Raw genomic sequence first — 115,343 nt, forward strand, 5'->3', positions numbered from 1 at the left:
TTCCAGCAATCGTTTCAGACGCTGCTGCCCTTGGGTCAGATATGCAAACCTCGGAGGAAACTGGCACAGCTGATAAAGTTTAACCAAATCTGGTTCCAGCCCCCAGTCCTTCCAATTTCGCAATGCCATCATAACAAGGGATTCCAGATCAAGGGTATCAAAGGCAGGCTTGTCTAGCGTTTCAATAAAGTCCTTATCCTCCCCATTGATTACCAATCGTCCCAGTTGTTCACTTCCCTCCAGATACATTATTTGCAAAAAAAACCTCAACATCTTCTCTTTAGTAAGAGGTTCTTTTTCTGAATAATAACCGTTATCAGCCAACATGGGGAATGCCAACAATGTTTCCAGATCGTGAAACACGAATGACTCACAACCAAAGCGACTGACTTGACGTTGAGGAAAAAAGTAAAACCGGGAATCAGTAAAGCCGTGATATTTTATCGCCAGTGTTAAAGCTAAAGCGACAAAATGCGGCAGGGGTGAATAAGTTTGTTCATTATTGTAGTACTTAAAAACGTTCAGGCTATCAGCGACAAAAACCCGATAATGCCCTTTGCTATTTCTCCTGATAGAAAAAACACTAATGTGGCCTGTTTTAACCTGAAAAATATAGTTTTTTGGCTCTTCGGCTGCCATTAATGGCAACTCGGTTATAAATAACGCAACCAGCTGATAAAGACACTGCGGGAAGCCAATATAAATATGCATGAGTTTTATAATATCTGCGCTGGCAGCATCCAAAACCCTCTCAACTAACTCGTCGTCGAGCAGCCCTTTGGGTAACTCAAGCTCAGGAAGCACCGCTTTGGCAAAAAATTCGATTAAATTTACTGGTAATTTCTTAAGCTTTGGATAGTCAAGTAGAACATGTGTCATTTCACCAGTTTCCAGCTTTCCAGGAAAATAAAGCTGAAGTAAACTTAGAATCGCTTTCCAACGGTATTGACTCTTCTCCAGAGAGCCTTTTTCTTCCAGAATACCGGGGTTTTCGGCGTAGAATTTTTTCACTTCTTCAGTAAAGTCATCAATATTTTTTTTCTGATCCATTGTTTTCAACGACTTTTCAGTGGCCTTAAGTATTTCTTTCAGTTTTTCAAGATACCTGGCATGACCCTCACCGTTTCCGGAAGCTGACGCTGACGCTGCAGCAGAGGAACCTGAACTGCCCAGCCCTTCACTGCGTTGCTTTTTGCTTTGTCGCTGCTGCTGTGGTGGTGGCGATTGATTGCCCGTTTTGGTCTGTTTCTTGTTTTCATTACCAAAACGGTTCAATTCGAATGGATAGGCAGAAAACACCGTTGCTTTATCTGGCTGTAATCCTCCCCATTCAGAGACAGGTGAACTGACTATCGAACCTTTTTTTTTCTTCTGTAACAGCAAAAACGGAACAACCTTAGACTCAGGTAAACGAATGGGGTCAGATAAGAAAGAGGAAAGAATCGCATCGACACCACCACTGGAGAGCAATGACGAAGTGTGAGGAATTACAGCCTGGCCGCCAGCTGACCAAAAGATGCTGGCAAAAATAAAGACATGGCTCATATTCTTCATTGTTGATAACCAAGCTCAAATAAAGACAAAAATATCATACTAGACAAAAAACTCAGATTTGCCCGACTAGGTGGTGTCTTCTTTTTGTCTTAAGAAGATTGTCTTAAACAGATCAGAAGCTCAATATATACGACATCAACTAACTAAAAACCGGGAATTCCGTCTATGTTACCTTTAGACGTATTTTCAGAACTGATTCAAGCTCAGGCAGATAATCATCGATCACAAATACCCGCTACTCCATTTTGTAGTAAATATTACCGTTTAAACATGCCCAACGGAATCAATCTTTGACTACCTGACCAGTTGATTTTGCAGACGCCTCAAATTCAGTTTTTGCAGATTGGTAACCGGGAGCACCAGGAGCAAAATAGAGTTCATCAAACAAATTATTTGTTTCAATATATGCAGATTCCCCAGATGTATATTGTTTAGCAAATCTTGTCTCACTAACAGTTTGAGTTACAGTCAATAACACTTCACCCCTGTAATAGACACGATAATGAGTACTGCTATAACCTTCACAACATGAACAAATATTATTCCCGTCATGAACATCTTCGCCCTTTGAAATATCGCAAGGTTGAAGATATTCAAGTAATTGGATGGCGTTCTCGAATACCTGAATCTTCGGGTTAGGTTTTTTTGCGCGATAGTGCTCATCGTTTTCAGTCAGGATTTTTTTTAACCTGTTCATATGCTTTATGATGCCTGGCACAGTTTTATGAGCTTTTGAAGCGGTCGAAGAAGTACGCCTACGCTTCGATTGTTCAGTGTCAGAAGAGGCGTCAACATGCTCATCTACTTCCTCAAACCTGCGTTTTTTTGACACTTTCTCCTTTCTCCTTTTCTCCTTTTTCTTTTTCTCCTTTTTCCGTTTCTCTTTTTTTCTTTTCTTAGCTTGTCTCTCTACTTTTGCAATAGCCTTATCGGCGCGTGGCTGAGAGCGTTGTTTTTCTTTCATCGCGTGATGACTTTGGCTTGTCGAACTTTCAACGGAATTCAGCGCCCCTTCATCAGACTCACTACTGTTGGATGATAGAGAGAATTTACAAATGCCATAACAGGCAGCGACATAGCAATTTAAACCAAAAGTATGCTGTTCTTCTTCAGGGTCTTCCTTTCCATCGTCAGAGTCAGACGCCAGTGGATAAGTGAAATAGCCTGCAACACGGGTAGTTGTCCCTGAGCCTGAGGCTTGCTGACCGGATGATTCTGATTGTGGGTTTTGTTGGTCATTTTGTTGTTGGCTTTGTCCGGGTAGCACCAAAGTGGTGATCGCAAACGAGTCATCCTGACTTACCCCCAGCTGACCCATTGACTTAAACAGCATCGAATCGGGCTTCCAATAGCTTTTTAAAAGCCAGCCGACAGTGACAAGCGCTTCTGCAGGTATCCATGAATAATGTTTGCCACTCAGAGCGGCGTGATTGGTTGCCAGGATCAGTTCGTAAGCAACCAGCAGATTGGTGACGAAAAGCAATCGCCATGAAATGGACTCACTAAAGTTCATTTTTAGCCCGTAAACACCGTGTCTGCCTGGCTTGTCATCATGTGGCAAAGTTGATCCTGCACAGTCGTTTGTGTCAGCAAGGTCTGTCGGATTGCCCAACAACGGATTGAAGTTGTGCTTTACAGAAAAGCTCTGAGTGATTGGCGTATGCTCGATAACAAAATGTCTTGTCAACGATTCTGCCTGACAGACAATAGACAGCGCTAAAAGCAGGAACAGCAGCGTCGCAAAAAGCGATTGTTTCATTATTCGACCTGCGCACTTTGACACTCCCCGCCTTGTCGAGGGTGTCACAAAAGAGTAAGCAAGGCTGATTTATTTTCCCTGCCCCTGGCAGTTCCCATCCAACAAATCAACATTCAATTTCATCCATAGTAGGGTAGCAGCCAGGTTCACGTTGTTACGGAGAGTTCCATCATTGAGGGTTAACAGGCCCCGAGTTTCATCGATTACCTGATTCACCTCCTTTTGACGTTCTTCAGGAATTTTCTCCAGCAACCGATTCAGATTCTGCTGTCCCTGAGTCAGGTGTGCAAACCTCAGAGGAAACTGGCGTAACTGAGACAATGTAACGAAATCGGGTTCCGGCCCCGATATATTCAAAATGTGGATCATCATGTAAATAAAAGAGTCGAGGTCTTGCGCATCAAAGGCAGGTTAGGTTTTGGTATACGAACTGGGTCGGCGGATAAGATAGAGGACAGAATTGTATCTACACCATAACCAGAGACCAATGATGAAGTGTAAGGAATTGCAGCCTGACTGCCAGCTGAAAAAAAATATGCTGGCAAAAATAAAGACACAACAATTACTCTTCATTATTGATAACCAAGCCCAAATAGAAGCGAAAACATCATTCTAGACAAAAAACTCAGATTTTCCTCACTCTTGGATAACTTATTTAATCTGAACCAGCACCCGGTCATAATATACGTCATTAAGTACCTAACCAGTTGATTTTGCACACGCCTCAAATTCACTTTTTGCAGATTGGTACCCGGGGGCATCAGGAGCATAATAGAGTTCATCAAATAACGTACTGGTTTTAATATCTGCTAACTTTCCACAACTGTACTTAGTTGAAAATCTTCTTTCACTAACAGTTTCATTAACAGTGAATAACACATCACCTTTATAATAAACATGGTAATAAGTATTGATGCCAAAATCATAGTTTCCACAGACATCAGGCACGAATTTAACATCTTCACCTTTTGAAATATCCCAAGGTTGAAGATATTCAAGTAATTGGATGGCATTCTCGAATACCTGAATATCCGTGTTAGGATTTTTCGCGCCATAATGCTCATCGTTTTCAATCAGAATTTTTTTTAAAGAGTTCATGTGCCCTATAATACCTGACACAACTTCATGAGCTTTTGCGACTGCCGAAAAAGTGCTGTGCTCCGCTGGAAAGGCGTTAACAAGTGGCTCACTACTATCAGATGATTGTCGGAGTTCACAAACACCACAACAGGAACCGACGTAACAATTTAAATCCAAAGTATGCTGGTTTTGTTCAGGGTCTTCCTTTCCGCCGCCAGATCCAGACGACAGTCGACTAGTGATAGAGCCTGAAACACGGGTACTTGTCCCTGAGGCTTGATGACCGGATGATTCTGATGGCGGCTTTTGTTGGTCACTTTGTTGTTGCTTTTGTCCCGGGAGCATCAAAGTGGTGATTGCAAACGAGTCATCCTGACTTGCCTCCAGTTGATCCATTGGCTTAAACAGCAGTGTATCGGAGTTCCAGTAGCTTTTTAAAAGCCAGCTAACAGCGACAAACGCTTCTGCTGTTATCCATGAATAAGGTTTGCCGCTGGAAGCGGTGTCACCTTTGGCCAGGATCAGTTCGTAAGCAACCAGCGGATTGATGGTGAAAAGCAATCGCCATGAAATGGACTCGATAAAGTTCTTTTTTCGCCCGTAAACAACAAGCCTTCGTAGTTGGTCATCAGGCGGAAAAGTTGCCCATGCATAGTCGTTTGTATCGGCATCGCCTGACGGGGTGTACTGCAATGAATTCAAGGCGCACTTAATAGAAAAGCTCTGGTATAACTGTGCATGCTCGACAAGAAAACGTGTTGTCAACGATTCTGCCTGACAGATGACAGACAGCAACAGAAGCGGTAAGAGCAATGTCGTAAAAAACAGCTGTTTCATTATCCGGTCTATACAATTTAATTTTGTGGAGAGTAATTGATAGACCAGAAAAATGGCAAATCAAAAAAATAACTGTAATTTGCCTTCAGAAACAAACCAAAGGTTGCCGCAAAAAAAGTTTGTAGACACCATTGCCACTAGCACCATCGCAGTGTCTTGAGAGCTGGGAAGATGGCAGACCATCCGCTGAGCAATACATGAGGCCTTGCCCCTTCTGTCACTTTTCTTCATCAAGATAGGTTTACAGCCTGAAATCCTGATGCAAGTTTTTCCAATGCTCTGTTAACTTTTCTTTGTGTTTCACATTCATCGGAAGTTCTTTAATAGCGGAATGCCACAATGTTCGGGCCCTATACATTACATCTTCTAGATGAGGCCTTACTGCTCGCCATGGTATGCCCGATTTTTCTGACCACGCCTTGAAGTTTGAGAATGATACAGCATACCAATCTTTTGTTTTTCCCAAATTCAAAGCAAAGTTTCGCTCCCCATCGATATACACATTTGTCGTTACTATGTCATAAGCAGGAGATAGCCGTGGTGTCACCTTGTCTTCGTATAAAAGACTCCAGTTTTTTAAATGCGCGTCACCATTTGCCAACAAAATATTCACTAACAGTCGTCTTGCGAACTGCTGTACATCTGTTAATGCATCACCAGAAAACTCGTACAAGACCCTGGCAATCTGTTCATAGTTTGCGGTGCGATATTTTTCATGGGGATACTTCACCAATACTTGTGCGAAGTCTTCCATATGAACTCGCCTGCTCTTTTTTCGATCAAAACGCTTTATCGCAAAAGCAAGGGATTCTTCAGGTAAATTGATTTGTGGCAGGTTATCCAACTGTCCCATATCAACCAGCTTGATTTCCGGTATATCAATACCCGCTATGGATGCCAGAGTCATCGCCGAATATTCATTAACAGGAACATCTCTATATTTTGTTGATGGCGTTTTTATAATCCAATCGCCTAAAACCCCGGATTTACAAAGGTTATAACGCCCATCCTTTTCTTCCATTGAAAACTTCATCTGGACGCCTGCCAGGGAAAATTTATTTTCTCGTTCTAATTTTTCGAACTTAATCACTTTCGCATTTCGATAATGACCTCTGGAAATAAGGGATACAACATCATCAGGTACGTGTTCTGGCTCTAATGGTGTGGCAATGATTGCTCCGGGCAAATCTTCCCCCAGATAAGAGAAGATTTGAAATTCATTATCAATATGCACCTTTAATCCCTGTGCAATGAGTTCTCGCAGCGATCCTTCTGGTAATAAATTTGATAGCGTTGGATGCAAGCGTTGATTTCGTGCCCAAGGCTCTGACATCAATTTATCAGAATGAGGAAATGCAGGATGGGTGATCAGGCTAAACGTTGACCGATGAATATTACTGCTAAATTCATCGGCAAAAAAAAGTACATTCCTACCACTCTGGTAGCCAGCCAAATAACCCACGCACTCTCCATGAAGTGTCAGCTTAATGACGTTAACATCGTTGCTCACGAATCATCTCCAAGCAAATCTTGCCACGGATCATCAAACAAGCTTTTCTTGTTCACTGAATTAGACTGATCTCTTTGGCCTGAGCTAACGCCTTCAGATCCTGCCTCCTGCTCTTCGTTAACGCTTCTCCCCAGGACGGTCAGAACCGCCCCAAGCTTCTCTTTGGGTATAAGCACTACTTCACTATTTAAGCCCTTTGCTATCAATTGGAGCGTGTCAAGCCGTGGATTCCCTTTAGACTCCAGGCGCTGATATTGCTGGCGGGAAACACCAACACGCAGCAACATGTCGTTTTGTTTCAGACCTAAATCCAAGCGCCTTTTTTTAAGTTGCTGAAGCAAAGTATCCATATCATCTTGTCAACTTACTAGTTGCTTTGTTAGCTATAAAGAAACATATTAGTTTCATTTTTGAGAAAAGCAACTAATGTATTGCTTTACAATTTTCCAATCCATTGAATCAGACCCAAAGCAGCCAGAATTGCAAGTTTTCAGTCAAATGCTATTTTTTCATGTCCAATCATGAATTAATTACCATTGAGGTCGCTTTATGAAGAATTACCTGTTTGTAATAATGCTTGGGTATACGAGTGTTTTCTCAAGCACTGCCCGCTCTAATGACGTCTGCGTCGTCCCTCGCAGCTACGATCAAAAACCCATGTTGTCAGGTTTATACGATGAGGAAAACTCCAATGATGACTACGTCGTCCCTCACAGCCACAATCGAGAACCCATGTTGTGGGGTTTATACGATGAGATAAGCTTGAGGAGGACCTTGCTGGCATTGCACGCAATGGGGCTTGTTGTTTATTGGGTTATTCCACGTGCATGTCTAGGCGCTGCTGGAGGATATTATTTTTTCTCTGGATCACCCCACATCAGGGCGTTGAAGGGTGCTGCAATTCTGGGAGGGCTATCAGCATGTGCATTTTCAACTGCAGCTGGCGTTATGCTTTATAATTGCCGCATAGATAATGTAAAAGAGGGGTCGCACTGAAAGAAAAACAGATCACCCGTATATTTCTTAATCTCCCTGGCTTAAAGCGTCGATAACCTCTATTGTTCCTTGCACAATATATAACCTGCTGCCTGACTCTCAAGGTAGCTTTCGTTTCTTTCTTGCCTTTTCACCAAAGATGCTGATTCCAATCAGAACCTTCTTAGCTTGGACGATGGTTCAATAATTTTTTCAATCACGCTCAAAGCAGCCCGGCTTGCAAGCTTTCAGTCAAATGCTATCCTGCGTGTTCAATCAGGAACTAATGGCCATTGAGATCATCTAATGAAAAACTTCCTGTTTGTCATAATGCTTGGATATGTGATTATTTTCTCAGGCGCTGTCTTCTCCAGTGGCAGCAGTGATCATGGCAATTACAATTATGGCTGCTGCGATGATGATGACAACTTTGGTCCTGACAGCTACAGCAAAAAAACCATTTTGTGGGGTTTATACACTCCGAAAAGCTTGGTGAATACTTTTGCGGCATTGTTCGGAACGGGAGTTGTTGTTTTTACTGTGACTCCACACGCATTCATAGGCGCTGTTACAGGGTATTGTATTTACCATGGATCACCCCACATCAGGGCGTTGAGAGGTGCTTTAATCTATGGAGGTCTGGCAGCATGCGTATATTCACCTCGAGTTGGCATTTTGCTTTATGACTGGAGCAGAGGTAACGGGGGATCAGACTAAGCCAGTAATCTTCGTCAAAACAGTCCTTCACCGGCCAGTGGCAACTCCTGTCCTTTAAAAACACAACCCTTTTCGATGAACAAACTTTAATCTACCGGACACGATCTGTTTATCCACAACCCTCTACACTTGAGCCATGACTAACTTCCTCCCTGATCGAGGTAAATCATGGAAAAATGGCTCAATCAATTAAAAAATGACTTCATTCACGTTAAGACTGCTTTTTTTGAGCAGCGTAATGGCGCTGCCATCAGCCCGTTTAAAGCAATTCTCGGCACCGTTATTCTCACGGGCCTGTTTGTACTGATGTTGCCGCTGATCATGCTGATCTTTATGGTTCAGATGGGGCTGATTCTGGTGGGTATGGTTGCTGTTCTTTTTATGGGGACCCGAAAACAGAGTGGACAATGGCCCAAAGAGGAAAAGCTGGTTAATCCCAAACCTGAGCCCGCAGAAACCGACAGGGAAGCGGAGATAGGAGGCTGATATTTTTGAGTTAGCTGTCCGGATAAGGTATTTTTCATCGACTTATCCACAGATCGGGTGATCCTTGTGTCTACTGCTATCCTCATTGTTTTTATTGCTGTCATCTTGTTCTGGGGCAAACGCCGCTTTGACCAGAAAAAACAACTGGCTCAGGAGGCCCTGGTTCAGGGTCAGGCTTTTCTGGAAAAAAACCGGAATGAAGAAGGCGTGATGACTACAGAGTCCGGATTGCAGTACAAGATTCTTGAGAAGGGTGAAGATTCCGATCACCCCACAGCCACCAGCAAAGTGAAAGTGCACTATCACGGTACGTTAATTAATGGTCAGGTGTTTGACAGTTCTGTAGACCGTGGACAGCCGATTTCTTTTGGACTGAATCAGGTGATTCCGGGCTGGACCGAAGGTCTGCAACGGATGTCGGTAGGCGACAAGTTCCGACTGTTTATTCCTGCCAATCTGGCGTACGGCAGCGGGGGTGCCGGTAAAATCCCCGGCAACTCTGCGCTGATCTTTGATGTGGAGCTGCTGGGTATCGAATAAACCATTCATTCATGATAAGGGCAGAGACCCTCTGCCCCATTAATCACTTATTCTTCAACAACCCCCTGCTTGCGCAGGTAATCGTCATAAGTTCCGTGGAAATCGACGATGCCATTTTCTGTGATTTCAATGATGCGGGTCGCCAGAGACGATACAAACTGACGATCATGACTGACAAAGATCAGTGTGCCCGGATAGTTTTCCAACGCCAGGTTCAGAGATTCAATGGATTCCATATCCATGTGGTTAGTCGGCTCATCCATCAGCAATACGTTCGGTTTTTGTTGAATCAGTTTGCCGAACAACATACGGCCCTGCTCACCACCGGAAATAACGCGGACGGACTTTTTGATGTCGCTCTGGGAGAACAGCATACGGCCCAGAACACCACGGATCACCTGCTCATCGTCGCCTTCGTTCATCCATTGACTCATCCAGTCGTACAGGTTCATATCCTTATCGAACTCGTCGCTGTGGTTCTGGGCGTAGTAACCGATATCAGCGTTTTCTGACCACTGGATAGTGCCTCCCTTCGGTGCCATCTTACCGGCCAGAGTATGCAGCAGTGTGGACTTGCCAATACCGTTCTGACCAATGATGGCAATGCGCTCACCCACTTCAACCATCAGTTCAACGTCGTTGAACAGCATGTTGTCCTGGTAACCCTGGGACATTTTTTCCATCACCAGCGCATTGCGGAACAGTTTCTTTTCCTGTTCAAAACGGATAAACGGATTCTGTCGGCTGGAAGGTTTAACCTCTTCGAGCTTGATCTTGTCGATCAGCCTGGCCCTGGAGGTCGCCTGTTTGGCTTTGGAAGCATTGGCAGAAAAGCGACTGACAAAACTCTGGAGCTCCGCAATCTGGGCTTTCTTCTTGGCATTATCAGCCTGCATACGCTCACGAGCCTGGGTAGCCGCAATCATGTACTCGTCGTAATTACCCGGGAACGTTCGCAGCTCACCGTAGTCCAGATCAGCCATGTGGGTGCAGACACTGTTCAGGAAGTGACGGTCGTGGGAAATAATGATCATGGTGCAGTCGCGCTGCTTGAGTACCCCTTCCAGCCAGCGGATCGCATTGATGTCCAGGTTGTTGGTGGGTTCGTCCAGCAGCATGATGTCCGGATCGGCAAACAATACCTGAGCCAACAGAACACGGAGCTTCCAGCCCGGGGCAACAGCACTCATTGGACCATAGTGTTGCTCCAGAGGAATATCCAGGCCCAGCAGCAGTTCACCGGCACGGGCTTCGGCGGAATAACCGTCCATTTCACCAAACAGAACTTCCAGATCTGCGACACGCATACCTTCTTCTTCTGTCATGTCAGCCTTGGCATAAATGCGGTCACGCTCTTCCTTGACCTTCCAGAGTTCGGCATGGCCCATGATCACGGTATCAATCACCGTGTTTTCTTCATAGGCAAACTGATCCTGGTTCAGCTTTGCAATACGCTCGTTGGGATCGTAGCTGACATTGCCGGCAGAGGGTTCCAGTTCGCCACTGATAATTTTCATCAAGGTGGACTTACCACAACCGTTAGCACCGATCAGACCGTAACGGTTGCCGTCGCCAAACTTGACGGAGATATCTTCAAAGAGGGGTTTGTCCCCGAATTGCATGGTCACATTAGACGTTATCAGCATAACCTAGCTCCCCCTTGGCGATCTGCCTGACCAGACAGCCTATACATCATTTAAAAGATAAACCGCCAATTATTACACAAATGTGCCTGTTTGGTTATCAGAGGTGCTCCATACTTCCCTGTTGATAGTGACAGTGTCCGTCAGCAAACGGCTATGGCCTCCCGGTTTGCCGCTGGCAATAGAAGAAGGATCTCACTATTATCAGCTAACTGCCCGAGCTCTGTGCGGACATACAGGCTTATCCAAAGGAATTAATAATTTATATTCTATGACCATCTTCGCATTTCTTTCAGGCATCCTGTTAACTTGGCTGGTAATGTCAGGACTTTTGTCCCAGCTGATCAGTCTGATCGTCAATATCTGGTGGCCCCCTTCTAATGGAGAGCGTGGCATGCTGGCTGATCAGTGGCTTTTGAACAGTGGTGTATCAACTTCCTCCGGCTGGAGGCTGATCGGTTATTGGCGCGAGACTTCCGATTATGGTCATGCCTGTTCCGAGCTGGCAGGTCTGCTTGCCGATAAAGCCTGCCTCTCCAATCAGGATAAGGTGCTGGATGTGGGTTTCTCCAGCAACGATCAGCTTTTGGTCTGGCTCGATTATTATCAGGTTGATTCACTCACCGCATTGGCAGAAACAGAGCAACTGCTGGCAGGCGCCCAGGACCAGTGTGATCACTATGACCAGCTGAAGCTGGTAAGAGGCCACGAGCTGGAGCTGGCGAAGCTGGAGGCTGATTCTTTTGACAAATTGCTGGCCCTTGATTGCGCTTACCAGTTTGATAACAAATCGCGTTTTTTCAACAACGCCAGAAAAGTCCTTAAGGATGGCGGCAGCCTTACCCTGACCGATATGATACTCAGCCGCCCTTTCAGGAATCCCATGGAACGAAGAATGGTAAACCTGCTGGCAAGACCCTGTGGTATTTCTGTGAAAGGCTTAATGGTTCGGCAAAAGTATGAATTCCATCTTAAAGAAGCGGGCTTTGAAAAAGTTGAGTGTCTGGACATCAGCCAGGATGTTCTTTCGGGCTTCTGCTTCTGGTTCTCGCAGCACTATCGTCAACTGTCGCCTGTTACCCGTCCAAAAGTCTGGATTCGTTTGCGGCTGCTGGTCTGGTTTATCCGCTGGATGCAACACCGGGGATTGCTGGAATACCACGTCATATCTGCACGATGATGACAGTTATGTTTCATTATCCACAAATATTGTGGATAACCTTGTGACTTCTTTCTGGATACATCTGGAAGCCTCATTAAACGGTTTTTTTGTCAACTGATCAAAAAACAACCAACTATTTATGTAGATAGTTTAAGGCTGTCGTTTAGATTCAGTCGTCGGAATGCAAAGAGTGTGGATAACCCATGCATCCCGGAAGACTGACTGTAAAATGACTCAACTCAAAGCTGGAAGAAGGGTTGCAGAAGCCTGGGAACGAGACCATTGAATCGTAAAGGTGCATCAGTGGCAATCAGACAAATGCAGTCTTCGCCTGTGTCTGCCACCGGTTGATGTTGAACGTCCGGGTCCAGATCGGCTACATCTCCAGCGCAGAATCGACCCAGCTCATCCGAATAGGAACCTCTCAATACCATGGTAAGTTCTGAGCCGGTATGCCCGTGGGAAGGCATGCAGGTGCCAGGTGCGATCTTTAACAACCGCAGGTTGCTGCCACCAGACGCTGGCAGTAAGAATTGCTTCAGGCCCGGAGCCATGTACCGCCAATGCAGATCGTCCAGGTAATAGCCGAGCAAGGGTCTGAAAGGAGCCGGTATATCGGCATCAACCGGAACATCCCGCTCCTCTCTGCTACTGACGGGAGCCTGCTCAATCTCATCAAGCAGGGCAAGAATGTCGTCTTTAGCATGGTCAGACATGGGTGCTGGTTCTAACTCTTCCAGTAAACTGATACCGACTTGTTCAGCTTCCTGAACCTGTTGTCTGCAATGACTGCAAACACTCAGATGAGCAGCAACCACAGTAGCAATGGCATCAGGCAGACTGCCCGCAGAGTAGCTCATCAGGGTGCTGAGGTCAGGATGATGTGTAGTCATTTTAACCCTCCCGCCTGACTACGAAGTTTGTTGAAAGCCAGTCTCAAGCCTGACTTGACACTGCCCAGAGGCATGTCCATGTCTTCAGAAATTTCCCGGTGGCTTTTTCCTTCGTAGTAGACCTTGTACACCAACTGAGCCTGTTGTTGAGGCAGGCTCTTGAGAGCGGACTTGATCTTTTCTGAATCAAGCTCCGCCATGGCTGGCTCAAAATGGCTTTCCGGATAATTATCTAACGGCGTCATCAAGTCCGCTTTTTCCTTTCTCAACCGATCAATCCAGAGGTTGCGTGCAATCCTGAAGATCCAGGTGGACGCCGTAGATTTCTCGGGGTCGTAACTTTTGCAATGTCTCCAGACAGAGAGCATGGTTTCCTGAACCAGCTCTTCAGCCATTTCTCCGTGTGCGCCTTTAGTCATCAAGTGTCTTTTGAGTCTGGGTGCAAAAAAACTGTACAGGAGCGCAAACGTTTGTTTGTCCCGATAGCGGCCCAGATCAACCAATGACTGCTTGAGCTTGTCTGGCATTTCAGAGTGACTGTTTTCTGAATCCATTGTGGTCTTGTTCGTAGATGGACTTATCATGAGAGTATCGTGTGTCCAGCTCATTTGTCTCTCTTTACGCTATGAAATGTCGTTTGGATCATCTGGATTCCGATTTTTTAGTGAGTGATCCAAATAAATCGTTATAGCGTAAAAATCTTGAAGATTATGTTTACAGGTCGCCCTATGACAGCTAAAGGACTCAGCATTGCTGTAATTGGATCAGGCATCAGTGGGCTTTCCAGCGCCTGGTTACTGTCCAAGCAGCATCAAGTCACTCTATTTGAAAAAGATGATCGTTTTGGAGGTCACAGTAACACGGTGATGGTTCAGGATGATGACCAGTCTATACCCGTGGATACCGGTTTTATTGTCTTCAATGATAAAACTTACCCCAATCTAACAGCTCTTTTTGACCATTTGGATGTACCTGTCACCAATACGGATATGTCTTTTGCGGTATCCATGAATAAAGGACAGACTGAATATTCCGGAACAGACCTGAATGGACTGTTTGCCCAAAGGTTGAATGCCGTTAAGCCCGGATTTCTGAAAATGTTGCTGGATATTTTCCGGTTCTATCGGTCCAGTGCCAAATTAATGAAACAGCTGGACCCATCAGTCACGCTCCGGGAACTGCTCACAGGTCGGGGCTACAGCCAACGTTTTATGGATGATCACCTGGTGCCAATGGGAGCGGCTATCTGGTCAACGCCATCCGATCGAATGCTGGATTATCCCGCCCTGGCTTTTATGCGTTTTTGCCAGAATCACGGCTTACTCCAGCTGACAAATCGTCCTCAATGGCAAACTGTCAATGGCGGTAGCAAAGAATATGTTCGCCGCATTCTGGATGACATGGACGGCCTGGCCATCAAAAATCGCTGTGTTCGAAAGGTCAAGCGCCATGCAGACCGGGTTATCATTTCTGACTTGCAGGGCGATACTCATGAGTTTGATCATGTTGTTATGGCCTGTCACGCAGATACTTCTCTGGCGATGTTGAGTGAACCCAGTGAGTTGGAACAATTACTGTTAGGATCGTTCAGTTTCCAGCGTAATCGGGCTATTTTGCACAGTGATGAACGACTGATGCCTAAACGAAAAAGAGCCTGGGCGAGCTGGAACTATTTTGGCACCCAGAGCAATGAGGGTCCTTCCGTCACTTACTGGATGAATCGTCTTCAGCATCTGGAAGGTCTTCCTCTGTTTGTCACTCTCAACCCTTCCATAGAGCCTGAATCTATTCATGGTTGCTACCTCTACGACCACCCTGTGTTTGATCGAAATGCTCTGGAGGCACAATCAAGATTATGGGAGTTACAGGGCCGTAATCGTACATGGTTCTGTGGCGCCTGGTTTGGTTTCGGTTTTCATGAAGACGGCCTTCAATCCGGGCTGGCCGTTGCCGAAGCACTGGGTGGAAAAAGAAGACCCTGGTCTGTTGAAAACCAGAATGACAGATTGATCTGGCCCGAACATGGTATCGGGAAGAGGCCGGTTTCTCATTTTACAAACAGCACTACCAACAAGGTTACAGACAGCAGTGTCAGTAATGGGAGGCGGACATGAAGTCAGCGGTCTATTGGGGACAGTTAATGCATAACCGTATTCGGCCCCGGAAGCACCGTTTCAGTTATCGGGTGGCTTCCTGGCTTATCGATCTGGATGAGCTGAATCAGCTTGATGACGAGCTCAAGCTGTTTTCAGTGAGCCGATTCAATGTGCTCTCTTTTCATCCAAAAGACTTTGCTGACGGTTCCGGAAACTGTCTCAAAACCCAGGCAACCAGGCTTTTGTTGGCATATGACATCCCGGCACCTGAACAAATCTTTATGTTGTGTTACCCCAGAGTACTTGGCTATATCTTTAATCCTCTGACGGTCTATTACTGTCTGGACTCAGAGCAGAAACTGTCTACCCTTATCTATGAGGTGTCCAACACCTTTGGTGAACGACACAGTTACGTTATACCGATAGAAAACAGTGAGGGTAAAAAAACAACCTTTCACCAGTCCGTCAAGAAGCAACTTCACGTTTCACCCTTTTTTGAAACCGAATGTGAATACCGTTTCAAGGCCCGCTTGCCCGACCAGATTCTGAAACTTGGCATTCATCTACATAATGCTGATGGCCAGCTATTTGCAGCAGTTCTCAAGGGCGAGCGACAGGCGCTCAGTGATCTGAACATTCTCAGGCAGTTGTTTGTTCTGCCATTGCAGGCTTTCAAGGTAACTCTGGCCATTCATTGGGAAGCTCTCCGGCTATTCATTAAAGGTGTTCGGGTAGTTCGCCATGTTCCAAAAGATCGCTTCTTCAGTTGGAGTCGCGGCATCACACACCGCTGGAATAGCACCCTGAAACGCACAGGAAAAACAACAACCATGAACGAACAAAAAAAGTACCAGAAACAGGGGGCGTAAATGTTGGACATCTCAGGAAAAACCCTGTCGCAGAATGGATTGCCTTCCGGGCAGAGCGCAGCTAACCTCCATGCTGAAAGAAGCGCCCACAGCGAAGGAAATGCCCTTGGCGAAAGTGAATTGTTTCTCAATAAAACATCGTCCAAAGCCGTTAATTGGCTGGTTAAACGGTTGGAGAAGGCTTCGCTGAGTCGTATTGAGTTAGTACAAAAGAACAGTGTGATAAAAATAGGTTCGTCTCTACGGGACGTACCGATTGCCAGAGTCAGAATTAATCACCCTTTCAGCATGCTCCTGGCAGCCAACCGGGGGATCATCGGGCTGGCAGAATCTTACATGAAAGGCGACTGGGATACGCCAGACCTGCAGGCTCTGCTGGACTGGGGAATGTTTAATGAAAAGCAGTTAGACAAGCAATTTTCCTCAAACTGGCTATTTCGAAAACTGAATCGATTAAGTCATCTTTTAAACAACAATAGTCGCTCAGGAAGTCGTCGCAATATTGCCGCCCATTATGATCTGGGCAATGACTTTTACCGATTGTGGCTGGACGACTCCATGACCTATTCCAGTGCCTTGTTCAGCAACAACGATGAAACACTTGAACAGGCTCAGGCCAATAAATACAGATGGGTACTGAACTGGCTGGATGTGATGCCAGAACATTCCGTGCTCGAAATCGGTTCTGGCTGGGGAGGTTTTGCCCGCTCATTACAGCAGCAGGGAGGACAGAATTATTCCGGAGTGACGCTGTCCAGAGAGCAGTTACAGTTTGCCCGTGATTCGCTTCAGCAGGATGCCGGTTTTAACTTTCAGCTAAAGGATTACCGGGATATCCAGGGACAGTACGACCGCATTGTCTCCATAGAGATGTTAGAGGCCGTGGGAGAGAACCACTGGCCCATTTATTTCCGGAAAGTGTTTGATGCCCTCAAGCCTGGCGGAGTGGCGGTGATTCAGGTGATTACCATTGATGAAGAGCGCTTCAGCGATTATCGGGCGGAAGCCGACTTTATTCAGCGTTATATCTTCCCGGGCGGCATGCTCCCGACAGACCAGGTGATCCACGACCAGTGTCATCAGGCAGGCCTGAATATCGAGAACACTCATTCCTTTGGCCGTGATTACGCCAGAACACTTTCAATCTGGGCCCAATCATTCAGGCAACACTGGCCAGAGATTGTGACTCTGGGCTTTGACGAACATTTTAAACGTATGTGGTTGTTCTACCTGGCTTATTGTGAAGCCGGCTTTAAGCAGGACAGCATTGACGTGAGACTTTATCGAATCAGTAAGCCCGGTATATGAAGCAGGCAGGGAGGTCTTAGTTATGCGGGAAGCAATACAGAAGCGATACAGGCAGGACCAACCTGTTCTAACCATTGAACAATATTTCCAGGGCACCACCTATGCCTGGGGAGAGTTTGTTGATCGCTTTGGTAAAGTGCGGAACTACTTTGAAGTCATCATGAAAGGTCGAATAGAAGACAATACACTAATACTGGATGAGGACTTTATTTATGACGATGGCACTGCATCCAACCGGCTCTGGAAAATAAAAACACTGGATGACAGCCACTACGAAGGTCAGGCAGATGATTTGATCGGTCTGGCCACAGGCAGCAGTCAGGGCAACACCTTTAACTGGACCTATGAAATGAATTTACCCATCAAGGGAATCAACTGGCGGGTGAAATTTGATGATTGGCTGTTCCTGCAGGAAAATGGCCAGATTCTCAATATTGCTGATGTCAGCAAATGGGGGTTCAGGCTGGGCACCCTGACCTTCTATTTCAGTAAAGATGCTTCGCTGATCAGTGCATCATCGCTGGAAAAACTGCAGCTTTCGAATACAGAATCAGAGAAGGAAAAATGAAGAAACTCCCATCTCTGAAAAACAAGGTAATCTGGATTACCGGTGCCAGTCAGGGAATCGGTCGCCAGCTGGCTTTAATGATGGCCCGTCAAGGTGGCACGGTCATAGCTACGGCGCGAAGTTTCGGCAATCTGGACAGGCTACAGAACGAAGCGCTTGATCTGGAGGGAGTTATTATCCCTTTGCCTGCCGACGTGACCCGTCAGGATGAGGTGACGCGAGTAGCCGAGGAGATTATGAGCCGCTTTGGTCAGGTGGATATTGCCGTATTGAATGCAGGCACATTTATCAAAACAGCAGGCGTGGATTTCAGATCCACCCATATGCGTCAACACTTCGAATTGAATGTGATGGGCGTCTGTCATTGTCTGGATGCGTTAATCCCCATGATGGTGAACCAGCAGTCGGGAACCCTGGCGATTAATGCCTCGCTGGCCGGCTATCGTGGTTTACCTGCTGCCGCCGCTTATGGGGCCAGCAAGGCAGCTCTGATCAATATGGCTGAGTCCCTGTATACGGATCTGAAACCGAAAGGTGTGGATATCAAACTGATCAACCCGGGATTTGTAAAAACCCCTCTGACGGATAAAAACACCTTTGAAATGCCTTTTCTGATGGATGTTGAGCCAGCAGCAGAAGCTATTCTGCGCGGTTTAAATGGCAAACATTTTGAAATTCGATTTCCGAAGGTGTTTGGCATGATGATGGGAATGCTCAGAATTTTGCCCTATAGAGCCTATTTTGGTGTGACCGGTCGGCTGAATCAATAATGGTCTCTTCAGGTTGTGCCAGAATGGACTCAACGGCACCCTGTTTCGGAGACTTGGGAGGCTGATCAACCAATAACAGATCTCACTCTTTATGAAATTTGCCAAGTACCTCATCATCCTGACCGCTGTCCTGGCTGCCATTGTCTGGTTTGGGGTAATGGATTCGTTCAGCCCATTGGCGAGAGAGGATATTACCCACCCCGTATTTACCATTGGTGATGCCAGCTATCAGAGCGCCCTGTCGAAAGGGAAAAATATCATCAAGTTTGGACCTATGTTCTGGGGGTTATATCCCGGTGGATTGGCGTTTAAAAGTGCCAGAAAAGCCACAGCTTTTATGCAAAATAACCAAACTGAACTGGATAACTTTTCCTCCGGTTGGGCAGTTTACGAATTGACCGGGGATTTTGAAATGGATACACATTCATCAGCCCAGCATCGCTATTTAAATCAATCGTTACTGGTCAGGCGGCGAGTGGGCCAGCCTTAGCCAATACAAAAGCTCTAACATGTTCGGCTGGGCAAGGGTTTAAGGCGTTTTTGCTAAAGCTCGTCTATTTCCCCCAAATACACCTCTGCCTGATGAGTAATAACTGCCCGTTCATCACCGGACTGTTTGTCCCAGTTCTTGTAAATCATACCGATTCTGGGGTTCTTGCTCAGTTGCTCTCTGTGTTTCACCATAAAATGCCAGTAAAGACTGTTGAATGGGCAGGCCCGCTCACCGGTTTTTCGCTTCACGTCGTAGTGACAGCTTTTGCAGTAGTCACTCATCTTGTTGATGTAGTTACCGCTGGCGGCATAGGGTTTTGAAGCCAGCAAACCACCGTCTGCAAACTGGCTCATGCCACGGGTGTTTGGGAGTTCGACCCACTCAATAGCGTCCACATAAATGCCCAGGTACCACTCATCAACCTGACCGGGGTCGATTCCTGCCAACAAACAGAATGTGCCGGTAATCATCAATCTCTGGATATGGTGGGCATAGGCATAATCCAGAGACTGACCAATCGCCTCCTGCAGACAGGTCATTCGGGTTTCGCCGGTCCAGAAAAAGTCCGGCAATGCACGCTGAGCCTTGAAGTAGTTGAGTGAGGAATATTCTGGCATGTTGACCCAGTAAATGCCCCGAACGTACTCCCGCCAGCCAAGAATCTGTCGGACAAATCCTTCCACCTGGGCAATGGAGATGGACTCGGGGTCTGCTCGCCAGGCTCTGACTGCGGCCTGAATCACCTGCATTGGGGTCAGCATTTTACTGTTCAGGGCAAAGGACAGACGAGAGTGATAGAGGCTCCATTTTTTATCACTCCGGTGAGTCATAGCGTCCTGAAACTGCCCGAACCGCGGCAATCCGTGTTGACAGAAGTAACGCAGTTGTTTGAGTGACTGCTGCCTCGTAATCGGCCAGATCAGCTCGGGAGTGGCTTTACCAAAATATTGAATATTTTGTCTGTTCAGCCTTTCCAGAATGCCTGTCACCGGATTACTGAACACCAGTGGCTCCGGGATCTCTTCAAGATCACTGGCTTTGAAGTAGTTACGGTTCTCCTGGTCATAATTCCACTGTCTGCCTTCTGGCTGATCGCCGTCCATCAGAATGTCGAATCGCTTTCGCATCTTGCGATAAAAGTGCTCCATCCTTGTGGCTTTGCCCTGAGAGAAATAGCTCGAAAGCTCATCAAACGGCAGTAGAAAGTGTTCGCTATCGACTTCCTGGACAGGGACACCGATATTCATGTCCTGCAACTGCCTCAGAAGCCGGTATTCATCGGCTCTCTGGTATTGAAACCGCTTGATCCCGTGGGTTTTGACCAGCGCTCGCAGAAGGGATGGCAAATCCTCGTATTGAGCCGTCTCATCGAGGGTTAAATGCAAAACCTCATGGCCGGACTTTGCCAGTGCCGCAGCAAAGGCTTCCATCGCTGCAAAGAAGGCACAGATCTTTTGTACATGGTGCTTTACATAGGAGGCTTCCTGATAGAGCTCTGCTATCAGATAGAGGGTATCCGGCTCTTTGTTACTGAACCAGCTATGGCCAGCGTATAGCTGGTCTCCGAGGATGAGCCTCAGTGTTGAATAGGTTTTCATAGAACCTTCGCAAGTATCTGCCTACATCCTTACCTTTAATGCCTTCTGGGGCAAGAGGAACTTTCTCACCCTTAGTCGTGTCTAAATTATTAAACGGATTTACTATCAGGAGGTACCATTATGAAGTATTTATGGACAATTCTATTGATTCTGGCCCTGCCACTTAAAGCTCCAGCGGAAGAAATCAATCAGGGAATGATTGATATGGTTTCCACAGCCTACGGTTTGAGCGTATCGGGCGCCTATCCCGAGACTGCTTTAGTGGTCGGCAATTCTGCTTATTATGAACAAATGCTCGCTGCCGGAGCCATCGGTAACGACCACTCTGTGGACCCTGCTTTCTCTGAAGCCTATACAGCTCTTGGAGCCAAGGCTGAGGAGAATTTTTCCAAACTCTGTGAAGCCTATAAATTGTCAGCTTCCGAGAGTAAACCGACGGCACAGGATGTTCTGGATGCCATGAAGGCGCTGGACTTCGGCAGGCAATTTAATGCCGGCATTGAGGCATCCCGCAACAGAGATGACGGGCTCTTACTTTACAAAACGCCTTCCCTGATTAAAAAAGCTTTTAAGTCACTCCTGCCCTCTCGTGCAAGAAGTTTCAGAAAGCTCATAGAAAGCAGCCATGCCAGAACCATGATTTTCAATATCAATAAAGATCTTGTTAATTTACTGGGCATCGGTTCAAAGGCACGTACTGACCAGGTTAATGACATCGTCAGCTTTACCTCGAACAGCAAAGATTCAAGACTCATAAGGAGCAACACCGGCAATGCCGAGGGCATGAGCAAGGGGTTTAATGCCGTAGCCGGTGGATCTGGCCTGCAACTAAGTAAAGTAGACCCCGGAAAAGTCGTCAGCCATTACAGTGGCAAAAGTCAGGCTGATGTCATCATTGCTGCCGTTACAGAGCACGCTGCAAAACATGAAGACGTCGTCTACCTGCTGGCATTTTATGGTCAGTCCAAATACCAGTATTTCACCGTCAGCATTGCCAGGGGGTTCATCAACATTACCTTTGCGGCTGATGATAACAAACCGATTCCGGTCGTCATTGCCTCAATGCCCGCAAGCAGAGTCGATTATTCAACCCTGGCGGCAGCCATTAATGACTTTATGAGAGGCAAGGATGAAGTGCCGGATCTGCTGGGAATCTGGAGAATGGCTGACCTGTAAACTCGCTTGATTCCGGGCTAATTGTTCATGAGAACCTGCCGGGGCGTCAAAGTTAATCCCCTTTTCTGGGAAAAAGCTTGTGACGAACCCAGCCTCTCAGGCTATTCCCCCCCAAAACATAGCGATCCAGTTCCTCCTGCATGTGAAGGAAACGATCGCTGTCCCGAAACATAAATTCTCTTTTCAGCATCCGGCGTTGGGGGTTCAGCTTTTTAATGACTTTGGCCGGATTGCCTCCCACTACCGTATTGGGAGGCACGTCTTTCACAACCACCGCACCTGCTGCCACAACACTGTTCTCGCCTATGGTGATACCCTTGCCAACTTTTGCACCATGCCCTACCCAGACATTATCTTCCAGCACAATAGGTTTGCTGCAACGGAAGGGGCGCAGACGGTTATAGAGACCGTGCCAGTCGCTGTCGGATATGTAGCAATCGGCGGCTAACATACAGTTGTCACCAATGGTAATGCTGGCTGCTGAAGATATTGTAGTTCCCGGAGATATCAGGCAATGATCACCTATTTTGATATCACCCTGGATTCCCCGGCCGCTCCAGGTGGAAAGACTGACCGGGTTATGGCGGATACTGATCAGGTGGACAAAACGACCAATGGAAATACCGGCACCATGAACATTGACAGTAGAAGGGTGAACCACCATGGGGTGTTCGCCCAGATGTTCAAAATGTTTGCTGAAAAAGTGCCGGATATAAAACCGCTGCCAGCGGTCTGAGAGCACCTTGATCCAGAAAGGTTTATGATTTTTACGCACTGTCCAAGCCTGATTTGTTATTATGCCTTTGCAGCCAGTCATCTGACTGAACTACTTCCGACGTATAAATTGAAAAAAACGAACGACCTTTTTACAGACAGGTCTTTTACAAACGGGTCTTTTACAAGCTATGCCTCTAAAACTGCCACTCAATATCGATTCGGTTAAAGGCTTTCTGGCACCGGATGAAGGTGAAGCACTTTATCAGTTCGCCCTGAAAGCCAGCCAGCTGGGCCCCTGTCTGGAAATTGGCAGTTACTGTGGCAAGTCTACGGTCTACCTGGGTGTTGCCTGTCAGCAAAATAACAGTGTGCTCTACGCCGTCGATCACCACCGGGGTTCAGAAGAGCACCAGCTGGGAGAAGAGTACCATGACAGTGACCTCTACGATGCCAGCATTCAACAGATGGATAGCTTTAAAGCGTTCCGAACCACAATGCGCGAAGCCAAACTGGAAGATACGGTTGTCCCTGTTGTTGCACCTTCAGCGGTAGCATCCCGTCACTGGGCCACGCCTCTGGGCATGGTGTTTATTGACGGCGGTCACAGTGAAGCAGCCGCCCGGACAGATTTTCGCAGCTGGGTCAGCTTTATCAAGCCCCGCGGCATTCTGGCCATACACGATATCTTCCCCGATCCGAAAGACGGTGGGCAGGCGCCTTACAATATCTGGAAGCTGGCGAAAGCCTCCGGATTGTTTGAAGAGCTGCCCATGGTCAACACTTTGGGGCTTTTCCGCCGCCTTTAATTGTTGACTGCTGCCAGAGCTTCTTCGGTTTCTGGCAGTTCCACTTCCGGTTTTATCTCCAGACTCGATTCCAGAAACAGACGGGAAGCGGCTGTGTGTTCGGTCAGAGCATCGGCTGCCAGCAAAATAGCACCGGCAGTCCAGGTCGTTTTTTCCTGCGGCCAGATCACCTCTTCAACGTATTGATAGCCTGTCCAATAGCCGCCATCACTGTCACGCCAGTTGTGCAACCAGCTATAGAGCTGAGTGGCTTTCTGCTTTTCACCGGCAGCCAGCAGCGCCATGGTCAGCTCGCAGGATTCAGCGATGGTGACCCAGGGTTGATCGCTGACACAGAGACAGCCCATGTCTTTACGTACAAACTTGTCCCAGAATGTCTGGATTCGGTCACGGGCTTCCTGACCACGGAAGACACCGGCCAGAATGGGATAAAACCAGTCCATGGAAAAACGCTCTTTGCTTTCCCAGGTGCGGTCGAAGTACTCGGGATGGAATTTCAGAGCCTGCCCCAACTGTTGCCAGGCATTGAGCCATGGCTCAACCTTCCTGTTCAGCGCTTGAGCGATCAGAATGGCGCATTCGAGACTTTTCAGAACCGAAGAGCAGCCTGTAATCAGCGCATCTTTGTGTGGCTCACCATCTTCCATGACCGCCCAGTAAATCTCACCAGTAAACGACTGTTGTCGTAGTACAAACTGGATGGCACTTTCGACCATGGGCCAGTTCAGTTCCAGAAACCCGATATTTTCAGTAATCAGATAGTGATGCCAGACACCGGTCGCCACATAGGCGACAAAGTTCGTTTCTCGCTTATCACTGTATAGAGGCTTGCCGTCCTGATAGTTGGCGAACCAGCTGCCATCTTCCAGCTGCTCTTTTCGCAGCCAGCCATAGGCGCTTTCAGCTTCAGAATAATGACCAATAATACTCAGTCCCATGGTCGCTTCGGTATGATCCCAGGGGTCCAGCTTGCCACCGGTAAACCAGGGAATGCTGCCATCTTCCTGCTGTACAGAGAGGATGTGCTCTGCCGTTTTGTTGAGAAAATCTCTTGGGAACAGGCCTTTGGTCAGCAGCAGGCTATCCATAACAGACCTCCTTGTTGGTATCGTTGGATTTACCTCTGCCTGACTCCCACTCGAAGTACATCACGACACTTTTTCCCATGACCGGATCAAGCAGCTTTTCGGTAATGCGGGTCACCTTCGGCTTTTTCATAAGATCCCATACCAGCAGTTTGTGATAGTGATCGACCAGTTTAGAGGGCTGTTCCCATTTCCAGCACTTCAGCCACCAGTAGGGAACGTGCAGGGCGTGAGCCCAGTGTCGTGAATAACGACGCCAGCCAAGCGATTCGATATCATGGCGCAGATGCGTGGCGTTGAAGATGCGAATATGGCCACCTTCCACCTCATGGTATGCTTTGCTCAGTCGCCAGCAGATCTCTTCCGGCCAGGCTCTGGGCACACTGACTGCCAGCAAACCATCGGGCTTCAATACCCGTTTGATCTCGGCCAGCACCCCCAGGTAATCGGGAATATGCTCCAACACTTCGGAACAGATTATTTTGTCGAACGTGTCGTCTTCAAAAGGCAATTCCAGAGCGTTGCCCTGAATAAAACGAAGACTGCGACCGTCTTCTGCCCCCTGCAGAAATTGTTCAGACTCCTGCTGCCTGTCACGGGCTGTTTGCAAGTCTTTTTCGCAAAGGTCCAAACCTGTCACATCCACTCTGACCTTCAGCCAGGCTGCGATGGAGTGACGGCCCTCACCGCAACCCACGTCCAGCACTTTATCGCCACTGCGTAACTTCAGACGATTAAAATCTATGGTTTGCATATTGTTTCAGTTATCCTCTGGCATCACCCGCTGACAGCGGTTCGCTGGTCAGGCTCTGCATCGGCAGCGATTGTGGCTTTTAATTCTTCGGGTTCTTGTTCAGTATCCAACAGGTTCAGGTAATACTGGCTGAACTGTCTGGCGGCTAGTTTCCAGCAGAAGGTATCCAGAATTCGTTGTCGGCCAAGCTGGCCGTATTTCATCCGCTGTTCAGGGTTTTCCAACAGTGTCCGCAAGGCTTGTGCCAGGGCTTTGCTGTTGCCAGCCCGGACAATCAGGCCAGCATCTCCCACAACTTCAGGGAGAGCTCCTCCGTCTGAAGAAATTACCGCACATCCACAGGACATGGCTTCTCCGGCCGGCAGCCCAAAACCCTCATAGAGTGAAGGGGTCACAGCAATGGCGGCCTGGGAATAGTATTCCACCATTTGTTCAGTGGAAATGCCGGACACAAAAGTTACCACTGAACCAAGATTCAGTTGTTTCAACTGCCGCTCTGTCTGACCACCTGCTCTCAGTTTGCCTACCACCAGCAGTTCCAGCTCAGGATAGTCCGGTTTTAACAAAGCCATGGCTTCCAGAAGGTGTTTTAAACCTTTCAAAGGCTGGTCCGCAGAGGCTGTTGTCATAATTCTGAACGGCTTGCGTTCGATATGGGGTTGAGGACTGAAGACTTCGGTATCAATCCCATTATAAATAAGACTAATGTCGTCAGCTGGACGCTCAAAGGCTTCAGCAATATCCCCCCGGGACTGCTCCGAAACAGTGACAATGTGCTTCAGTTTACGAACCACTTTGCCCTGCATGGTCAGGAAGGAATACCAGCGACGAGTCAACAGACGGTGCTTCCAGTCAGGCGCGGCATCCAGAGCCAACTGTCTGTCCCGGGTTATGGGGTGATGGACGGTGGCGACAACAGGAATACCCTGTTTTTGCAGGTCCAGAAGGCCATAGCCCAGACTCTGGTTGTCATGAATAATGTCGTAGTCATGACCGTTTTTGTGCAGATATTTCACGACACGACGGGTAAATGTGTAGGGCTCGGCAAAGCCTCCGGTCAGCATGGCCCACCATTCAAAAAAATCAGACCAGGATTTCAGGTTTCTGGGTCTCAGGGCTGTGACATGACTTTCCTGGCTGAACAGATCCAGACTGGGGATTTCAATCAGTCCCACCCGGGGATCAAGATCCGGATAGGGAGGGCCGGAAATAACATCCACCTGATGGCCAGCTTCGACCAGAGCCTTGCTCAGGTATTTGAGGTAGATGCCCTGACCGCCCACGAAAGGATGACTTCGATAACACAGCAGACAGATTTTAAGCGACCTGGCAGGCTGTTTAGATACCTCAGACGACAGAGGGCTTGCTGACGTCAGTGTGTTGGGTAGTTTTTCTTGTATGGTCATTGAATAACCTGTCACCAGACTGGTTTATGGGCTTGAAACAGCGCAGTTTGCTGAATGTGACGGGACAAAGGCCACCGTTTTCTACCCGTATCATTTGCGGGTGAGTCCTTTCTGTCAGACTCGGACAGGCTCCTGATCGTCAGGGTCGTGGGAAAATAGCATAAAGTGAAGCGGGCGTGAAATGGCGGGTGCATATCGAATGAATCTCTGAGGGTCATGCTCTCTTTGTCTGCAGCGAACTAATGACAGATCTACCTTCATGCCTGATCTTTTGGACAGAATGTTGGTCACGCAAAAAAACTGTTATAACACTTTTATGCGCAATAAAATGTTATAAAAATACACTTTATTGCGCATAAAAGTGTATACACCTACACTTTATTGAAGAACGATCAAAAATCCGACATAACCCATGAAAAGATTGTTGCTGAAAAAACTGCTTGATTGGAAGCAAAGCCCCTCAAGAAAGCCTGTTCTGCTTGATGGTGCAAGGCAAACGGGCAAATCTTTTCTCCTTGAAACACTGTTCGGTGGACACTTTGAACAAGTCATACGCCTGGATTTTCTTGAGCAGACCGGTTTGGCGAACCTGTTTGCCGACTCTCTCAAACCAGACGATATTATCACCAATATCGAGATTGAACTGAACATCAGCATTGACAGGCAAAAGGATCTCATCATTTTTGATGAGGTTGGAGAGTGTCTGGCGGCCCTTCACTCCCTGAAGTTTTTTGCTGAACAGTGTCCTCATATGTATCTCTGTGCATCGGGGTCAAATATTGGTCTTCTGGATTCATTTCCCGTTGGTAAGGTGGAATGGCTTGAACTCTACCCAATGACATTTGAGGAATTCCTCCTGGCCTCCAATCAACCGCCTCTGCTTAAAGCTTTTGAACAAATGAATCTGGGTAAGGTAGCTCATGAAAAGCTCTTCAGTTTGCTTATTGACTATTACTTTGTTGGAGGGATGCCAGAAGCAGTAAAGGCCTGGTTTGAGATTGATAAAGACATCACTGAAAGAACCCGGACAGTCCAACAAATACATACTTCACTTCTCTCGGGTTATGAGCGCGATTTCGGAAAGTACTCCGATAAACTTTCTGCACAACATATACAGGCAATTTTTAAAAATGTGCCAGTTCAGTTATCCAATACCATGGACGACTCAGTTAAACGGTTTAAGTTCAAAGACGTTTTAGAGAAAAAAAGTCGCTACAAAGAGCTGGCGGGCCCCATTAACTGGCTGGAAAATTGCCGACTGATCTCCAAGTGTCACCCCATAGACTGCAAGCCTGACTCCCCCCTTAAACCACTGGCCAAAGAAAATATCTTCAAACTGTTTTTATTCGATATTGGCTTACTGGGACACATGCTGCAGATCAACTACAAGGAGCATCGGGATCAGAAGTATCACTACAAGGGTTTTATCGCAGAAAACTTCATACAAAACGAACTCATCACCCTGATCGGCAAGCCAACCTATTCATGGGAATACGCCAGAAGTGAAATCGAATTTCTGTATAAAACCGAAGCAGGTGACATCGTACCTGTAGAAGTAAAAAGTGGCAAAAGGACTCGAGCCAAATCGCTGCAAACTTATGTCCAGCGATATAGCCCAAATACAACACTCAAGCTGATTGGTTCAACAGGCTCACTGGATGACCCTGCTGCCAGAGTCCTGCCTTTGTATTACATTTCTAAAATCAAAGAGATTCTGGGGTAATTTGGATAGCCGGACTTCTGTGCGCCAGGTGCTGCTGGAACAATAAGAGATGGGAGCGAGATATATAAAAAATTGTCTTACTTCTATAGATGGCCTATAACTAAATGATCCAATGAAGTTTTGATCCGGGGGCGATCTGGATTCGACGACGGTATCGAAACCTTAGGTGCATGCCGAGGACGTAGTGGTTCTCGTTAATCAAAACACTACAAACCTTATAGTTGCCAACCTGGTAGCTCTTGGAGACGCTCAAAACGAACTCTTCGATCAAGAAGAGATCGCACTTGCAGCTTAATCGTAGCTAAACCCTACGAGTCTTCCAGTCTCTCCGGCTCGTCTACTGGCCGGTTTTTGGACTGTCACCGTAAGTAGACTCGCGAGGCCCGGTATGCCTGTGGCTGGCCAGCTAAAACTTAACAGGATCGCTCAGTAGAACCCCGACCGCTGGGTCGTTACTGAGTTAAATCCAAAGGCGGATCTAAGCATGTAGAGCCGAAGGCTGAGAATCGGCGGACGCGGGTTCAATTCCCGCCGCCTCCACCAATATAAAGCCCTGTGGATAATTGATCTGCAGGGCTTTTTTTATGTCTGACAAGACACTTTTTCTTCAGGGTTCCGAAAAAGTATCAAAGGTTTGTCGAGCGAAACTTCCAGCCGTTTTCGCAGGTTTATCTCCGGGTCGTGCAATTCTCGAGCGCATGAACATTTGCCACCTGCCTGAAACACATCATCCCTGACGGACTATTTTTGAAGAAATAAAGATTTCTTATCAAGTTTGTTTGTTCCCACAAACTTCTATCTTGAAGTAATTTGGAGTCAATATGAAAATTGCAGTACTGTCTCGCAACCCCAAACTGTACTCTACTCGTCGTTTAAAAGAAGCCGGCGAAGAAAGAGGACATGAAGTTGATATTATTGACACACTCCGATGTTATATGGATGTAACACGCAGTCGCCCCACTGTTCGTTGTGATGGTGAGTCTCTTCCATACTACGACGCAGTCATACCAAGAATTGGCGCTTCAATTACATTTTATGGCACCGCCATCGTCAGGCAATTTGAAATGATGGGCACATTCTGTGTGAATGAATCTGTCGCCATTACTCGCTCTCGCGACAAATTACGTTCTTTACAATTGTTGTCACGAAAAGATATTGGATTACCGAGAACAGGCTTTGCCTGTAAACCCGAGAATGTAAAGGACCTTATCAAAAACGTAGGTGGAGCCCCCCTGGTTATAAAATTACTGGAAGGTACTCAGGGTATCGGAGTAGTTCTCGCAGAGAATCAGAAAGCAGCAGAAGCAATAATTGAGGCTTTTTTTGGGTTGAAAGCTAATATTTTAGTTCAGGAGTTTATAAAAGAAGCAGGAGGTGCAGATCTCCGTTGCTTTGTGATTGGCAGCAAAGTCGTAGCCGCTATAAAACGACAGGGAGCAGATGGAGAATTTCGCTCAAACCTCCATCGCGGTGGAACAGCAACGCTTGTCCGTTTGTCAAAAGAGGAGAGAGCGACTGCCGTTAATGCCGCAAAAGTAATGGGACTGAATGTCTGTGGTGTCGACCTTTTACAATCTGACAATGGGCCAGTCGTTATGGAAGTTAACTCCTCTCCGGGACTGCAGGGCATTGAAACAGCAACAGGAAAAAATGTTGCTGGCATGATCTACGAATTTATTGAAAGCAAAGCAACTAAATCAACCCGAACCCGTGGAAAAGGCTGAAGGTGACAAAGATGTTATTACCAGATATCAGTATCGGTGGCTCTGTGATCAAGGCCGGGCAAACCAGACAAGTTAGTCTGGAGGTTGCAAAGCTGTACACCAATACCGACTTTTCAGTACCTGTACATGTTATACACAGTAAAAAACCGGGTCCAAAAGTCTTTGTGTCTGCAGCTGTTCATGGTGATGAACTGAACGGAATTGAGATTATTCGTCGGCTAATAAATTTAAAGACATTTAAAGTTACTGTGGGCACATTAATTCTTGTCCCAATGGTTAATGTTTATGGCGTGCTTTATCAAAGCCGATACCTCCCAGATCGCCGAGATTTAAACAGAAGCTTTCCCGGTTCACCGAAAGGCTCATTGGCCAGCCGGTTAGCTCATATATTCCTGAAAGAAATAGTCAGCCTCTGTGAATACGGCATAGACCTCCACACAGGTGCTATTCATCGCTCAAACCTGCCTCAGATTCGTGCCAACCTGATGGATAAAGAAACACTCTCTCTGGCCCGTGCATTCGGTGTACCCGTTTTATTGAACGCCAATATTCGTGATAATTCTCTTCGACAGGCAGCTGAAGAGCACAATGCGCGAATACTGCTTTATGAAGCTGGAGAAGCCTTAAGATTTGATGAAGTCAGTATACGTGCGGGAGTTCATGGCGTTATCAATGTGTTAGCTGAACTGGGGATGCTCAGACTAAGGCGCAAAATAAAAGCTTTTACTCCCTACATAGCGAACAAAAGTTCGTGGGTCAGGGCTAATGCCAGCGGCATTATCAACTCACTTAAAAATCTTGGTGATCAGGTTGATAAGGGAACTCCATTAGCCACTATTGGTAGCCCACTTGGTGAAATCATTGATGTAGTAAAAGCGACACAGGCAGGCATCATTATTGGTAAACAGAATATCCCTCTCGTTCAGGAGGGTGAGGCTATGTTTCATATCGCTTTCTTTTCTGCATCCGATGATGATGTTGCTGAAGATATAGAAATGATGCAGGAAGAACTGCAAACTGAATCGTCCGTCTTGGAGTAACTTAAATGTTTAAAAAAATACAAAAAGCAAACAACAAACCTGTTATTGGCTGTGTAGAGCTATGCGACCTGCCAGACCTGGGTATTTGTGGCGTTGAAGTACGCATTGATACCGGAGCAAAAACCTCCTCCCTGCATGTGGACAATTTAATATCCTTTGAAGACGAGGGGAGCCCATGGGTTATGTTTGACCTGCATCCAAACCTCCATAACGTGGAAGAAGTTCTAAGCTGTAAAGCGCCTGTTAAAGATATCAAAACCATAAGGTCATCAAACGGGATGATAGAAAAACGGTATGTGATTAGTACCACATTAAAATTGCATGACTACATCTGGACTATCGATGTAACACTTTCTAACCGTGCAAAGATGACATATCTGATGTTACTTGGAAGAGAAGGGATGGGTAATTTTTTTTTAGTAGATCCTTCTCGGAAATTTATGAAGAACAAATAGGATAGATACATTCTTTGGGTGTGAATGCCAAACCATGCTGGCAGCAACACTCGATTCTGCCTGCCGATTGCGACCTGTATATTCTCGTCGATAAAGTTGCCACCCGGGATGCCATTCCAGATGGAAAGATATGAGGAGACCACCGGTAAAGTGATTTTCGGATTTTTAACCATGCAGCAGTCATTTACTAATGTTTTTCGGGAACTTATACGGGGTCCAGCGTGTCTTATGTGTATGGGTTAAGCAATTTTAAATCAGCTCATTCTAATGAATTCACTAAACTTCTTGACTGAAGCCAAGTGTTCTGAAGATTGGAGGATCGTGTAATGAAGAGATTTCTCAAATTTGGCCTTCCTTTCACCCTGTTATTTTCTCTGGGTGCGAGTGCCGAACCATGTTGGCAGCAGCAGTCGGTTCTGCCTGCCGACGGCAACCTGTGTATTCTCATCGATGATAAAGTGGAGCCAGATCAACCAAAATGGTTTTTCGGCAGGGCGGCACTGGATCTGAGTGAAACCGACCAGGCGGATGGCAAAATAAAACACTTTTGTGTTTATGAAGTAAAGAGTGAAGGTGGCTATGACATCAGGCGCAGCAATGACTATTTCTGGCTGGATGCGACGGAAAGTGAGGTCCAGTCAAGATTTCAAATACTGCCTAAGCACAAAAATGATCCACTCAGCCCTGATCAGTCTGATAAATGGGTTTTGAGCTCAGGCGCTCTGGCAGATCTTTTCAAGTTCTGCTCTGCTGAAAAACCAGAAGTGGTTGATTCAAGCGATATCAGCATGTGCGCAAAACCTTTGCAGAACGAAAGCATTGCTTTCGGAAAACTTTCCACACAGGCTAAATGCAAGGTGTTTGATGCAGCGGTAGGCGAAGGTGTATTGCCCCTCCGTCTGGTGCAGGCTATGCGTAAAGATATGTCTTATGCCACGTGGATAGGCGTTGGCTGGGCTGTGCGCAATGGTCAGCCATTTGCCACGCATACGGTTTATGGCCCTCCCTACTCCACAGAATATTGCCTGCTTCAGGCCATGATTCGAGGCCACGAGTACTGTAGCGTTGATAAAACCGGTCACTATCAAACTGGCAATCTGATTGACTACGATGACACAGCCGACGGCATAAACGACGCTTATCTTTTAAATTATCCTGATCAACCCTCAGGCAAACCGGAACTGTAATATCAGGGATTACTGCTATCAATCGACAGTCTGGCGGCCTCAAGCAGAAAGACGGCTAAAATAACATGTCAATAACTGTTAGATTTTAAAAGCTATTCTTCGCAAAAAAGCAGTAGATCCCTGACAACAATGGAAATAAGAAAAGCACAACGCAGCGATGCCCATAGAGCTTTTGAGCTTCGAACTCTGGCGATACGTTCTGAATGCAAAGGCCATTACAGTGATGAAGCCATCGCTCTTTGGACTGATGGTTCTGCCACTGAGAAATTTGTCGATGACGTTGAGCAGAATTTTCATGTTGTGGTGATGAAAGGGGAAGTGGCCGGTACAGGAATGATTGATATTGGGAACGGTATGATCGATGCCATCTTTGTGGACCCTCGATTTATGGGAATGGGCGTAGCCCGCAGGATGATGACTCACCTGGAACAGATTGCGAGAGAAGCCGGTCTGCCTGAGATGAAGCTGAATTCAACTTTGAATGCGGCTCCGTTTTATAGACTTTGTGGTTTTGAAGGAAATGAAGTATCGACTTATCATTCTTCCAGAGGATTTCAGCTGGACTGCATTCCCATGACGAAAAACCTCTCTGATGATGCCTGCTGACTCATTGTTGTGGTTTCACCCACACTTCTAAGAGGCTGTCGCAAAAGTGCTGCGCTTCTCCGAGGGCAGCCCTGGAGGCGGCTGGGATGCTCATTTACTCGTTGTAAACTGGCCTTTTTCGCCAATTGGTGCTGTGTCTCAGCTTGACTCGGTAGTTTTTCAGCAGCCTCTTAACCCGTTGCTATTCGTGACTTTCAGCTGAACCGTAAAGACAGGGTTTGTACCTATCCATCATCGTTTATTCATCTATATTATATGGAAATAATAACAAACAAACTTTATGTCATATTGATATTCCGGAATTACTATGAACGATTTCATTTCTGCATCGAATAATCTTCTTTGGGGAAGTATCCTGATTTACCTGCTGCTAGGAGCCGGTATTTTGTTCACTATTCGTACCCGCTTCGTGCAGTTTCGCCGCTTCGGTCTGGCCGCCAAAACCATGATGGGAAGTCGCAGAACCCACTCCCACCGCCAGATTTCTGCGTTCCAGGCATTCTGCACCAGTCTTGCGGCCCGAATAGGTACCGGTAATATCGCCGGTGTTGCCGTTGCCATCTACCTGGGTGGACCCGGTGCTATCTTCTGGATGTGGCTGATCGCCCTGCTGGGTATGGCAACCAGCTTTTCTGAAAACATTCTCGCCCAGATATACAAAACCAACAATGGCGACGGCACCTATCGCGGAGGTCCCGCTTACTATATGCAGAAAGCGTTGGGTCAGCGCTGGATGGGCATTGCTTTTTCCATCGCCCTGATTATCGCATTCGGATTTGCTTTCAACAGTGTTCAGTCCAACTCTATTGCGGCTGCTTTTTCGGGTTATAACATTGCTCCTGAGTACATTGGTGCAGGTCTGGTACTGGTCAGCGGCATTGTTATCTTTGGCGGCATTCGTTCCATTGCCAAAGTCGCTGAAATGATTGTTCCTGTGATGGCTCTGGGCTACCTGGCTGTGGCTCTCGTGATCGTTGCCATGAATGTCTCTGAACTGCCAGCTGTATTCACTCTGATTTTCAAGAGTGCTTTCGGTCTTGAAACAGCTATGGGTGGCGGTGTTGGCTACATGGTTTCCCAGGCGATGATGCAAGGTATCAAGCGCGGTCTTTTCTCCAACGAAGCGGGTATGGGTAGCGCACCTAACGCTGCAGCGACTGCACACTCTACTCACCCGGTCAGTCAGGGCATGATGGGAATGCTGGGCGTATTTATGGACACTATCGTCGTATGTACAGCCACGGCTGCTATCATTCTGATGTCTGGCATGCTGGAACCGGGCAGTGGCCTGACCGGCGTTGCATTGACTCAGGCTGCCCTGTCCAGTGAGATAGGCTCCTGGGGTGAACATCTGGTTGCAGTAGCTATTTTGTTGTTTGCTTTCACTTCCATCATTGCCAACTACTACTATGGTGAGTCCAACCTGCTGTTTATCAAAAACAGCAAGCCTCTGTTGGTGCTTTATCGTCTGGCAGTGCTGGTTATGGTGTTCTGGGGCTCTATTGGCAATCTTCCTGTCGTCTGGGCTTTTGCCGATCTGTCTATGGGTATCATGGCCCTGATCAACATTACCGCTATTCTGCTACTGTCAGGCATCGTTGTGCAGGTTCTGAAAGACTTTGACGAACAGGTGGCTGACGGCGTTGTCCCGGTATTTAACCGTAAGAAGTTTCCATTGCTTGATAAGACCATGGATAAAGACGTATGGCAGGAGCACAATGCTGGCGGGGTTCAACCATACCCTATCCCGAAAGTGAAGGCCCAGACGGCTACTGAATAACATCTGTTGAGGTCGAGCCACCTGCCCGACCTCTTTTTCCTGAAAATGCTCTCCTGCTTGACATAAAACCGCTTCAGCAGAACCTGTCCTAACCCGGATTTGTGATATGCTTGAGCCCGTTTAAAGTTATCCAGGTGAGTACCGTCCTTTTTGCCATGCACTGAAGCACTCTGGCTGTGAAAGGTCATCCCAAAGGCAGGTATTCCCTCACCAAGTCAATGGAAAAGGTTTCTGAGCATGCCGGAAAAAAAGCAGGGCTTCGCCTTTGAGCAGTCGCTCACCGAACTGGATACACTGGTCCAGCAAATGGAATCCGGTGATATGTCGCTGGAAGAGTCACTGAAGGCCTTTGAAAAAGGGGTAAAGCTGACACGTGAATGTCAGAAAGCCCTGACTGAAGCAGAACAGAGAGTCCAGCAGCTTCTGGAAAATCAAGGCCAGCCGGAAACCCGCCCGTTCGATCCGACAGAAGGCCAATAATCCATGACTCTGCTGGAATACATCAAGGGTTGTCAAAGCCGCGTTGATGAGCAGCTCAAAAATCATCTTCCCGGAATCAGTCAGGTCAGTGAAAGACTGGTTGAGGCTATGTCCTACTCCGTTTTTAACGGCGGCAAACGCGTCCGACCGATCCTGGTTTATGCCGCCTCTGAAGCCCTCGGCGGCGAGCAGACTCAAGCAGACCCTGCTGCCTGCGCTGTAGAGCTGATCCATGCTTACTCCCTGGTACATGATGATCTTCCAGCAATGGATGACGATGACCTTAGAAGAGGCAAACCCACCTGCCACAAAGCTTTTGATGAAGCCACAGCCATTCTGGCCGGTGACGCTCTGCAAACCCTGGCTTTTGAAGTACTGGCTACCAACAGTCATGAATTACCCGCGCCTGTCCGTCTGCAACTGGTCAGGGAGCTGGCCCGTGCTTCTGGCCATGGGGGCATGTGCGGTGGCCAATCCATGGACCTCAACTCGGTAGGCAGTCCTCTGAATCAGGAACAGCTGCAGTTAATGCACAGCCACAAAACCGGGGCGCTGATTCGCGCCAGTGTTGTCATGGGCGCCATCTCAAGCGGTAAAGTCGAAAGGGAACAACTGACCCACCTTATTCGTTATGCGAACGCTATTGGTCTGGCTTTTCAGGTTCAGGATGACATTCTTGATGTCACTGTCGACACCGAAGTATTGGGCAAACAACAGGGGGCAGACCTGGCTCTCGACAAGCCCACTTACGTATCGCTCATGGGACTGGAAGGAGCCAGAGAGCTCGCCAGCTCCCTTTCTCAGCAGGCGATTCACTCCCTTGAAAGCTTCGGGAGTCGAGCCATAATACTCAGGCAAATGGCAGAGTATCTCATCCAGAGATCTCATTGAACCGATCTGAGCAGTATTCCAATAGAAAAAACCTCCTGTTCAGGTACAATCCTATAATTCACCGATGACATTTACTGTTATCATTCTTTGCCCTTTGAGAAGAGTGTGGAATGATATCAGTCTCTCATGACTGTGTTATGACGCTGTCAGGCTTCGATACCCTCAAACCTGGCAAACTGCCGGAAGCATCAAGGTTTCCCCTTCCCGTCCCATACAAGTTGTGGTGAATGAGGAACTACGTCGAATTTTTGAAAAGCGACCCGGAACACCGCTTCCCCTGAAAAAGTCGCTTTTTATGGCTGAGAGGCCTGGATCGCAAGCAAACATGTTTCACGAAATACCCAAGACAAAACCTGATACTCCGCTGTTGGATCAGGTCGATACGCCTGATCAGCTGCGCCAACTTGACAGGACAGATCTGCCCCAGCTGGCCCGGGAACTCAGAGAATTTCTGCTCTACTCGGTCGGTCAGGTAGGTGGGCATTTTGGTGCCGGGCTGGGTGTTGTTGAACTGACTGTCGCCCTGCACTATCTCTTCGATACCCCCCATGATCGCCTGGTATGGGATGTGGGCCACCAGACCTATCCCCATAAAATAATCACTGGTCGCAAAGACAAAATGAGCACTCTTCGACAGAAAGACGGTCTGGCTGCGTTTCCAAAAAGAGAAGAAAGTGAATTTGATACTTTTGGCGTAGGTCACTCCAGTACGTCTATCAGTGCCGCAATGGGCATGGCGACCAGCGCTCGACTGAAAGGAGAAAAACGTCGTACCGTTGCCGTGATTGGCGATGGTTCCATGACGGCCGGGATGGCTTATGAAGCCATGAACCATGCCGCCGACCTCAAAGCCAACATGCTGGTTATTTTAAACGACAATGACATGTCCATTTCAAAAAGCGTGGGCGGCTTGTCGAATTATCTGACCAAAATCTTATCCAGCAGGACCTATCACCATATTCGGGAAGGCAGCAAGAAAGTACTTAATGGCATCCCCCATGCCTGGGAGCTGGCGCGCAGGACCGAAGAACACATGAAGGGAATGATCATTCCCGGTACTCTGTTCGAAGAAATGGGTTTTAACTATTTTGGTCCTATTGACGGCCACGACCTGCCCATGTTGCTGCACACTCTTGAGAACCTCAAAGATCTGGACGGTCCTCAATTCCTGCACGTAGTAACCCGCAAGGGTAAAGGCTTTACACCGGCAGAAAAAGACCCTATTGGTTATCACGCCATCACAAAACTGGAACCCAGCTCCAAAGCCAGTGAAGAAAAACCCAGTCTTCCCAAAAAACCCAAGTACTGTAATGTCTTTGGTCAATGGCTCTGCGACATGGCTGCAAAAGACGACAAACTGGTCGGTATTACCCCGGCCATGTGTGAAGGCTCGGACCTGATTCGCTTTGCTGATCGCTACCCGGATCGCTATTTTGATGTCGCCATTGCCGAACAGCACGCAGTGACTCTGGCTGCCGGTATGGCTTGTGAGGGAATGAAACCCGTCGTAGCGATATACTCTACTTTCCTGCAACGAGCCTACGATCAGCTGATTCACGACGTTGCCGTTCAAAAGCTGGATGTCCTTTTCGCCATCGACCGGGCAGGCATGGTTGGCGAAGACGGCCCGACTCATGGCGGCTGTTTTGATATTGCCTACCTGCGCTGTGTACCTGAAATGCTGGTCATGACGCCCTCTGATGAAGATGAAACCCGTCGTATGCTTTCTACAGGTTACCAGTATCAGGGACCGGCTTCTGTCCGTTATCCCAGAGGAACCGGACCCGGTGTCGCGATCAGTGAAAGTCTGGAACCCATGACAATCGGTAAAGGAGAAATTCGTCGTCGGGGACAGCAAGTAGCTATTCTCTCTTTCGGCACTTTGCTGCAGAACGCTCTGCAAGTCGCTGACGAACTGAATGCCACTGTCGCAAACATGCGCTTTGTCAAACCGCTGGATAAAGAGCTCATTCAACAACTGGCCAAAGATCATGAACTGCTGGTCACTCTGGAAGAAGGCTGCATTGCCGGTGGAGCCGGCTCAGCCGTTTCCGAGTTCCTGAATGAGCATGGCATTAATGTGCCCATCATGCAGCTGGGCATTCCGGATGACTACATCGAAGCCGCCAGTCACAAACAACAACTGGCCGAGTGTGGACTGGATGCCGAGGGTATCAGACGATCCATTTTGAAACGCATGAGCCGGAGCCTGAAAAGAGCGATTAAAATCGCCCACGTCACCCCGGCCTGATCATCTCATTATCAGCCTCCTGTTCATGGGAGGCTGATTCATTTCACTTCTGATACTCTGATCTATTGCTGAACAGATGTTGCTAAATGCATAGCTTCTTCGCCTTCCATCTGAATGGTCACATCTTCATACAGTGATATTTTATTGTCGCGCATCTCTATATAGCCAAATATTTTAAACAAGGCGGTAGTGCCCTCATTGGAGGTTACTCTGGAGGTGTGGTGATCGAACCCCCGGTCACCGTCAAAAAAAATCCGATGCACAGAAATATCTACGCTTCTGGTATGCTCCTTTATCCACTGTAATCGCTCGCAAATTTGTCGGCTGCCCTCCAGACGTCTTTCATTGATGATTATGACGGCGTCCTCCGTAAAATAATCAGTCACTTTTGAGGTGTCATGCTTTGCCAGGACAATTTGTAGAGCATCACAGAAAAGTTGCACTTTTTGCTGATAAGTCATTACCTTTGCATTCATGAGTACTATTCCTACCTTCGACATCCTCCCCGCCGTGAAGAGGGTGTCGCAAAACTCTCTCCAGCGTGGGAACGAGTTGACTCCCGTCATTCTCGTCATTCCCGCGAAGGCGGGAATCCACACTGACTCACCACCAGAACCGTACTGCCCGGTGCTCCCCTGGCCTTGTCATCTCCGAGAAGGCAGAGACCCACCGTTGGCGCTGGATTCCCGCCTTCGCGGGAATGACGACCTTCAGAGCATGGGAACGAGCTGTTGGAGTTTTGCGACACCCTCTGAACGACGGGGATTCCTACAGCTAGGAGCCTGACCGAGAATAGCGCCCGTAGCGAGGACGGCAGAAAATTGAGGATGAAAATTCGGTTTTGTGAGGAGAATAGCGAGCTATTTGACGAACAAAAGCGGATTTTCAGACCAATTTGCTGCCGCCGCAGTAGGGCAGACTATTCTCGGTCAGGCTCCTAGAGGGCCATGCCCGAGCGCAGTGTACACCTTACCCAACAGCGGCATACACCTTATTCGACAATCTGCTCTACCTTTCAGATTGTCTGGGCGACCCCTTTAACAAACACGGGCAGAAAGCGGAAGGTATTTTACTTTTCCTGTCAGGTAGCGGTAACTTTCAAGGTAGATGTCGCCTCAACTTATGCAGCTAAATCACAATGCTGCTGATTCTCTGATCGCTCAGGGTTAAGCCACACCTCTACCGGTAATTGCCAGTTTCTGGTTTCACGGCTTCCCCATCGCTCAGGGTGTTGCTCTTTTGCTTTACGGTAAACTCTTTCACGATTCAGAACCTTTTTCTGAGCCTTCCCTGTGTGTCTGTCGTAGGGGGTCTGGAACTTGATGCCACTGTGCTTATGCTCCATGTTGTACCAGTTTACGAACCCATACACCCACTCTCTGGCTGACTCCAGACTGGAGAAGTGATTCGGATACCCAGGACGGTATTTCATGGTTCTGAAGCCTGACTCTGAGTATGAGTTATCGTTACTCACGCGTGGCCTGCTGAACGATGTCTGCACACCCAGCTGCTGAAGAGTACTCAGCATGGTCGCCCCTTTCATTGGGCTGCCATTATCGGAGTGCAGAACCAGTGGTTGCTCCTGAAGGCTGATTTTATTCTGCATGAAGGCTTTGCGGATCATCTGAGCAGCCAGATCAGAGGACTCCCTTTCATGGACTTCCCAGGTCACAATCATGCGGCTATAGACGTCCAGAACCAAATAGAGATAATAATATTTACCCCTGATGGGCGACCCCAAGAATGTTATATCCCACGACCAGAGCTGATTCGGTGCCGTAGCCCGATGCGATGTTGGCTTCCGCTTTGCGGGCTTCTGACTGCGACCGCGGTGATGCTGTTGATTATGGGCCTTCAGCACTCGATAAAAGCTTGACTCAGAAGCTATATAAACACCTTCGTCGGCCAGTGTCGGTACAATCTGGCATGGCGACTTACTTTTGAATCGCTCGCTGTTACAGACTTTCAGAATCTCGTTTTGCTCACTCTTGGTTAGTTGGTTGGCAGGCATTGGCCGGTCTGCGTATTGACGCTGATCTTCCCGCACCTGTTCTACATCTTTTTGCCAGCGCTGAACCGTGCGTATCGACAGGTTGAGCGCAGCACAGGCTTTCACTTTACGTGCACCCTGTGAAACAGCTTCCTGGATTAAAGCAACGGCTTCCTTGCGATCAGGGAGAGGAATCAATCGTCCTCGCGCTCCCCCCAGATCGCGTTTGCCTTTTTTGTTAGAACCAACAGTGCTGCGGTTTCAGCAAGTGCTTTGTCTTTGCGTTTGAGTTCTTTTTCCAGTTTCTGGATGCGCTTCTTGTCATCTCGTCTGGCAGCGGCCTGTACCTGACGGGATTCAGCAGGCTTTGTGCTGCCTGCGATAAAATCAGCTTTCCACTGCTGCAGGTCTTCATAGTAGAGACCCTTCTTACGACAGTATTCGGATAGCTCTGTTGTGTTCATGTTGGCGGTTTCCATCAGAACCGCGAACTTGTTTTCAGCACTCCACTGCTGAGGATTCTTACCATCACCGGGCACGACTACACCTTGCGCTTTTGCCTGTTTGCGCCAAGTATACAGGGTCGCATCAGTAATGCCGGTTTCTCTTTTAAGCTGAGCCACGGAAACATTATTTGGCGGCATCATCTTCTGGATAATGGACTCTTTCATTTCTTTGGAATAGCGAGCCATAACAGCCTCTTTCTAAATGCTCTCAGTTATTGAGAGTCATGAATCAAAAGAGGCGACATCTATTCTGACACAGAGGGGTAGCGTAATCGCTAAAAACACCTGACGGATAGCAAAACAGCACAAGGGGCTTGCTCTGCAAGCCGAGCTTTCATCCCCGTCCTCAAAGTACGGGGTTTTACGCTCATTCGATAAGAAAGGTTCAATTTCTTCAGATATCCCACCCATTCTGAACCAACTGGAAATTGATTCAAATGAATGGCTCAAAACCATGAGATGGAATAACCGCCTTTATCGGGCAATGGGCAGGCTGGAAGCCATGAAAACTATTGCTCGGAAAATGGGGCAGTAATGAGTATAGGGATCGTTTACCTGTAGTCGCTCATTTCATGGCGTAAGCTGACTGCCCAACTTTTCCATTGTTATTTGTTTGTCCTGTCATATGGGGACCTTTACTATTTCTGACTTTTCCCCTTTTGAGCTATTCGTTTGTCGTTTGTTATGACAAACGATTATTCTGCTTGGCTGTAGGTTTGATGGTCTGCTGGGCTCGCGGTTAATAGGCCGTATTTTATATTTTTATATGGATGTCCTATTTTTCTTTTGAACTTTAATGACCATTACCTGTCTAAAACTTAGATGGCCATTGCTCGTCTAAAACTACAAATTATTACGAGGGATATATAATGACTTACGGAGTAACAACCAGCGCCGCAGTCAGTGCGGTAACTCAACCGCCGCATTACAGTGCAGCCGCGTCCAGGACCGATTCGGAGGCTACAACGCTTATTCCACGTGTTGATCAGCCTTCTGTAGATGAGGCTTCAGGCATTGCAGCCCGTAAAGCAACTAAAAGAAAGTTTGAAGAAGTACTGTTGGTTCCGACAGACAGGCCGCCTTCTGGCAGTCATCCCTCTACTTCCATTTTGGAAAATAGAGAAAATAACCATGAAAAATATTCACAAATGACTAACGCAGAATATGCTAGCACGTTTAGTTATGACGATCCGTTAGGATCAAATATAGAAGTTATCCTGGGAACAGGGGATTCAATTTGGGCTGAGTTGCCTTCCATTTATAGTGCGTGTCATCGTTATTGTTATCTTCTGATTTCTGCGAGTGAGAACAGAATTAATGCAGCCATGCATACTGCCATGAATGAAATAAACCTTGACTCTCATAAGGGAGAGGTCGATGATTTTTTAGAGGAATTCGGTGATAAAAAGTATAAAAAACTACTTTTTGTAAGAGACCATGAACTCTACTCCCATCTTGTTGAAAATGGTACCAGATTGGGTAACAACAGCGACGTTTATGTGTGTTTTTTTAATGAAAATCCTGTTACCGCATCCGACTACGATATTCAGTGTGATGCAAGACATAACAAATACGTGATATTAGACTCATCCGATAAATCAATCATAAAAGAGGGCAGAATATTTCATGATTAAATCCTCATTAGCCGACAGCTTGCACTAAGTTCTGTGCAAACTGTCAAGTGCCGAAAACAATGGAAAATACAAGACACTCGTAACCTGTTCCTTTTTTGGGATATATGGTTGATTTGTTTCCAGTAGCATTTTTGGGTGCCCAGTTTATTTCATATGGGACCTTTGCTATTTCTGACTTTTTCCCCTTTTGAGTCATTCGTTTGTCGTTTGTTATGACAAACGATTATTCTGGGGAGCTGTCAGGGTTTGACGGGCTGCTGGGCTCGCGGCTTATGGGCTGTATTTATATGGATGTCCTACTTTTTTCACCAAGAGCCAGAAACAGGTCGCATCTGGCTCCAGCTCAGACATCATGCAGTATCGTACAAGTGTCCCAGCTTCCAGACCTTGGTGGTCAGGTACTTCTCGTTATGAGGATTCTGCCCAGTCTGATGGGGCTGACGATGAATAATATCAATCCCCTGACGGGTCAAGGCTTCAACCTTTTTAGGATTATTGGTCATCAGTACTAACTGTGTAACCCCCAGATGATCCAGCATGGTCTTGCACATATCGTATTTGCGCAGATCAGCAGCAAAACCCAGTTCTTCGTTGGCTTCTACGGTATCCAGACCTGTATCCTGAAGCTGGTAAGCCCGTACTTTGTTCAGCAGACCAATGCCACGGCCTTCCTGACGCAGATACAGGATAACCCCGCGACCAGCTTCGGCAATCTTGCGCATGGCCTCCTCAAGCTGGGGGCCGCAATCACAGCGCATGCTGAAAAGAGCATCTCCGGTCAGACACTCTGAATGAACCCGTGCCAGAACGGGACCACCCTGACTCACATCCCCCATGGAGAGAGCCAGATGCTCCTTGCCGGTGCCACTCTCTTCAAATCCATGCATCATGAACTCACCGAAAGGGGTGGGCAAGCGAGACTCTGCAACGTAACGAACAGACACTCACTACTCCTCAAGACAGTCGTGCGTTGGGATTGTAACAGTACAAGATGTTACAGGCGAGTTAATATGGAGCCTCCAGTGTCATGACCCCGCCTTCCTCACTGAATCGGATATTCTTCAGATAACTCATACCCAGTAACACCTTTTCAGGGCTGCTGCCTTCGATGACCGTCGCTTCAACATTGGCAACCCGTATGCCGCCGACGGACACGAAATCCAGCATCACCCGAAAACCCCTGACGACGCCACTGGCCGTTTCGACACGAACCGCGCTGCCATCCCTGTAGCGAATGCCAAGACGGTCAGCCGTGGCACCGTTGATGGCGACAACATTCGCTCCGGTATCTATCAGCACCTGAACCGGATTATTGTTAATGACACTCTGGGCAAGGTACTGCCCATCATTGCTTCTGTTGATTCGAAACGTCAAAAGCTCCGGCGATTGAATGCCGTTACCCATATCGCGACTGAGAAAATAATCTTTCGCTACGCCATTGATTTCGAGCCGGGCTTTTCGACTGCTGGCGTCGATCAGTTTGACACCTTTCACCGGTTCTTGACCGGCCTTAAGAAATTGACGTTCACCATCAATGAAGACAAGAGCTTTGTCTGGAAACAGGGCCACTACCCTGACATTGACGGCGTGGGAAGAGTATGAAAAAGACAACAATAGGCTGGTAAAAACCCCAGCAATCACCTTGAAAGAGAATACTGATTTCATTCTATTTTTTATTTTGATCACCCACGAAGGGTTATAACCAATTCCGTTTAGGCTCTATCTTGCTCACCACAGGCGATAGGGTCAAGTTGTTAGACACAGCCGAATATTTTATTCTCGAAAACACCCACCAACTCTCAGAGTCGGCACGCAGCTCTATGGCTCTGAGATCCAACAGGACACAAGCCATCAGAGCACAAAATAAGCAATAACCTGAAGACAGACAAGCGCAAAAATACCAGCCACAATGTCGTCTATCATTATACCCAGACCACCATGCACTCTCTTGTCTAACCAACCGATGGGCCAGGGTTTCCAGATATCGAAGATTCGGAACAGGATAAAACCGACTAACACCCACTCCCAGCCTCTGGGAGCAGCTAGCATAGTAATCCAGTAACCGACAAATTCATCCCAGACAATACCCGGATGGTCATGGACGCCCAGATCTTTAGAAGTCTTTCCACACAGCCAGATGCCCAAAATAATACTGACAACCAGTACTAAAAAATAATTCCAGAGCGGCAGGTACTGGAACATCAAATAGAAAGGAATGGCCGCTACCGTACCAAAGGTTCCCGGCGCAACAGGCGACAGGCCACTACCCAGACCAAAGGCTAAAAAGTGCACCGGATTTTTCCAGACTGAGGGTGTATTGCTCATAAGTTTCTATAGTCCATGAAAGAATGCTCTTTCATAAAAAAGATGTCACTAAAAGTGCTGGTAGGCTCGTGGAGAAAGTGGCTCTGCCGTCTCTGCATCCACCAGCCCGGTAGCGGAAGTTATTCGACCGATACAGGTTACAGGATTTTCAGCCAGCAGGCTGTCAGGAAGCTGCAACTTTTTTCGATCGGGCCATGTAAAGCACAGCTCATAATCATCGCCTCCGGCCAGGGCCAGCTCCCTGGCTTTCTCCAGACCCTGCAAACTTTCGAGCTCTTTGGAGACGGGAACCGATGAAGTACTGATTTGAGCACCTACCCGGCTAGCTTTGAGAATATGCCCCAGATCGCCTAATAGACCATCGGAAATATCCAGGGCAGCTGTGGCTCCATTTTCCAGTAACCACTGACCCAACGCTATTCTGGGTGTCGGTCGATAGTAACGTTTCAGCAGATGACGCTGTTCGAGGGTGCGAACACTGTCCGGGCTCTCACCTCTCAAAACATCAGGTAATGCACCGACAGCGTCACCAAGACAACCACTGACGTAAATCAGGTCTCCGACTTTAGCGCCATTTCGCCGCAGCGCTTGAGCTACAGGTAATGTTCCCTGTACCTGTATCGAGAGGGTCAATGGCCCGAGGGTGGTGTCACCCCCGATCAATCCTATCTGATAGGTTGACGCAAGCTCTGCCAAACCGTCAGAAAACGACTGCAGCCAGACATCATTCGATTCAGGCATGGTGAGACCCAGCGTAAAACTGTGGGGTTTTGCCCCCATAGCGGCGAGGTCACTGAGATTAACGGCCAGCGCCCGACAACCCAGCAGATAAGGGTCGCAGTTTTTCGGGAAGTGAATGCCTTCAACCAGCGTATCCAGGGATTGAGCCAGTTGTTGACCAGGTTGAAGAGACAGAAGCGCACAATCGTCGCCTATACCAACGACATCACTTAAGTGCGATCGAAGACCCGGACGATCGAAGAAACTGCGAATCAGATCAAATTCGCCAAGCGCCATAGGAAAGGTTCCAGCCAAGCTAAAATATGAGTTTAACCTGCTGTCAGGCGGGTTAACAGATCAGGAGACAACAGCGCTACCTCCTGATCAAAAACCGATTACTTCCGACGGAAGTTACGCACCTCGTCAGGACGAACACGGGGTGCCAGCTTGTCCAGAATGCCGTTTATGTAACGGTGAGAATCCTGAGCACCAAACCGCTTAACCAGCTCAATCGCTTCGTTGATGACCACGCGGTATGGAACATCAGAGCGATTCATCAGTTCGTAGCAACCAATGCGTAGAGCCGACATTTCAACCGGGTCCAGCTGTGAAATGGGACGGTCCAGCAGCGGCGACATGGCGTCATCGAGTTGACTGACTTCACGGGCAATCCCGGTCAGCAGCATGTGGAAATAGCCGTCGTCAACTTTGCTGAAATCGTTGTCCGCACGGAACTGCATTTCAATCTGGGTGACGGATGACTGGGACATCTGCCACTGGTACAGGGCTTGCAGCGCCAGTTGACGTGCACGACGACGGGCAGATGGTTTAGGACGCGGGGCAGGTTTCTGCCCGGTTTCCTGCTTCTCAGTGGACAACTCAGGCCTCCAGTTTCTTGAGCAGGGACACCATTTCGAAAGCTGCCATGGCAGCCTCTTCACCCTTGTTACCCGCTTTGGTGCCGGCACGCTCGATAGCCTGTTCAATGGTGTCTACGGTCAGAACACCAAAGCTCACTGGAATTTCTTCCTCCAGATTCACGCTGGACAGGCCTTTCACGCACTCGTTAGCAACGAATTCAAAGTGTGGCGTGCCACCACGAATGACGGCACCCAGAGCAATAATAGCGTCGAAGCGTTGGGTTTTGGCGACTTTTTTAACAGTCAGTGGAATTTCGAACGCACCCGGACAACGAATAATAGTAATATCTTCTTCCGCAACACCGTGACGGGTCAGGCTGTCCACAGCCGCATTGAGCAGACTTTCTACAACAAAGGCATTCCAGCGGCCAACAACAATCGCATACTTGCCGTCATTAGCCTGCAGAGTACCTTCGATGGTTTGCAATGACATTGCGCTTTCCTCAATAAATCTTTGTAATGCACTTACTTCAAAGTACATGTGCTCTGACGTTCAGTCTTCACACGGGATATATTCTACAATTTCCAGATCAAATCCGGACAGGGCAGCGAAGCGAACCGGTGAGCTGAGCAGGCGCATTTTGCCTACTCCCAGGTCACGCAGAATCTGTGAACCGGTACCAATGGTCAGATAAGCACCGGACATACCGTTGCTGCCACTCTTGCCTTCCGAGAACTTTTCCAGTGCTCCGCCCAGGTCCAGTCTGGACTCAGAGTCCAGCAGCACAATCACGCCACGACCTTCACTGGCCACTTTGGCCATCGCCTTGTGCAGCGGCCAGCTGGACTTACCGCTTTCCGGATGTGCCGACAGCAGATCACGGAATGGTTCCATAGCGTGAACTCGCACCAGCGCCGGAGAGTTCGGTGTAATATAGCCCTTGGTCAGGGCAATGTGCGTAGCGCCGCTGATAGAATCCTTGTAGGCCGTCATATCAAACTGGCCAAAATCGGTATCCAGTGTGCGCCGCTCTGACTTTTCAACGGTTTTCTCATTCAGGATTCGGTAGTTGATCAGATCGGCGATGGTGCCGATTTTCAGATCATGCTCTTTGGCAAACACTTCCAGATCGGGACGACGAGCCATCGTGCCGTCTTCGTTCATGATCTCGATGATAGCGGCTGCCGGTGTCAGTCCGGCCAGACGCGCCAGGTCACAACCGGCTTCGGTATGACCCGCACGGCTGAGTACACCGCCAGGCTGCGCTCTCAATGGGAATACATGACCTGGCTGAACAATATCGCCGGGGCGGGACAGTGGGTCCGCTGCCACTCGAATGGTTCTGGCCCGGTCATGGGCAGAAATACCTGTGGTTACGCCTTCTGCGGCTTCAATGGAAACGGTAAAAGGTGTACCAAAGCCCGATGCATTGTCTTCCGAAGTCACCATCGGTGGCAGCCCCAGAAAATCACAGCGCTCTCCGGTCAGTGTCAGGCAGAGCAGACCTCTGGCCTCCCGGGCCATGAAATTCACGATCTCAGGAGTGATTTTTTCAGCAGCGATTATCAGGTCACCTTCGTTTTCACGGTCCTCATCATCTATCAGGATGACAGGTTTCCCGAGGCGAATATCCTCAATAATCTCTTCAATGGAGTTAAGCTGCATAACACCCCCATGTGTGTTTTTTATACATCCGGTATGCGAAACCGGCGTATTCTAACGGTTTCGTTCCCAAGCTGGAAGCAGTCACTTCATAAAGCCATGTTCAGCAAGAAAACCGGCTGTCAGGCTGGCAGGAGCCGATTCACTCTGTTCCCTGAGGCTCGGGTCCATTAGCCTTTCCAGATACCTGGCCAGCAGATCCACTTCCAGATTGATTTCTGTTCCTGCCCGGTACCCGGCAATAATGGTTTCCTGTCGGGTATGAGGCACGATGTTCAGGGCAAAGCGACAGCCATCCACCCTGTTTACCGTTAAACTGACACCATCTATCGTGACTGACCCTTTGTGGGCAATGTACCGGGCCAGATGAACGGGAGCCTCCACCCAATAGACCGTCGAACGACCCGAGAGTTCGATGGAGACAATTTTACCGACACCGTCGACATGACCACTGACCAGGTGGCCACCCAGCCGGGTTGAAGGCGTCAGAGCTTTTTCCAGATTCAGGGCAGAACCGACAGCCTGTCCCGAAAGCGTTGAATTTTCAAGCGTTTCCAGGGAAACATCGGCTACATATCCCTGTCCGGTCAATTCCACCACAGTCAGGCAGACGCCATTGGTGGCAATACTGTCACCCAGTTTTACATCAGAAAGATCCAACGAACCAGAGTTGACCGTTAACCTCAGATCACCAGAGCGGGGTTCTACTTTCTGCAGGCTACCAACAGCCTCGATAATGCCTGTAAACATGAATAGTGAATCTCAGTAATCAGTGTTCTGTTTAAACGTTGCCTTAATAAGCCAGTCATCGCCAATAGCACGGATATCAGAGATATTAAGACCCAGCTTTTCTGACATAAACTGGAATGGAAGGTTCAACAATGGCCGGGCTGCTGACCCCATCAAGATCGGGGCCATAAAGATATTCAGCTCATCCACCAGTCCTTCACTGACAGCGGCTCCGGCAAGGGTTGCTCCTGTTTCCAGCAAAACTTCCTGGCAATCTCTTTGAGCCAGTTCGCTCATTAATGCGTTCAGGTCCACCTGTCTGCCGGCGTTCAGCCTGATCACTTCAGCACCGGCAGCCTCCAGCTGAGCCTGTCGGCTCTGTTCTGCCTGATTCGTGCAGACAATCAGAGCCCTGCCGGGCCCGGTGACCACTTTCGCGTCGACAGGGGTTTGCAGGGATGAATCCAGAACCACCCTTAATGGTTGTCTGCGGGCCAGTTTTTCAGCGTCTGGCAGCCCCAGCTCTTCAGCTCTGACTGTTAATGAAGAATTATCATGAAGAATCGAGCCAACACCCGAAACAATGGCACAGCTCTGCGCCCGGAGCTTTTGAACTTCACTGCGGGCATCGGGTCCGGTAATCCACTGGGATTCACCACTCTCCATAGCCGTTCTGCCATCGAGGCTCATGGCCAGCTTGAGTCGGACGAAAGGTTGCCCGCTCATCATCTTTTTGATGAAGCCAGGATTCAATGCTCTGGCTTCGGCTTCAAGAACACCGGATTCAACCTCAATGCCGACGTCACTCAGTCTTTTCAACCCACGACCGGATACCAGGGGGTTAGGGTCTTCCATAGCAGCGACCACCCGGCTCACCCTGGCCTTGATCAGCGCTTCTGCACAGGGCGGTGTTTTTCCGAAATGACTGCAGGGCTCAAGGGTGACATAGACCGTTGCTCCCTTAGTCCGGTCACCTGCCATTTCCAGGGCATGCACTTCAGCATGGGGCTCGCCCGATCGTTCATGAAAGCCTTCACCGACAATGACGCCATCCTTCATGATCACACACCCTACCCTGGGATTGGGCATTGCGGTGTATAACCCTTTACGTGCCAGTTGCAGCGCACGAGACATCATTTCATGATCAATCGCAGACGCCATGGGACCTTCTCCAGGCTCAGTCAGAAATGGGGCCAGTTTATATGAATTTACCTCCGGCATCACTCACTGGTGAAAGCGCCCGATAAAATTCAATGAGGATAATACTCACTTCTCAGTGCCCCCTTCCCGCAAGTAGAATCAGCCTACTGCAAATGAGAAGAGTTGAGAGCAAGCAAATGCAGCAACTTCGATTTCACCATGTCGGCATACCCACCCGCGAAAAGCTGTCGGAAGACTGCTATAACAGAGAACTCAAACATCATGCTACCGGGTATTTCGAAACCCCTTATGGTGTTGAGTGGATGAATTTTGATGACGACAATACATTACCGGAAATTATAAAAACCACGCCCCACATTGCCTTTGAGGTGGACGACATTCATGAAGCCTTAAAAGGAAAAGAAGTCGTTCTTGAGCCCACTTCTCCGGCAGAACATGTCACAGTGGCTTTTATAAAAGACGGTAGAACACTCGTAGAGCTGATTCAGTTTGACCGGCCAGAAAGTGAGATCTGGCCACATCCGGAAAAATTCCTGCTAAAGTAAGCCGCGTGGGCCTTTAGCGGGATGCTTTCGGTTAAGAGATTCAGTTAAAGACCCATATCGTCTTAAATCCCTGCTGACAAAGGAGGCCATGGACGCGACTCTTCACCCTCAATCCAGGCCTTGACCCAACCTTCCGGCTCTGGACGCCAGTCTTCCCTGCCCGTGGCTTTTCTGACTCGTTCAGTGGCGACTATCCGGCCCTTCTCGGTGACGGCCGTTCTTAACAGAATTGAAGAAGCCGGTTCCCCTTTGACCCACATGGACTGGATAATATAAACCCATCGCTCATCCATCGCAGCCACCTGAGTGTACATAGTTACTTTGTCGAACATCCGGACCCGCTTTCGATAACGAGTGGTACTGCCAGCAACCACCAATCCCCACTTCTCTCTTTTGAGGACATCAGACAGCCCACACTGAATCGAAAGAGTAAACCGGCCCAGATCATAAAGCGTCAAAACCCGACCATTGTTCATTTCCATGAACAGATCTAAATCCCATGGCATACAGCGAAAGCAGTTTTCACTGACAGCATCGACGGAAATTTTGGGCGCTTTTTTGGCTTTACGGATTGTGGTCAGCAGTCGAATGAATGGATACATACTCAAATCTTCTAGTAATTATGCCGAGCATCATAGCCATTCAAACAGTAGAAAGAAACAAGCGTTTAAAACTGAGTCATTCACGCTTGTTAATCAATAGCTCAAAGTCTGTTCGAAGCTGATATGTTGTCTAGACTATCCTAGATAGCTTTCAGCCCTGTATGAGATATTTCATGGCTAAGAACTAAGCGCATGCAAGTGATGACAGGACGTAATGACAGCCACCCCTCACAAACGACGTACCCATTGATGAAGTCTGTCGGGAAGATGACAAGCCCGGAGATAAGAGAGGGAGAGGCCAGGAAAACAAGCCCTTCTTCCGGAGTAAACTATGAAAAAATTATTATTTATTATTCTATGTTGGCTAATGACCAGCCCTGTATTGGCGTTACCTGCTATTAAACCGGCTCCTCTCAATAAAGGTGATACCGTTGCCTTAATTTCCAGTGGCTTTCGTGTTAATACCGCCCAGGATGTGCAATTTGCAACAGAACGACTCGAGGCACTGGGCTTGAGCGTTATCTACGGTAAAACTATTTTTCAACAAACCGGATATTTTGCAGGTACTGATCAGGCACGAGCTGCTGATATCAATGACATGTTTGCCAATCCAAAAGTAAAAGCCATTATCGAGTTACGGGGCGGCTGGGGGTCAGCGCGAATACTGGAATATTTAGATTTCCCTTTAATCAAAAAGCATCCCAAGATTTTTATGGGTTTTAGCGACATTACCACCTTGCTGCTAGCCATCCACCAGAAAACCGGCTTAATAACGTTTCACGGCCCGATGGCTGCAGCTTACCCCTGGACACAATACACCGTTAATTATTTAAAGAAAATTCTCTTTGAAGGTAATGCCATTACCATGAGCAACCCCATCATCAAAAGCGATGATTTAACCCGTACTGTTGCCAGGATTCAAACTATTCGCCCTGGCATTGCCACAGGGGAAATTCTGGGTGGCAATTTATCCGTTTTAGTTTCTATGCTGGGAAGCCCCTACTTACCCAGTTTTAAAAATAAAATTCTGTTTTTGGAGGATACCGGTGAAGATGTTTATCAAATTGATCGCATGTTAACCCAGTTACAAACTGTCGGTATATTAAAAGAAATCTCTGGTTTTATTTTTGGTCAATGTATAAATTGTAATGCCAAGGTTCCTTATGGCTCTTACCGCTTGCAGGAGGTGTTAAAACAACATATTTCACCCTTGAATATTCCAGCCTGGAATGGAGCAATGATTGGCCATCAGGCCAGTATATTTACCATTGGTGAAGGTGTGAAGGTTCGTATCGACGCAAGTAAAGGGACTATGACGATGCTGGAACCTGCTGTCAATCCCTGAGACGAAAGTTTTGAACCGAAACTGCCTGTTCTAAAAGCCGGAAACTGAGAACAGACCACCAAAACAGATACTAAGACATATTTGTATAGCAGCACTTCGGTAATTCCTCTGGATATCATTCTCATAGCTTCTGGCGATTTGCATACTAACCAGCCTGTCAATGGATCGCGCCAGCACCTCTTCATCCATGACTATGGGAAGATTGGCATGCAGCAGGGTACCGCGTCATAAGAGTGCCATTATTCTTGCTGCATTTGCCGTCTACTATGGGTGTGCTGGCATTGTCAATCATTGACTTATGAACGAAAAACTCTGCAATGAGGTCAGCAATGGCCTCATTGTTTATCAATGGTTTCCAGTCGTTCAATTTCTTCCCGGAATTCATTCAGGTCCTTGAAGTGACGATAAACAGAGGCAAACCGGATATAGGCTATTTCGTCCAGCTCCCGAAGTACACGCATCACTTCTTCCCCCAAAACCAGGGATTTTATTTCCCGCTCACCGGTGGCCCGAAGCCGATGCTTGATCCGGTTCACAGACTCTTCAATCTGTTCCACGCTGACAGGACGCTTTTCCAGAGCTTTGGATATGCCTGCCCTTAGTTTTTCTTCATTGAAGGGTTCACGGGAACCGTCTCTTTTGACCAGCCTGGGAATCAACAACTCTGCCATTTCATAAGTCGTAAATCGTTCACTACAGGTCAAACATTCACGACGACGGCGAACCTGGTTACCGTCTGCCACCAGGCGGGAATCAATGACTTTGGTATCGACAGCGTTGCAAAAAGGGCAGTGCATGGGTAAGAGAAACGTTTTTCAGAGTGAGTCTTCCATCATAATTCACGCCTGTAAAATTACCAAGACTTTGCAGAATGAAGTGATTCTGTGTGGGTAAGCCGCTGACCCGATTCTCAGGTCAGCGGTCTTACTTTGAAAAACAGCCCTGGATCAGCTGTAGACAGGCAGACGCTTGCAGATTGCCAAAACCTTCGCCTTCACATCCCCGACAACCTGTTCATTACCAATGTTTTCAAGTACGTCACAGATCCAGCCTGCCAGAGCAGCAGAATCCTCTTCATTGAAACCACGGCGGGTAATGGCCGGAGTACCAATACGCAGACCACTGGTGACAAATGGAGAGCGAGGATCATTTGGAACAGCATTCTTGTTGACCGTAATGTTAGCTTCACCCAGAGCCGCTTCGGCGTCTTTACCTGTGTACTCTTTACCGATCAGATCCATGAGGAACAGATGGTCGTCAGTGCCGCCGGATACAACCTTGATGCCGCGCTCGAGCATAACCCGGGTCATCGCCTGAGCATTTTTAACGACCTGCTGCTGGTAAGTCCTGAAGTCATCGGACATGGCCTCTTTGAAGCAAACCGCTTTAGCTGCAATCACGTGACACAGAGGACCACCCTGGGACTCGGGAAATACCGCAAAGTTGAACTTTTTGTTCAACTCTTCATCATCGTTAGCCAGGATCAGACCACCACGGGGACCACCCAGGGTTTTGTGAGTCGTTGTCGTAACAACATCGGCAATACCTACCGGAGACGGGTAAACACCGGCAGCAACCAGACCAGCCACGTGAGCCATATCAACCAGCAGGAAAGCACCTACCTTGTCGGCTATATCGCGAAAACGCTGCCAGTTCACAACACGGGAGTAGGCCGAGAAGCCTGCAACGATCATTTTTGGCCTGTGTTCATCCGCCAGACGCTCAACTTCTTCGTAGTCGATCTCGCCGGTTTCAGGATTCAGGCCATACTGAACCGCTTCGTAAATACGGCCGGAAAAGCTGACCTTGGCACCGTGAGTCAGGTGGCCACCATGGGCCAGGCTCATACCCAGAACCTTGTCACCGGGCTTGATCAGAGCCATGTAGACCGCCGCATTGGCCTGGGAGCCGGAATGAGGCTGAACGTTAGCGTAGCTGGCACCAAACAGCTCTTTGGCACGATCAATAGCCAGCTGTTCAGTGACATCAACATGCTCGCAGCCACCGTAGTAGCGCTTGCCCGGATAACCTTCTGCGTATTTGTTGGTCAGGACAGACCCTTGTGCTTCCATCACTCTGGGGCTGGTGTAATTTTCGGAAGCGATCAGTTCGATGTGCTCTTCCTGGCGAACCGCTTCAGCGTCTATGGCAGCCTTGAGTTCAGGGTCGAACTCAGCGATGGACATGTCCTTTCTGAACATTAATGATTCCTCGGAATGTTGCCTGTTAATGAGGTTTTTCGGCGACCATTCTAATACAGCTGTTCAGGATTTCGTATCGAAAAAGTTTCATGTCAATTTGAGCGAGACTCATGGGCTCTGACTTAGCTTTCTGGCAGCCAGTCCTCAGTCATGATTTGTTCAAAGCTCCAGGGGGAGTCAGCCGGGAAATCATCGGGCTTACATTTCATGTCAGCCGCTGCATCTCTTTTTGCAGACCGATAGGCTTTTGGCAAGACCTCATCAATCTTACTGTTTAGGCCAGGGTTATCTTCGAGTAGATCGAAGATGGCACCTCGTTGTTTAGCGATACTGACCAGCCAGCTCCTGTACCAGTCCGTCATTGTGTGCTGATCGTCTTTTCCAGACTGCATTTGCCATTTCAGCAGGTGCAAGAGCAATTCTTTAACACAACTGCGTAAAGCCTGATACTGAGCCTTACCCATGTCTTCAATTTCCTCTACCAGATTGGCAATATCAAGTTCATTGAAACGACCTTGCCTAATCAACTCGGCCTGACGATACGACCAGCTATAGAAATCAGTGTCATACAGGTTTTCCATAAAAATACCTCCATTGCCCTAACACTGTAGGCAAAGAACGGAAGGGAATCAAAATGAAGCATGCAGAGGCTGACGCCTTTGCGGAGTAAGTACGAGCATACAGAAATGCCTCAAAAGTGCTATTATACGGAGGCTTCAGTCAAACCTATTATGGATGCCTAAATTGTCACAATACGTCTATACCATGAACCGGGTGAGCAAGATCGTTCCCCCAAAGCGCCAGATTCTTAAAGACATTTCCCTCTCTTTTTTCCCCGGTGCCAAAATTGGCGTCCTGGGTCTGAACGGTGCCGGTAAGTCCACTCTGCTGCGCATCATGGCTGGTGTCGATCAGGAATTTGATGGCGAAGCCCGTCCACAACCCGGTCTGAATGTTGGTTACCTGCCTCAGGAGCCGCAACTGACACCCGGTAAAACAGTCCGTGAAGTGGTGGAAGAGGCACTAGGTGAAATCAAGGAAGCCCAGGACAAGCTGGAAGCCGTTTACGCAGCTTACGCTGAGCCCGATGCGGACTTTGACGCCCTGGCGACAGAACAGGCCAGACTGGAAAACATTATTCAGGCGGCCGATGCCCATAACCTGGAGCGCAAACTGGACGTCGCTGCCGACGCTCTGCGTCTTCCCGAGTGGGACGCTGTCGTAGACAATCTGTCAGGTGGTGAGCGCCGTCGTGTAGCTCTTTGCCGCCTGTTGCTCTCCAGTCCCGAAATGCTGCTGCTGGACGAGCCTACTAACCACCTGGATGCCGAGTCAGTGGCCTGGCTGGAGCGCTTTCTCGTTGAATATCCGGGAACCGTTGTGGCTATCACCCACGATCGTTACTTCCTGGATAACGCAGCGGGCTGGATTTTGGAGCTGGACCGTGGCCACGGTATACCCTGGGAAGGTAACTACAGCGACTGGCTGGAGCAAAAAGAAGCCCGACTCGAGCAGGAAAGCAAGCAACAGGACGCTCATCGAAAAGCGATGCAACAGGAACTGGAATGGTCCCGCTCAAATGCCAAAGGTCGCCAGTCCAAATCCAAAGCACGTCTGGCACGCTTTGAAGAGATGCAGTCCCAGGAATTTCAGGCCCGTAACGAAACCAACGAAATCTACATTCCACCCGGCCCACGTCTGGGTGATAAGGTTCTGGAATTCAATCATGTTTCCAAAGGCTTTGGTGATCGGCTGCTGATCGACGACCTGAATTTCAGCATTCCCAAGGGTGCTATTGTCGGTATCATCGGGGGTAACGGTGCTGGTAAAACCACCCTGTTCAAGATGATTACCGGAGACGAACAGCCTGATTCCGGAAGCATCGAACACGGCGAGACGATCAAAATCTCTAATGTTCAGCAGATGCGTGACGAGCTGAAAGACGACAAAACTGTTTTTGAAGCGATCTCCGATGGCCAGGACATTCTTCGCATCAATGGCTACGAAATGCAGTCCCGCAAATACATTGGTCGTTTCAACTTCAAAGGCGGTGACCAGCAGAAGCGTGTGGGTGAGCTCTCCGGTGGTGAGCGCGGTCGACTGCAATTGGCCGCGACACTGAAAGAAGGCGGCAATGTACTGCTACTTGACGAACCCTCCAACGACCTTGATGTTGAGACCCTGCGTGCACTGGAAGATGCACTTCTGGCCTTCCCGGGCTGCGCCATGGTGATCTCTCACGATCGCTGGTTCCTGGATCGCGTGGCCACACATATCCTGGCTTACGAAGGCGATTCCAAAGTCACCTTCTTCGAGGGCAACTACACCGAGTACGAAGCCGATCGCAAAGAGCGTCTGGGTGAAGAGGCAGCGGGCCCTCATCGTATGAAATACAAGCGTATTGATGCCTGATTGCCAGCCGACTAGGAGCCTGACCGAGAATAGCGCCCGTAGCGAGGACGGCAGAAAATTGAGGATGAAAATTCGGTTTTGTGAGGAGAATAGCGAGCTATTTGACGAACAAAAGCGGATTTTCAGACCAATTTGCTGCCGCCGCAGTAGGGCAGTCTATTCTCGGTCAGGCTCCTAGAGCGTAGCTTTCTGGCTACGCTCTTCAGTCAGCAGTGCGTGATTCGTCCGGTTACTCAGCCATTGACTGAGACCTGAGAGTAGGTCCCCTGTAATATGAAAAAACGACGAATGTCTGCTTCAACCGATCGACAAAGCCCCGAAAAGAAATGGAAACATTTGTTTTCGGGGCTCTCAATTTGTCTGGCTGCGCTCTAAAAGTTGCTGCGGCCATGCATGGGAACAACTTTGACTTTGAATCTACTAAGTTCAGCCATTGGATCTCCAGCGTTGAATAATGGCAGCTTCTCATCAAGTTTATTTGAGTAGTCGATAACACAATCAGTGTTATATCCACTTAGTTGCGGAACTTGTGAAATTATTTCATTTGGATTTGTCGTTCCATCCAACTGTTGTATTATCAGCCCCTCTGCGGAATTTTCACCTGCGTAAATCCTCATCCCCCTACCCATAATGAAGAATGGTTCATCGGCTCCTAACTCTGTTGCAACCTTCAGTGCTGATCTTAATTTTATATAGTGGATTCTTTTTCCATCAATTGAAATTGGTGGATTCAACCTGAATTCCTGTTCGTAAAACAGCAATCCTTCTTTAGTTCGAACGCACTCCATTGTCTTCTCTGCAAAGGCTTCGAAAGACATGCACATAATAACTATTGGCAATATCAGATAGGATTTAAACATCTCATAACCTTTTGAACAACGTGTTTAAAATAATACACATTTGTTTTTTTTCAACATCAACCGAGACCCGGTACAGTAATGCTCTTCAGCACTTCCGGCTACTTGCTTTTTAAGCGGTCACGAACGAAAAAGTACTTAAGAGCCGTTTCTTTTCAGACCCTGACCGCTTAATCCCGAATAAGAATAGAACTTTCCTAAGATTCATCTAGTCTTCTCACTTCTGCAAAATAATTCAGGATTTATGGCTATGCTGTTTAAGGCACTCGGTAGTTTGCGTCTTGGTTTGATGTGCACTATTACAGGCTCAATACTGTCAAATAGTGCACAAGCTTCCGGAGCGGTTTTTATTGGGAGAATGGGAAGCTTGGCAGTACAGGTTCAGGGAGATAAGGCCCTGTTTAAAAACAACGAAATGCTTCACAAAAGCAACCCGTTGTCTCTGGCAATGGATAACAAAGGCATTCAAAAAATAGAAATAAAACCGGACAAGATAGAAATTTACAAAGATAAAAACAACTTGCCAGACACCATTTATTTTCCACTACTGATTGAGCCAACCCCATCGGCCACAGGCATTCAAACCATTGACCAAACCAGAGGGCTACAACTACTGAACGACAGCGTTATATCACTGGCAACCACCGTAATCGATAAAACCATCGTTCTTTCTACACCCACTCTGTACGCCCCGCCAACGGAATACAACTCTAAAACGATCGCTTATTCTGAGCTGGAACTCTATCAGGAGACTCAAAATACATTTTATGCGACAGCTTCTATTCCTATGCTGACCCCTGTGTCCTCAGCGGCATCCGAGGGGGATTATATTGACCTTGATTTTGAAACTCGGGATACCATCAGGGTTTACCCAAAAGGAAAGGACTCTGACTCCACATCCGGTTTTTTTGAGCAGATTATCAGAAAAGTGCCTGATAGCCCTGAGAAAAAAAGCGAAAACGGAGGGCAACAGGAAAAGCAAACGACCAATTCGTCCGGTGATGACCCCAACTCGGAAGACACTACTTCAGAAGACACTACTTCAGAAGACACTACTACAGAAGCGACAACAGATTCCTCGACCACAGTCGAAACTGCTTCAACCCCCACACTGCGATCGGAAGCCTCAGCGCTGGATGAAAAAGCTGATCTAACGCCGAAGCCTCTATCTGAAAATTTCAACACGTATCACTCAATAGAAAACAGTTCGAATCAAATCGTGCTTGATGCCATTAGAGCATTCATTGAAGAAAATGATGAACAGGATCTTTCATGGGTCGTACTTGAAAAAATTCACGGCTGCAACTACAGCTTCTGGACGGACGGCAGCATTGTTAAGGTGGGTAGAAGGAATGATTGGATTGGTGAAGATGAAAACTTTTTTAACCACCGCCCGGTAAATGAACAATACAGAGAAATGATTCTTGATATGCACCGGAAGTTCTGTAAAGAAGGAGACATTTTAAATGTTACGGGCGAACTCTACGGCAAATCTATTCAGAAAGAAATTTTTTATCAGGATAATATAAAATTTGCGGCTTTTGACATTTTCGTCAACAAACAAAAAATAGATTATAACACTTTTAAACGGTGGACTTCAGCCATTGGTATCCCTACGGTTACAGAGATAAAAATATGTGACTCCCTTGAAAGTGCTCTTTCTTTCAATCCGGTTTTTACAAGTTTTCATAGTCAAACCGGTGATGTTGCAGAAGGTGTTGTTATTAAGCCTGTGCAGCCTAAATTTTTAAAATACCAAAAACCTGTCATTTTAAAAATAAAAAACCCGAGATTTGCTGAAACCAATTTTAAAAAAGCACTTCCTAACGAAAATAAAAAAATAAAGCAAGAGAATCAGATTATACTCTCCTCACTTCTTGCAAAAGTAACGGAAAACCGTCTTTGTTCTGTTACTTCAAAATCAGATAAATTAACAACAAAAAACACTAATAAAATTAAAGGCGAACTTGTTAAGGACATTTTAGATGAATATGAAAGAGAGAATGAGCTAGCTGCCAAGAGTAAAGTAAACGATAACAAACAGTGGAAACTTATAATTTCTGAATTATTTAAAGCCGCATATCAACTGATAAATGATCGGCCTGAGACTTTTCAATAACCGGGAAAGCCTGTTGACTAGTTTGACTCGTTCCTATGCCGGTTCATGGTAATGAGTCATTCTTTGTGAAACTCTATAGCCAAACCTCACCCCTCGATAAGAGTTAACTACGAATTGAAAAAATCACACCAAATGAAAGAATGTCTTTGAAAACCTTTTTCTAGATGTTACTCATCCCAATTTTCAGTACAATTGATTGAAGAGTTTTCATAACGCATATAATTACGTTCATATAAAAATGGTCTCAATACCCCCTCAAAGACTTTTCTAAAGGCATATGGGAAGCGTGATAATTGTAACTGTGGCGTTATAGATAATATGGTAATTAAAGCAGTAATTGTTAGCACCGGAAAAAGATCAAATAATGCTTTATTTAATTCCTGGATGTTCGTTATATTTCTCTTTAGCTCAGCCCGTGTATCTTCTGGCAAAAGAAACCAGTAGAAAAAAATAAAATAATGGTTAAATAAACAACTATCTCTCGCATACGTATATATAGTATTGCAATCAATATGGTAAGAACTACCTAAACCAGCATTCGGGTCAGCTCCATATACTAATAATAAAAAAATAATCTGCATGCTTTCTGTCTCAAAAATGGCTGGATGGAAAGAAGAATAGCCAATAAATCTAATACAAAAAGCAGACACATTGGGATCAGCCCCATTTTGAAGTAAATGAAGTATCATCTCAACACTTCCATGCTGAAGAGCTGCCACTATTGGATAGACAGCCTCTTCATAGATTTCTTCATCTTCAACTACTCCATCGAACTCCCTTACATTAATATCTTTTCCTTGCGTAACGAGCAGAGTAACTTTCTCCTTATCTGCACTTTTTATGGCATCTAAAAACTCTCCGGAATAAACATAAATTGGATATAAAAAAAACGCATCTTAATAAACCTGAAAAATTGTAACCCAGTGCAATATAGCACCGAAATCATGAAACAACTAAATGAGCAAAAATCCCCACTGACTAAAGACTTTTAATTGCGTACAATACGCAGTCCGAGAAACGTCACCTTCGCTTCGCAAGACGATAAAACAGCAAAGCCCGGGAGTAGGAAAGTGATCAGCAAACTGAACCAACAGGCCGTCAATGCCACCAGCGCAGAAGGGACGCTGTATCAGAATTTTGCCGATCGGCTGGCCAGCTCCGGATTCCAGGGCGATATAGAGCTGGGCTATGCAGAACGGACTGTGCTGGCTACTGACAACTCGATCTATCAGGTGTATCCGGCAGGTGTCCTATACCCCAAAGGCACCGAAGATCTGAGCACAATGTTGTCATTGGCTAATGAACCTTCTTTTCAAACGGTTGTACTCTCTCCAAGGGGAGGAGGTACCGGCACCAACGGCCAGTCACTAACCTCGGGATTTATGGTAGACACCAGTCGCTATATGAATCAGGTTCTGGAGATCAACCCTGAAGAGCGCTGGGCAAGGGTTCAAAGCGGTACCGTCAAAGACTATCTGAATGATCTGGCTGCAAAGCACGGACTGTTTTTTGCCCCGGAACTGTCCACCAGCAACCGGGCGACAGTGGGTGGCATGGTGAACACCGATGCCAGTGGTCAGGGTTCGGTTGTCTATGGCAAAACCCGCCATCATGTCCTTGAACTGACCTCGGTCTTTGCTGATGGCACCGTATGGAACTCATCACCACTGACAGAACAGGAGCTTGATGAAATCTGTCAGCGCAAAGACCGCGCAGGGCAGGTTCACAAAACGGTGATTGAAGCCTATAACCAGAATAAAGATCGTGTCGAAACCATCTTTCCAAAGCTCAACCGTAATCTGACCGGCTACGATCTGGCCAACATCCGCAGAAAAGATCCTGTGAACCCTGAAGACGTTGGCAAGTTTGATCTCAATGCCATTCTCTGCGGTTCTGAAGGGACTCTGGCCATGATCAGTGAAATCAAGGTCAACCTTCTGCCTATACCCGACACCTCTGCACTGGTTCTGGTGTTCTACTCCAGCTTTCAGGAATCTCTGAGGGATGCCCAGTCTCTTATGCAAGCGACTCCAAGCTCGGTTGAAACCATTGATTCCAAAGTTCTGTCGCTCGCCAAAGCAGACAGTGTCTGGGAGAGCGTCAAAGAGTACTTTCCGGATGATGTTGATCAAATAGACGGCATTAACTTTGTTGAATACACCGGCCAGTCGCAAGCCGATATTGAAAAAGGTATTGAACGCTTAAAAGCAGAGTTGGACAAGCCATCGGAAATCCAACGGGTGGGTCACAGCGTTGTGACAGGAACTCCAAACGTTAAAAAGATCTGGAATATGCGCAAGCAGTCCGTGGGATTGCTGGGCAACATGGAAGGCGACGCACGACCTATACCCTTTGTAGAAGACGTTGCCGTGCCACCAGAGAATCTGGCTGCTTTTATCGCTCGCTTCCGGGCGTTACTGGATAGCCATAACCTGTCTTATGGCATGTTTGGTCATGTCGACGCCGGGGTTCTCCATGTAAGACCCGCCATTGATATGAAAGATCTTGAGCAGGAGGTTCTGGTCAGAACCATCAGTGATGAAGTCTCTGCGCTGGCGAAAGCCCATGGTGGCGTCCTTTGGGGAGAGCATGGCAAAGGCGTTCGCTCTGAATACGCACCCGACTTTTTTCAGGATCTTTACCCGGTGCTGCAAAACATCAAAAGTGCTTTCGACCCCCATAATCAGTTGAATCCGGGAAAAATAGCGACACCCTCCACCCGGGCATCAGAAACCCTGCTGAAGATTGACGGTGTGCAAACCCGTGGCCAGCTGGACAGAACCATCGAAAGAAAAGCCTTCGATGCTTTTACCCATGGCATGTATTGCAATGGCAATGGCGCCTGCTTCAACTACAATCCCAACAGCGCCATGTGTCCAACCTGGAAGGCCACTCTGGATAGAACTCAATCACCCAAAGGCCGATCAGGACTGGTACGTGAATGGTTGCGACTGCAAAGCGCGGCGGGCAGCAACATCTCTGAAGCAATGGACGAAGCTCGCCAGTCCGGACTTTTCTATAACGCCATGGACAAGACCCGCAACAGCATTGCCAAGCTGCGAGGCAAGGAAGATTTCAGTCATGATGTTTATGAAGCACTGGACAGCTGTATGAGCTGTAAGTCCTGTGCAGGTCAGTGCCCTATTCAGGTGAATGTGCCTGACCTGAGGTCCCGGTACTTTGAGCTTTACCACACTCGCTACCTGCGCCCTGCTAAACATCATGCTGCTGCGATGTTGGAACCCGTTCTGCCAACACTGGCAAAAGCCAAATCTGTTTACAACCGTGTGGCCAACTCGGGTTTGATGAACAAGCTTTCGGCCAAAACGTCCGGTCTTCAGGATCTGCCGACTATCACCAGTGCATCCCCTCTGGAAGACAGCTGTCGTTCTGGTGCCTCCGTGGCCTCAGACAGTCTGCTTGCTTCCATGACAGAAAAAGAGCTGGCTCGAACGGTGGTGATTGTTCAGGACGCCTTTACCAGTTTTTTCGAAACTCCGGTATTGACTGACCTGGTCGAGCTGTTGGTCAGACTCGGTTATCGTCCTCTCGTTGCGCCCTATAAACCCAACGGCAAAGTGTTGCATGTCTATGGTTTTCTGGGGCGTTTTGAGAAAGTCGCGAAAACCAATGCCAGAGCACTCAAAAAACTGGCCGATAAAGGTGTAGCCCTGATAGGGATTGATGCTGCCGTTACCCTGACTTATCGCGATGAATACCATGAGATCATGGGTGAAGAAGCTCCCAAAGTGCAATTACTCTCGGAATGGTTTGCCAGTCAGGCAGATACCATTCGTGAGCTTCAGTTAAATCTGAATGGTGAGTTCAAGCTGCTGGGGCACTGCACGGAGACCACGAATGCGCCAGCAGCACCGGCACAGTGGCAAAAGCTGTTTGCCGCCTGTGGACTAAAACTGACTTACCAGGCTACTGGCTGTTGCGGTATGGCGGGTATCTACGGACATGAAACCCGTAACCAGGAAACGTCCCGCAAGCTATACGACATGAGCTGGAAACCTGTGATCGAGAATCCTGACAACCAGGATCAACTGTTGGCTACCGGCTACTCCTGTAGAAGTCAGGTTAAGCGTTTTGGGAATACCGAGATTCCTCACCCGGTCTCAAGGCTGTTGGCCTTGATGAACGAGTAAAATAACAGTGCTCAACCCACTGCCAACAGCTCTGACAGCTCATTAGGATTCTCAATCAGATCAGCCAGCGTGCAACCTTCCAAAACCACCATGAACGCTGACACAGGGGGTCATCGTACTGATTCGTGAGCAGATTGAAATCCCGGGCGCTCACCAGGATTCGGCCCTCACAAGGAAATCTGATCTGTACTGAAGAGTGCTCAGGGTGCTCTCCTGCTGACGCCTTTTTGTCATCTCCACTCACTGTTAAAGCTTATCTAAATGTTGAATCAGGTTTCTGACTCTGATCCTGACTCTGTTTCTGTTGCTAGATTCTTGATAAAGAGGTTTTAAAACAGGGAAGTAAACAATGACTCAGGGTCTTTATGAACAGGTTCGGGATCTGACGCTAGATCGTAATAAGTTTGCACCGGGTACCAGGGTTGGACTCAATGACCAATACGAACTGGTGGAAGTAATAGCCAGCTATAAAGACTGGATTGTCACTCATCCGGACCCGGTTCGCCTGAGAAACCTGCTCGGCTCGCTAATTCAATCAGCCCAGGATGTGAATCAATACCTCAACCTCAGTGATCGTTCCGCCTCAATGCTTGAAGCAAAGGTAGCGGGAGAGCTGGACTTCTCAGTACTGACCAAACAGGTCGCAGCATTCCTGAAAACCCCCGCTTGTCAGATCATTCGTACCAGAGAGCAGCTCAATAATCTGCTGCAAGCTTCCGTCAAAGCCAAAAAAACCGGGAAAAATATTCAGGTCGAACTGAAACAAACCCTGCATGAAGGCTTTTCAAGATTCTGCGACTTTATGGACGTCAGCGATCTCAACCAGCTGGTCGGATTCTACAGAACAGCACTGTTTGAATGGCTGGATGAATTCAGTCATCTGTGCGCAACTCAGGGCGATCTGAATGACCTGTATCAGACCACCCGGAACTGTTTTGATGCCTTCACCAAAGACCTTATTACTGAGACTCAGGGCAATGTTGTCACGCCTTCTTCTGCCAAGGCAGCGAATCAGGTTGCAAAAGATGAGAAGCGACAGTGGGATGATAATGCCGAATCACTGATTGAAATGGATGGCTGGTTGCAATCATCCAACACTGAAAATCTGGAACGACTGCTGAAGAAGATCCGTCAGGATAAAGATCTTGGTGACAGGTTTCTGAAAGTTAAAGGGTTTGAACTCAGATCCCGTCTGGAAAAATGTCCTGACGCCGTAGCTATGGACCTGAAGAGCATGAAGCTTTCACTGGATGATCACCTCCTGCGCATTACAAAGCCTCAGCGCAAGAAACAAGATCCTCTTTATCAAATTGTTCTCTCTGTTGCCCGGCAGCAGAGCACCGACATTATTGCCCGTCTGCCACAGGATGATCCTGACATGATGGGTCTTGGTCTTTATCTGAAATACCCGAATGTGTTGGCTCGATGTAAGTCAGCCCTCGTGCATCAGCTCATTCTTCTGATTCAACTCAGCCCGGAAATGGAAGAGCACTATATTACCGTAGCCTCAAAACATTATCTGAGGCACCAGAACGGCTTGATGGTTGCCCGGTCACCGCTTTTGTGCAAAGCCACCCGAAGTACACTGCTACTGTCTGACTTTACCCAGGAAAAAACTATCACTCTGGAATTCATCAAACATTACCCAAAAGCGGCTCTGGACATTGAGCCGACTGTTTTTAAAAAACTACTTGCTCACCCTGATCTGGCCGACTTCTGGCCCAGGTTTATCGCAGAAAATGCGACCCGGCTCAGTATTGAAAACTGGCAACAGCTCTTTTCTGGAAACCCTTCCGGTTTTCATCAATTGATCACCCGACAAATGTCAGCAACACCTCCCGTGGTTTGCCGGTTTCCCAACGCTTTCGCAGCTCAGGTAAAGAGCTTCCTGAAAAACAACCCGGATATGTTAAGCAAAGTACTGAAGTTACCCAGACAGGTAGAAAGTGCTGGTTACAGAACGTTGATAGCCATCGCCCAATCACTCTCTTTTGAAATTGCCACCCTCTCGGAAATCAAACCTGATTCAGGTTTGAAATCAGAGGAAATTGGCAGCTCAAGTCAATACTGAATCATAAACGACGATAGACAAATGAACTCGGCATCGCAGGCAAGACCATGCCTGCGGCCGAAACACGGCCTGAAGCCAAGGTTGTATGAGTAGAGGTGTTTGGTATCGACAGTTGAAATAAAAATTGTCAACTAACGCCAAAAAACTGCTGATAAGGCCAGTGTTGTCATGAATACTCCGGGCGTTAATTACTTAGAAGACATTTTCTAGCACGGTGAAACCTTTGTTTTTGAAAAAATACTTATTTTCTTGATCTATCAATTTTCTGGTCTAGCCTCTCAATTCTTAAAAACACAAAACAGATGTAAGGATAAAGCTTTGAAAAAGCCATTTTCCAAGGCACTGCTGTTATTGCTAATATTGCTGCCTGTTACCTGTAATGCCAAATCTTTTAAAAGACATTTTATTGTCGAGTTTGAACAAGATGGAGGCGTTCCAGAAAGGAGTTTTTTCATAGAATACAATAAAAACACATTGTCGTACGATAAGTCATATTCTGCCGAAACAAATGATGACTCAGGATCAATTTTTCCGCCTGATCACAAATCATACAGACTTGGCGATTATGGAGAAACAACGCCTCTTATTGAATCAATCCCGTGGGAATTGATTTATGTCGCTCATCTGCTGGTTGCTTACAAGCTGGTTCTGACCACCAGCGCCCCGCTTCTGAGCGCCAAACCCTATTCATGGATACCCGCAGAAGCGTTTGTCGCTGTCGGCATACTTTTGAAAAGCTATTGGAACTCCAATTCATCGCTGTTTAACCCGGTGGATCAACTGGAGACAAGTCAGGATCATCCGTTTGCGATCACCACTATGGTGCTTCCGGGACAGGATCAAACAAAAAATGGCCAACAAAACCAGGCATCAGCATCATCCGGTCAGCAGGCCTCAGGAACAATCACCCGTAGAGGCTTTTTCGCCAGGTTTCTGTCTCGCGGCTCTGGCGAAGGCAAAGAAAACCCCGAACAACATCAGCATACTTTCGGCTTAAATTGTTACGTCGATTCCTGTAATGGCGTTTGTCAATTCCGATCACAAGCTGATAGCAGCAGGCAACCTGATAGAGGTGAGGAGTGCCCCATATGCTTTGAAATGTTTGGAAAAGTAACTGTGACTCCCTGTTGTTCGAATAAAATTGACACACACTGTTTAAAAGAGATATTTCTGAGCACTTCACCAGGGTCAACGAAAACCTGTCCATTTTGCAGAAGAGATCTGTCTTTCCTGGCAGAATCACCGGATTTTGCAGCAAGTGTAGAATCACAGCAGGACTTAACAGTTGCTGATAACAAGCCTTCGGGTATCAGTTCCTCACAAACGGCCTCTTTCACTAACACTATGAGAGCACTTGATCTAGCAGTCTGCGAGGTGATCCTAATGGACGGGATTGGCAGGGTGTTGCCATGTGGGAAGGTCTGCAAAAATCACGCAGCCCTGGCCAATCATGTATCACACTTCCACTTTCGCCGATGAAACTGTGACGTGGCCAGAGAGCCCCCTCTATGATTGGAGCGGGGAATTTCATACCAATCGATCATTTTTTCTTGATTTAACAACGTTCTGATCTAGCCTCTCTATTTCAAAAAATACGAAATAGATATTAAGGATGACCCCTTGAGAAAACCATTTTCTGCGGCATTGCTGTTCTTGCTGATGTCGTTGTCTGTTATCTGTTACGCCGAACCTTACAACAATGCCCTGAGCGCCAAACCTTATTCATGGATACCGGTAGAAGCGTTTGTCGCCGTCGGCATGCTTTTGAAAAGTGATTGGAACTCCAATTCATTGCTGTTCAACCCGACGGATCAACTGGAGGCCAGTCAGGATCATCCGTTTGCCATCACTACTATGGTACTTCCCGGACTGGGTCAACAAAAAAATGACCAGCAAAGCCAGGCATCAGCATCATCCAATCAGCAGGCCTCAGTAACAACCACCCACCTTAAAAACTGTTTCGCCCAGCTCCAGACTTGCCGCCGCGACGGTAACGGGAACCCTGAACAACCCCAACATACTTTCGGTTTAGAGTGTTACGTCGATTCCTGTAATGGCGTTTGTCGATTTCGATCACCCGCTGCTAGCAGTATGTCACCTGAAGCAAGTGACGAATGCCCTATATGCTGTGAAACGTTTACCAATACGATTCTTACTCCTTGTTGTTCACAGAAAATTGACAAACACTGCTTGCAAGAGGCATTTGAGAAAACTGGGAACACCTGCCCATATTGCAGAGAAGATTTGTCTTTTCTAGCTCAATCACCGGATTTTTCTCCAAGTGAAGCAGATGGGGAGTGCCCTATATGCCATCAAATGTTTAGAGATGATGTACTTGTGACTCCCTGTTGTTCGAAAAGAGTCGAGACATGTTGTCTACTGGATGCTTTGGTATGGTCGGAGTCGGGACACTGCCCATTTTGCACAGCAGGCACGTTATCAGTATTACGATCACTAGGTTTTATAGCAAGCGCAGAGGCACCGCAGGACTTAACAGGTTCTGTTAACGGAGACTTGCCAATAGTTGGCGAGGATGGGCCATGTCAAAGAGTCTACAAGTATGTTAGAGACCTGATCGGGTATCTCGAATAAATATACCCCTGATGAGTTTCTGGTCTAGCCTCCACATTCTCAAAGACACAAAATAGCTGTCAGGTTAAACCTTTGAAAAACCCATTTTCAGCGGCACTGCTGTTATTGTTAATGTCGGTTTCTGTTATATGTTCCGCCGAACCGTCGAAAAGCTATTTTATTGCCGAGTTTGAACAGAATGGAGGCGTTCCAAAAGGGAGCGTTTCTATAAAACTCAACAGTTACGTTGAAACAACCTCTTTTATTGAATCGATATCGTGGGAGCTGATTTCTGCCACTCATCTGCTGGCGGCTAACAAACTGCTCCTGAACACCAGTGACACCTCTTTGAGCGCCAGACTTTATTCATGGATACCATTAGAAGCGCTTGTTGCTGTCGGAATGCTTTTGAAAAGCTATGGGAACCCGGATTCACCTCTGTTTAATCCGCTGGATCAACCGCAGGCAAGTCAGGATCATCCGTTTGCGATCACCACTATGGTCCTTCCGGGACAGGGTCAAACAGAAAGTGGCCAGCAAAGCCAGACATCAGCATCATCTGGTCAGCAGGCCTCAGGAACAATCAACCGTCTTATAGGCTCTTTTGCCAGGCTTCTCTCTTGCCACCGCGACGGTAATGGAGACCCCGAACAACAGCAGCACACTTACGGTTTAGATTGTTACGTCGACTCTTGTAAAGGCGTTTGTCGATTACGACCACCAGCTGAGAGCAGAAAGCTACCTGAAGCAAGTGCCGATTGCCCTATATGCTTTGAAATGTTTACCAATGCGATTCTTACGCCCTGCTGTTCACAGAAAATTGACAAACATTGTTTACAAAATATATTTCAGACAACTCCGGAAATCTGCCCGTATTGCAGAGTAGGCCTGTCTTCATTAGCAAACTCACCAGATTTTGTAGTACGCGATGGGGCACAGCAGCACTTGCCGGAGCCTTATGACGAGTCCCGGGGTGTCAGCTCCTCACAAACGGCCTCTTTCGATATCCATTCGAGAGTACGTGGTCCAATAGCTTGCAACATGATCTTAATCGACGAGAATGACGGCCTGCGGCAATGTGGGATAGTCTTCAGTAATTATGCGGCCCTGAGGACTCACATAGCAAGATACCACCCCCCAGCACCCGGGCCATGACAGGGAGCAGCCCTGAAGCTCGAAGTAAACAGGATTCTAAAAAACTGACTGATTGCACATACGACTTTTGCTGTCATGGCTGTGAGCCCTGTGCGAAAAAGGCTTCAGACTCGCAACAAAGAGATGGCGCTTTAAGTTGGAGCTGACACAAGGACAGGCTACCATACAGTTTTATCTGAAACCTTCTAATGGCCAAAGCAAAATCCAGAAAAGCCTATGTCTGCACCGAGTGCGGCAGCGAGTCCTCCAAGTGGCAGGGGCAATGTCCAGACTGTAAAGCCTGGAATACGTTCAAAGAGGTCAACCTGGGACCTGCGGCTTCCCCCTCTATTGGTGCCGTCAATAAATCAGGCTTTGCAGGCACCCTCAGTGGTCTTCAGACCCTGAGTGAGGTGGATGTTGCTGAAGCGCCCAGATTCAGCAGTGGCACGTCAGAGTTTGACCGGGTTCTCGGCGGTGGTTTTGTCAAAGGCAGTGCTGTCCTGATTGGCGGCCATCCGGGGGCTGGCAAGAGTACCATCCTGCTTCAGGTACTGTGTCATGTTGCCCAGAGCATGAATGCCCTTTATGTCTCCGGTGAGGAATCACTGCAACAGATTGCAGCCCGGGCCAAACGCCTCGACCTGCCTGCTGATCGCCTGAAGATGCTGGCAGAAACCTCAGCCGAAAATATTGTCGCTGTGGCCGAACAGGAGAAGCCAGGGGTTATTGTTATCGACTCTATCCAGGTCATGTATATGAACGGTGTGGATGCGGCTCCCGGAGGCGTTGCCCAGGTCAGGGAGTCCGCTGCCTTTCTCACCCGTTTTGCCAAACAGACAGGCACTGTCTTATTGTTGGTAGGCCATGTGACCAAAGATAATTCTCTGGCAGGCCCCATGACCCTGTCCCATATTATTGATACCCAGATCATGCTTGGAAATACTGATGATTCACGCTTCAGGGTTATGCGGGCAACCAAGAACCGATTCGGTCAGGTGAATGAGCTGGGCATCTTTGCCATGACGGAAAAGGGAATGAAAGAAGTCAAAAATCCTTCAGCCATTTTCCTGTCCCGGGCATCTGAGCCCACCTCAGGCAGCATTATCAATGTTTTGTGGGAAGGCACCCGCCCTCTTCTGGTGGAAATTCAGGCACTGGTCGTAGACTCGCAGCTAGGCAACCCAAGACGTGTAACAGTGGGACTGGATCAAAACAGGCTGGCCATGCTGCTGGCGATACTGACTCGACACGGGGGTATTTTTACCAGCGATCAGGATGTCTTTCTCAACGTGGTAGGGGGCGTGAAAGTCACAGAAACCAGCGCCGATCTGGCCGGTTTGCTGGCAGTCGTTTCCAGCCTGCGCGACAGTGCTCTGCCCCAAGACCTTTTTGCCTTTGGGGAAGTGGGCCTTGCGGGTGAAATCAGGCCCGTTGCCAATGGTCAGGAGCGCCTGATTGAAGCGGCCAAACATGGTTTCAGAAGAGCCATTGTTCCGGCAGCAAACAAGCCCAGAAAACCCATTGAAGGATTAACTGTTGTCGGTGTTCACAAACTGTCCGAGGCACTGGAGGCTATCTGAATTATCCGGGTCGACACTCATCCTGTTATAATCCGTCGAAATGTTTGAAATCAGGTTAGAACATGCTCAAAGGTCTCTACGGTGTAACCGACAGCCAGCTTCTCCCCGACGATCGTATTCTACTGGAAGCGGTTGAACAGGCTTTGATGGGCGGCATGAAAGTACTTCAGTACCGAGACAAAAGTCTGGATCATGAAAAGAGGTTCCGTCAGGCCAGTACTCTGAGAGTGCTCTGCCACACTTACGGGGCCCTTTTGATCATCAATGATGACATTGAACTGGCTGCAGAATCGGAAGCAGACGGCGTGCACCTGGGACAACAGGATGAATCCATAAAATCCGCCCGAAAAAGGCTCGGGGAATACGCTATTATTGGTATCAGCTGTGAAGGATCTCTCGATCTGGCCCACAAGGCTGTTGAGGAGGGTGCCGATTACATTGCCTTTGGACGTTTTTTCCCCTCACATACCAAGCCTGACGCCAAGCCTGCCGAGCCGTCACTTCTGCCTTCTGCCCGGGAGACCTTTGAAGTCCCTGTTGTAGCTATTGGAGGAATTACTGTGGATAATGCCCCGCAGCTCATAGAAGTGGGTGCTGATATGGTGGCAGTGGTTCATAATTTATTTGCTTCCACAGATATTCAGAGTCGTGCCCGCAGTTTTACTGAATTGTTTTAATCAGGAATAGATCATGTCCCTTCCCCATGAACGCTCTAGCACTCTGTTTACTGAAGCCCAGGCTGTCATCCCGGGGGGAGTCAACTCACCGGTCAGAGCGTTCAAGGGTGTCGGTGGCAAGCCAGTCTTCTTCAAAAGTGCCAAAGGTGCCTATATTCAAGATGTCGATGGCAACAGCCTGATTGATTATGTGGGTTCCTGGGGTCCGATGATTCTCGGACATAACCATCCGGATGTTGTCAGCGCCGTTCGCGATCAGGCTCTGGATGGAATGAGCTTTGGTGCGCCCACAACCCTGGAAACCGAGCTGGCTCTGAAAGTCCGTGAAATTTTTCCCTCCATGGAACTGCTCAGAATGGTGAGCTCGGGCACCGAAGCCACCATGAGTGCTATTCGTCTGGCCAGGGGCTTTACCGGCCGTGACAAAATTGTCAAGTTTGAAGGCAACTACCATGGCCATTCTGACTCACTGCTGGTAAAGGCTGGCTCTGGCGCACTGACTCTGGGAGTGCCAAGTTCTCCGGGAGTTCCTCAAGCTCTGGCAGAAAGCACTATTACACTGACGTACAACGACATTGACTCTGTTAAACAGGCTTTTGCAGAAACAGGCAGCGAAGTGGCCTGTATCATCGTCGAACCAGTGGCCGGTAACATGAACTGCATTCCCCCGGTCAAAGGTTTCCTTGAAGGTCTCAGAGAAGTATGTAGTGAGTACGGCGCCCTGCTAATCTTTGATGAAGTCATGACCGGATTCCGTGTTGCCCTGGGTGGAGCACAGGCTCACTATGGCGTAAAACCAGATCTGACGACACTGGGTAAAATCATAGGTGGCGGTCTGCCAGTGGGTGCTTTTGGTGGCCGAAAAGAGGTCATGGAGCACCTGGCTCCACTGGGACCGGTTTATCAGGCTGGTACCCTGTCTGGTAACCCGTTGGCTATGGCCGCAGGGCTGGCGACACTGAGAAACCTGAGCCGTCCCGGCTTCCACGCAGAACTTACCGAAAAAGCAGCGAAGTTACTGGCAGGCTTCAAGGAGAAAGCCTCACAACATGGTATTCCCCTGCAAACCTCTCAAGTGGGTGGTATGTTTGGTTTATTTTTCACTGACCAGCCTCGCGTCGACCGCTTTAATCAGGTAATGGCCTGCGATGGAACCTTCTATGGTCGCTTCTTCCACGCCATGCTGGATGAGGGAGTCTATCTGGCTCCCTCCGCATTCGAAGCCGGATTTATATCCGAAGCTCATGGTGATCTGGAGATTCAGAAAACCATAGAGGCTGCGGATCGTGCTTTTCTTCACTGTCGATAAGGTAATCAATTGACCGTGAAAAATATTTTACTGCGTCGTTTTCCATGCTCACCGGATTCATACATGAGAATGACGCAAAATAGTTTTCTTACCTCACGGCTGTATTCACTATGAGTTCACTGGCTCTTTCGGATGCGGTGCTGGCAGCTGCCAGCACCTTTGCTGTTTTCCTGCTCTGCCAGCAACAGGCATTTGCCGAGATTCACAGAACGGCTACCAAGGGGGCCCTCCTGGGCTTCCTGCTAGTTGCTCTGGCGTCGGCAGCGGGCACCCTGAAGTATGGCTTTTCAGAGATCTGGACCGGTGTCTATCTCTTTCTGAATAACGCCGCTACTTACCTTTCGCCACCATTAGTTGGTACAGCCATTGCCCTGCTTCTGTCTAACAGGGTGTGGAGCAAGCCGGCCTGGGGAAGGATGATCATCGGACTCTGTCTGGCTTACGAAATAAGCCGCTGGTACGGGGTTGAAACACTCTACAGGGACGCCCTGTTGGCTGTCAGCCTGCTCATAGCCCTCTACAGTGTCGTCAGAGCACAGGTAGAGCCCGGACCCAAAGGCTTACTGCTCATTGCGTTCATCAGCTTTTTTATTGGCGGCCTGGTCATTGGCAATCAGGGCACCCTGGGCGGATACCTGAGGCTTAACCTATTCCGCTACATGCTTGCCCTGGGAAGCCTGCTGATGGCAACCGGTTTGTTCATGCTATTGAAAAACCAGAACCGGCCTTTCGAACAAGCAGACATCAATCAGGAATAAACGAACCCTCCCCTTTCCTGCTGCACTGCCAGCAGCAGGCGACCGGCAAACAAATGCGCGATCAGGGCTCAAACCCGAAGGCTCATGCCGGAGGCATTGGAAACAGTTTGACGTTATTGCCTTTTGCTTCAGAAACCTTGGCTGCCCCTTCTTTTTCAACTTCGTCAATACGAATAATAGACGACAAAGGAATATAACTCCGCTTAACACCTTCGAAAGTGCTCTTTAGTTTCTCTTCACTGGGATCGACCAGCAACTGGCTACGCTCACCAAAAGCAAATTCCTCTACTTCAATAAATCCCCAGAGCTCGCTCTGGAAAATCTGTCGAGCATACACTTCAAAGACTTCAGACTCATTCTGAAAAATAACGCGAAAAATCTGAGATTTCGACATTGACTCCAAACACCTGTGACGCCGGAAACTTTAATGAAAAACATTCATTTCCAAAGGAGATTAGGGACTGGTTCTAACGCCTATGGTCATTTCGGGCATGTAATACTAAAGGCGGCTAGCATAGCACAGACTGGGCGACCATGAGCTAATGAAAACGGGGGTTTATTGGACTTTAGTAATTTTTCGATATCTAAACTATATTTCACTGTGGGCTGGTTATGGAACATGGTTTGTATTCGATATGTTTACAGTGTCGCAAATTTCGGGCCCGGTTTTCTATCTAGCTAACTCTGGTGAGCTTGAGTCCCTTGAATCGGGCATGCTGATTTCTGAGAGCACGATAATTTCAAGTCCCGATGAGCATCATGTGGTTCTTCAGGAAGAATCAGGATCCCCGATCTCTGTTTTAGTGAAAGACCTTCAACCTGTGGCTGACATCTTGCAGAATAATGCTGCTAATTCTGCAATAAACAGTGTCCACTCAGCCAATAGTTTGCCTGACAGTGGTTCAGATGAAACACTGCAAGCGACTGAAACAGCCAGAGAGCATAATGACCGTCGGGTTATGCATGTTATAGAGTTTGAAGACGGGCATCATAAGGCAGCAGCTATTGTGGAGCGCGTTAACCTTGAAGTGGAGGTTTCGAAAGGACAAGCTTCCGCTAATGATCAATCTGCACGAGACTACACCGGCGATTTAAATACAGACTCTGGCTCAGTTTCGCTATTTAATGAAAAATCTTTTTTAAATTCACGAAACGGGACCGTTGCTCCACAGATAGCAGGAAGGTCACCAGCATTATCCGAAAATGCTGCTTCGAGTAATTTACCTCTGACAATTGTCGGCAGTTTTGCTGGTCAAGTGATCGAAGATTCGCAGATCAGTGCTTATGGACAATTGGATTTAAAAAATGGGGAGGGCACTTTCCCCGCGCAAGTTTATCAGGGTAAATATGGTGTTCTGACCATTGAGGAAAGTGGTGCGTGGGGCTACACGCTGGATAACAGTGCATCTGATGTTCAGGGGCTGCATGATGGACAGCGTGTATCTGAGCATTTTGTCGTACATGCTCTAAATACAAACGGTGTTGATTTCTCCCGCGCGTTTACTGTTGAAGTTCAAGGCTCTAATGACTTGCCAGTCGTAAATGGTGGACATGCAGGCCATTCAGTTGAAGGTGTCAGTCAACCGACCACTGGCAGCATTACCTCTACCGATGTCGATACTGGCGACACTGCAACCTTCTCTACCACGATGACAGTAGCAGGGTTCGCACTGAATGCCGATGGCTCCTATTCTTTCGACCCAACCGATCCGGCTTACAACAGCTTGGCTCAGGGCGATTCGGAGAAAATCGTCATCCCGGTCACGGTGACTGACGCTAGCGGCGCTTCTGATACAAAAGCTCTGTTGATGACAATTAGCGGCACCAACGACGCCCCCGTGCTTGATCAGATACAGGCGCAAAGTGTAAAGAAAGATGGCAACCAACTTAGCGGACAGATCACTTCACAAGACCCGGATAACCATGCATCCGTCGCTTATTCAATCGCCACTCCGGTCGATGGCTTCACGCTCAGCAGAGATGGTCAGTATGCCTTTGACCCAGGCCATACCGCCTATCAGCCCCTTGTTGCCGGTCAGAATAAAACGCTGACTATCCCCATCACGGTTACGGATCAACACGGAGCCACCGATACCCGGAATCTGGTCATTACCGTACACGGTCAATCCAATGCTGCGGTGATTGCTGGAGCAGACTCCGGTAGTGTCACCGAGGACTCTTCATTACAAGTCACTGGTAGCCTGAGTATCACCGATAAGGATGCAGGGCAGGATCACTTCCAGGCAGGTATCTACACAGCAACCCATGGCACCTTGCACCTTAATACTAATGGTCACTGGACTTACAATCTGGACAACACCCATGCCGACGTTCAAGCGTTGGGGGCTGGAACAACGACCACCAACAGCCTGACCGATACAGTCCAGATTCAGAGTGCAGATGGCACAACGCATGATATTGTTATCACCATTAAGGGTTCTAACGATGGCCCGGTACTGAATGCCATTTCCGCTGCCTCTGCAACAGAAGGTGACAGCCAGCCGACCACGGGAAGCATTACTTCCGCCGATGTCGATACGGGCGACACTGCAACTTACTCCACTACAGCAACAGCGGCAGGGTTCACGCTGAAGGCCGATGGCACCTATTCTTTCGACCCGGCCGATCCGGCCTACGATGGTTTAGCTCAGGGCGATACGCAAACAATCGTGATCCCGGTCACGGTGACTGACGGTAGTGGCGTTGCTGATACTAAAGCCCTGGTGATCACGGTTAGCGGTACCAACGACGCCCCCGTGCTTGATCAGATACAGGCACAAAGCGCGACGGAAGATGGCAGCCAACTTAACGGGCAGGTCACTTCACAGGACCCGGATAACCATGCATCCGTCGCTTATTCAACCGCTACTCCGGTTGATGGCTTCTCGCTTAACAGGGATGGTCAATATACTTTTGATCCAGGCCATCCTGCGTACCAGTCTCTTGCGGCCGGTCAGGATCAAACGGTAACTATCCCCATTATGGCTTCGGATCAACACGGAGCCACCGATACCCGGAATCTGGTCATTAGTGTCCATGGTCAATCGGATGCTGCGGTGATTGCTGGAGCTGACTCCGGTAGCGTCACCGAGGATTCTTCGTTACAAGTCACTGGTAGCCTGAGTATTACCGATAAGGATGCAGGGCAGGATCACTTCCAGACGGGTAACTACAAAGCAACCCATGGCAACTTGAACCTTAATGCTAATGGTCAGTGGGCTTACAATCTGGATAACGCCCATGCCGACGTTCAGGCGCTGGGGGTCGGCACCACGACCACCAACAGCCTGACCGACAGGATTCAGATTCAGAGTGCTGATGGCACAACCCATAATATTGTTATCACCATTAACGGTTCTAACGATGGCCCGGTACTGAATGCCATTTCCGCCGCCTCTGCAACAGAGGGTGGCAGCCAGCCGACCACGGGAAGCATTACTTCCGCCGATGTTGATACGGGTGACACTGCAACTTACTCCACCACAGCGACAGTGGCAGGGTTCATGCTGAAGGCCGATGGCACCTATTCTTTCGACCCAGCCGATCCGGCCTACAATGGTCTGGCTCAAGGCGATACGCAAACAATCGTGATCCCGGTCACGGTGACTGACGGAAGTGGCGCTACAGATACTAAAGCCCTGGTAATAACCGTTAGCGGCACCAACGACGCCCCCGTGCTTGATCAAATACAGGCGCAAAGCGCTTCGGAAGATGGTAGCCCGCTTAGCGGGCAAGTCACTTCACAAGACCCGGATAACCATGCATCCGTCGCTTATTCAATCGCTACTCCGGTTGATGGCTTCATGCTCGGCAGCGATGGTCAATATACTTTTGATCCGGGCCATGCTGCCTACCAGTCCCTTGCGGCCGGTCAGGATAAAACGTTGACTATCCCCGTTACGGCTTCGGATCAACATGGAGCCACAGATACCCGGAATCTGGTCATTACCGTATATGGTCAATCGGATGCTGCGGTGATTGCTGGAACAGACTCCGGTAGCGTCACCGAGGATTCTTCATTACAAGTCACTGGTAATCTGAGTATCACCGATAAGGATGCAGGGCAGGATCACTTCCAGACAGGTAACTATAAAGCAACCCATGGCACCTTGAACCTTAATGCTAATGGTCACTGGGCTTACAACCTGGATAACACCCACGCCGACGTTCAGGCGCTGGGCGCTGGCGCAACGACCACCAACAGCCTGACCGATACCATTCAGATTCAGAGCGCGGATGGCACAACCCATAATGTTGTTATCACCATTAACGGCTCTAACGATGGCCCGATACTGAATGCCATTTCTGCCGCCTTTGCAGCAGAAGGTGACAGCCAGCCGACCACGGGAAGCATTACTTCCGCTGATGTCGATACGGGCGACACTGCAACCTACTCCACCACTGCGGCGCTGGCAGGGTTTACATTGAATGCCGGTGGCACCTATTCTTTCGACCCAACCGATCCGGCCTACGATGGTTTAGCTCAGGGCGATGCGCAAAGAATCGTGATCCCCGTCACGGTGACTGACGGTAGTGGCGCTACTGATACTAAAGCCTTGGTGATGACGGTTAGCGGTACCAACGACGCCCCCGTTCTTGATCAGATACAGGCGCAAAGCGCGACAGAAGATGGCAGCCAGCTTGGCGGGCAGATCACTTCTCAAGACCCGGATAACCATGCATCCGTCGTTTATTCAATCGCTACTCCGGTTGATGGCTTCACGCTTAACAGGGATGGTCAATATACTTTTGATCCGGGCCATGCTGCCTACCAGTCCCTTGCGGCCGGTCAGGATAAAACGGTGACTATCCCCATTACGGCTTCGGATCAACATGGAGCCACTGATACCCGGAATCTGGTCATTACTGTGCACGGTCAATCAGACGCTGCGGTGATTGCCGGAGCAGACTCCGGTAGCATCACCGAGGATTCTTCCCTACAAGTCACTGGTAGCCTGAGTATCACCGATAAGGATGCAGGGCAAGATCACTTCCAGGCAGGTAACTTCACAGCAACCCATGGCAACTTACATCTTGATGCCAATGGTCACTGGGCTTACAGCCTGGATAACACCCACGCCGACGTTCAGGCGCTGGGGGCTGGCACAAAAACCACCAACAGCCTGACCGATACCATTCAGATTCAGAGCTCGGATGGCACAACCCATAATATTGTTATCACCATTAACGGCTCTAACGATGGCCCGGTACTGAATGCCATTTCCGCCGCCTCTGCAACCGAAGGTGACAGCCAGCTGACTACGGGAAGCATTACTTCCGCCGATGTCGATGCGGGCGACACTGCAACTTACTCAACCACTACGACGGTGGCAGGGTTTACACTGAATGCCAATGGCACCTACTCTTTCGACCCAGCCGATCCGGCCTACGATGGTCTAGCTCAAGGCGATACGCAAAGAATCGTGATCCCCGTCACGGTGACCGACGGCGGTGGCGCTACTGATACTAAAGCCTTGGTGATGACGCTTAGCGGTACCAACGACGCCCCTGTACTTGATCAGATACAGGCACAAAGCGCGACCGAAAACGGCAGTCAACTTAACGGACAGATCACTTCACAAGACCCGGATAGCCATGCATCCGTCGTTTATTCAATCACTACTCCGGTTGATGGCTTCATGCTCAGCAGGGATGGTCAATATACTTTTGATCCGGGCCATGCTGCCTACCAGTCACTTGCGGCCGGTCAGGATCAAACGCTGGCTATCCCCATTACGGTTACGGATCAACACGGGGCCAGCGATACCCGGAACCTGGTCATTATCGTACACGGTCAATCCAATGCTGCGGTGATTGCCGGAGCAGACTCCGGTAATGTCACCGAGGATTCTTCATTACAAGTCACTGGCATCCTGAGTATTACCGATAACGATGCAGGGCAGGATTACTTCCAGGCGGGTAACTACACAGCAACCCATGGCACACTACATCTTGATGGCAATGGTCACTGGGCTTACAACCTGGATAACACCCATGCCGACGTTCAGGCGTTGGGGGCTGGCACAACGACCACCAACAGCCTGACCGATAGTATCCCGATTCAGAGTGCTGACGGCACAACACATGATATTGTTATCACTATTAACGGTTCTAACGATGGCCCGGTACTGAATGCCATTTCCGCCGCCTCTGCAACAGAAGGTGACAGCCAGCTGACTACGGGAAGCATTACTTCCACTGATGTCGATACAGGCGACACTGCAACTTGCTCCACCACTATGACGGTGCCAGGGTTTACACTGAATGCCGATGGCACCTACTCTTTCGACCCAGCCGATCCGGCCTACGATGGTTTAGCTCAGGGCGATACACAAAAAATCGTGATCCCGGTCACGGTGACCGACGGTCTTGGCGTTACTGATACTAAAGCCTTGGTGATGACGGTTAGCGGTACCAACGACGCCCCTGTGCTTGATCAGATACAGGCACAAAACGCGACGGAAGATGGCAGTCAGGTTAGCGGGCAAGTCACTTCACAGGACCCGGATAACCATGCATCCGTCGCTTATTCAGTCGCTACTCCGGTTGATGGCTTCACGCTCAGCAGGGATGGTCAATATACTTTTGATCCGGGCCATGTCGCGTACCAGTCCATTGCGGCCGGTCAGGATAAAACGCTGACTATCCCCATTACGGCTACGGATCAACATGGAGCCACTGATACCCGGAATCTGGTCATTACTGTACATGGTCAACCGGATGCTGCGGTGATTGCTGGAGCAGACTCCGGTAGCGTCACCGAGGATTCTTCATTACAAGTCACTGGTATCCTGAGTATTACCGATAAAGATGCCGGGGAGGATCAGTTTCAGACGGCTAACTACACTGCGACTCATGGCAACCTTGACCTTAATGCTAATGGTCATTGGGCTTACAACCTGGATAATTCCCATGCCGATGTACAGGCGCTGGGGGCTGGCACAACGACCACCAACAGCCTGACAGATACAATCCAGATTCAGAGTGCTGACGGCACAACACATAATATTGTTATCACCATTAACGGTTCTAACGATGGCCCGATACTGAATGCCATTTCTGCCGCCTCTGCAATAGAAGGTGACAGCAAGCCGACCACGGGAAGCATTACTTCCGCTGATGTCGATACGGGTGACACTGCAACTTACTCCACCACAGCGACAGTGGCAGGGTTCACGCTGAAGACCGATGGCAGCTATTCTTTCGACCCAGCCGATCCGACCTACAATGGTTTAGCTCAAGGCGATACGCAAAGAATCGTGATCCCGGTCACGGTGGCTGACGGAAGTGGCGCTACTGATACTAAAGCCTTGATGATGACGGTTAGCGGCACCAACGACGCCCCCGTGCTTGATCAGATACAGGCACAAAGCGCGACGGAAGACGACAGCCCACTTAGCGGACAGATCACGTCAAAAGATCCGGATAACTATGCATCCGTCGCTTATTCAATCGCTACTCCGGTTGATGGCTTCATGCTCAGCAGGGATGGTCAATATACTTTTGATCCGGGCCATGCTACCTACCAGTCTCTTGCGGCCGGTCAGGATAAAACAGTGACTATCCCCATTACGGCTACGGATCAACATGGAGCTACTGATACCCGGAATCTGGTCATTACTGTGCATGGTCAATCGGATGCTGCGGTGATTGCTGGAGCAGAGTCCGGTAGCGTCACCGAGGATTCTTTATTACAAGTCACTGGTAATCTGAGTATCAGCGATAAGGATGCAGGGCAGGATCACTTCCAGGCAGGTAACTACGCTGCAACCCATGGCAACTTAAATCTTGATGCTAATGGTCATTGGGCTTATAACCTGGACGAGACCCATGCCGACGTTCAGGCACTGGGGGCTGGCGCAACGACCACTAACAGCCTGACCGACACAATCGAGATTCAGAGTGCGGATGGCACAACCCATAATATTGTTATCACCGTTAACGGTTCTAACGATGGCCCTGTACTGAACGCCATTTCCCCCGCCTCTGCAATAGAAGGTGACAGCCAGCCGACCACGGGAAGCATTACTTCCACCGATATCGATACGGGCGACACTGCAACTTACTCCAGCACTATGAAAGTGCCAGGGTTTACATTGAATGCCGATGGCAACTATTCTTTCGACCCGACCGATCCGGCCTACGATGGTTTAGCTCAAGGCGATACGCAAAGAATCGTGATCCCGGTCATGGTGACTGACGGTAGTGGCGCTACTGACACTAAAGCCTTGATGATGACGGTTAGCGGCACCAATGACGCACCAGCACTCTCTTCAACAGTAGTGTTGCCTCCGGGTACAGAGGATCAGGTGGTTATCATAAAGGCTTCTGACCTTCTGGCTCACGCCACTGATGTGGATCACCGTGCTCAGCTTAGTATTCATAAGCTGTCAGCAGACCATGGTCGTATTACTGATAATTATAACGGCACATACACCTTCATCCCGACTGTAAATTACAACGGCCCGGTGCAATTTAGCTATGAGGTCAAGGACGAGCATCAATCCTCTGTCACCCAGACGGCTTCAATGAATCTGGCTGCTATTGATCATCCTTCGATAATATCCGGAAACCTTGTTGCCACTGTTGCCGAAGGTGACATCGGTGATATCACTAATGTCAGAGGCATGCTCACTGTTAGTGATGTTGATGCTGGTGATAATCCGGTTTTCCACAATGTGTCGCCCACTGCAACAACCTATGGTCATTTCACCATGGTTAATGGCTTGTGGACCTATCTGCTTGACCAGAGCAAGGTGCAGGAACTAAACCCGTCTGCTCCGGATGCCAGCAAGCGCCAGGCCGCAGACTCTTACACATTTACGGCCAGTGATGGCAATACTCAAACCGTTCATATCACCATCACGGGTAGCAATGATGAACCCACGGTTGCAACAGTTCCTCTAAGTGGTACTGAAGACACAGCCTATACCTTCAGTGCCAGTGACTTTGGCTTTCAGGATGTGGATGCGGGTGCAGTTTTGGATCATGTCACCATCACCCGGTTGCCTGCAGCCAATGAGGGCAAATTCCAGTTAAATGGTGCAGATGTGACTGTCGGCCAAAATATAGTGACCGGTGCTATCCCCAATTTGGTATTCACCCCTGCCGCCAATTTTAACGGCGATGTACATTTTACTTATACCGTTAACGATGGTACGGCAGATTCAGCCATAGCAACTGGCAACATCAGTGTTTCGAGTGTTGTTGATGCCGCTGCCATTTCAACCAGTGCCCCACCTGCAGGAGATGAAGATAAGGCCATCGCACTAAACCTGGTTATTGCATCACACGGTGATACCCTGGAAAGCATTACCCTCACAGGTTTTTTAGCCGGTACTCAGTTTTCATCAGGTCATAGCGATGGTTCCGGTGGGTGGGTAGTAAATGCGAGCGATGTCTCATCGTTGACTTTAACACCTCCAACGAATTATCAGGGCTCCATGCCGTTATACGTCACTGCAACGACGACTGATGGCACCCACTCTGTTACCTCTCCTCCCCAAGCTGTTTCGGTCATGGCCAACTCTGTAACTGATGCAGCATCAGTTGCTTTAAGTTTTTCCGCTGAGCAAAAAGTTATGACCTTTAGCAGTGCGGGAACCGGGGGGGTTCTGAACCAGGGCCAGCTTGATACACCAGACCCTATTACAAAGTTGGCCGTTGAGTTTAACATTATCGGTAGTCAGCAAGTTGCCACAAGTGCTCATCACGGCGCTACGTTTCTGAGTTATGGCGTCCCGGCAGATCCAAATGAGTTTTATGTCTGGAGACCAGATAACCTGACCATTGAAATAGGTCACCATGAATACGCTACCGGCATTGATACAACTGACGGAAATAGCCATCGCTACTCATTATTATGGGACTCAGTGACCGGTCACCTGGATGTTCTTGTCGATGGCCAGAGCGCTTACAGTCATGACCACATTGCAACAGGCTATCAGATCCCGGGGCACGGCGTTTTTGCTCTTGCCCAGGACCAGGATCATTATGCAGAAGAGTCGGGACCTGCTGCCACAGGAAACCATGGATTTAACCCTAACGATGCCTATCATGGTCAGATATTCAGTGTATCGATGGCTGCCAATGTTGATGTTGACAAAACTCTGCTGACTCATTCTCCCCTGGGCAAAGTAATATCAAAAAATGCAGGCCTGGTTTTTGATATACAGGCAGACTATTCTGGCATGCTTGTCGATGTGACAGGTCATCATCAGTTATCACAGGTCGGAGCATTGACCGAACAGAAGGTATCAGTCGATACGGATATCGCTACTCCCAATAGCTCTGCACTATTGCATTTACACCCAAAGATAACACCACCTGCTGATCCGCAAGACCGTATCAGCAAGATTGAACTCACAGGTTTTAATGTCGGAACGGTATTAAGTGATGGCCATGGTCACGCTCACACAATTACCCAAATGACAGAACATGTCGATGTTCAAAACTGGACAACCACCGACTTGACTGCACTGTTACCAGGTGGGAATGCGCAAAATATGAATATCCGGCTAGTCGTAACAACCTCCGGTGCAGGAGGTGATACGGTCAGTGAACATTCTGCGCCGTTGATAATGGATCCGACCCAGCCTTTACCAGCACCGCCGATTTCAAGCCATGAGCAGGCTCCGGGGAGTGAAAGCGCCGACATTAACGTTCAACATGATAGACAAGCAACTGAAGGACCTATACAGGTAAGCGTTTCTGATAATGAACCTCAAGTCAATCTGGAGGCGCTGCGTGATCAAAATCAACCCCGTACTCAGGGTGATATCAACAATGCCCGGATCATACGTGCCGAGGTCGTTCTTGAAGCAGCTACCGAAAATGAAGCCGAGGGCTCTTTACGGCGTCAGGTTGAGCAACATCTCAATGAACAACAAAGCGAGAACGCTGGAGAACAAACCATTTCCAATGAGCTAAAAAGCGAACCATCACAGCCGACTGATGAAAAACCCTTGGCAAGCAGTAACACAGAGACTACCCACGATGATGCAACCTCAGGGAGTTCAAGCTTTCACATAGAGAATCTGGTACCAAAGCCGGATGATAATTCCTTTCCACCGATTTAACGACACAACTGACAATCGGTGCAAACGCAGACAAGAACCGTTCCAAAACTCAATGTTTGGGAGAATAGATGACAGATCAGAGCAACACTGAAGCCACTGATCGATGGGATACAGGATCTCCCGAGCGGACACACTTTGATGCCTTGCTCGATAGCCTGGTTATCGTGACTAAGTTGTATGATAAACCAAGTACGGCGACTGCCTTAAGTGCAGGCTTGCCTTTGATTGAGAATAAACTCACCCTTGCTCTGTTACCACTGGCGGCTGAACGAGCCAGTTTGTCTGCGCGCTTATTGAATCGTGAACTCGACACAATACTTCCCGAAGTCTTGCCAGCTATTTTGTTGCTTCACAATGGCAATGCCTGCGTGCTGACCAAGCTCGACATTACAGCTGACGAAGCCACAATTATTCGCCCGGAAGCAGGTCTGGGCAAGGCTGAAATGCACCTTGATGAGCTGCGTCTGCTGTACACAGGGTTCTGTTTTTTTATTAAGCGTGAGTATAAATTTGATAAAGGCCGCCGCCTGATAACCGGTGAGGCGGGCAAACATTGGTTTTGGGACACCTTGCGACTGTCTTTCCCAATTTATCGTGATGTGATCATTGCCTCTGTTGTTATTAGTTTATTTGTACTCGCCACCCCCTTTTATGTCCGAAATATCTATGACCGGGTCGTCCCTGACTCAGCTTTTGATACCTTGTGGGCATTTTCAATTGGCGTCGCCATTATTTTTTTCTTCGATCTTTTGCTTAAATTGATTCGGACCTTTTTCCTGGATGTTGCAGGGAGAAAGTCGGATGTCATTCTTTCATCCAGAATTTTTGCTCATGTTCAGGCTTTGAAATTAGAACACCGACCCAGGTCAGTGGGTTCATTTGCCAGAATGGTGAGTGAATTTGAGAGTATTCGGGATTTTATTACCTCTGCAACACTTAGCACATTGGTTGATATACCTTTTGTCATTATTTTCCTGATCGCAATTTATATATTTAGTGGCTACCTCGTTATTGTCCCGATGGTTTCAATTTTTATTATTTTGGTCATTACACTGTTGATCCGTCGACCAGTTGATGAGGCTATCTCTCATAGCTATGGTGCATCCTCGGTAAAGAATGGGTTGCTGATTGAAACCCTTAATGGCCTGGAAACCGTTAAGAGTAATCGAATGGAGGGGTTAAATCAGCGAAAGTGGGAACAGAATATTGGCGAAGCTTCGTACTGGAGCAATCGCTCCCGGCTTTATTCAACCTTTGGTACGAGTACGTCTGGCTTTATCCAGCAAATGTCGACGGTTGCCGTACTCATTGTTGGTGTGTATAAAATTGCAAACCATGATCTGACCATGGGTGGGTTGATTGCGGCCAGTATGTTAACAGGGCGTGTAATTTCTCCAATGACCCATGTTGCAGGCTTAATCGCACGATGGGGGCAAACCAAAGTAGCTTACAAGGGTATTGCCGGTATTATGGCAATGCCTGTCGAACGGGAAGATGAAAAACAGTACCTTCAGTGCGACCTTACTGACGGTCATTATCAGCTTGAAAATGTTTCGTTAACCTTTCCTGAGCAAACTGTTCCTGTTATCAAAAGAGTGTCCATTAATATTCCTGCGGGAAGTCGATTGGCGGTAATTGGTCGCATTGGTTGCGGAAAAACCACTTTGCTTCGGCTCTTAATGGGACTTTATACGCCTACCGAAGGTGTCATTAAGCTCGACGGTATTGATATTCGTCAGCTTGATCCAAGTGACCTGCGCAAGATGATAGGCTCAGTTGAGCAACTGCCGACCCTGTTTTCTGGAACGATACGCGATAATATCGCCACGGGTACACCTTATGCTACCGATGCGCAGATTCTTAAAGCCGCAGAGATGGCAGGCGTCATCGAATTTACCGGGACGCACCCGGACGGCTTGAACCGAGAGTGCGGCGAGCAGGGGAGAATGCTCTCCGGAGGTCAACGACAGTGTGTGGCACTTGCTCGCGCTTTGCTCCGGGATCCTAAGATTCTGATCTTTGACGAGCCCACCAGTGCCCTTGATCAAGACTCGGAAAGAAAACTGATACAGCGCCTGAATCGACTGGCACCTGATAAAACCATCATTGTTTTTACACAACGGCTTGCCATATTGAGTTTACTTGATTCCATCGCGGTTATGGATGATGGCGAGATACTGATGAAAGGACAAAAGCGAAAAATTCTTGATCAGCTTGCGAGTCAATCTCCCGGCAGGATGAGGGCTGTATGAGTTTATCACGGTTAAAAGGCAAAGCATTCACTCAGGCCGATCTCGATTTTATCACTGACGCCTCTCAAGGTGAGTTAATGCGAACACCGTCTGCAGCCAGAGTGACGCTTTGGATAGTATTTGTGATGGTGTTGTTTTTGCTGGTTTGGGCCTATTTTGCCAACATCAATGAAATCGTTCGCGGCCAGGGCAAAGCGACCCCCATTAGCCGTACACAGGTCATTCAAAACCTCGAAGGCGGTACTATTAAAGCAATCCACGTCATTGAAGGGCAGTCGGTCATGCAGGGTGAGCTGCTCATGGAACTTGATCCAACGGTAGCGAGCGGGTCATTGACACAGTCGGTCGTGGAGACTTCATCGTTACTTGCAAAAGAAACGCGCCTTGCAGCAGAAGTTGCTGGTACTCACCCAGAATTTACCCCTGAACAAATTGCTACCCATAACACTTTTATAGATACACAGTTAAAGCTCTATAAGGTGAGACAGGATGAGCTTCATATGCAGCTTGATGACATCCATCTGAAAACAAGCAAGGCTCGCCAGGAACTTGTCTCAGCTCAACAGCAGGTGGAAGATCAGCAGCGACAGGTTGATTTGATCCAGCAGCAGCTCAAAATGAACGAGCCTCTACTTAAAATGGGTGCAGTATCTGAGTCTGTTGTGATTGACGTTAAACAAAGGCTCAGTCAGGCACAATCAGAGGTTAATAAAACAAACAACCAGATCCCAAAGCTGCAAGCAGAGATTCAGCGTCTTAAGAAAGAAGAAGGCAGTACTCTGTCGGGCTTCCGGGCGGAAGCTCAGGAACAGCTATCCGAAGTGCGAACTCGTCTTGGTATTGCACGTGGTAAAAAAACCGTCAACGAGGCAAGTGTTCAAAACACCGAGCTGCATTCGCCGGTTGATGGGGTAATTCAAAAATTGTATGTCACAACCATTGGTGGTGTCGCAAAACCAGGGGCTGAGCTTATCGATATTGTGCCAGTAGATGATGAGCTATTGGTTGAGGCTAAGGTAAAGCCTAAAGATATTGGTTTTGTGCAGCACGGCCAGCATGCAAAAGTGAAAATTTCGGCGTTTGATTTTGCTGTTTACGGTGGGCTGGATGGCAGAGTACAGACCATTTCCGCAGATTCCATTACTGACCCCCATGGCGATAGTTTTTACATCGTAAAAGTAAGAGTCGAAAAAGCTTACTTTGGCGAGGGTTACAGCCACCTGAATGTCATTCCTGGCATGCAGGCAACTGTCGACATCAGCGTGGCAGAACGCAGTGTATTGCAGTACATCATGAAGCCACTATTGAGAGCTTTAAAGTGATAATTGCAGTGGCGATTATGTGTTTATATTGGAGCTGATGACAATGAAGCCTGTATTACGCACCACACTAACAGTGCTTGGTATGCTTTGGTGCAACACGAATTGGGCACAAAGCCTTGAGCAAACGATTAATGATGCCATACAGACCAACCCGGATATGGCTGTAACCTTACAGTCTTACTTTGCATCGCAGGCTGAACTCGACATTGCCCAGGGAAGGTTTCTACCCAGTCTTGATTTAAGAGCTGATAGTGGGCGAGAAGATCAGGATAGAGCTAATGTTGGAGAAACCAATCAAACTCGCAAGCAGGCCAGGCTGAAATTATCAATCCCGCTATTTCGTGGTTTTGCCAATACCAGTGAATACTCGCGCGCTGACTTCAACATGCAGGCTCATTATCATCAGACACTGGCACAAGCTGAATCACTCGCTTTACAGGTGGCGCAGGTTTATACCCATGTAATGAATGCTCAAGAGGTACTGCGTTTGTCGCAAGAAAACCTGGAGCAACATCTCGAAACTTACGATATGGTCGCTGCACGCAAGCGACAAGGCATATCGGATAAATCTGATCTTACGCAAATCAAAGGACGTATTGCCAGAGTCAGAGCCAATATACTAGCTGCCCGTAACAACCTGGCTGATGCTGAAACTTTATACAAGCAACTCACTGGTGACTATCCCGGTGACTTTATCCGTCCGGAGGTCGATCAGTCTTATTTACCTGAAAGCCAGGATCGAGCCATTAAATTAGCACTTCAGAATAATCAGCTACTCATCGCCAGCAGACTCGATGTGAATGCTTCAACAGCTGATGTGAAAGGTGTTCAATCTGAAAACTATCCCAGCTTTGACTTAGTTGCAGATCGTAGTTGGAAAGATAATGTGTCTGGTTTTGATGGTCGGGAAGATGAATCGCGACTGCTTGTAGAAATGAACTGGAACCTCTACTCCGGGGGACAAAGCAGCTCCCGTTATCGTCGGGCTCTCTATCGGGAGGAAGCCTCCCGGATGCGTTCGAATAAGGTGTATCGCGAGGTTCAGGCCAATGCAGAATCATCTTGGGACGCTTTCGTGACACTAAAGCAATCACGCGTCCATTTACACGATTATGTAGAGCAATCCAGAGAGAGTACGGAGTTATATCTGGCACAATTTAAGGCTGGCCATCGTACGTTATTGGATTTGCTTGATACTCAGAACGAGCTGTTTGAAGCGCGCAAGCAATACCTCGCTGCTGATTATCAGTACGTTTATGCCCAATACCGTGTTCTTGCGAGCATAAGCAATATCCTGGGTGCAATGCGAATCAATACTATACGGCCACTGTTGCAAAAAGGGCCAAAGAAGACGACTCCATAAGCAAGGAGCGTGTACCACCCAGGGCTCACTTGGGATGAAATACAACAGGTGTTAGCGACTGATTCCGATATTCCACAGCGGAATTTGACAGATTCGACAATCGTATCTAATTAAAATATGTGCTCCGCTTTCCTTCCAATATCTTGCCTGTTCATTCCTTAACATCTCCTAAGGCTCCTCATGAATACACGACTCCCACTGCTTATACCGATACTCCTGTCTCTTTTTATCCCTCCTGCTTTTGCCGACAAAGAGTGTTCCGACATTGACGCTCTTGGCCTGAAAGAGAAGCAGCAAAGATTGATTGATATGAAACAGCGCTTCATCGAAACCCTTAAACCCTGGAAACACCTGGATCATATTCGTAAAGAGGCCACCAACCCCTCGCAATTAGATGAAGCAGGGGATCTTGCCCTGCAAAGCATCCCTGAAATCATTCAAAAAAATTATCCGGAAGTGCCCAAAACCATTCAGGAAGATATTAGTCAGCAGATAGAAGAACTCGATAGGGTGGCAGACTGTTTCCACTTTGGTAAGCGAAGCAAAGAATCGCTGATGAAACTGCGTTACCGCAAGGTACAAGACACCGATAGCCCCTATATTGGCTTCCTGTTACCAAAGGAGCGGGATCAGCCCCGCAAAGCGGAAGTCACCAGCTCTTCATCCTGCCGGGATAAACACTGCGACTTCACCACAAAGAATGTCGATGACCTGGATAAAGATGTCATCCTGCTGGTTCATCGCCCTGCCCGACTCAGTACTCCGGTAACGCATACGAAACCCATTGTCGACCCCAACACCACTGCCACAGAGCGCCTGCCTGAACGTGATTATCTTCTGGAGCTCAACCTGGAACGGGTCGGCGAGTATTTCACCAAGCCTGAAATCTACATGCATCTGACCTACTACAATGGCGACCAGCCCATTCGTGAGGATACGATTGAAATCCCCTGGGCAAAAGAAAAAGGCGTCAATAAAGGCAAAACAGAACTGATTATCTGGATGAATGCAGACTCCGTACAGCTGACTCTGATGGAAAATGACTGGGAAATCCCCTTCAGACTGATCGGCAAAATCCTCAGCAAGGCTGTAGCCATTGGAATACAGCTGGCCAGCGCCAGTTATCCTGAAATAGGCCATATCAAGAGTGCTCTCGATACGCTCAATAATCGCTTCTCATCGGAAGAGACCGAATTCTATGATGCCTTGGGCAGAATGAATGCCGATGATCTCCTGGATACCGTTCGTCTGCAAAGAACCGACGTGCAAAGTTATGTCGTCATGAAAACCGGGGTTGTAAAAATGACACTGATGCCTGTCTACACCCCCAAAACAGGCTTGAAAGACGAACTATAGCCGAATGCTTATCACGTAGTCTCTGTATGGAGGGTCAGAAATATTGCTCACTACCTTACGGGGTCGACTGCCGTTATAATGGCGACTTTTTCACCAGCCAGATCAGTGATCGCTGATTTTGCTATTCTGAGTCACCTGAGGCCTGAACATGACAGCTTCAGGGTCTCAGACCATTATACAGCAGACAGGAATCCGGCTTTGGCGTCTGAAATAACCAAAACAGCCCTGAGCGAACAAACAGCCCTGAGCGAACAAACAGCCCTGAGCGAAAAAAATGTGAACCCAGAAAGCAAAAGTATGAGCGCAACAAAAAAGCTTTATATCAAAACCCACGGTTGCCAGATGAACGAGTACGACTCAGCTCGAATGGCTGACCTGCTCGGAGAAACCCATACTCTGGAGTTAACAGACAATCCGGAAGAAGCCGATGTTGTGTTGGTTAACACCTGCTCTGTGAGGGAAAAAGCCCAGGAAAAGCTGTTCCATCAACTGGGTCGCTGGAAAAAACTGAAAGAAGCCAATCCCGACCTGGTGATCGGTGTCGGAGGCTGCGTGGCCAGTCAGGAAGGGGAAGCTATCCGCAAGCGTGCGCCCCAGGTAGACGTAGTATTCGGACCACAAACCCTGCACCGCCTGCCAGAGATGATCGATGCCACCCAGAGCAACCATATCCCTGTGGTCGATGTCACCTTCCCGGAAATTGAAAAGTTTGACCGGCTGCCAGAGCCTTCTGTAGAAGGACCAACGGCCTTCGTTTCCATCATGGAAGGGTGCAGCAAATACTGTACTTTCTGCATTGTTCCTTACACCCGTGGTGAGGAAGTCAGCCGCCCCATGGATGACGTAATTGCCGAGTGCGCCGGTCTGGCTGAGAAAGGGGTTCGGGAAATCAATCTGCTGGGGCAGAATGTAAATGCTTATCGTGGCGAAAAAGACGATGGTACTGTTTGTGATCTGGCTGAGCTGATCACCATAGTCGCTGCGATAGACGGCATTGACCGAATTCGTTTCACCACGTCTCACCCGAAAGAGTTCTCCCAGAGCCTGATCGATGTTTACGCTCAGGTACCGGAGCTTGTCAGCCACCTGCACCTTCCTGTGCAAGCCGGATCTGACCGAATTCTCTCCCTGATGAAACGTAACCACGAAGTTGAGATGTACCGGGACAAGATTCGCCAGTTGCGTGAACACCGCCCTGACCTGAGTCTCTCTTCAGACTTTATCGTAGGCTTCCCGGGTGAAACCGATGAAGATTTTGAAGACACCATGAACCTGATCAACGAGATCGGTTTCGATGCCTCGTTCAGCTTCATCTATAGTAAACGCCCCGGAACCCCGGCATCCGACATGCCCGACGACGTTCCTGAGTCCACCAAAAAGCAGCGACTGAAAATTCTGCAGGAGCGAATCAATCAACAGACCATGCAAATCAGTCGTCGTCTGGTAGGCAGCACCCAGAAAATTCTGGTAACGGGTTACTCCAAAAAAGACCCGGGCGAACTGAGTGGCCGGACAGAGTGCAATCGTGTGGTTAACTTCAAGTGTGCCGAACCTCGCCTGATTGGTCGATTTGCCGAGGTTGAGATTGTTGAGGCGTTCCCTCACAGTTTGCGTGGCAGCCTGATTGATTCTGAACTGGGTGTTGTTGCCTGACCCTTCGAACAGAGCGGCTGGTCTCAAGGTGAATGTTCCCCGCCCTGTCGAGGCTGTCGCAAAACTCTGCTTCCCGCCTTCACCCCCGTCATTCCCAACTTGATTCTCGTCATTCCCGATTTCATTCTCGTCATTCCCGCGAAGGCGGGAATCCACACTGACTCACCACCAGAACCATACTGCCCGGTGCTCCCCTGGCCTTGTCATCCCCGAGAAGGCAGAGATCCACCGTTGGCGCTGGATTCCCGCCTTCGCGGGAATGACGAACTCAGTGCATGGGAACGAGCTGTTGGAGTTTTGCGACACCCTCGATTGGGCGAGAGTTTACGACGATTTTGCTAAGTTTTGTAAGCTTTGGGAGTTAACACATAACTACCCAGAGCTATCGAGACCGACGCTCTCTGTACCCACTCTCAAAGTCTGCTATGCTATTTTTCTCATTCATTTGATAGAGGAGTAAAGCATGAGCTTAAACGCTGAACAGCCGCCCGAAACCGAGCTTGACCCTATTCGGGACACCCTGACGGAGATTGTCAGCTACGCCAGTAAAACCCGTGCTGAAATGCACCAAGGGTTCGCTCAGATAAACAAACGTTTTGATCAGCAAGACAAACGTTTTGACCAGCAAGACAAACGTTTCGAATAGTTCAAACAAGAGACTCATGAACGCTTCGACAAAATAGAAGACACTCTCACCATCATCGTCAACCACATCAAGAAATAAGCCACAGCGGAAAAATTATAAATTAACCGGGAGCCTGAAGATCAGCACTCGCTAATAACAGGAGCCGCAAGTTATACGGCTTTGTTTTTGGATTTTTCTACAGGCTCGTTATGTGCTCAAAATACAACTATAATCTCGTGCGGCATGGTTGGTTCAAATGTAGGCCTTTGCTCCTGAAAAGCATGATTATCAAGAAATTGAGAGATTTCGCATACATATCTATCATTTATTGAGTTTGGTTAATTGCACGTAACATGCTTTCATTATGAGTTGGCTTTAGCGCATAAATACTAATCATTAGTACCGGATATAAGGAGTTTAATTTATCAAGAGCTTTATATGCGCCCTTTTTATTACAGGCATCTCGAATTTAGGGCACGCTTCATGTCTAGTATATAAGAGTTCCAACAGCTGGACGGCCATTGGTTACATTGGTTTAGATAACCAAACCATCTACAAGATTTCTGATAAATCACATAAAAATGTTTACGTTGACATGCTACAAAAGTTTGCTTTTGAGCTAACAAATAGCTTGGGTTATAGTATTTTTTCAAAAATCTTCTACGAAACCCCACATCAAGAAAAAGTGATAGGTTATATTAGCGTTTTCAAAAATGTTATTTATGAAAACGCTAATAGTTGGAATGAGGTTGGTTTTATAGGTTGGGATCGTCGTACTATCTATAAAAATAGGGATAGTTGGGACATCACAGGGTATATCGGATTTGGTTGCGACGATGACGATGATTAGTAATTCTAAATTTTAAGTTAAAGTTCGGATGATTCATAACGAATAAGGATAGATTGTGCACAGCCGCAATCTTATCCGGTTGTTGAACAAGCCCGGATTTGACAGCCACTCAGTATGGTTTGTAGGAAATAGCTTTTTCTCTGGCTGCCTTCATAGCTGATGTAGGTTGGTTTTGACTTTTGTTAAGCTAAGCGTGCCCCCGCCCCAGCCATTAATTGAGCATTGTCGTGAAATTATGTATTCAGATTGTGCTGGCTCTCCTCTGTTGAGTGAATTTAAGCCCTTTTCTATTGGTCAGGTGAAACCTGTGAACCGGAATGCTATGGCTTTCATATCGCAGCCACAGGTTCTGCAGGTGTATTTTGGTCGGATGACGGGTTCCAGAGGTTTCAGCATGACTTGTGCAGACCTGAGCAGAACATATGCCAATGAGTGGCATGATTTTTGGCTGTAGTGTAAATTTAGTGCTTCAGTAAAAATGCTCAGGACTGTATCATTCCGGGTTACTCTTATGGGCGTTGCTAGCAATATCAGAGAGAATGGATTTTTCACATGGCGAAATGGCCTGATCACTACCCAGAGCAATGTCCTCCAGAGTCAGCAGAACCTGTGTCTGGCAAGGTCTATAGATTTGTCAATCGTACCAATCCGAAGGAAAGAGATTTCAAATCGAACTACGAGCAGAGGCCAGGAACAGACTGGGGAAATCAAGGCTGTCAGGCCAGAGGGCTCTCTGTTTTCAGAACCATCGAGGCATGTGACGATATGGCAGAGCAGGTTCCAGCTTTAGCAAAGAAAAAGCTTGCTGTTGCTAATCTCAGTCAAAATGATGGCGTTATTGCTGAGACGCCATCTAGAAATTCAAGTAAGCACAATACGCTTTGGCCGTTATTGGATGCAAAAGAAATGGCTAACAGGTTCAAATCTGTAGATATCGAGGAGGCTGCAAATGCTTAACCTCCCAATGAACACGCTTCTTGGTGAACTGAAAATAGTTAATACTTTTCAGTATTTTGATATTCCAAGAATTTTTAGCTGCAAAAATAAAACAGGTACACAGTACCTAGTCCTTTCAACATCTGATGACTATGATTCGTTCGAGTGGATATATCTGCCCATTTCTAATGACAGGCTTGCATCTGTTATAAGTCAAAAAATTACACTTCGAGAGGCATTTCAGCTCCCTGAAGATGGCTATGTATTCTTCGTAAAGTCTAATTTTTATGGAGAAGCTGAAGTCGAATACAAATTGCCTGAGCAAATTGATAATGCCGACTTGCCGAACGAAGGGATTTTCTTAAAATGTGATGAACCAGTTTCAATAGAATCAGATTGTATAAATGCAGTTGAGGCAGCGATATCCTCAAGAAGAGAAATCTTTAACATGCATTTATATCAAATTGACAGCAAACTACCTGAATATGAAGCCAAGGGGTTTGGTTCGATTCTTATATCATTCCAAGACTTAGTTGACTCATTAGGACAATACTGCAATGGTGAGCCAACGCTAAAGGGGCCAATATCCGCTGAAATATTAACTGCTACTAAATTCAAGGCCACAAAAATATTTAATGGTTCATTCGGCATACAGTTAAGATCCGATTCTTCTAGTGATTTGTTTTCAAACTCATTAGCATCTGATGCTATAAATGAGCTGATTAATCTCCTTGAAACTGGAGATAATGAAGATTTTATTAGCAATAAATTACAAGAGCTGCAAGGACGAGTTGCATCAAAGTATAAGTCTTTTTTAAAGACTCTTGCTAAGTTAGACACGCCTCTCAAAGTAAATTGGGGGTCACCAAACCTTGAAAGGGGCAAAGATCTCGAACTGGATAAGAACACTATTGTGAATGCTTACAAGGCTGTTAGTAAAATTGATATCAATATGTCAGAAGCTACAGTATTTAAAGCTGAACTCTTAGGGCTTGATGTAAAAACGAAGCGCTACAGGGTTCGAAATATAGCTGAAAATGAAGATTATTCTGGAAAGATTTCAGAAGAGTCAATTAATAAAGTAAAGCATTCTGAGATTAATGGTATTTACGAAGTTACATTGAAAAAGGTTATAGAGACAAACTCATCTTCAGGTGCAGAATATACAAAATGGATTCTCACCGACCTACAACAGCTAACGAATAAATCCAGGTGACGCCTACGGCGCACGTGATCTAGGCGTTAGCTGCCTCAAAAAAATAATTAGTAGTATACTTTTCGATATTAGTTCTTCAAGAGAGGATGTAATAAAAATGAATGATTTTGATGAATTCATAATGGATGTTGAAATTAAAATTCCAAGAGATAAGCCCGGAATTGACAGCCACTCAGTATGGTTTATGGGAAATAGCTTTTTCTCTGGCTGCCTTCATAGCTGATGTGGGTTGGTTTTGACTTTTGTTAAGACAAGAGTGCCCCTGGCCCAGCTATTAATTGGGCATTGTCGTGAAATTATCCCCTGTGTCAGAATAGATGTCGCCCTATTTTCTTTTCTCACAGGTTCGCTGCTCGACCATTGACAGCTCCACCTGATCCGTTACAGTGTCGTCACTCACCTGCATGCCAAAACCCGTTAGGTGGCATTTCCCATAACATCAGACAATTATCACGGAGCACACCATGTCAGTTTTGAGAATCGCTGTGAACGGAGCCAAAGGCAAAATGGGACAGACAGTGGTTGAGTTTGTCCAAAAACACAGCCGTCTGGAACTGGCCGCATCCATCGACCTGGGCGATGACCTGGCAGCGGAAGTGAAAAACAACGACGCCGATATTGTCGTTGACTTTACCCGTCCGGAAATTCGTATGGAAACTGTGAAGAACACTCTGTTCTCTGGTGCTTCAGCGGTAGTCGGTACCACCGGCTTTACGCCTGAAGACCTGGAGAGCATTCGGAGCTGGGTCAGGGAAACCGGCAAAGGCTGCTTTATTGCACCTAATTTCATCGTGGGTAACGTGCTGATGCAGCAGTTTGCCAGGCAGGCCGCCCGTTATTATGAATACGCCGAAATCATTGAGTACCATCACCAGCAAAAAGTGGACTTCCCATCGGGTACCGCAGTAAAAACAGCCGAACTGATGAGCGAAGAACGCGAGAAGTTCAATATTGGCACCCATGATCAGGTTGCCAACATTGAAGGCTCGCGGGGTGGTGATTACAGGGGAATAAAGTTGCACGCAGTCCGTATGCCAGGCTTTGTAGCCTCTCAGGAAGTGATTCTGGGCGACACTGGTCAGTACCTGACCATCCGTCATGATTCCATTGAACGAACAAGCTACATGCCAGGCATTCTTATGGCCAGTGAGTACATCCACGACAAGGCTGAACTGGTATACGGGCTGGAACATATTCTCTGATCGCAGAGAATGAATGGATTAAACAGATGACATTGTTAAAACCTACGGTAAAATCCTATTTTTCAGCAGTCTGATTCACTCATTTTTGCCCGCTGCGAGTGCACAGCAAAATACACTCATAGCGAATAAAATACGGCAAGAATCGGACTGCAGTATATGCTTAACCAATATAAATCGCAGTAAGAGCTGAATTCTCGACTTGAATACCCAGATCCAGGCAACACCGACAAAAAGTGCAGGTATAACCTGTCAGTTTCTTCTCGAACCGGACGATCCCCATCGATTCGCAGAGCTCTGCGGACAATTCAATCAGCACCTGAAACAGATAGAACAGCGCCTTGGCGTTGATATCCGTTATCGTGGCAACCAGTTCACGATCAGAGGTGAGGATCGGAGTGCCCAGGCTGCTTCGGAGATACTCAAGCGTCTATACCGGGAGACCGGAAAAACAGAACACCTGACGGCTGAGACAGTGCACCTCTATCTTCAGGAGTCAGCTGTTGAATGGGTCCACGAAGCCAGATCCGACAATCTGATCACTCTGCGCACCCGCAAGGGCACAGTCACTCCAAGAGGTGAAAACCAGCAGAAATATGTTCGTTCCATTCTTACTCACGATATCAACTTTGGTATTGGCCCGGCTGGCACCGGTAAAACCTATCTGGCTGTTGCTGCTGCCGTTCAGGCTCTGGAAGAAGAGGAAATCCGTCGAATCCTGCTGGTAAGGCCCGCTGTGGAAGCCGGTGAAAAGCTGGGCTTTCTTCCGGGTGACCTGTCTCAAAAAATCGATCCTTATTTGCGTCCTCTCTACGATGCACTCTATGAAATGCTGGGCTTTGAGCGAGTCGACAAACTGATCGAAAAAAATGTGATCGAGGTTGCCCCTCTCGCTTACATGCGTGGCCGTACTCTTAATAACTCTTACATCATCCTTGATGAAGCCCAGAACACGACGCCGGAACAGATGAAAATGTTCCTGACCCGCATCGGTTTTGGCTCAACCGCCGTCATTACCGGTGACATTACCCAGGTCGACCTGCCCAGGGGCACTCGCTCTGGTCTGGCTCATGCCATTGATGTTCTCAAAGGTGTCGACGGCATTGGCTTCAACTGGTTTAACGCCAAGGACGTTGTCCGTCACCCGATTGTCCAGAGAATTGTGCGGGCTTACGATCGCTTTGATCAGCTAAGTCAGAACAAATCTGTTGCAGGGGTTCAGTAATGTCTGCAGACGTCCATGTCGACGTACAGATAGCCAGCGGGAGTTCCGAAATACCCTCGCAATCGGATCTGCACAAATGGGCAGCTGCAGCAGTTGGCAATCATCGCAAAGAAGCCGAAATCAGTCTGCGTATTGTTGACAGTGAGGAAGGTGCAGAACTCAACCGGCAATGGCGCCAAAAAGACGGTCCCACCAACGTTCTGTCTTTTCCCTCTGACCTGCCGGAAGAACTCAACCTGCCGCTTTTGGGCGATCTGGTTATCTGTTCACCTGTAGTTGAACGTGAGGCCAGGGAACAGGAAAAAACCCTTCAGGCACACTGGGCTCATATGATGGTTCATGGCACACTGCACTTGCTGGGTTATGACCATATCGAAGAAGACGAAGCCGAGGCGATGGAATCTCTGGAAACAGCGATTCTCCAAAGCCTTGGTTTTCCTGATCCGTACCAGTCTGAAAAGGGCGGATCATCATCATAGGAGAGGCTGGCCGAATCATGCAGATGATGCCATGAGAAGGCCTTCACGGTAATACAAGGTAATGAACGACGACACTGCGCCGGGCGACTCGCCCGCCCCGACATGGAAAGACAAACTGACGGCTCTGTTCGCTCAGGACCCTCAGAACCGGAGTGAGCTACTGACTCTACTCAATGATGCCGGACTCAGGGGCATTATTGACGATGAAGCTCTCAGTATTATTGAGGGCGCTGTTCAGGTGGCTGACATGCAGGTCAGGGAAATCATGATCCCACGCTCCCAGATGGTCTGTGTTGATGAAGACCAGGAGCCTCGGGACTTCCTGTCCAGGGTGATCGAATCAGCCCACTCCCGCTTTCCCGTCATCGGCGATACCAAAGACGAGATTATCGGCATTCTTCTGGCCAAGGATCTTCTGCCGCTGATTCTCCAGAATGGTAAATTCAATATCAAGGACCACCTTCGTCCTGCCACTTTCATTCCTGAAAGCAAACGTCTGAATGTGCTCCTGAAAGAGTTCCGAACCAACCGTAATCACATGGCCATAGTCATTGATGAATTTGGTGGTGTAGCCGGTCTGGTCACGATCGAAGACGTTCTCGAACAAATTGTCGGGGATATAGAAGACGAGCACGATGTTGAAGAGGACAGCTTCATCAAACCGGTTGAGGAACAGGCCCGTACTTTTATCGTCAAAGCCCTGACCCCTATAGAAGACTTCAACGAGCACTTTGAATCCAGCTTCAGCGACGAAGAGTTCGATACCATTGGGGGGATTGTCCTGCAGGAGTTCGGACATATGCCCAAACGGAATGAGTTCGTGGAGATTAACGGTTTCCGATTTGATGTTCTGAATTCTGACGGCCGCCGAATTCGACTGTTGCGAGTTAGCCCCGTCTAGCAAAATCAGGCAAACTGGCGGGGAGGACTCACAGTGTGACTGGTTTCAGTCCGACGGTTCTCCAGCCAGTCACCGCTGAGGAAACTGACTTTTCCGAATTCCATTTATGAACAAAAAAACGCTCTACTTTGGTCACCTTGCCACACTGTTGGCTGGAAGTTTGTTTCCACTGGGTTTCAGTCCCTTTAACATCTGGCCTGTCCTGATCGTTGCTACAGCAGCAGGCTTTGCTTATACCCGCACAGAAACAGTAAAGACGACCACTGTCCGAGGCTTTCTGTTTGGGCTGGGCCTTTTCGGTACAGGGACTTCATGGATTTATGTCAGCATCCATAACTTTGGTGCTGCCTCAGTCCCTCTGGCAGCTCTGTTAACCGCTCTGTTCGTTATTATGATGGCTGCCCTGATGGTCATGCCGCTTTTCTATCTTTATGCAAAACTCAGGCATCGATTCAATATTCAGGCTCCCTGGCAACAAGCTCTGATTTTCGCCGGATTATGGACACTGTTTGAATGGGTTCGTAGCTGGCTACTCACTGGCTTCCCCTGGCTTCTTGAGGGTTACTCACTGCTCGACACCCCTGTTCAATCCTGGGCACCTGTCGTAGGTGTTTTTGGATTGACTCTACTCATGGCTTCGACTGCAGCCCTGATTACTGCGACACTGGTCACTGATCGAGCCCATCGGAACCCATCTTTGATCGCCCTGTCAATCACCCTGGTGTTCTGGGTTGCATCGGTTCCACTGGGTAAATTACAGTGGACTCACCCTGTGGGGGAGATAAGCTTCAGCGCTGTTCAGGGGAATATCCCCCAGCTCCTGAAATGGGACCCCGGCTATGTTGATAAAACACTGAATACTTTCTATGGACTTTCTGAAGACGAGTGGGATCAGGAGCTGATCATCTGGCCTGAAAATGCCATGCCTCTTTACTACAGTCAGGCCAGATCGGTGCTCAGTCAGCTCAATCGTAAAGCAGCTGAACACAACAGCGCCCTGATTCTCGGCTTACCTATTGATGAGCGATCTGAGGACACAAAATCTTTGTTCGACGAAAAGTATTACAACGGCATAATCGCCATGGGTCTGGGAGAAGGTCGCTATTACAAGCAGAAGCTGGTTCCCTTTGGGGAGTATGTTCCTCTTGATTCACTCCTGCGCGGGCTGATCAGCTTTTTTGACCTGCCTATGTCGGCATTCAGCCCGGGGCCTGGTGGTCAGGAAAAACTGCGAGTCCCCAACACTGTGATAACCACTTATATTTGTTATGAGGTGGTTTACCCCGACTTTGCTGCCCGGCAGGCAAAAGACAGTGGGTTGTTAATAACCATCAGTAATGACACCTGGTTTGGCAAGTCTATCGGCCCCGAGCAACATTTCCAGATGGCCCGTATGCGCTCACTGGAGACCGGTCGATACATGATTCGCGCGACCAACGACGGTATCACTGCCCTGATAAACGATAAAGGTCAGGTGGTTGAAAGCATCGAACGTTTCAAACCCGGAGTACTGAGAGGCACCGCTGAAGTCATGACAGGCAATACTCCTTTCATGTTACTGGGGTCCTGGCCTGTTTTATTCTTGAGTTTGATAATGATTATTGTGGCAGTTCTCAGCGCAAGAAGATCTGTCTCTGATTCACAGAAGTAAGGATCGGCTGTCTGTTATCTGAATTAAAAAGGGTGGCTTTGAGTCACCCTTTTTAATTCGGCCATCCTTTGATAAAAAATCAAACCACGCCCAGTTCTTTCAGTCGTTCCACCAGGTAACTACGCTGAGTATGACGCTCAGACAAGACCACCTCACTGCGTGGATGCAAGAACAGAGGCAGGGACATTCTGGATTTCTCACCCTTACCACCAGTCGGGTTGATCACCCTGTGACTGGTGGAAGGGAAATAACCGCCGGAAGCTTCCTGCAACATATCCCCGGTGTTGATGATCAGGTAGCCGAACTTTGAAGGAACATCGACCCAGCTGCCATCTTTCAATCTGACCTGCAGGCCGGGCTCACTGGCTGCTGGCAGAATGGTCAGCAGATTGATATCTTCATGGGCTGCTGCGCGAATGGCTCCCGGCTCTTCTTCGCCAGTGAACGGAGGATAGTGAAGTACCCTGAGCAAGGTATTTGGCGTGTCTTCAATCATATGTGGAAGCGGCTCGGAAAAGCCTTCTGCTACCTCACAAGGCGCATTACTTTCAACCCATCCCAGCAACTCACCCGCCAGATCAGAAGCTTTTTCATAATAATCTGTAATTTCTGATTTCAGTTCAGCAGGAATCCGGCCCCAGGGGTAAATATGGTAATACTCTTTAATATCTTTCTTCTCATGCCCTTTGGCCACTTCAGAAACCTCTGGTGGAAAATAGCCGTCCTGCTTTTCAGGATCAAACAGAAAATCCTGTCTGGCGGGAGAATTAAAGAAGTTCAACCAGTTATCGTAAATTGACTGAACCAGATTCTGACTCAAAGGGTGGTTGGTTAAAACCGCAAAGCCGGTTTCGCGGAGTGATTCAACAAATTTTTGAGCTGCATCTGTGGCCTTATAATCGACTACCTTAACGTCCATTATCCTGATATCCGGTCAGTAAAAGTGGCGAGATTTTATCGTTCAGTTCAAGAAAAGAACAAGCTTTATGCGGTATTAAAAGCATTAAACCGGCTTCATACAAAAAATTGATTTTTTATTCTCAATAGCCGCCAATAGGCTATAAGGGTCTATGATATTGGCGTTCACATTCGAATTCCGGACTGGATAGGGTTTCGATTCAATGACAAACACCAACCTCAAGCAAAAACCCTGGCGACATTTGACTCTGGCACTACTAATGGGACAGTCGACAGCCATGTACAGCTCTGCAGAACGCCCAACCGGGGTGCGAATTGAACGCGATAGCCTGGGAGAAGTGACTGTTCCCAGGGACGCCCTCTATGGTGCCCAGACCCAGCGGGCAGTTGAGAACTTTCCTGTCAGTGGGCAGCCATTGCCTCATCCTTTCATAGAAGCCATTATCCGCATCAAAAAAGCCGCAGCCCGAACCAATCAGTCACTTGAGTTACTGGCTGAAGAGAATGCCCTGGCCATTATCGAAGCTGCAGATACTCTTATTGAAGGAAAATATGCGGATCAGTTTCCTATCGATGTCTACCAGACCGGGTCCGGAACAAGCAGTAATATGAATGTGAACGAAGTGATCAGTAATCTGGTCAATCGTACTTCAGGATTAAAAATCTCGCCCAATGATCACGTCAATATGGGACAAAGCAGCAACGACGTCATTCCTTCTGCTATTCACGTATCGTCTGCCTTGTTGATTCATAATCACCTGCTGCCCGCTTTGAATCATCTTCTGGAAGTGATGAAAAAGCGTCGGTTAGAGCTTGAGAATACCGTAAAAACAGGCAGAACCCATATGATGGATGCCATGCCCGTAACCTTTGGTCAGGAAATCAGTGGCTGGATAGCACTGATCAATAATGACCAACAACGAATCAGGCAGACTCTTGAGCGTCTCTATCAACTCACTCTGGGTGGCACCGCTGTTGGCACCGGAACCAACACTCATCACGACTTTGCAACAAAAGTCAGCAAACAACTGAGTCAGGATACCGGTTTGCTTTTCAAGCCTGCTAATAACTTCTTTGCAGCCCAGAGCCTGCCGGCCACAGCGCTTGAACTGTCCTCAGACCTTCGCAGTGTGGCGGTGTCACTGATGAAGATCGCCAATGACCTGCGCCTGATGAACAGTGGACCTTTGGCAGGGCTTGGTGAAATTGAACTGCCTACCCTGCAGCCTGGCTCCAGTATCATGCCGGGTAAGGTGAATCCGGTTATCTCCGAATCGGTTACCATGGCAGCCGCCCAGATCATGGGGCTGGACTCAGCCATCGCGATTGCCGCCCAGTCTGGCAATTTTCAGCTCAATGTCATGCTGCCACTGATCGCCAACAACCTGATCAATAGCATTACTCTGGCCACCAATAGCAGCCTGATTCTCGCCGACAAGGCTATAGCCGACTTTACTGTCAGGGAAGCTCATATCAAGGAAACGCTGAGGCGCAATCCGGTACTGGTGACAGCCCTGAACCCATTGATTGGCTATATGAAGGCGGCTGAAATTGCCAAGCAGGCTTATCGTGAGAAACGTCCGGTCATCGAAGTTGCTAAAGAAAAAACCGGTATGTCGGAAGAGGCATTGAAGAAGATTCTGGACCCTGGACGGGCCACCAAAGGCGGCATTGTCAAATAGCCCGGCTTGCTAAAGAGGGCGTCACAAAAACCCGTTTTCGACACCCTTAACGAATGGTCAGCCGATACCAGATTAAGCCCAGATATTCATTCAGGGCCAGTTCACTGAGCCTGAGATTGCGAACCCTCGGGATCCAGTTGGCCCCTTTCTGCCAGGTGATCTCTTTCGAGTTGAATGCTGTGGGTGCCGGAATCACTTTGAAGCCAGCCCTTTCAAAACTCAACACTGCCCGGGGCATATGCCAGGCGTGAGTAATCAGGACAACCGTTATCTGCTCTTTACCTGCCAGCTCATTACCCAGCAGCTTTTTACTGTTCCGGGCATTTTGCCGGGTTGTCGTGCTCTGAGTTTCTTTCCATGAGACATCAACGTTATAGTCATTCTTCAGAACTCTGGCCATCATTTCCGACTCAGGTCGCTTCCCACCGCCAGTGGCCAGAATGGGGACTTCACACTCCCGGTACAACAAAGCGGTATAACGAATACGCTCAAGTGACAGAGGGGTCGGCTGATAACCCTCCAGTTCAGCAGAGCTTCTCGGCCTTCCCCCTCCCAGCAGCACCATGGCATCGGCTTTTTTACAAAGACTCCTATCAACAGGAGGATATATCTCCAGCCCCCTGGCGAGAAGATTGGCAATAGGGGCAACCGAAAGCAGATAGAGAAAAATCAGGGCCAACCACGCCAGCAAGCCCATTGTTGTTTTAAAGATCATGTTTTAAAGATCATTCCCAAAATCAGCATCCATAAAATATTAAAGGGGGGAAGCTGTCAGCCTCTCACCCCAATCAGCTACTGTAATTCACCAACAATATAACATCGTTACTGAGAAAAAAGCTTAACCGTTCAAGAGCCTGTCAGAATGATCTGATTCAGGCATTCAACCTGATAGCAATGAGTCAAAAAAAATGACAAGGCCCAGCTTGATGGGATCAATAAGAATTTACTTATTCAGCCGCCACTAATGCTGATATTTTAAGCTTTTTCGTAACATCCAGTATTCAGTATTCCGGCTCAGGACTATTTATCTGACAAGAGATCCTGATAATAGATCGGAAAGCACGTACTAAACCCCTGATCCAGACATGAGTTAATAAAGCCACTGACAAACTTTTATTGAAGTAGCCTTATGACCGAAAAAGAGAAAATGCTTGCAGGACTGGATTACCTTGCATTTGATTCTGAATTGACCCAGGATCGCCTCGAGGCCAAGAAGCTGTGTCACCGCTTTAATCAAGTTTCACCGGACGACAAAACACAACAGGCAGAGGTTCTCAATGAACTTCTGGGTACCCTTTCAGAAGCATGGATAGAGCCCTTTTTCTATTGTGATTATGGCTACAATATCCACTTGGGAGAGAACTTTTATGCCAACCATCACTGCACGATTCTCGACGGTGCTAAAGTCACCATTGGTAATGATGTGTTGTTTGGCCCCAGTGTCACCATAAGTACTGCGGGACACCCTCTGGATTCAGTAACCCGAAACACAGGGCTGGAGTTCTGCAAACCCATCACCATCGGTAATAACGTCTGGCTGGGCGCCAATGTGAGCGTCAATCCCGGAGTGACTATTGGCGATAATTCTGTGATTGGAGCGGGCAGTGTGGTGACTCGTGACATTCCTGCGAATAGCGTGGCAGTGGGAGCACCCTGCAGAGTCATTAAATCAGTCATGAACAAAGAAGCCATCTTATCACCCTTAAGCTGATGAGATAGCTTTATCTTGACATCCTCTAAAAGTACGGGGCTTTCCGCTCATTCAGGTAAAAGGCCTCTGATTCACGACTTCACTTCGGCTTCCTCTGGTTTTCGTGACGTCAGACGAGCAAACAGAATGCCCACCTCAAACAACAACCACATCGGGCCAGCCAGCAGAGTCTGGGAAATTACATCAGGAGGGGTCAGCAGCATGCCCAGAACAAAGCAGCCTACGACAATATAGGGACGCTTTCCAGACAGGGACTCAACGGTTGAGACTCCCGACCAGATCAGAAGCACAGTGACAACAGGAATCTCAAATGCCATACCGAAGGCAAAAAACAGTTTCAGAATAAAATTCAGGTAACTGTTTATGTCGGTCATCACCGTGACACTCTCAGGGCCGGTGCTGGTAAAGAACCCAAAGATCAGCGGAAAGACCACAAAGTAGGCAAAAGCCACTCCGACATAAAACAGTACGACACTGGCAATCAGCAGTGGTACAGCCAGCCTCTTCTCATGCCTGTATAGCCCCGGCGCAATAAACCCCCATATCTGATTGAGGATAAAAGGAATAGCGGCAAACAGTGACAGGACCATTGTCAGTTTGAAAGGTGCCAGAAAGGGCGAAGCAACATCCGTTGCGATCATGCTGCTATTTTCCGGCAGGAAAACTCGCAGAGGCTCTGAAAAGAATTCATAGAGCGTACTGGAAAAGTAGAAGAGCCCGGCAAAAATAATCAGCACAACAACGATGCTGCGCAGAATACGGGTTCTCAGCTCTAGCAGATGCTGAACCAAAGGTTGTTGCTTGTCACTGCTCTCGGTAGTAGACGACATTTATTTGTTATCCTGAAAATCACTCCGATGGCCAGATACTTAAGCATACTCAACTGAAAACCCTTCTCACAATCAGTAGATTCAATAGGACAGCCACTACTTGCGAAAAAAACAGCCGCCATTCTGCACAGAACCCTATCTGAAATGATTTCCAATAAGTACCTGGCCAGTTGGTTTCGCATATTCTGGCGAGTGGATTTTTTCATCCTTCAAGGCGCAACGACGGGCGCGTAGCCATAGCTACGCAACCAGAGTTGGAACGCAGAAGGGTGGAAAAAGCCGCCGTCCAGAATATGCGAAACCAACTGGTTAGGTACTTAAGTGAATTCATTCGATTAATGACATACCCATCCTTACAATAACGGGCAATATTTGTGAGGACAGTTTATGAGACACTCGATTCTCGACATCTTCTGGCGCTTTCTGGTGCTGGGTTGCTACTCCTTCGGGGGACCCACAGCCCACATTGGCTACTTTCATAAAGAGTTTGTAGGACGTCGCAAATGGCTCAGCGAAAGAGATTACGCTGACACCGTAGCCCTCTGCCAGATGCTGCCCGGACCGGCCAGCAGTCAGGTAGGAATGAGCATAGGTTTTGAACGTGCCGGCCTGCCGGGTGCTGTGGCCGCATTCCTGGGTTTCACCCTTCCTTCTGCCCTGATCATGATCCTGCTGGCTCTGGGCTACAGTGAGATATCCGGCATCCCTGCCGCTATGGGAATGCTACAGGGCATCAAGCTGTTTGCCGTTGCTGTCGTGGCGGATGCCCTCATCAAAATGGGCAAATCATTATGTCCGGATCGTCCCAGGGTGACATTAGCGGTGTTGTCAGCAGGGATCATGTTGCTGCTTCCCCATGTATTCACCCAGATTGGGGTGATTTTTGTGGCGGCAGCCTGTGGATTCGTCATCTACAAAGATCAGTCTGCTCATGACGACCATGCCCGGGTTAAAGGCAGCAAACGACAGGCCTTTGCTGCACTGGTTCTTTTTCTTGCCGGCCTTATCTTGCTGCCTTTCTTTGCAGATATGTCAGACTCTACCAGCCTGAGCTTGTTTGACAGTTTCTATCGCGCCGGTGCCTTGGTGTTTGGCGGCGGTCATGTTGTTCTGCCGATGCTTCAGGCTGAAGTTGTACATCCCGGCGGTGTTACCCCGGACGCCTTTCTGGTTGGCTACAGTGCCGCCCAGGCAGTACCTGGCCCTATGTTTGCCTTGGCTCCTTTTCTGGGCGGTGTATACGGCGATAGCTACAGTATTTCCAATGCACTGGCCGCTCTGTTGGGTATTTTTGCTCCCTCTTTCCTTCTGCTGGCAGCGGCCTGGCCCTTCTGGAATCGTCTGAAAGCCATGCCAAAGCTGAGAGCCGCTATCAATGGCATTAATGCGGCGGTGGTAGGCTTGCTTCTGGCAGCCTTTTACAATCCGGTGATTACTCTGGCCATCAAGGATGCTCAGGATGTTGCCCTGGCATTGTTGGCTTATCTGCTTCTGGCTGTCTGGAAGCTGCCAATTGCCTGGATGGTTCCCCTTTTTGCAGGCATTGGTTTTCTGTTGATCTGAAACTGAGCAGACACTTCCGGGGAACTTTTCACTCCCCGGAGACTCTAAACTATATAAGCTTTTGGAGGGTACGATTATGCAATTCGTGGTGTTCTGGGATATCAACTGGCTGAAGGAACGACTGAGAAAGAAGCCTCTCTCTGGTCGGGAAACTTACCTCTATGCGATATGCTGGCTGGCATTTCTAACCCTGGCTTTTTTTCCTGGAAGCATCAATGACCGCTCTGCCCATTCCGTCTGGCTTGAGGCCATAGAGCTCTTGATTCCTGTCATTGCTATCTTTTACGCCTGGCTCTGCAACGGGGGTCTTCAGGGAGAACAGTTCTGGACCCGACTGATTTCAATAGGTTGGGTCGTCACCATGAGAGCGTTGGTGTTCAGCCTGCCGATCTTTTTAATATTGGCTTTTGCACCCATGGAACAGTCAGAGCTTATTTTTGAATCCGTCGCCACATTGGTGAGTTTATTCATAATCTGGCGACTGGGGAGTCATATCGAAGGACTAAGGGAAGTCAATATGACTAAAAAAACTTCCCTGTGAGCGGATGTTTTACTGTTACTTTTCATTCTCGAGAGTCTTGATTCTGGCTCTCACCTGCCTTATGTCCCGCCACAGTTGAAAGCTTTCTGCAGGGTTCTTATACCACTTCAATTTGTCTTTTTGCTTAATCATATTGTTCAATACATCTTGTTCGTTAACTAATCTGACCTGACGCCCCCCCCATTCGACAGCCTGTGATGCAGTCTGATAAAACTCTTCTGCTTCATGCTTGACGGCATCAACAACCTTAACTGCGGCTTTTTTTATCTGATTCAGAGGACCCTTCTGTCTTGCTTTCCTTGCTTCGGCCATTCGGCTTCTTTGTTCCTTACGAATTTTTTCATTTTGAAGCTGGGCACTGGTTTTGGCATTTTCCGCCTGGGTTCTGAATTTTTGAGCTTGCTCTAGTGTGCACTTTTGCGCAACCTTCGACCTGTACTGTCCAGCCTGTTTTTCCAGATGATCAGCTTGAGCCAAAAAGAATTCTTTTGACTCCTTCAGGATGGGTTTGCCATCGACAGCCTCAGCTGCTCGATGATCATATCGCCCGACCTGCTTGCCTTTGACCTTGTTCGAACTCTGTGAAGTTGAAGCTCCCACCAAGCCTTTGAGAAAATTTACTGGTCCAGCCATGGCTCATGATCCTCCTTGAAAGCTGAAAATACCTTACATCTAACTATCGACGATTTTCAGGTTTCTTCCATCACTGGACAGTGTTTAGAGAAATTCTTCTCCCATACCTTCGGCAAAAACGTTATATTATAACAACCTCAATCAGTTTCAGATGTCATGACCAAAGCAATCCCTACTAACCTGATTACCGGCTTCCTCGGATCCGGTAAAACTACTGCGATCCTTCATCTTCTTGCCAACAAGCCCAGAGAAGAAACCTGGGGTGTGCTGGTGAATGAGTTTGGAGAAATCGGCATCGATGGCGCCATAATGTCGGGCAAAGGCGCAGTTGTCCGGGAAGTGCCCGGTGGCTGCATGTGCTGCGTGGCCGGGCTGCCCATGCAGATAGGGTTGAATATGCTGATTGCCCGCAGCAAACCAGACCGTATTCTGATCGAACCCACAGGACTGGGGCATCCGGAGCAGATTCTGCAGACGCTGTCAGGTGAGCACTATTGCGATGTACTCGATCTGAAAGCCAGTATCTGTCTGGTGGACCCCCGGAATCTGAAAGACCAGCGGTATCTGGATAACGAAAATTTTCAGGATCAGATCGCTCTGGCAGACGTTATCGTGGCCAATAAGACCGACTGTTGTGAGGATTCCGACAAAGAGCGTTTTGACAACTTCTGCAGCTCTATGGAAAACAAAACATTCAAAACAGCCTGGGTAGCCCATGGCGCACTGGAGCAGCAATGGCTAGATCTTCCCAAAGGTCATCAGGTCGCTCTGCACCCGGATGCGCATCACTCACACAGCGCCATGCCCGAAACCGCTCCCCTGCAACTGCCCGATGGCGAGCTGTTTATCCGGCGAGAGAACAAGGGACAGGGCCATTTCAGCTGCGGCTGGCTGTACAGTTCAATGCTGGTGTTTTCCTTCGATGCACTGTTTCATCTCTTCAACAGCATACCCGCCAAACGTCTGAAAGCTGTGGTTAATACCCATCTCGGGCCAAGGGCATTTAATGCCCAGGATGGAGTAGTCAGCATCATGGAACTGGAAGAATGCGATAACAGTCGGATTGAGGTGATTCACAACGAACCTCTGGCATGGGATGAGATTGAAGAGTTATTGTGCCAGGCGGCAGGATTGGTGCCCGATTCAGAGTGAAGGCTTTACCAGTTACAAAAACGGGACCTCCATGAGATCCCGTTTCCAGAAAGTGTTGTGTTTCATCTGGATAATAAGCTTGCCAGAATCAAGCGCCGCAGCACTTCTTGTATTTTTTACCACTGCCACAGGGGCAAGGATCATTGCGACCAATTTTGGTAACAGAAACCGGATCTGGCGTTTCCGTAATGGCTTCCCAACGGGTGCGAACTCCCAAGTCAATGGAAGCCAGCTCCCTGGCTACAGAGGGCACTGCAGACAGCATCTTGCCAATGTCAGGCCCCCCCGGTTTTTTGGCTTTATCCATTAGCTGCTCAGGGTTGGACCAGACGCTGAGGAGAATGGTGCAGGCTGTCCAGGATTCTTCCAGCTCTTTCATGGCCTGGTGCTGGAATATTTCTTCCCAGAAGTTCACCAGCATGGCATTGGCTTCACCGAAACCTTTGGACCACTTTTGAAGATTGGGGAACAACTCATCTTCCGGCGTTTCTGACAGACAGTCTTCAGGAATGATATCCAGCCCCATTGCAGCAGTCCGCTCAATCGTGTCGCAAAGATTAAACAATATACGGTGAGCGTCTTTTTCCTGCTGCGCATCCGTAAAAGCAGGTGTTTCACCAAAGATTTTTTTAAACCAGCGGTTGGGTGGCACCGGTTGAGGCGAGCCCCAGATACCAAACAGGAAACCTTCCAATTCCTGATAGGACATCTGGCCATACTCAGACAGCATGGTTGCCAATGTTGCCTTCTGGGCATCGTCAAAACGCCAGTCAGGAATGAAGGAACGGGTTTCTCTCAAACCCAGCTCAATCTCCACGTCCTCAATATCACCATGAACCTCACGATCAACTTTACCACGCTCAAAAGCATCGCGGATGACTTTAGCTGCTTCTTTGCCGTGCAGATCGATCAGGGCACCGACCAAGGCCGTATTCAGATAGTTCCCATCATCTTCCCTGTCTTCCAGAAGCTGCTGAAGGCCTGCTACTGTGCTTTCACGATCCGCGTCATGGTAAGTCGCATTCCAGCGCAGAGACTCTATAGCCAGATCCCGGGCATCTTCATTTTCCCCGGTGTTTCTGGCAATGCTCCAAAGGCGATCAGTGGCCACTTTACCAAGACGACCGACCACAGAAGGCAGATACTCTGAAATCACAAAATGTTCATCATCTTTGTAGAACAGCTCCAGCAGAGGTTCTACCGCTTCTTTTGCCTGCAGAATACCCAGAACTCTCCAGGCATGAACGGGTGACCAGACGGTATCGGCATCGTCATGGTCAAAGAAGGTCCAGTCCTGAGCCAACTTCAACAGCTCCGGGATGTGCGACTCATTAAATTCAAAACGGCTATAATCCGTCCAATCCTGCCAGTCGCAGTGGCCCAGACCAAGAAGTTCAGAAATAGGAGAGGTATAAGGACTCATGGAGATATCCGAAGGTGATCCGTACAGAAAGGCACGCAATCATAGTAGATCAGTTCAACTAATCCAACATCCTCGAGCTCCTTCAGAATAAATACTCCGGAGAGATTATGACGCTCATTCAAACTAACGTCTGAGAATAGCAATCCAGCGGCCAAGATTGAGCAGGCTGCCCAGCGCCGCAGCAACATAAGTCATGGCAGCCGCTTTTAATACCTCTCTGGCAGCAGGCATATCTTTTTCTGACAGGTAACCCTCCGCCAGAATGGGCAGGGCTTTTTTAAAGCTGGCATCCAGTTCAACGGGCAAATTGATCAGTTGCACCCAGATGGCCGCTAGCATACCGGAGACACCGATCAAAACCGTTAGCAACATGCTGTGTGGAACCCGGGTCAGGGCGAAAATCAGTGGCGTAATCATCAGCGCCATGGCACTGAAACGCTCTATGGTTATGGCGAGACGTATCCGCCTCTGACGAAGCATAAATCCGGCATGTTTTTCCTGATGCTGAAGCGCATGTCCGGTTTCATGGGCCGCGACAGCAACTGCTGAAACTGAACGTCCATCGTAGTTTTCCGGAGAAAGCGAAATCAGCCACTCTTCCGGGTTATAGAAGTCTTCTCCCTGGCTGCCTTTGACAACCTTTACGCCCTCAAGGCCAAAGCGTTCCACAAGATGTTCAGCCAGCTCGCCACCGGTTCCCTGGAGATCCGGACGATCACTGCTATGTAGTCTGATTGTTCGCTTTACCCAGATCTGGGGACCAAACACCAGAACAAGAATCAACAACCCCAGGATGACAAAGACCATTCCATGCTCTCCAATCCATTGATAATGTTTTAGCTTGGAAATTTCGTAAACTATCGAGCTTTTCGCTCAGCCATTCTCTTGATTTGCAGCGTTTTTATACGCTTTCAGGATTAAAAAATGGCCTGTTCACGTACCACGTCGGCGATCACTTTCAAGACGACCAGGGCCAGAATCAGCCTTGGGGCCCAATGCATATTTTTTACATCTTTAAAGAATTGCAGCATGTTTTTCAGCCCATATTACCGCTTACTGTTTGTGAAAAGGTCTTTCATAATGAAAAATAATTTCACTTTTTCACTTGTGGCTGAGAAGCTTTATATCATATCTCGGCTGCCAGCTCATATAAGTGTCCGTCGCTGGCGTGGTTCAATGGCGGTATATTTCTATCTCTGCTGTTTGCTAAAATCCTGACCTGAATCGGGAAGCCTGGCATTATTGGCCGATCTGGTTTCTGAATCCTTGCCTCACTCCAGAATCTGCTTTTCATGGCTATATCGAATTTTGCCCCTGAGTATAATCACCGAGCCGTGTCCAGCCTTCTGCTGGATATCGCTGTTCTGCTTACGTCATCCGGTGCACATACTGACAGGGTTGATCGTAATATACGACGAATATCTTATGCCCTGGGATATGACATTGAACTATTCTTCTCCTTTGCCGGGATTACTTTGACTCTATCTGATCGAGAGAGCCCCCACCTTCAACACACTGCTTTTAAAAGAGTTGGCCATTACGCTGTAAACCTCAGTGTGGTATCCGCCATCAGTCGAATGAGTTGGAAAGTCGCTTTTGAAAACTGGCCCATGACCGACATTGCCATAGAAATAGAGCGCATCCGAAGCATTCCTCATTACCCAAAAATGGTATTGCTGGTCATGATAACTCTGGCAGGTATGGCCTTTTGTCGACTGGCCGGCGGAGAAGTTCTGGCCATGCTGCTGGCAGGTGCGGCGACAGCCATTGGCTTTACAGCCCGAAATATATTGCTGGCCAAGGGTTATAACCTTGCCCTGACCGTTGTCGCTGCTGGCTTTATCGCCAGTACTATCAGTGGACTGGGTCTGGTGTTTCACTGGGGAGATTCTCCGGAAATAGCTGTAGCCACTTCCGTTCTT

At 48.1% G+C, this 115,343-nt stretch carries 96 protein-coding genes, 1 other RNA gene and 2 pseudogenes (2 of these 99 only partly in view); 61 read left to right on the top strand and 38 right to left on the bottom strand.

All coding sequences use genetic code 11. From position 1 onward, the window contains the following. The 5 genes from ACO6V5_RS15435 to ACO6V5_RS15455 all read right to left on the bottom strand — a co-directional run. Positions 1–1,554, bottom strand: partial view of a hypothetical protein gene (locus tag ACO6V5_RS15435; RefSeq protein WP_422411128.1) — the 5' portion only. 174 nt of this gene lie to the left of the window's left edge; only the first 1,554 of its 1,728 coding nucleotides appear in the window; its start codon is at positions 1,552–1,554; the stop codon falls past the left edge of the window. Positions 1,555–1,837: 283 nt separating this feature from the next. After that, positions 1,838–2,887 (bottom strand): hypothetical protein, encoded by a 1,050-nt coding sequence (locus ACO6V5_RS15440; RefSeq protein ID WP_422139868.1) that lies wholly within the window; start codon positions 2,885–2,887, stop codon positions 1,838–1,840. A gap of 1,125 nt (positions 2,888–4,012) precedes the next feature. Beyond that, a complete protein-coding gene (locus ACO6V5_RS15445; protein WP_422442154.1) occupies positions 4,013–5,158 on the bottom strand; it encodes a hypothetical protein in 1,146 nt (381 codons plus the stop codon). Positions 5,159–5,471: 313 nt separating this feature from the next. Continuing rightward, positions 5,472–6,740, bottom strand: a complete 1,269-nt coding sequence (locus ACO6V5_RS15450; RefSeq protein WP_422136879.1) for a type II toxin-antitoxin system HipA family toxin — start codon at positions 6,738–6,740, stop codon at positions 5,472–5,474. Continuing rightward, positions 6,737–7,090 carry a helix-turn-helix domain-containing protein gene (locus tag ACO6V5_RS15455; RefSeq protein ID WP_422136878.1) on the bottom strand — a complete coding sequence of 118 codons (354 nt, stop codon included), beginning with the start codon at positions 7,088–7,090 and terminating at the stop codon, positions 6,737–6,739. The genes ACO6V5_RS15450 and ACO6V5_RS15455 overlap by 4 nt, the downstream gene beginning before the upstream one ends. Positions 7,091–7,289: 199 nt before the next feature. On the opposite strand from ACO6V5_RS15455, the gene ACO6V5_RS15460 reads away from it, so the two are divergent. The 3 genes from ACO6V5_RS15460 to ACO6V5_RS15470 all read left to right on the top strand — a co-directional run bounded on the left by ACO6V5_RS15460 (position 7,290) and on the right by ACO6V5_RS15470 (position 9,458). After that, the gene (locus ACO6V5_RS15460) at positions 7,290–7,736 is read left to right on the top strand and encodes a hypothetical protein (RefSeq protein ID WP_422136877.1); all 447 of its coding nucleotides are present in this window, start codon (positions 7,290–7,292) and stop codon (positions 7,734–7,736) included. A gap of 864 nt (positions 7,737–8,600) precedes the next feature. After that, a complete protein-coding gene (locus ACO6V5_RS15465; protein WP_422136876.1) occupies positions 8,601–8,918 on the top strand; it encodes a hypothetical protein in 318 nt (105 codons plus the stop codon). 66 nt (positions 8,919–8,984) lie between these two features. Next, complete coding sequence (locus ACO6V5_RS15470; protein ID WP_422136875.1) at positions 8,985–9,458, top strand: FKBP-type peptidyl-prolyl cis-trans isomerase; 474 nt, start codon at positions 8,985–8,987, stop codon at positions 9,456–9,458. A 47-nt stretch (positions 9,459–9,505) separates the two neighbouring features. Here ACO6V5_RS15470 and ACO6V5_RS15475 read toward each other — a convergent pair whose 3' ends face one another. Continuing rightward, positions 9,506–11,104, bottom strand: coding sequence for an ABC-F family ATPase (locus tag ACO6V5_RS15475; protein WP_422139865.1), 1,599 nt, complete (start codon positions 11,102–11,104; stop codon positions 9,506–9,508). Positions 11,105–11,207: 103 nt separating this feature from the next. Between ACO6V5_RS15475 and ACO6V5_RS15480 the strand changes: the two genes are divergently transcribed. After that, complete coding sequence (locus tag ACO6V5_RS15480) at positions 11,208–12,281, top strand: methyltransferase domain-containing protein (protein WP_422473783.1); 1,074 nt, start codon at positions 11,208–11,210, stop codon at positions 12,279–12,281. A 221-nt stretch (positions 12,282–12,502) separates the two neighbouring features. Here the strand turns inward: ACO6V5_RS15480 and ACO6V5_RS15485 are convergent, their stop codons facing one another. Continuing rightward, positions 12,503–13,156: a ChrR family anti-sigma-E factor gene (locus tag ACO6V5_RS15485; RefSeq protein ID WP_422136872.1), complete on the bottom strand. Its 654-nt coding sequence runs from the start codon at positions 13,154–13,156 to the stop codon at positions 12,503–12,505. After that, on the bottom strand, positions 13,153–13,764 hold the full coding sequence (locus ACO6V5_RS15490) for a sigma-70 family RNA polymerase sigma factor (protein WP_422136871.1): 612 nt from the start codon (positions 13,762–13,764) through the stop codon (positions 13,153–13,155). Before ACO6V5_RS15490 ends, ACO6V5_RS15485 begins: the two co-directional genes overlap by 4 nt. Before the next feature lie 120 nt (positions 13,765–13,884). Here ACO6V5_RS15490 and ACO6V5_RS15495 point away from each other — a divergent pair, with 120 nt between their 5' ends. From ACO6V5_RS15495 to ACO6V5_RS15520, 6 genes are all read left to right on the top strand, one after another. Then, on the top strand, positions 13,885–15,270 hold the full coding sequence (locus ACO6V5_RS15495; RefSeq protein WP_422136870.1) for an NAD(P)/FAD-dependent oxidoreductase: 1,386 nt from the start codon (positions 13,885–13,887) through the stop codon (positions 15,268–15,270). Continuing rightward, a complete protein-coding gene (locus ACO6V5_RS15500; protein WP_422136869.1) occupies positions 15,267–16,121 on the top strand; it encodes a DUF1365 domain-containing protein in 855 nt (284 codons plus the stop codon). Before ACO6V5_RS15495 ends, ACO6V5_RS15500 begins: the two co-directional genes overlap by 4 nt. Next, the gene (locus tag ACO6V5_RS15505) at positions 16,122–17,429 is read left to right on the top strand and encodes a class I SAM-dependent methyltransferase (RefSeq protein WP_422136868.1); all 1,308 of its coding nucleotides are present in this window, start codon (positions 16,122–16,124) and stop codon (positions 17,427–17,429) included. Between the two features lie 22 nt (positions 17,430–17,451). After that, positions 17,452–17,997 (top strand): DUF3833 family protein, encoded by a 546-nt coding sequence (locus ACO6V5_RS15510; protein WP_422136867.1) that lies wholly within the window; start codon positions 17,452–17,454, stop codon positions 17,995–17,997. Then, complete coding sequence (locus ACO6V5_RS15515; RefSeq protein WP_422136866.1) at positions 17,994–18,767, top strand: SDR family NAD(P)-dependent oxidoreductase; 774 nt, start codon at positions 17,994–17,996, stop codon at positions 18,765–18,767. The genes ACO6V5_RS15510 and ACO6V5_RS15515 overlap by 4 nt, the downstream gene beginning before the upstream one ends. A gap of 91 nt (positions 18,768–18,858) precedes the next feature. Beyond that, entirely contained in the window at positions 18,859–19,257 is a 399-nt protein-coding gene (locus tag ACO6V5_RS15520; RefSeq protein WP_422136865.1) for a hypothetical protein, read from the top strand. A 53-nt stretch (positions 19,258–19,310) separates the two neighbouring features. Here the strand turns inward: ACO6V5_RS15520 and ACO6V5_RS15525 are convergent, their stop codons facing one another. Further along, the gene (locus ACO6V5_RS15525; RefSeq protein ID WP_422411119.1) at positions 19,311–20,858 is read right to left on the bottom strand and encodes a cryptochrome/photolyase family protein; all 1,548 of its coding nucleotides are present in this window, start codon (positions 20,856–20,858) and stop codon (positions 19,311–19,313) included. A 120-nt stretch (positions 20,859–20,978) separates the two neighbouring features. Here ACO6V5_RS15525 and ACO6V5_RS15530 point away from each other — a divergent pair, with 120 nt between their 5' ends. After that, on the top strand, positions 20,979–22,034 hold the full coding sequence (locus ACO6V5_RS15530; protein ID WP_422411117.1) for a hypothetical protein: 1,056 nt from the start codon (positions 20,979–20,981) through the stop codon (positions 22,032–22,034). A gap of 52 nt (positions 22,035–22,086) precedes the next feature. Here the strand turns inward: ACO6V5_RS15530 and ACO6V5_RS15535 are convergent, their stop codons facing one another. Then, positions 22,087–22,809, bottom strand: coding sequence for an acyltransferase (locus tag ACO6V5_RS15535; RefSeq protein ID WP_422136862.1), 723 nt, complete (start codon positions 22,807–22,809; stop codon positions 22,087–22,089). Between the two features lie 130 nt (positions 22,810–22,939). Between ACO6V5_RS15535 and ACO6V5_RS15540 the strand changes: the two genes are divergently transcribed. Then, positions 22,940–23,557 carry a class I SAM-dependent methyltransferase gene (locus ACO6V5_RS15540; RefSeq protein WP_422136861.1) on the top strand — a complete coding sequence of 206 codons (618 nt, stop codon included), beginning with the start codon at positions 22,940–22,942 and terminating at the stop codon, positions 23,555–23,557. On the opposite strand, the gene ACO6V5_RS15545 is transcribed toward ACO6V5_RS15540, so the two are convergent. The 3 genes from ACO6V5_RS15545 to ACO6V5_RS15555 are packed head-to-tail and all read right to left on the bottom strand — an operon-like array spanning position 23,554 to position 26,802. Beyond that, positions 23,554–24,645 (bottom strand): prenyltransferase/squalene oxidase repeat-containing protein, encoded by a 1,092-nt coding sequence (locus tag ACO6V5_RS15545; RefSeq protein WP_422136860.1) that lies wholly within the window; start codon positions 24,643–24,645, stop codon positions 23,554–23,556. The genes ACO6V5_RS15540 and ACO6V5_RS15545 overlap by 4 nt on opposite strands. Next, the gene (locus tag ACO6V5_RS15550; protein WP_422136859.1) at positions 24,638–25,396 is read right to left on the bottom strand and encodes a class I SAM-dependent methyltransferase; all 759 of its coding nucleotides are present in this window, start codon (positions 25,394–25,396) and stop codon (positions 24,638–24,640) included. The genes ACO6V5_RS15545 and ACO6V5_RS15550 overlap by 8 nt, the downstream gene beginning before the upstream one ends. 23 nt (positions 25,397–25,419) lie before the next feature. Continuing rightward, positions 25,420–26,802: a glycosyltransferase family 4 protein gene (locus tag ACO6V5_RS15555; protein WP_422411114.1), complete on the bottom strand. Its 1,383-nt coding sequence runs from the start codon at positions 26,800–26,802 to the stop codon at positions 25,420–25,422. 412 nt (positions 26,803–27,214) lie between these two features. On the opposite strand from ACO6V5_RS15555, the gene ACO6V5_RS15560 reads away from it, so the two are divergent. The 11 genes from ACO6V5_RS15560 to dxs all read left to right on the top strand — a co-directional run bounded on the left by ACO6V5_RS15560 (position 27,215) and on the right by dxs (position 38,939). Continuing rightward, positions 27,215–28,525, top strand: coding sequence for an ATP-binding protein (locus tag ACO6V5_RS15560; protein ID WP_422411112.1), 1,311 nt, complete (start codon positions 27,215–27,217; stop codon positions 28,523–28,525). Between the two features lie 127 nt (positions 28,526–28,652). Next, positions 28,653–29,068: a transfer-messenger RNA gene (ssrA, locus tag ACO6V5_RS15565) on the top strand. 278 nt (positions 29,069–29,346) lie between these two features. After that, complete coding sequence (gene rimK, locus ACO6V5_RS15570; protein WP_422136856.1) at positions 29,347–30,249, top strand: 30S ribosomal protein S6--L-glutamate ligase; 903 nt, start codon at positions 29,347–29,349, stop codon at positions 30,247–30,249. An 11-nt stretch (positions 30,250–30,260) separates the two neighbouring features. Further along, entirely contained in the window at positions 30,261–31,289 is a 1,029-nt protein-coding gene (locus tag ACO6V5_RS15575; RefSeq protein ID WP_422136855.1) for a succinylglutamate desuccinylase/aspartoacylase family protein, read from the top strand. 5 nt (positions 31,290–31,294) lie between these two features. Then, positions 31,295–31,744: an ATP-dependent zinc protease gene (locus ACO6V5_RS15580; RefSeq protein ID WP_422136854.1), complete on the top strand. Its 450-nt coding sequence runs from the start codon at positions 31,295–31,297 to the stop codon at positions 31,742–31,744. A gap of 326 nt (positions 31,745–32,070) precedes the next feature. Then, positions 32,071–32,931, top strand: a complete 861-nt coding sequence (locus tag ACO6V5_RS15585; protein WP_422136853.1) for a hypothetical protein — start codon at positions 32,071–32,073, stop codon at positions 32,929–32,931. Positions 32,932–33,060: 129 nt separating this feature from the next. Then, positions 33,061–33,537 carry a GNAT family N-acetyltransferase gene (locus tag ACO6V5_RS15590; RefSeq protein ID WP_422411108.1) on the top strand — a complete coding sequence of 159 codons (477 nt, stop codon included), beginning with the start codon at positions 33,061–33,063 and terminating at the stop codon, positions 33,535–33,537. Positions 33,538–33,844: 307 nt separating this feature from the next. Beyond that, complete coding sequence (locus ACO6V5_RS15595) at positions 33,845–35,317, top strand: alanine/glycine:cation symporter family protein (RefSeq protein WP_422411106.1); 1,473 nt, start codon at positions 33,845–33,847, stop codon at positions 35,315–35,317. Positions 35,318–35,554: 237 nt separating this feature from the next. Then, the gene (locus ACO6V5_RS15600) at positions 35,555–35,797 is read left to right on the top strand and encodes an exodeoxyribonuclease VII small subunit (protein ID WP_317143495.1); all 243 of its coding nucleotides are present in this window, start codon (positions 35,555–35,557) and stop codon (positions 35,795–35,797) included. 3 nt (positions 35,798–35,800) lie between these two features. Next, a complete protein-coding gene (gene ispA, locus ACO6V5_RS15605; RefSeq protein WP_422411103.1) occupies positions 35,801–36,688 on the top strand; it encodes a (2E,6E)-farnesyl diphosphate synthase in 888 nt (295 codons plus the stop codon). Positions 36,689–37,013: 325 nt separating this feature from the next. Further along, positions 37,014–38,939 carry a 1-deoxy-D-xylulose-5-phosphate synthase gene (gene dxs, locus ACO6V5_RS15610; RefSeq protein WP_422136848.1) on the top strand — a complete coding sequence of 642 codons (1,926 nt, stop codon included), beginning with the start codon at positions 37,014–37,016 and terminating at the stop codon, positions 38,937–38,939. 62 nt (positions 38,940–39,001) lie between these two features. Here dxs and ACO6V5_RS15615 read toward each other — a convergent pair whose 3' ends face one another. Continuing rightward, positions 39,002–39,415 carry a nuclear transport factor 2 family protein gene (locus tag ACO6V5_RS15615; protein ID WP_422136847.1) on the bottom strand — a complete coding sequence of 138 codons (414 nt, stop codon included), beginning with the start codon at positions 39,413–39,415 and terminating at the stop codon, positions 39,002–39,004. 76 nt (positions 39,416–39,491) lie between these two features. On the opposite strand from ACO6V5_RS15615, the gene ACO6V5_RS15620 reads away from it, so the two are divergent. Further along, positions 39,492–39,725 (top strand): hypothetical protein, encoded by a 234-nt coding sequence (locus ACO6V5_RS15620; RefSeq protein WP_422136846.1) that lies wholly within the window; start codon positions 39,492–39,494, stop codon positions 39,723–39,725. Positions 39,726–40,059: 334 nt separating this feature from the next. Here ACO6V5_RS15620 and ACO6V5_RS15625 read toward each other — a convergent pair. Beyond that, positions 40,060–41,621, bottom strand: a protein-coding gene (locus tag ACO6V5_RS15625) for an IS3 family transposase (protein WP_422138110.1) whose coding sequence is annotated in 2 segments (ribosomal slippage) — positions 40,060–41,159 and positions 41,159–41,621 — 1,563 coding nt in all. Because the reading frame shifts where the segments join, the coding sequence is not laid out codon by codon here. Between the two features lie 683 nt (positions 41,622–42,304). On the opposite strand from ACO6V5_RS15625, the gene ACO6V5_RS15630 reads away from it, so the two are divergent. Continuing rightward, positions 42,305–43,069 (top strand): hypothetical protein, encoded by a 765-nt coding sequence (locus ACO6V5_RS15630; RefSeq protein ID WP_422136845.1) that lies wholly within the window; start codon positions 42,305–42,307, stop codon positions 43,067–43,069. A gap of 350 nt (positions 43,070–43,419) precedes the next feature. On the opposite strand, the gene ribA is transcribed toward ACO6V5_RS15630, so the two are convergent. The 9 genes from ribA to ribD all read right to left on the bottom strand — a co-directional run bounded on the left by ribA (position 43,420) and on the right by ribD (position 50,527). After that, the gene (gene ribA / locus ACO6V5_RS15635) at positions 43,420–44,013 is read right to left on the bottom strand and encodes a GTP cyclohydrolase II (RefSeq protein WP_422136844.1); all 594 of its coding nucleotides are present in this window, start codon (positions 44,011–44,013) and stop codon (positions 43,420–43,422) included. Positions 44,014–44,074: 61 nt separating this feature from the next. Then, positions 44,075–44,734: a retropepsin-like aspartic protease family protein gene (locus ACO6V5_RS15640; RefSeq protein WP_422136843.1), complete on the bottom strand. Its 660-nt coding sequence runs from the start codon at positions 44,732–44,734 to the stop codon at positions 44,075–44,077. A gap of 186 nt (positions 44,735–44,920) precedes the next feature. Beyond that, a complete protein-coding gene (locus ACO6V5_RS15645; RefSeq protein WP_422409626.1) occupies positions 44,921–45,394 on the bottom strand; it encodes a phosphatidylglycerophosphatase A in 474 nt (157 codons plus the stop codon). Between the two features lie 48 nt (positions 45,395–45,442). Next, entirely contained in the window at positions 45,443–46,411 is a 969-nt protein-coding gene (gene thiL, locus ACO6V5_RS15650; protein ID WP_422136841.1) for a thiamine-phosphate kinase, read from the bottom strand. Between the two features lie 98 nt (positions 46,412–46,509). Next, positions 46,510–46,992 carry a transcription antitermination factor NusB gene (gene nusB / locus ACO6V5_RS15655; protein ID WP_422136840.1) on the bottom strand — a complete coding sequence of 161 codons (483 nt, stop codon included), beginning with the start codon at positions 46,990–46,992 and terminating at the stop codon, positions 46,510–46,512. 1 nt (position 46,993) lies between these two features. Further along, positions 46,994–47,467 (bottom strand): 6,7-dimethyl-8-ribityllumazine synthase, encoded by a 474-nt coding sequence (gene ribE, locus ACO6V5_RS15660; RefSeq protein ID WP_422136839.1) that lies wholly within the window; start codon positions 47,465–47,467, stop codon positions 46,994–46,996. A 60-nt stretch (positions 47,468–47,527) separates the two neighbouring features. Beyond that, positions 47,528–48,640, bottom strand: a complete 1,113-nt coding sequence (gene ribBA / locus ACO6V5_RS15665) for a bifunctional 3,4-dihydroxy-2-butanone-4-phosphate synthase/GTP cyclohydrolase II (RefSeq protein WP_422136838.1) — start codon at positions 48,638–48,640, stop codon at positions 47,528–47,530. A gap of 81 nt (positions 48,641–48,721) precedes the next feature. Beyond that, a complete protein-coding gene (locus tag ACO6V5_RS15670) occupies positions 48,722–49,387 on the bottom strand; it encodes a riboflavin synthase (protein WP_422136837.1) in 666 nt (221 codons plus the stop codon). A gap of 12 nt (positions 49,388–49,399) precedes the next feature. Further along, a complete protein-coding gene (ribD, locus tag ACO6V5_RS15675) occupies positions 49,400–50,527 on the bottom strand; it encodes a bifunctional diaminohydroxyphosphoribosylaminopyrimidine deaminase/5-amino-6-(5-phosphoribosylamino)uracil reductase RibD (RefSeq protein ID WP_422409630.1) in 1,128 nt (375 codons plus the stop codon). Between the two features lie 176 nt (positions 50,528–50,703). On the opposite strand from ribD, the gene ACO6V5_RS15680 reads away from it, so the two are divergent. Continuing rightward, a complete protein-coding gene (locus tag ACO6V5_RS15680; RefSeq protein WP_422409632.1) occupies positions 50,704–51,072 on the top strand; it encodes a hypothetical protein in 369 nt (122 codons plus the stop codon). A 62-nt stretch (positions 51,073–51,134) separates the two neighbouring features. Here the strand turns inward: ACO6V5_RS15680 and ACO6V5_RS15685 are convergent, their stop codons facing one another. Beyond that, the gene (locus ACO6V5_RS15685; RefSeq protein WP_422409634.1) at positions 51,135–51,674 is read right to left on the bottom strand and encodes an acyl-CoA thioesterase; all 540 of its coding nucleotides are present in this window, start codon (positions 51,672–51,674) and stop codon (positions 51,135–51,137) included. Positions 51,675–52,005: 331 nt separating this feature from the next. Between ACO6V5_RS15685 and ACO6V5_RS15690 the strand changes: the two genes are divergently transcribed. Beyond that, positions 52,006–53,019, top strand: a complete 1,014-nt coding sequence (locus ACO6V5_RS15690; protein ID WP_422409636.1) for a S66 peptidase family protein — start codon at positions 52,006–52,008, stop codon at positions 53,017–53,019. A 335-nt stretch (positions 53,020–53,354) separates the two neighbouring features. On the opposite strand, the gene nrdR is transcribed toward ACO6V5_RS15690, so the two are convergent. From nrdR to ACO6V5_RS15705, 3 genes are all read right to left on the bottom strand, one after another. Further along, positions 53,355–53,816 (bottom strand): transcriptional regulator NrdR, encoded by a 462-nt coding sequence (gene nrdR / locus ACO6V5_RS15695; RefSeq protein WP_422136833.1) that lies wholly within the window; start codon positions 53,814–53,816, stop codon positions 53,355–53,357. Between the two features lie 150 nt (positions 53,817–53,966). Continuing rightward, a complete protein-coding gene (glyA, locus tag ACO6V5_RS15700; protein WP_422136832.1) occupies positions 53,967–55,220 on the bottom strand; it encodes a serine hydroxymethyltransferase in 1,254 nt (417 codons plus the stop codon). 122 nt (positions 55,221–55,342) lie between these two features. Further along, positions 55,343–55,801 carry a DUF29 domain-containing protein gene (locus ACO6V5_RS15705; protein WP_422139844.1) on the bottom strand — a complete coding sequence of 153 codons (459 nt, stop codon included), beginning with the start codon at positions 55,799–55,801 and terminating at the stop codon, positions 55,343–55,345. Positions 55,802–55,964: 163 nt separating this feature from the next. Here ACO6V5_RS15705 and ettA point away from each other — a divergent pair, with 163 nt between their 5' ends. Continuing rightward, positions 55,965–57,632, top strand: coding sequence for an energy-dependent translational throttle protein EttA (gene ettA / locus ACO6V5_RS15710; RefSeq protein WP_422139843.1), 1,668 nt, complete (start codon positions 55,965–55,967; stop codon positions 57,630–57,632). Between the two features lie 371 nt (positions 57,633–58,003). Here ettA and ACO6V5_RS15715 read toward each other — a convergent pair whose 3' ends face one another. Next, on the bottom strand, positions 58,004–58,492 hold the full coding sequence (locus ACO6V5_RS15715; RefSeq protein WP_422136829.1) for a hypothetical protein: 489 nt from the start codon (positions 58,490–58,492) through the stop codon (positions 58,004–58,006). 247 nt (positions 58,493–58,739) lie between these two features. Here ACO6V5_RS15715 and ACO6V5_RS15720 point away from each other — a divergent pair, with 247 nt between their 5' ends. Beyond that, positions 58,740–60,608, top strand: coding sequence for an RNA ligase family protein (locus tag ACO6V5_RS15720; protein WP_422409639.1), 1,869 nt, complete (start codon positions 58,740–58,742; stop codon positions 60,606–60,608). 167 nt (positions 60,609–60,775) lie between these two features. Here the strand turns inward: ACO6V5_RS15720 and ACO6V5_RS15725 are convergent, their stop codons facing one another. After that, a complete protein-coding gene (locus ACO6V5_RS15725; RefSeq protein WP_422136827.1) occupies positions 60,776–61,327 on the bottom strand; it encodes a hypothetical protein in 552 nt (183 codons plus the stop codon). Between the two features lie 351 nt (positions 61,328–61,678). Between ACO6V5_RS15725 and ydiJ the strand changes: the two genes are divergently transcribed. From ydiJ to ACO6V5_RS15770, 9 genes are all read left to right on the top strand, one after another. Then, positions 61,679–64,759: a D-2-hydroxyglutarate dehydrogenase YdiJ gene (ydiJ, locus tag ACO6V5_RS15730; protein ID WP_422409641.1), complete on the top strand. Its 3,081-nt coding sequence runs from the start codon at positions 61,679–61,681 to the stop codon at positions 64,757–64,759. Positions 64,760–65,108: 349 nt separating this feature from the next. Beyond that, entirely contained in the window at positions 65,109–66,830 is a 1,722-nt protein-coding gene (locus tag ACO6V5_RS15735; protein WP_422409643.1) for a hypothetical protein, read from the top strand. Positions 66,831–67,148: 318 nt separating this feature from the next. Beyond that, the gene (locus tag ACO6V5_RS15740) at positions 67,149–68,309 is read left to right on the top strand and encodes a hypothetical protein (RefSeq protein WP_422409645.1); all 1,161 of its coding nucleotides are present in this window, start codon (positions 67,149–67,151) and stop codon (positions 68,307–68,309) included. Between the two features lie 141 nt (positions 68,310–68,450). Further along, complete coding sequence (locus ACO6V5_RS15745; protein WP_422136823.1) at positions 68,451–69,422, top strand: hypothetical protein; 972 nt, start codon at positions 68,451–68,453, stop codon at positions 69,420–69,422. 72 nt (positions 69,423–69,494) lie between these two features. Beyond that, positions 69,495–70,556, top strand: coding sequence for a hypothetical protein (locus ACO6V5_RS15750; protein ID WP_422136822.1), 1,062 nt, complete (start codon positions 69,495–69,497; stop codon positions 70,554–70,556). Positions 70,557–70,744: 188 nt separating this feature from the next. After that, complete coding sequence (radA, locus tag ACO6V5_RS15755; RefSeq protein WP_422409647.1) at positions 70,745–72,118, top strand: DNA repair protein RadA; 1,374 nt, start codon at positions 70,745–70,747, stop codon at positions 72,116–72,118. Between the two features lie 62 nt (positions 72,119–72,180). Beyond that, a complete protein-coding gene (thiE, locus tag ACO6V5_RS15760) occupies positions 72,181–72,795 on the top strand; it encodes a thiamine phosphate synthase (protein ID WP_422136820.1) in 615 nt (204 codons plus the stop codon). A gap of 13 nt (positions 72,796–72,808) precedes the next feature. Next, positions 72,809–74,104 (top strand): glutamate-1-semialdehyde 2,1-aminomutase, encoded by a 1,296-nt coding sequence (gene hemL, locus ACO6V5_RS15765; RefSeq protein WP_422136819.1) that lies wholly within the window; start codon positions 72,809–72,811, stop codon positions 74,102–74,104. A gap of 110 nt (positions 74,105–74,214) precedes the next feature. Continuing rightward, a complete protein-coding gene (locus tag ACO6V5_RS15770) occupies positions 74,215–74,862 on the top strand; it encodes a hypothetical protein (protein ID WP_422136818.1) in 648 nt (215 codons plus the stop codon). Between the two features lie 82 nt (positions 74,863–74,944). Here ACO6V5_RS15770 and ACO6V5_RS15775 read toward each other — a convergent pair whose 3' ends face one another. Continuing rightward, positions 74,945–75,256, bottom strand: a complete 312-nt coding sequence (locus ACO6V5_RS15775) for a DUF1820 family protein (protein ID WP_317143534.1) — start codon at positions 75,254–75,256, stop codon at positions 74,945–74,947. 319 nt (positions 75,257–75,575) lie between these two features. Between ACO6V5_RS15775 and ACO6V5_RS15780 the strand changes: the two genes are divergently transcribed. From ACO6V5_RS15780 to lnt, 17 genes are all read left to right on the top strand, one after another. Continuing rightward, positions 75,576–85,940 (top strand): VCBS domain-containing protein, encoded by a 10,365-nt coding sequence (locus ACO6V5_RS15780; RefSeq protein ID WP_422409650.1) that lies wholly within the window; start codon positions 75,576–75,578, stop codon positions 85,938–85,940. 68 nt (positions 85,941–86,008) lie between these two features. Continuing rightward, positions 86,009–88,192, top strand: coding sequence for a type I secretion system permease/ATPase (locus tag ACO6V5_RS15785; RefSeq protein ID WP_422136816.1), 2,184 nt, complete (start codon positions 86,009–86,011; stop codon positions 88,190–88,192). Positions 88,193–88,269: 77 nt separating this feature from the next. After that, positions 88,270–89,514 carry an HlyD family type I secretion periplasmic adaptor subunit gene (locus ACO6V5_RS15790; protein WP_422492205.1) on the top strand — a complete coding sequence of 415 codons (1,245 nt, stop codon included), beginning with the start codon at positions 88,270–88,272 and terminating at the stop codon, positions 89,512–89,514. Between the two features lie 19 nt (positions 89,515–89,533). After that, positions 89,534–90,877 carry a TolC family outer membrane protein gene (locus ACO6V5_RS15795; RefSeq protein WP_422409656.1) on the top strand — a complete coding sequence of 448 codons (1,344 nt, stop codon included), beginning with the start codon at positions 89,534–89,536 and terminating at the stop codon, positions 90,875–90,877. Between the two features lie 180 nt (positions 90,878–91,057). Further along, complete coding sequence (locus tag ACO6V5_RS15800) at positions 91,058–92,233, top strand: hypothetical protein (RefSeq protein ID WP_422409658.1); 1,176 nt, start codon at positions 91,058–91,060, stop codon at positions 92,231–92,233. A 297-nt stretch (positions 92,234–92,530) separates the two neighbouring features. Then, on the top strand, positions 92,531–93,886 hold the full coding sequence (gene miaB / locus ACO6V5_RS15805) for a tRNA (N6-isopentenyl adenosine(37)-C2)-methylthiotransferase MiaB (RefSeq protein ID WP_422409675.1): 1,356 nt from the start codon (positions 92,531–92,533) through the stop codon (positions 93,884–93,886). A gap of 99 nt (positions 93,887–93,985) precedes the next feature. Next, on the top strand, positions 93,986–94,228 hold the full coding sequence (locus ACO6V5_RS15810; protein WP_422139832.1) for a hypothetical protein: 243 nt from the start codon (positions 93,986–93,988) through the stop codon (positions 94,226–94,228). A gap of 121 nt (positions 94,229–94,349) precedes the next feature. Beyond that, positions 94,350–94,532: a hypothetical protein gene (locus ACO6V5_RS15815; protein WP_422139831.1), complete on the top strand. Its 183-nt coding sequence runs from the start codon at positions 94,350–94,352 to the stop codon at positions 94,530–94,532. A gap of 574 nt (positions 94,533–95,106) precedes the next feature. Continuing rightward, positions 95,107–95,361, top strand: coding sequence for a hypothetical protein (locus tag ACO6V5_RS15820; RefSeq protein WP_422409660.1), 255 nt, complete (start codon positions 95,107–95,109; stop codon positions 95,359–95,361). Between the two features lie 609 nt (positions 95,362–95,970). Beyond that, a complete protein-coding gene (locus tag ACO6V5_RS15825; RefSeq protein WP_422409662.1) occupies positions 95,971–96,318 on the top strand; it encodes a hypothetical protein in 348 nt (115 codons plus the stop codon). After that, positions 96,311–97,513: a DUF6575 domain-containing protein gene (locus ACO6V5_RS15830; RefSeq protein ID WP_422409664.1), complete on the top strand. Its 1,203-nt coding sequence runs from the start codon at positions 96,311–96,313 to the stop codon at positions 97,511–97,513. The genes ACO6V5_RS15825 and ACO6V5_RS15830 overlap by 8 nt, the downstream gene beginning before the upstream one ends. A 97-nt stretch (positions 97,514–97,610) precedes the next feature. After that, entirely contained in the window at positions 97,611–97,736 is a 126-nt protein-coding gene (locus ACO6V5_RS15835) for a hypothetical protein (protein ID WP_422409666.1), read from the top strand. Positions 97,737–97,977: 241 nt separating this feature from the next. After that, entirely contained in the window at positions 97,978–98,715 is a 738-nt protein-coding gene (gene dapB, locus ACO6V5_RS15840; protein ID WP_422136807.1) for a 4-hydroxy-tetrahydrodipicolinate reductase, read from the top strand. A 199-nt stretch (positions 98,716–98,914) separates the two neighbouring features. Then, positions 98,915–99,937, top strand: a complete 1,023-nt coding sequence (locus ACO6V5_RS15845) for a PhoH family protein (protein WP_422136806.1) — start codon at positions 98,915–98,917, stop codon at positions 99,935–99,937. Then, positions 99,937–100,416, top strand: coding sequence for an rRNA maturation RNase YbeY (ybeY, locus tag ACO6V5_RS15850; protein ID WP_422409668.1), 480 nt, complete (start codon positions 99,937–99,939; stop codon positions 100,414–100,416). Before ACO6V5_RS15845 ends, ybeY begins: the two co-directional genes overlap by 1 nt. A gap of 61 nt (positions 100,417–100,477) precedes the next feature. After that, the gene (locus ACO6V5_RS15855; protein WP_422136804.1) at positions 100,478–101,317 is read left to right on the top strand and encodes an HlyC/CorC family transporter; all 840 of its coding nucleotides are present in this window, start codon (positions 100,478–100,480) and stop codon (positions 101,315–101,317) included. 106 nt (positions 101,318–101,423) lie between these two features. Next, positions 101,424–102,968, top strand: coding sequence for an apolipoprotein N-acyltransferase (lnt, locus tag ACO6V5_RS15860; RefSeq protein WP_422409670.1), 1,545 nt, complete (start codon positions 101,424–101,426; stop codon positions 102,966–102,968). 79 nt (positions 102,969–103,047) lie between these two features. Here lnt and ACO6V5_RS15865 read toward each other — a convergent pair whose 3' ends face one another. Beyond that, positions 103,048–103,887 carry an isopenicillin N synthase family dioxygenase gene (locus ACO6V5_RS15865; RefSeq protein WP_422136802.1) on the bottom strand — a complete coding sequence of 280 codons (840 nt, stop codon included), beginning with the start codon at positions 103,885–103,887 and terminating at the stop codon, positions 103,048–103,050. A 277-nt stretch (positions 103,888–104,164) separates the two neighbouring features. Here ACO6V5_RS15865 and ACO6V5_RS15870 point away from each other — a divergent pair, with 277 nt between their 5' ends. Then, positions 104,165–105,568: a class II fumarate hydratase gene (locus tag ACO6V5_RS15870; protein ID WP_422137068.1), complete on the top strand. Its 1,404-nt coding sequence runs from the start codon at positions 104,165–104,167 to the stop codon at positions 105,566–105,568. 46 nt (positions 105,569–105,614) lie between these two features. On the opposite strand, the gene ACO6V5_RS15875 is transcribed toward ACO6V5_RS15870, so the two are convergent. Further along, on the bottom strand, positions 105,615–106,283 hold the full coding sequence (locus ACO6V5_RS15875; protein WP_422409672.1) for a YdcF family protein: 669 nt from the start codon (positions 106,281–106,283) through the stop codon (positions 105,615–105,617). Between the two features lie 414 nt (positions 106,284–106,697). Between ACO6V5_RS15875 and ACO6V5_RS15880 the strand changes: the two genes are divergently transcribed. Next, positions 106,698–107,279 carry a sugar O-acetyltransferase gene (locus tag ACO6V5_RS15880; RefSeq protein ID WP_422136800.1) on the top strand — a complete coding sequence of 194 codons (582 nt, stop codon included), beginning with the start codon at positions 106,698–106,700 and terminating at the stop codon, positions 107,277–107,279. 71 nt (positions 107,280–107,350) lie between these two features. Here ACO6V5_RS15880 and tatC read toward each other — a convergent pair whose 3' ends face one another. After that, positions 107,351–108,109: a twin-arginine translocase subunit TatC gene (tatC, locus tag ACO6V5_RS15885; RefSeq protein ID WP_422139827.1), complete on the bottom strand. Its 759-nt coding sequence runs from the start codon at positions 108,107–108,109 to the stop codon at positions 107,351–107,353. Positions 108,110–108,496: 387 nt separating this feature from the next. On the opposite strand from tatC, the gene chrA reads away from it, so the two are divergent. Both chrA and ACO6V5_RS15895 read left to right on the top strand, forming a co-directional pair. Continuing rightward, positions 108,497–109,672 (top strand): chromate efflux transporter, encoded by a 1,176-nt coding sequence (chrA, locus tag ACO6V5_RS15890; RefSeq protein ID WP_422411410.1) that lies wholly within the window; start codon positions 108,497–108,499, stop codon positions 109,670–109,672. Positions 109,673–109,748: 76 nt separating this feature from the next. Further along, positions 109,749–110,213: a hypothetical protein gene (locus tag ACO6V5_RS15895; protein WP_422136797.1), complete on the top strand. Its 465-nt coding sequence runs from the start codon at positions 109,749–109,751 to the stop codon at positions 110,211–110,213. Between the two features lie 15 nt (positions 110,214–110,228). On the opposite strand, the gene ACO6V5_RS15900 is transcribed toward ACO6V5_RS15895, so the two are convergent. Next, a complete protein-coding gene (locus ACO6V5_RS15900) occupies positions 110,229–110,846 on the bottom strand; it encodes a hypothetical protein (RefSeq protein ID WP_422411412.1) in 618 nt (205 codons plus the stop codon). A gap of 156 nt (positions 110,847–111,002) precedes the next feature. On the opposite strand from ACO6V5_RS15900, the gene ACO6V5_RS15905 reads away from it, so the two are divergent. Further along, positions 111,003–111,998: a CobW family GTP-binding protein gene (locus ACO6V5_RS15905; protein WP_422136795.1), complete on the top strand. Its 996-nt coding sequence runs from the start codon at positions 111,003–111,005 to the stop codon at positions 111,996–111,998. 88 nt (positions 111,999–112,086) lie between these two features. Here ACO6V5_RS15905 and ACO6V5_RS15910 read toward each other — a convergent pair. The 3 genes and pseudogenes from ACO6V5_RS15910 to ACO6V5_RS15920 form a co-directional block, all read right to left on the bottom strand. Next, positions 112,087–112,155: pseudogene (locus ACO6V5_RS15910) on the bottom strand (SEC-C metal-binding domain-containing protein); the annotation flags it as partial. A 225-nt stretch (positions 112,156–112,380) separates the two neighbouring features. Further along, positions 112,381–113,421: pseudogene (locus ACO6V5_RS15915) on the bottom strand (UPF0149 family protein); the annotation flags it as partial. Positions 113,422–113,544: 123 nt separating this feature from the next. Further along, the gene (locus tag ACO6V5_RS15920) at positions 113,545–114,228 is read right to left on the bottom strand and encodes a zinc metallopeptidase (RefSeq protein WP_422411415.1); all 684 of its coding nucleotides are present in this window, start codon (positions 114,226–114,228) and stop codon (positions 113,545–113,547) included. A gap of 485 nt (positions 114,229–114,713) precedes the next feature. Between ACO6V5_RS15920 and ACO6V5_RS15925 the strand changes: the two genes are divergently transcribed. After that, positions 114,714–115,343, top strand: the 5' portion of a protein-coding gene (locus tag ACO6V5_RS15925) for a threonine/serine ThrE exporter family protein (RefSeq protein ID WP_422136793.1). The gene runs 159 nt beyond the window's last position; 630 of the gene's 789 nt are visible here — the first part of the coding sequence; it begins with the start codon at positions 114,714–114,716; its stop codon lies beyond the right edge, outside the window.

It is taken from the genome of Endozoicomonas sp. ALD068, from assembly GCF_049310145.1.
Classification (GTDB): Bacteria; Pseudomonadota; Gammaproteobacteria; order Pseudomonadales; family Endozoicomonadaceae; genus Endozoicomonas_A.

Excerpts from the sequence above, each read along its gene's own strand:
- ACO6V5_RS15440 (WP_422139868.1), bottom strand. The coding sequence starts at position 2,887 with ATGCTGTTTAAGTCAATGGGTCAGCTGGGGGTAAGTCAGGATGACTCG.
- ACO6V5_RS15455 (WP_422136878.1), bottom strand. The coding sequence starts at position 7,090 with ATGGATACTTTGCTTCAGCAACTTAAAAAAAGGCGCTTGGATTTAGGT.
- ACO6V5_RS15460 (WP_422136877.1), top strand. The coding sequence starts at position 7,290 with ATGAAGAATTACCTGTTTGTAATAATGCTTGGGTATACGAGTGTTTTC.
- ACO6V5_RS15465 (WP_422136876.1), top strand. The coding sequence starts at position 8,601 with ATGGAAAAATGGCTCAATCAATTAAAAAATGACTTCATTCACGTTAAG.
- ACO6V5_RS15475 (WP_422139865.1), bottom strand. The coding sequence starts at position 11,104 with ATGCTGATAACGTCTAATGTGACCATGCAATTCGGGGACAAACCCCTC.
- ACO6V5_RS15485 (WP_422136872.1), bottom strand. The coding sequence starts at position 13,156 with ATGACTACACATCATCCTGACCTCAGCACCCTGATGAGCTACTCTGCG.
- ACO6V5_RS15490 (WP_422136871.1), bottom strand. The coding sequence starts at position 13,764 with ATGAGCTGGACACACGATACTCTCATGATAAGTCCATCTACGAACAAG.
- ACO6V5_RS15495 (WP_422136870.1), top strand. The coding sequence starts at position 13,885 with ATGACAGCTAAAGGACTCAGCATTGCTGTAATTGGATCAGGCATCAGT.
- ACO6V5_RS15500 (WP_422136869.1), top strand. The coding sequence starts at position 15,267 with ATGAAGTCAGCGGTCTATTGGGGACAGTTAATGCATAACCGTATTCGG.
- ACO6V5_RS15505 (WP_422136868.1), top strand. The coding sequence starts at position 16,122 with ATGTTGGACATCTCAGGAAAAACCCTGTCGCAGAATGGATTGCCTTCC.
- ACO6V5_RS15510 (WP_422136867.1), top strand. The coding sequence starts at position 17,452 with ATGCGGGAAGCAATACAGAAGCGATACAGGCAGGACCAACCTGTTCTA.
- ACO6V5_RS15515 (WP_422136866.1), top strand. The coding sequence starts at position 17,994 with ATGAAGAAACTCCCATCTCTGAAAAACAAGGTAATCTGGATTACCGGT.
- ACO6V5_RS15520 (WP_422136865.1), top strand. The coding sequence starts at position 18,859 with ATGAAATTTGCCAAGTACCTCATCATCCTGACCGCTGTCCTGGCTGCC.
- ACO6V5_RS15525 (WP_422411119.1), bottom strand. The coding sequence starts at position 20,858 with ATGAAAACCTATTCAACACTGAGGCTCATCCTCGGAGACCAGCTATAC.
- ACO6V5_RS15530 (WP_422411117.1), top strand. The coding sequence starts at position 20,979 with ATGAAGTATTTATGGACAATTCTATTGATTCTGGCCCTGCCACTTAAA.
- ACO6V5_RS15540 (WP_422136861.1), top strand. The coding sequence starts at position 22,940 with ATGCCTCTAAAACTGCCACTCAATATCGATTCGGTTAAAGGCTTTCTG.
- ACO6V5_RS15545 (WP_422136860.1), bottom strand. The coding sequence starts at position 24,645 with ATGGATAGCCTGCTGCTGACCAAAGGCCTGTTCCCAAGAGATTTTCTC.
- ACO6V5_RS15550 (WP_422136859.1), bottom strand. The coding sequence starts at position 25,396 with ATGCAAACCATAGATTTTAATCGTCTGAAGTTACGCAGTGGCGATAAA.
- ACO6V5_RS15555 (WP_422411114.1), bottom strand. The coding sequence starts at position 26,802 with ATGACCATACAAGAAAAACTACCCAACACACTGACGTCAGCAAGCCCT.
- ACO6V5_RS15560 (WP_422411112.1), top strand. The coding sequence starts at position 27,215 with ATGAAAAGATTGTTGCTGAAAAAACTGCTTGATTGGAAGCAAAGCCCC.
- rimK (WP_422136856.1), top strand. The coding sequence starts at position 29,347 with ATGAAAATTGCAGTACTGTCTCGCAACCCCAAACTGTACTCTACTCGT.
- ACO6V5_RS15575 (WP_422136855.1), top strand. The coding sequence starts at position 30,261 with ATGTTATTACCAGATATCAGTATCGGTGGCTCTGTGATCAAGGCCGGG.
- ACO6V5_RS15580 (WP_422136854.1), top strand. The coding sequence starts at position 31,295 with ATGTTTAAAAAAATACAAAAAGCAAACAACAAACCTGTTATTGGCTGT.
- ACO6V5_RS15585 (WP_422136853.1), top strand. The coding sequence starts at position 32,071 with ATGAAGAGATTTCTCAAATTTGGCCTTCCTTTCACCCTGTTATTTTCT.
- ACO6V5_RS15590 (WP_422411108.1), top strand. The coding sequence starts at position 33,061 with ATGGAAATAAGAAAAGCACAACGCAGCGATGCCCATAGAGCTTTTGAG.
- ACO6V5_RS15595 (WP_422411106.1), top strand. The coding sequence starts at position 33,845 with ATGAACGATTTCATTTCTGCATCGAATAATCTTCTTTGGGGAAGTATC.
- ACO6V5_RS15600 (WP_317143495.1), top strand. The coding sequence starts at position 35,555 with ATGCCGGAAAAAAAGCAGGGCTTCGCCTTTGAGCAGTCGCTCACCGAA.
- ispA (WP_422411103.1), top strand. The coding sequence starts at position 35,801 with ATGACTCTGCTGGAATACATCAAGGGTTGTCAAAGCCGCGTTGATGAG.
- dxs (WP_422136848.1), top strand. The coding sequence starts at position 37,014 with ATGTTTCACGAAATACCCAAGACAAAACCTGATACTCCGCTGTTGGAT.
- ACO6V5_RS15615 (WP_422136847.1), bottom strand. The coding sequence starts at position 39,415 with ATGAATGCAAAGGTAATGACTTATCAGCAAAAAGTGCAACTTTTCTGT.
- ACO6V5_RS15630 (WP_422136845.1), top strand. The coding sequence starts at position 42,305 with ATGACTTACGGAGTAACAACCAGCGCCGCAGTCAGTGCGGTAACTCAA.
- ACO6V5_RS15640 (WP_422136843.1), bottom strand. The coding sequence starts at position 44,734 with ATGAAATCAGTATTCTCTTTCAAGGTGATTGCTGGGGTTTTTACCAGC.
- ACO6V5_RS15645 (WP_422409626.1), bottom strand. The coding sequence starts at position 45,394 with ATGAGCAATACACCCTCAGTCTGGAAAAATCCGGTGCACTTTTTAGCC.
- thiL (WP_422136841.1), bottom strand. The coding sequence starts at position 46,411 with ATGGCGCTTGGCGAATTTGATCTGATTCGCAGTTTCTTCGATCGTCCG.
- ribE (WP_422136839.1), bottom strand. The coding sequence starts at position 47,467 with ATGTCATTGCAAACCATCGAAGGTACTCTGCAGGCTAATGACGGCAAG.
- ribBA (WP_422136838.1), bottom strand. The coding sequence starts at position 48,640 with ATGCAGCTTAACTCCATTGAAGAGATTATTGAGGATATTCGCCTCGGG.
- ACO6V5_RS15670 (WP_422136837.1), bottom strand. The coding sequence starts at position 49,387 with ATGTTTACAGGCATTATCGAGGCTGTTGGTAGCCTGCAGAAAGTAGAA.
- ribD (WP_422409630.1), bottom strand. The coding sequence starts at position 50,527 with ATGGCGTCTGCGATTGATCATGAAATGATGTCTCGTGCGCTGCAACTG.
- ACO6V5_RS15680 (WP_422409632.1), top strand. The coding sequence starts at position 50,704 with ATGCAGCAACTTCGATTTCACCATGTCGGCATACCCACCCGCGAAAAG.
- ACO6V5_RS15685 (WP_422409634.1), bottom strand. The coding sequence starts at position 51,674 with ATGTATCCATTCATTCGACTGCTGACCACAATCCGTAAAGCCAAAAAA.
- ACO6V5_RS15690 (WP_422409636.1), top strand. The coding sequence starts at position 52,006 with ATGAAAAAATTATTATTTATTATTCTATGTTGGCTAATGACCAGCCCT.
- nrdR (WP_422136833.1), bottom strand. The coding sequence starts at position 53,816 with ATGCACTGCCCTTTTTGCAACGCTGTCGATACCAAAGTCATTGATTCC.
- glyA (WP_422136832.1), bottom strand. The coding sequence starts at position 55,220 with ATGTTCAGAAAGGACATGTCCATCGCTGAGTTCGACCCTGAACTCAAG.
- ACO6V5_RS15705 (WP_422139844.1), bottom strand. The coding sequence starts at position 55,801 with ATGGAAAACCTGTATGACACTGATTTCTATAGCTGGTCGTATCGTCAG.
- ACO6V5_RS15715 (WP_422136829.1), bottom strand. The coding sequence starts at position 58,492 with ATGTTTAAATCCTATCTGATATTGCCAATAGTTATTATGTGCATGTCT.
- ACO6V5_RS15720 (WP_422409639.1), top strand. The coding sequence starts at position 58,740 with ATGCTGTTTAAGGCACTCGGTAGTTTGCGTCTTGGTTTGATGTGCACT.
- ACO6V5_RS15735 (WP_422409643.1), top strand. The coding sequence starts at position 65,109 with ATGACTCAGGGTCTTTATGAACAGGTTCGGGATCTGACGCTAGATCGT.
- radA (WP_422409647.1), top strand. The coding sequence starts at position 70,745 with ATGGCCAAAGCAAAATCCAGAAAAGCCTATGTCTGCACCGAGTGCGGC.
- thiE (WP_422136820.1), top strand. The coding sequence starts at position 72,181 with ATGCTCAAAGGTCTCTACGGTGTAACCGACAGCCAGCTTCTCCCCGAC.
- hemL (WP_422136819.1), top strand. The coding sequence starts at position 72,809 with ATGTCCCTTCCCCATGAACGCTCTAGCACTCTGTTTACTGAAGCCCAG.
- ACO6V5_RS15770 (WP_422136818.1), top strand. The coding sequence starts at position 74,215 with ATGAGTTCACTGGCTCTTTCGGATGCGGTGCTGGCAGCTGCCAGCACC.
- ACO6V5_RS15775 (WP_317143534.1), bottom strand. The coding sequence starts at position 75,256 with ATGTCGAAATCTCAGATTTTTCGCGTTATTTTTCAGAATGAGTCTGAA.
- ACO6V5_RS15780 (WP_422409650.1), top strand. The coding sequence starts at position 75,576 with ATGCTGATTTCTGAGAGCACGATAATTTCAAGTCCCGATGAGCATCAT.
- ACO6V5_RS15785 (WP_422136816.1), top strand. The coding sequence starts at position 86,009 with ATGACAGATCAGAGCAACACTGAAGCCACTGATCGATGGGATACAGGA.
- ACO6V5_RS15790 (WP_422492205.1), top strand. The coding sequence starts at position 88,270 with ATGCGAACACCGTCTGCAGCCAGAGTGACGCTTTGGATAGTATTTGTG.
- ACO6V5_RS15800 (WP_422409658.1), top strand. The coding sequence starts at position 91,058 with ATGAATACACGACTCCCACTGCTTATACCGATACTCCTGTCTCTTTTT.
- miaB (WP_422409675.1), top strand. The coding sequence starts at position 92,531 with ATGAGCGCAACAAAAAAGCTTTATATCAAAACCCACGGTTGCCAGATG.
- ACO6V5_RS15815 (WP_422139831.1), top strand. The coding sequence starts at position 94,350 with ATGAGCTTAAACGCTGAACAGCCGCCCGAAACCGAGCTTGACCCTATT.
- ACO6V5_RS15820 (WP_422409660.1), top strand. The coding sequence starts at position 95,107 with ATGCTACAAAAGTTTGCTTTTGAGCTAACAAATAGCTTGGGTTATAGT.
- ACO6V5_RS15830 (WP_422409664.1), top strand. The coding sequence starts at position 96,311 with ATGCTTAACCTCCCAATGAACACGCTTCTTGGTGAACTGAAAATAGTT.
- ACO6V5_RS15835 (WP_422409666.1), top strand. The coding sequence starts at position 97,611 with ATGAATGATTTTGATGAATTCATAATGGATGTTGAAATTAAAATTCCA.
- dapB (WP_422136807.1), top strand. The coding sequence starts at position 97,978 with ATGTCAGTTTTGAGAATCGCTGTGAACGGAGCCAAAGGCAAAATGGGA.
- ybeY (WP_422409668.1), top strand. The coding sequence starts at position 99,937 with ATGTCTGCAGACGTCCATGTCGACGTACAGATAGCCAGCGGGAGTTCC.
- ACO6V5_RS15855 (WP_422136804.1), top strand. The coding sequence starts at position 100,478 with ATGAACGACGACACTGCGCCGGGCGACTCGCCCGCCCCGACATGGAAA.
- lnt (WP_422409670.1), top strand. The coding sequence starts at position 101,424 with ATGAACAAAAAAACGCTCTACTTTGGTCACCTTGCCACACTGTTGGCT.
- ACO6V5_RS15865 (WP_422136802.1), bottom strand. The coding sequence starts at position 103,887 with ATGGACGTTAAGGTAGTCGATTATAAGGCCACAGATGCAGCTCAAAAA.
- ACO6V5_RS15870 (WP_422137068.1), top strand. The coding sequence starts at position 104,165 with ATGTACAGCTCTGCAGAACGCCCAACCGGGGTGCGAATTGAACGCGAT.
- ACO6V5_RS15875 (WP_422409672.1), bottom strand. The coding sequence starts at position 106,283 with ATGATCTTTAAAACAACAATGGGCTTGCTGGCGTGGTTGGCCCTGATT.
- ACO6V5_RS15880 (WP_422136800.1), top strand. The coding sequence starts at position 106,698 with ATGACCGAAAAAGAGAAAATGCTTGCAGGACTGGATTACCTTGCATTT.
- tatC (WP_422139827.1), bottom strand. The coding sequence starts at position 108,109 with ATGTCGTCTACTACCGAGAGCAGTGACAAGCAACAACCTTTGGTTCAG.
- chrA (WP_422411410.1), top strand. The coding sequence starts at position 108,497 with ATGAGACACTCGATTCTCGACATCTTCTGGCGCTTTCTGGTGCTGGGT.
- ACO6V5_RS15895 (WP_422136797.1), top strand. The coding sequence starts at position 109,749 with ATGCAATTCGTGGTGTTCTGGGATATCAACTGGCTGAAGGAACGACTG.
- ACO6V5_RS15900 (WP_422411412.1), bottom strand. The coding sequence starts at position 110,846 with ATGGCTGGACCAGTAAATTTTCTCAAAGGCTTGGTGGGAGCTTCAACT.
- ACO6V5_RS15905 (WP_422136795.1), top strand. The coding sequence starts at position 111,003 with ATGACCAAAGCAATCCCTACTAACCTGATTACCGGCTTCCTCGGATCC.
- ACO6V5_RS15920 (WP_422411415.1), bottom strand. The coding sequence starts at position 114,228 with ATGGTCTTTGTCATCCTGGGGTTGTTGATTCTTGTTCTGGTGTTTGGT.